107 protein-coding genes, 2 tRNA genes and 3 rRNA genes (2 of these 112 cut by a window edge) are annotated in these 113720 nt (G+C 67.1%); 68 read left to right on the forward strand and 44 right to left on the reverse strand.

Going from position 1 to position 113720, the window contains the following annotated elements:
* The 3 genes from A7U43_RS10555 to A7U43_RS10565 all read right to left on the reverse strand — a co-directional run.
* A protein-coding gene (locus A7U43_RS10555; RefSeq protein ID WP_067994508.1) for a response regulator transcription factor crosses the window boundary here: on the reverse strand, positions 1-635 show its 5' portion. Its footprint begins 10 nt before the window's first position; 635 of the gene's 645 nt are visible here — the first part of the coding sequence; it begins with the start codon at positions 633-635; the stop codon falls past the left edge of the window.
* The gene (locus A7U43_RS10560) at positions 623-1930 is read right to left on the reverse strand and encodes a sensor histidine kinase (RefSeq protein WP_067994511.1); all 1308 of its coding nucleotides are present in this window, start codon (positions 1928-1930) and stop codon (positions 623-625) included. The genes A7U43_RS10555 and A7U43_RS10560 overlap by 13 nt, the downstream gene beginning before the upstream one ends.
* Positions 1931-1993: 63 nt before the next feature.
* Positions 1994-2422, reverse strand: a complete 429-nt coding sequence (locus tag A7U43_RS10565) for a VOC family protein (RefSeq protein WP_067994514.1) — start codon at positions 2420-2422, stop codon at positions 1994-1996.
* Positions 2423-2477: 55 nt separating this feature from the next.
* Between A7U43_RS10565 and A7U43_RS10570 the strand changes: the two genes are divergently transcribed.
* On the forward strand, positions 2478-3359 hold the full coding sequence (locus A7U43_RS10570) for an LLM class flavin-dependent oxidoreductase (protein WP_068002397.1): 882 nt from the start codon (positions 2478-2480) through the stop codon (positions 3357-3359).
* Positions 3360-3420: 61 nt separating this feature from the next.
* Here A7U43_RS10570 and A7U43_RS10575 read toward each other — a convergent pair whose 3' ends face one another.
* On the reverse strand, positions 3421-3768 hold the full coding sequence (locus tag A7U43_RS10575; protein ID WP_067994517.1) for a hypothetical protein: 348 nt from the start codon (positions 3766-3768) through the stop codon (positions 3421-3423).
* A 329-nt stretch (positions 3769-4097) separates the two neighbouring features.
* Between A7U43_RS10575 and A7U43_RS10580 the strand changes: the two genes are divergently transcribed.
* Both A7U43_RS10580 and A7U43_RS10585 read left to right on the forward strand, forming a co-directional pair.
* Positions 4098-8240 carry an Ig-like domain-containing protein gene (locus tag A7U43_RS10580; protein WP_067994519.1) on the forward strand — a complete coding sequence of 1381 codons (4143 nt, stop codon included), beginning with the start codon at positions 4098-4100 and terminating at the stop codon, positions 8238-8240.
* Positions 8241-8258: 18 nt separating this feature from the next.
* The gene (locus A7U43_RS10585; RefSeq protein WP_067994521.1) at positions 8259-8891 is read left to right on the forward strand and encodes a GIY-YIG nuclease family protein; all 633 of its coding nucleotides are present in this window, start codon (positions 8259-8261) and stop codon (positions 8889-8891) included.
* Positions 8892-8907: 16 nt separating this feature from the next.
* On the opposite strand, the gene A7U43_RS30320 is transcribed toward A7U43_RS10585, so the two are convergent.
* Positions 8908-9375 carry a hypothetical protein gene (locus A7U43_RS30320; protein ID WP_231963781.1) on the reverse strand — a complete coding sequence of 156 codons (468 nt, stop codon included), beginning with the start codon at positions 9373-9375 and terminating at the stop codon, positions 8908-8910.
* Here A7U43_RS30320 and A7U43_RS10595 point away from each other — a divergent pair.
* On the forward strand, positions 9278-10045 hold the full coding sequence (locus tag A7U43_RS10595) for a glutaminyl-peptide cyclotransferase (RefSeq protein ID WP_067994523.1): 768 nt from the start codon (positions 9278-9280) through the stop codon (positions 10043-10045). The two genes, A7U43_RS30320 and A7U43_RS10595, sit on opposite strands and share 98 nt — an antisense overlap.
* On the opposite strand, the gene A7U43_RS10600 is transcribed toward A7U43_RS10595, so the two are convergent.
* The 4 genes from A7U43_RS10600 to A7U43_RS10610 all read right to left on the reverse strand — a co-directional run bounded on the left by A7U43_RS10600 (position 10024) and on the right by A7U43_RS10610 (position 11968).
* The gene (locus A7U43_RS10600) at positions 10024-10932 is read right to left on the reverse strand and encodes an SDR family NAD(P)-dependent oxidoreductase (protein WP_067994526.1); all 909 of its coding nucleotides are present in this window, start codon (positions 10930-10932) and stop codon (positions 10024-10026) included. The two genes, A7U43_RS10595 and A7U43_RS10600, sit on opposite strands and share 22 nt — an antisense overlap.
* The gene (locus A7U43_RS10605) at positions 10929-11534 is read right to left on the reverse strand and encodes a TetR/AcrR family transcriptional regulator (protein WP_156525886.1); all 606 of its coding nucleotides are present in this window, start codon (positions 11532-11534) and stop codon (positions 10929-10931) included. The genes A7U43_RS10600 and A7U43_RS10605 overlap by 4 nt, the downstream gene beginning before the upstream one ends.
* Positions 11535-11612: 78 nt before the next feature.
* Positions 11613-11840, reverse strand: coding sequence for a YkvA family protein (locus tag A7U43_RS29120; protein WP_197499995.1), 228 nt, complete (start codon positions 11838-11840; stop codon positions 11613-11615).
* A gap of 52 nt (positions 11841-11892) precedes the next feature.
* Positions 11893-11968, reverse strand: a tRNA-Arg gene (locus A7U43_RS10610).
* Between the two features lie 102 nt (positions 11969-12070).
* Between A7U43_RS10610 and argS the strand changes: the two genes are divergently transcribed.
* From argS to rho, 6 genes are all read left to right on the forward strand, one after another.
* Complete coding sequence (argS, locus tag A7U43_RS10615) at positions 12071-13723, forward strand: arginine--tRNA ligase (protein ID WP_067994532.1); 1653 nt, start codon at positions 12071-12073, stop codon at positions 13721-13723.
* Positions 13724-13776: 53 nt separating this feature from the next.
* Complete coding sequence (lysA, locus tag A7U43_RS10620) at positions 13777-15114, forward strand: diaminopimelate decarboxylase (protein WP_197500047.1); 1338 nt, start codon at positions 13777-13779, stop codon at positions 15112-15114.
* Positions 15107-16426, forward strand: coding sequence for a homoserine dehydrogenase (locus A7U43_RS10625; RefSeq protein ID WP_067994537.1), 1320 nt, complete (start codon positions 15107-15109; stop codon positions 16424-16426). The genes lysA and A7U43_RS10625 overlap by 8 nt, the downstream gene beginning before the upstream one ends.
* Positions 16423-17529 carry a threonine synthase gene (gene thrC / locus A7U43_RS10630; RefSeq protein WP_067994540.1) on the forward strand — a complete coding sequence of 369 codons (1107 nt, stop codon included), beginning with the start codon at positions 16423-16425 and terminating at the stop codon, positions 17527-17529. The genes A7U43_RS10625 and thrC overlap by 4 nt, the downstream gene beginning before the upstream one ends.
* Positions 17530-17544: 15 nt before the next feature.
* Positions 17545-18498 carry a homoserine kinase gene (gene thrB, locus A7U43_RS10635; RefSeq protein ID WP_067994543.1) on the forward strand — a complete coding sequence of 318 codons (954 nt, stop codon included), beginning with the start codon at positions 17545-17547 and terminating at the stop codon, positions 18496-18498.
* 287 nt (positions 18499-18785) lie between these two features.
* Positions 18786-20756 carry a transcription termination factor Rho gene (gene rho / locus A7U43_RS10640; protein ID WP_067994546.1) on the forward strand — a complete coding sequence of 657 codons (1971 nt, stop codon included), beginning with the start codon at positions 18786-18788 and terminating at the stop codon, positions 20754-20756.
* A gap of 71 nt (positions 20757-20827) precedes the next feature.
* On the opposite strand, the gene A7U43_RS10645 is transcribed toward rho, so the two are convergent.
* Positions 20828-21427 carry a TetR/AcrR family transcriptional regulator gene (locus A7U43_RS10645; RefSeq protein ID WP_067994549.1) on the reverse strand — a complete coding sequence of 200 codons (600 nt, stop codon included), beginning with the start codon at positions 21425-21427 and terminating at the stop codon, positions 20828-20830.
* A 142-nt stretch (positions 21428-21569) separates the two neighbouring features.
* Here A7U43_RS10645 and fadD1 point away from each other — a divergent pair, with 142 nt between their 5' ends.
* The 16 genes from fadD1 to A7U43_RS10725 all read left to right on the forward strand — a co-directional run bounded on the left by fadD1 (position 21570) and on the right by A7U43_RS10725 (position 36154).
* Positions 21570-23147: a fatty-acid--CoA ligase FadD1 gene (gene fadD1, locus A7U43_RS10650; protein ID WP_067994552.1), complete on the forward strand. Its 1578-nt coding sequence runs from the start codon at positions 21570-21572 to the stop codon at positions 23145-23147.
* Positions 23148-23285: 138 nt separating this feature from the next.
* Positions 23286-23516 carry a 50S ribosomal protein L31 gene (rpmE, locus tag A7U43_RS10655; protein WP_067994554.1) on the forward strand — a complete coding sequence of 77 codons (231 nt, stop codon included), beginning with the start codon at positions 23286-23288 and terminating at the stop codon, positions 23514-23516.
* Between the two features lie 91 nt (positions 23517-23607).
* Positions 23608-24663: a peptide chain release factor 1 gene (gene prfA / locus A7U43_RS10660; RefSeq protein WP_156526097.1), complete on the forward strand. Its 1056-nt coding sequence runs from the start codon at positions 23608-23610 to the stop codon at positions 24661-24663.
* Positions 24663-25496, forward strand: a complete 834-nt coding sequence (prmC, locus tag A7U43_RS10665; RefSeq protein ID WP_067994557.1) for a peptide chain release factor N(5)-glutamine methyltransferase — start codon at positions 24663-24665, stop codon at positions 25494-25496. The genes prfA and prmC overlap by 1 nt, the downstream gene beginning before the upstream one ends.
* Before the next feature lie 37 nt (positions 25497-25533).
* Positions 25534-26211, forward strand: coding sequence for an L-threonylcarbamoyladenylate synthase (locus A7U43_RS10670; RefSeq protein WP_067994561.1), 678 nt, complete (start codon positions 25534-25536; stop codon positions 26209-26211).
* A gap of 81 nt (positions 26212-26292) precedes the next feature.
* Positions 26293-27486, forward strand: a complete 1194-nt coding sequence (locus tag A7U43_RS10675; RefSeq protein WP_068002406.1) for a glycosyltransferase family 4 protein — start codon at positions 26293-26295, stop codon at positions 27484-27486.
* Between the two features lie 265 nt (positions 27487-27751).
* Complete coding sequence (locus A7U43_RS10680) at positions 27752-28207, forward strand: ATP synthase subunit I (RefSeq protein ID WP_068002409.1); 456 nt, start codon at positions 27752-27754, stop codon at positions 28205-28207.
* Between the two features lie 22 nt (positions 28208-28229).
* Positions 28230-29024, forward strand: coding sequence for a F0F1 ATP synthase subunit A (gene atpB / locus A7U43_RS10685; RefSeq protein WP_197499996.1), 795 nt, complete (start codon positions 28230-28232; stop codon positions 29022-29024).
* 85 nt (positions 29025-29109) lie between these two features.
* Complete coding sequence (locus A7U43_RS10690) at positions 29110-29370, forward strand: F0F1 ATP synthase subunit C (protein ID WP_067994567.1); 261 nt, start codon at positions 29110-29112, stop codon at positions 29368-29370.
* Positions 29371-29379: 9 nt separating this feature from the next.
* On the forward strand, positions 29380-29880 hold the full coding sequence (locus tag A7U43_RS10695; RefSeq protein WP_067994569.1) for a F0F1 ATP synthase subunit B: 501 nt from the start codon (positions 29380-29382) through the stop codon (positions 29878-29880).
* On the forward strand, positions 29881-31218 hold the full coding sequence (locus A7U43_RS10700) for a F0F1 ATP synthase subunit B/delta (protein WP_067994573.1): 1338 nt from the start codon (positions 29881-29883) through the stop codon (positions 31216-31218).
* 45 nt (positions 31219-31263) lie between these two features.
* On the forward strand, positions 31264-32910 hold the full coding sequence (gene atpA / locus A7U43_RS10705) for a F0F1 ATP synthase subunit alpha (protein WP_067994576.1): 1647 nt from the start codon (positions 31264-31266) through the stop codon (positions 32908-32910).
* Positions 32911-32917: 7 nt separating this feature from the next.
* A complete protein-coding gene (locus tag A7U43_RS10710) occupies positions 32918-33847 on the forward strand; it encodes a F0F1 ATP synthase subunit gamma (RefSeq protein ID WP_067994579.1) in 930 nt (309 codons plus the stop codon).
* Positions 33848-33871: 24 nt separating this feature from the next.
* The gene (gene atpD, locus A7U43_RS10715) at positions 33872-35302 is read left to right on the forward strand and encodes a F0F1 ATP synthase subunit beta (RefSeq protein ID WP_067994581.1); all 1431 of its coding nucleotides are present in this window, start codon (positions 33872-33874) and stop codon (positions 35300-35302) included.
* A 30-nt stretch (positions 35303-35332) separates the two neighbouring features.
* Positions 35333-35698 (forward strand): F0F1 ATP synthase subunit epsilon, encoded by a 366-nt coding sequence (locus tag A7U43_RS10720; protein WP_067994584.1) that lies wholly within the window; start codon positions 35333-35335, stop codon positions 35696-35698.
* Positions 35699-35710: 12 nt separating this feature from the next.
* Positions 35711-36154, forward strand: a complete 444-nt coding sequence (locus A7U43_RS10725) for a DUF2550 domain-containing protein (protein WP_067994586.1) — start codon at positions 35711-35713, stop codon at positions 36152-36154.
* On the opposite strand, the gene A7U43_RS10730 is transcribed toward A7U43_RS10725, so the two are convergent.
* A complete protein-coding gene (locus A7U43_RS10730) occupies positions 36151-36726 on the reverse strand; it encodes a cob(I)yrinic acid a,c-diamide adenosyltransferase (protein ID WP_067994589.1) in 576 nt (191 codons plus the stop codon). The two genes, A7U43_RS10725 and A7U43_RS10730, sit on opposite strands and share 4 nt — an antisense overlap.
* Before the next feature lie 82 nt (positions 36727-36808).
* On the opposite strand from A7U43_RS10730, the gene murA reads away from it, so the two are divergent.
* The 4 genes from murA to rrf all read left to right on the forward strand — a co-directional run bounded on the left by murA (position 36809) and on the right by rrf (position 43775).
* Positions 36809-38062, forward strand: coding sequence for a UDP-N-acetylglucosamine 1-carboxyvinyltransferase (gene murA, locus A7U43_RS10735; protein WP_067994591.1), 1254 nt, complete (start codon positions 36809-36811; stop codon positions 38060-38062).
* 370 nt (positions 38063-38432) lie between these two features.
* A 16S ribosomal RNA gene (locus A7U43_RS10740) occupies positions 38433-39950 on the forward strand.
* Positions 39951-40365: 415 nt separating this feature from the next.
* Positions 40366-43481, forward strand: a 23S ribosomal RNA gene (locus tag A7U43_RS10745).
* 181 nt (positions 43482-43662) lie between these two features.
* Positions 43663-43775 (forward strand): 5S ribosomal RNA (gene rrf / locus A7U43_RS10750).
* Together the 16S, 23S and 5S rRNA genes form the textbook arrangement of a ribosomal RNA operon.
* A gap of 94 nt (positions 43776-43869) precedes the next feature.
* Here the strand turns inward: rrf and A7U43_RS10755 are convergent.
* The 3 genes from A7U43_RS10755 to A7U43_RS10765 form a co-directional block, all read right to left on the reverse strand.
* Entirely contained in the window at positions 43870-44367 is a 498-nt protein-coding gene (locus A7U43_RS10755) for a methylated-DNA--[protein]-cysteine S-methyltransferase (protein ID WP_067994593.1), read from the reverse strand.
* A complete protein-coding gene (locus tag A7U43_RS10760) occupies positions 44364-45863 on the reverse strand; it encodes a DNA-3-methyladenine glycosylase 2 family protein (protein WP_082902403.1) in 1500 nt (499 codons plus the stop codon). Before A7U43_RS10760 ends, A7U43_RS10755 begins: the two co-directional genes overlap by 4 nt.
* Before the next feature lie 71 nt (positions 45864-45934).
* Complete coding sequence (locus A7U43_RS10765; protein WP_067994598.1) at positions 45935-46522, reverse strand: TetR/AcrR family transcriptional regulator; 588 nt, start codon at positions 46520-46522, stop codon at positions 45935-45937.
* 230 nt (positions 46523-46752) lie between these two features.
* Between A7U43_RS10765 and A7U43_RS10770 the strand changes: the two genes are divergently transcribed.
* The 4 genes from A7U43_RS10770 (at position 46753) to glsA (ending at position 52123) form a co-directional block, all read left to right on the forward strand.
* Positions 46753-48135 carry an MFS transporter gene (locus A7U43_RS10770; RefSeq protein WP_231963565.1) on the forward strand — a complete coding sequence of 461 codons (1383 nt, stop codon included), beginning with the start codon at positions 46753-46755 and terminating at the stop codon, positions 48133-48135.
* Positions 48136-48227: 92 nt separating this feature from the next.
* Positions 48228-48893, forward strand: coding sequence for a DedA family protein (locus A7U43_RS10775; protein WP_067994600.1), 666 nt, complete (start codon positions 48228-48230; stop codon positions 48891-48893).
* 35 nt (positions 48894-48928) lie between these two features.
* Entirely contained in the window at positions 48929-50815 is a 1887-nt protein-coding gene (locus A7U43_RS10780) for a hypothetical protein (protein ID WP_067994603.1), read from the forward strand.
* Positions 50816-50830: 15 nt separating this feature from the next.
* Positions 50831-52123, forward strand: a complete 1293-nt coding sequence (glsA, locus tag A7U43_RS10785; RefSeq protein WP_067994606.1) for a glutaminase A — start codon at positions 50831-50833, stop codon at positions 52121-52123.
* Here the strand turns inward: glsA and A7U43_RS10790 are convergent.
* Positions 52112-53716 carry an adenylate/guanylate cyclase domain-containing protein gene (locus A7U43_RS10790; protein ID WP_067994609.1) on the reverse strand — a complete coding sequence of 535 codons (1605 nt, stop codon included), beginning with the start codon at positions 53714-53716 and terminating at the stop codon, positions 52112-52114. The genes glsA and A7U43_RS10790 overlap by 12 nt on opposite strands.
* A gap of 47 nt (positions 53717-53763) precedes the next feature.
* Between A7U43_RS10790 and nucS the strand changes: the two genes are divergently transcribed.
* Entirely contained in the window at positions 53764-54438 is a 675-nt protein-coding gene (gene nucS / locus A7U43_RS10795; RefSeq protein WP_067994611.1) for an endonuclease NucS, read from the forward strand.
* On the forward strand, positions 54438-54731 hold the full coding sequence (locus A7U43_RS10800; protein ID WP_067994615.1) for a hypothetical protein: 294 nt from the start codon (positions 54438-54440) through the stop codon (positions 54729-54731). Before nucS ends, A7U43_RS10800 begins: the two co-directional genes overlap by 1 nt.
* On the opposite strand, the gene mce is transcribed toward A7U43_RS10800, so the two are convergent.
* Positions 54728-55204, reverse strand: a complete 477-nt coding sequence (mce, locus tag A7U43_RS10805) for a methylmalonyl-CoA epimerase (RefSeq protein WP_067994620.1) — start codon at positions 55202-55204, stop codon at positions 54728-54730. The genes A7U43_RS10800 and mce overlap by 4 nt on opposite strands.
* Before the next feature lie 94 nt (positions 55205-55298).
* Here mce and A7U43_RS10810 point away from each other — a divergent pair, with 94 nt between their 5' ends.
* The 3 genes from A7U43_RS10810 (at position 55299) to A7U43_RS10820 (ending at position 57837) form a co-directional block, all read left to right on the forward strand.
* The gene (locus tag A7U43_RS10810) at positions 55299-56504 is read left to right on the forward strand and encodes an acetyl-CoA C-acetyltransferase (RefSeq protein WP_068002414.1); all 1206 of its coding nucleotides are present in this window, start codon (positions 55299-55301) and stop codon (positions 56502-56504) included.
* A gap of 65 nt (positions 56505-56569) precedes the next feature.
* Positions 56570-56947, forward strand: a complete 378-nt coding sequence (locus A7U43_RS10815; protein WP_156525887.1) for a DUF3817 domain-containing protein — start codon at positions 56570-56572, stop codon at positions 56945-56947.
* Positions 56944-57837, forward strand: coding sequence for a tetratricopeptide repeat protein (locus tag A7U43_RS10820; protein ID WP_067994623.1), 894 nt, complete (start codon positions 56944-56946; stop codon positions 57835-57837). The genes A7U43_RS10815 and A7U43_RS10820 overlap by 4 nt, the downstream gene beginning before the upstream one ends.
* Positions 57838-57879: 42 nt before the next feature.
* On the opposite strand, the gene glgB is transcribed toward A7U43_RS10820, so the two are convergent.
* Entirely contained in the window at positions 57880-60078 is a 2199-nt protein-coding gene (gene glgB / locus A7U43_RS10825; protein ID WP_067994626.1) for a 1,4-alpha-glucan branching protein GlgB, read from the reverse strand.
* Positions 60079-60085: 7 nt separating this feature from the next.
* Entirely contained in the window at positions 60086-62155 is a 2070-nt protein-coding gene (locus tag A7U43_RS10830) for an alpha-1,4-glucan--maltose-1-phosphate maltosyltransferase (RefSeq protein WP_067994629.1), read from the reverse strand.
* A gap of 206 nt (positions 62156-62361) precedes the next feature.
* On the opposite strand from A7U43_RS10830, the gene glgP reads away from it, so the two are divergent.
* From glgP to A7U43_RS10845, 3 genes are all read left to right on the forward strand, one after another.
* Positions 62362-64953 (forward strand): alpha-glucan family phosphorylase, encoded by a 2592-nt coding sequence (glgP, locus tag A7U43_RS10835; RefSeq protein ID WP_067994631.1) that lies wholly within the window; start codon positions 62362-62364, stop codon positions 64951-64953.
* On the forward strand, positions 64950-65810 hold the full coding sequence (locus A7U43_RS10840) for a Vgb family protein (RefSeq protein ID WP_067994635.1): 861 nt from the start codon (positions 64950-64952) through the stop codon (positions 65808-65810). Before glgP ends, A7U43_RS10840 begins: the two co-directional genes overlap by 4 nt.
* A gap of 196 nt (positions 65811-66006) precedes the next feature.
* Complete coding sequence (locus tag A7U43_RS10845; protein ID WP_156526099.1) at positions 66007-66690, forward strand: MspA family porin; 684 nt, start codon at positions 66007-66009, stop codon at positions 66688-66690.
* A gap of 22 nt (positions 66691-66712) precedes the next feature.
* Here A7U43_RS10845 and A7U43_RS10850 read toward each other — a convergent pair whose 3' ends face one another.
* From A7U43_RS10850 to A7U43_RS10860, 3 genes are all read right to left on the reverse strand, one after another.
* Positions 66713-68140, reverse strand: coding sequence for a neutral zinc metallopeptidase (locus tag A7U43_RS10850; protein WP_067994641.1), 1428 nt, complete (start codon positions 68138-68140; stop codon positions 66713-66715).
* A gap of 77 nt (positions 68141-68217) precedes the next feature.
* Positions 68218-70200, reverse strand: coding sequence for an ATP-dependent DNA helicase (locus A7U43_RS10855; protein WP_067994644.1), 1983 nt, complete (start codon positions 70198-70200; stop codon positions 68218-68220).
* Positions 70197-71504, reverse strand: coding sequence for a nicotinate phosphoribosyltransferase (locus tag A7U43_RS10860; RefSeq protein ID WP_068002420.1), 1308 nt, complete (start codon positions 71502-71504; stop codon positions 70197-70199). The genes A7U43_RS10855 and A7U43_RS10860 overlap by 4 nt, the downstream gene beginning before the upstream one ends.
* A gap of 76 nt (positions 71505-71580) precedes the next feature.
* Between A7U43_RS10860 and clpS the strand changes: the two genes are divergently transcribed.
* The 11 genes from clpS (at position 71581) to A7U43_RS10915 (ending at position 79901) form a co-directional block, all read left to right on the forward strand.
* Entirely contained in the window at positions 71581-71895 is a 315-nt protein-coding gene (gene clpS / locus A7U43_RS10865; RefSeq protein ID WP_067994647.1) for an ATP-dependent Clp protease adapter ClpS, read from the forward strand.
* 4 nt (positions 71896-71899) lie between these two features.
* Positions 71900-72481, forward strand: a complete 582-nt coding sequence (aosR, locus tag A7U43_RS10870; RefSeq protein WP_067994650.1) for an oxidative stress transcriptional regulator AosR — start codon at positions 71900-71902, stop codon at positions 72479-72481.
* The gene (locus tag A7U43_RS10875; protein ID WP_067994653.1) at positions 72478-73518 is read left to right on the forward strand and encodes a P1 family peptidase; all 1041 of its coding nucleotides are present in this window, start codon (positions 72478-72480) and stop codon (positions 73516-73518) included. The genes aosR and A7U43_RS10875 overlap by 4 nt, the downstream gene beginning before the upstream one ends.
* Positions 73519-73641: 123 nt before the next feature.
* Positions 73642-74025 carry a M67 family metallopeptidase gene (locus tag A7U43_RS10880; protein ID WP_231963626.1) on the forward strand — a complete coding sequence of 128 codons (384 nt, stop codon included), beginning with the start codon at positions 73642-73644 and terminating at the stop codon, positions 74023-74025.
* 12 nt (positions 74026-74037) lie between these two features.
* Positions 74038-74319 carry a MoaD/ThiS family protein gene (locus tag A7U43_RS10885; protein WP_067994662.1) on the forward strand — a complete coding sequence of 94 codons (282 nt, stop codon included), beginning with the start codon at positions 74038-74040 and terminating at the stop codon, positions 74317-74319.
* A gap of 3 nt (positions 74320-74322) precedes the next feature.
* Complete coding sequence (locus tag A7U43_RS10890; protein ID WP_067994665.1) at positions 74323-75294, forward strand: cysteine synthase; 972 nt, start codon at positions 74323-74325, stop codon at positions 75292-75294.
* A gap of 10 nt (positions 75295-75304) precedes the next feature.
* Positions 75305-75964: a rhomboid family intramembrane serine protease gene (locus A7U43_RS10895; protein ID WP_156526100.1), complete on the forward strand. Its 660-nt coding sequence runs from the start codon at positions 75305-75307 to the stop codon at positions 75962-75964.
* Between the two features lie 166 nt (positions 75965-76130).
* A complete protein-coding gene (locus A7U43_RS10900) occupies positions 76131-76898 on the forward strand; it encodes a cyclic nucleotide-degrading phosphodiesterase (RefSeq protein ID WP_231963566.1) in 768 nt (255 codons plus the stop codon).
* Positions 76899-76917: 19 nt separating this feature from the next.
* A complete protein-coding gene (gene rph, locus A7U43_RS10905) occupies positions 76918-77700 on the forward strand; it encodes a ribonuclease PH (protein WP_067994672.1) in 783 nt (260 codons plus the stop codon).
* Positions 77697-78296, forward strand: a complete 600-nt coding sequence (gene rdgB, locus A7U43_RS10910) for an RdgB/HAM1 family non-canonical purine NTP pyrophosphatase (RefSeq protein WP_068002426.1) — start codon at positions 77697-77699, stop codon at positions 78294-78296. The genes rph and rdgB overlap by 4 nt, the downstream gene beginning before the upstream one ends.
* Before the next feature lie 129 nt (positions 78297-78425).
* Positions 78426-79901, forward strand: a complete 1476-nt coding sequence (locus A7U43_RS10915; protein WP_067994675.1) for an MFS transporter — start codon at positions 78426-78428, stop codon at positions 79899-79901.
* Here the strand turns inward: A7U43_RS10915 and A7U43_RS10920 are convergent.
* The 3 genes from A7U43_RS10920 to A7U43_RS10930 are packed head-to-tail and all read right to left on the reverse strand — an operon-like array spanning position 79849 to position 81341.
* Positions 79849-80211: a DUF3817 domain-containing protein gene (locus A7U43_RS10920; RefSeq protein ID WP_067994678.1), complete on the reverse strand. Its 363-nt coding sequence runs from the start codon at positions 80209-80211 to the stop codon at positions 79849-79851. The genes A7U43_RS10915 and A7U43_RS10920 overlap by 53 nt on opposite strands.
* Positions 80208-80591, reverse strand: coding sequence for a hypothetical protein (locus tag A7U43_RS10925; protein ID WP_067994681.1), 384 nt, complete (start codon positions 80589-80591; stop codon positions 80208-80210). Before A7U43_RS10925 ends, A7U43_RS10920 begins: the two co-directional genes overlap by 4 nt.
* A 24-nt stretch (positions 80592-80615) precedes the next feature.
* Entirely contained in the window at positions 80616-81341 is a 726-nt protein-coding gene (locus A7U43_RS10930) for a hypothetical protein (RefSeq protein ID WP_067994683.1), read from the reverse strand.
* A gap of 86 nt (positions 81342-81427) precedes the next feature.
* Between A7U43_RS10930 and A7U43_RS10935 the strand changes: the two genes are divergently transcribed.
* Positions 81428-81510, forward strand: a tRNA-Leu gene (locus A7U43_RS10935).
* A gap of 47 nt (positions 81511-81557) precedes the next feature.
* Here A7U43_RS10935 and A7U43_RS10940 read toward each other — a convergent pair.
* Positions 81558-81782, reverse strand: coding sequence for a hypothetical protein (locus tag A7U43_RS10940; RefSeq protein WP_067994686.1), 225 nt, complete (start codon positions 81780-81782; stop codon positions 81558-81560).
* A 171-nt stretch (positions 81783-81953) separates the two neighbouring features.
* Between A7U43_RS10940 and A7U43_RS10945 the strand changes: the two genes are divergently transcribed.
* Complete coding sequence (locus A7U43_RS10945; protein ID WP_068002429.1) at positions 81954-83162, forward strand: ammonium transporter; 1209 nt, start codon at positions 81954-81956, stop codon at positions 83160-83162.
* Positions 83163-83166: 4 nt separating this feature from the next.
* Here A7U43_RS10945 and A7U43_RS30325 read toward each other — a convergent pair whose 3' ends face one another.
* The 8 genes from A7U43_RS30325 to A7U43_RS10985 all read right to left on the reverse strand — a co-directional run bounded on the left by A7U43_RS30325 (position 83167) and on the right by A7U43_RS10985 (position 91564).
* A complete protein-coding gene (locus tag A7U43_RS30325; RefSeq protein WP_082902091.1) occupies positions 83167-83568 on the reverse strand; it encodes a DUF4333 domain-containing protein in 402 nt (133 codons plus the stop codon).
* Positions 83569-83826: 258 nt separating this feature from the next.
* Complete coding sequence (locus A7U43_RS10955; RefSeq protein ID WP_067994690.1) at positions 83827-85269, reverse strand: serine/threonine-protein kinase; 1443 nt, start codon at positions 85267-85269, stop codon at positions 83827-83829.
* The gene (locus tag A7U43_RS10960) at positions 85266-86714 is read right to left on the reverse strand and encodes a neutral zinc metallopeptidase (protein WP_067994692.1); all 1449 of its coding nucleotides are present in this window, start codon (positions 86712-86714) and stop codon (positions 85266-85268) included. Before A7U43_RS10960 ends, A7U43_RS10955 begins: the two co-directional genes overlap by 4 nt.
* Positions 86715-86766: 52 nt before the next feature.
* Entirely contained in the window at positions 86767-87267 is a 501-nt protein-coding gene (locus A7U43_RS10965) for a DUF4333 domain-containing protein (protein WP_067994695.1), read from the reverse strand.
* A 52-nt stretch (positions 87268-87319) separates the two neighbouring features.
* Positions 87320-88339 carry an acyl-CoA dehydrogenase family protein gene (locus A7U43_RS10970; RefSeq protein WP_067994698.1) on the reverse strand — a complete coding sequence of 340 codons (1020 nt, stop codon included), beginning with the start codon at positions 88337-88339 and terminating at the stop codon, positions 87320-87322.
* Positions 88339-89508: an acyl-CoA dehydrogenase family protein gene (locus tag A7U43_RS10975; protein WP_067994700.1), complete on the reverse strand. Its 1170-nt coding sequence runs from the start codon at positions 89506-89508 to the stop codon at positions 88339-88341. The genes A7U43_RS10970 and A7U43_RS10975 overlap by 1 nt, the downstream gene beginning before the upstream one ends.
* Positions 89505-90425: an acyl-CoA dehydrogenase family protein gene (locus A7U43_RS10980; RefSeq protein ID WP_067994702.1), complete on the reverse strand. Its 921-nt coding sequence runs from the start codon at positions 90423-90425 to the stop codon at positions 89505-89507. Before A7U43_RS10980 ends, A7U43_RS10975 begins: the two co-directional genes overlap by 4 nt.
* On the reverse strand, positions 90422-91564 hold the full coding sequence (locus tag A7U43_RS10985) for an acyl-CoA dehydrogenase family protein (protein WP_067994707.1): 1143 nt from the start codon (positions 91562-91564) through the stop codon (positions 90422-90424). Before A7U43_RS10985 ends, A7U43_RS10980 begins: the two co-directional genes overlap by 4 nt.
* Positions 91565-91612: 48 nt before the next feature.
* Between A7U43_RS10985 and A7U43_RS10990 the strand changes: the two genes are divergently transcribed.
* Both A7U43_RS10990 and A7U43_RS10995 read left to right on the forward strand, forming a co-directional pair.
* Entirely contained in the window at positions 91613-92380 is a 768-nt protein-coding gene (locus tag A7U43_RS10990) for a FadR/GntR family transcriptional regulator (protein ID WP_067994709.1), read from the forward strand.
* A 14-nt stretch (positions 92381-92394) separates the two neighbouring features.
* Positions 92395-93081: an SDR family NAD(P)-dependent oxidoreductase gene (locus A7U43_RS10995; protein ID WP_067994713.1), complete on the forward strand. Its 687-nt coding sequence runs from the start codon at positions 92395-92397 to the stop codon at positions 93079-93081.
* Positions 93082-93110: 29 nt separating this feature from the next.
* Here the strand turns inward: A7U43_RS10995 and A7U43_RS11000 are convergent, their stop codons facing one another.
* The gene (locus A7U43_RS11000) at positions 93111-93689 is read right to left on the reverse strand and encodes a TetR/AcrR family transcriptional regulator (RefSeq protein ID WP_067994716.1); all 579 of its coding nucleotides are present in this window, start codon (positions 93687-93689) and stop codon (positions 93111-93113) included.
* A gap of 169 nt (positions 93690-93858) precedes the next feature.
* On the opposite strand from A7U43_RS11000, the gene A7U43_RS11005 reads away from it, so the two are divergent.
* A complete protein-coding gene (locus A7U43_RS11005) occupies positions 93859-94122 on the forward strand; it encodes a hypothetical protein (RefSeq protein ID WP_067994719.1) in 264 nt (87 codons plus the stop codon).
* A 31-nt stretch (positions 94123-94153) separates the two neighbouring features.
* On the opposite strand, the gene A7U43_RS11010 is transcribed toward A7U43_RS11005, so the two are convergent.
* From A7U43_RS11010 to A7U43_RS11025, 4 genes are read right to left on the reverse strand one after another with little or no spacing between them, the layout of a single operon-like run.
* The gene (locus A7U43_RS11010) at positions 94154-95071 is read right to left on the reverse strand and encodes a DUF1295 domain-containing protein (protein ID WP_197499999.1); all 918 of its coding nucleotides are present in this window, start codon (positions 95069-95071) and stop codon (positions 94154-94156) included.
* 26 nt (positions 95072-95097) lie between these two features.
* Positions 95098-95400 carry a hypothetical protein gene (locus tag A7U43_RS11015; RefSeq protein WP_067994721.1) on the reverse strand — a complete coding sequence of 101 codons (303 nt, stop codon included), beginning with the start codon at positions 95398-95400 and terminating at the stop codon, positions 95098-95100.
* The gene (locus tag A7U43_RS11020; RefSeq protein WP_067994724.1) at positions 95397-96899 is read right to left on the reverse strand and encodes a class I adenylate-forming enzyme family protein; all 1503 of its coding nucleotides are present in this window, start codon (positions 96897-96899) and stop codon (positions 95397-95399) included. The genes A7U43_RS11015 and A7U43_RS11020 overlap by 4 nt, the downstream gene beginning before the upstream one ends.
* The gene (locus A7U43_RS11025; RefSeq protein ID WP_067994727.1) at positions 96896-97747 is read right to left on the reverse strand and encodes an SDR family oxidoreductase; all 852 of its coding nucleotides are present in this window, start codon (positions 97745-97747) and stop codon (positions 96896-96898) included. The genes A7U43_RS11020 and A7U43_RS11025 overlap by 4 nt, the downstream gene beginning before the upstream one ends.
* Positions 97748-97967: 220 nt before the next feature.
* Between A7U43_RS11025 and A7U43_RS11030 the strand changes: the two genes are divergently transcribed.
* The 4 genes from A7U43_RS11030 (at position 97968) to A7U43_RS11045 (ending at position 101985) form a co-directional block, all read left to right on the forward strand.
* On the forward strand, positions 97968-99557 hold the full coding sequence (locus A7U43_RS11030) for a methylmalonyl-CoA mutase family protein (RefSeq protein WP_068002440.1): 1590 nt from the start codon (positions 97968-97970) through the stop codon (positions 99555-99557).
* A gap of 1 nt (position 99558) precedes the next feature.
* Positions 99559-99966: a cobalamin B12-binding domain-containing protein gene (locus tag A7U43_RS11035; protein ID WP_067994731.1), complete on the forward strand. Its 408-nt coding sequence runs from the start codon at positions 99559-99561 to the stop codon at positions 99964-99966.
* On the forward strand, positions 99963-100919 hold the full coding sequence (locus A7U43_RS11040) for a TIGR03564 family F420-dependent LLM class oxidoreductase (RefSeq protein WP_067994733.1): 957 nt from the start codon (positions 99963-99965) through the stop codon (positions 100917-100919). The genes A7U43_RS11035 and A7U43_RS11040 overlap by 4 nt, the downstream gene beginning before the upstream one ends.
* A gap of 73 nt (positions 100920-100992) precedes the next feature.
* Positions 100993-101985 carry a CaiB/BaiF CoA transferase family protein gene (locus A7U43_RS11045; RefSeq protein ID WP_068002441.1) on the forward strand — a complete coding sequence of 331 codons (993 nt, stop codon included), beginning with the start codon at positions 100993-100995 and terminating at the stop codon, positions 101983-101985.
* Here A7U43_RS11045 and A7U43_RS11050 read toward each other — a convergent pair.
* Complete coding sequence (locus A7U43_RS11050; protein ID WP_067994735.1) at positions 101973-102269, reverse strand: 2Fe-2S iron-sulfur cluster-binding protein; 297 nt, start codon at positions 102267-102269, stop codon at positions 101973-101975. The two genes, A7U43_RS11045 and A7U43_RS11050, sit on opposite strands and share 13 nt — an antisense overlap.
* A 72-nt stretch (positions 102270-102341) precedes the next feature.
* Here A7U43_RS11050 and A7U43_RS11055 point away from each other — a divergent pair, with 72 nt between their 5' ends.
* Positions 102342-103703 carry a class I adenylate-forming enzyme family protein gene (locus A7U43_RS11055; protein ID WP_156525889.1) on the forward strand — a complete coding sequence of 454 codons (1362 nt, stop codon included), beginning with the start codon at positions 102342-102344 and terminating at the stop codon, positions 103701-103703.
* A 65-nt stretch (positions 103704-103768) separates the two neighbouring features.
* Here the strand turns inward: A7U43_RS11055 and A7U43_RS11060 are convergent, their stop codons facing one another.
* Both A7U43_RS11060 and A7U43_RS11065 read right to left on the reverse strand, forming a co-directional pair.
* On the reverse strand, positions 103769-104506 hold the full coding sequence (locus A7U43_RS11060; RefSeq protein WP_067994740.1) for an SDR family NAD(P)-dependent oxidoreductase: 738 nt from the start codon (positions 104504-104506) through the stop codon (positions 103769-103771).
* Positions 104503-105267 carry an SDR family NAD(P)-dependent oxidoreductase gene (locus tag A7U43_RS11065; protein ID WP_067994743.1) on the reverse strand — a complete coding sequence of 255 codons (765 nt, stop codon included), beginning with the start codon at positions 105265-105267 and terminating at the stop codon, positions 104503-104505. Before A7U43_RS11065 ends, A7U43_RS11060 begins: the two co-directional genes overlap by 4 nt.
* Before the next feature lie 76 nt (positions 105268-105343).
* On the opposite strand from A7U43_RS11065, the gene A7U43_RS11070 reads away from it, so the two are divergent.
* From A7U43_RS11070 to A7U43_RS11090, 5 genes are all read left to right on the forward strand, one after another.
* The gene (locus A7U43_RS11070) at positions 105344-106480 is read left to right on the forward strand and encodes a thiolase family protein (RefSeq protein ID WP_067994746.1); all 1137 of its coding nucleotides are present in this window, start codon (positions 105344-105346) and stop codon (positions 106478-106480) included.
* 11 nt (positions 106481-106491) lie between these two features.
* Positions 106492-107370 carry an ArgK/MeaB family GTPase gene (locus A7U43_RS11075; RefSeq protein ID WP_067994749.1) on the forward strand — a complete coding sequence of 293 codons (879 nt, stop codon included), beginning with the start codon at positions 106492-106494 and terminating at the stop codon, positions 107368-107370.
* 76 nt (positions 107371-107446) lie between these two features.
* The gene (locus A7U43_RS11080; protein WP_067994752.1) at positions 107447-107878 is read left to right on the forward strand and encodes a Zn-ribbon domain-containing OB-fold protein; all 432 of its coding nucleotides are present in this window, start codon (positions 107447-107449) and stop codon (positions 107876-107878) included.
* Positions 107875-109020, forward strand: a complete 1146-nt coding sequence (locus A7U43_RS11085) for a thiolase family protein (protein ID WP_067994755.1) — start codon at positions 107875-107877, stop codon at positions 109018-109020. The genes A7U43_RS11080 and A7U43_RS11085 overlap by 4 nt, the downstream gene beginning before the upstream one ends.
* Positions 109021-109067: 47 nt before the next feature.
* Positions 109068-109976, forward strand: a complete 909-nt coding sequence (locus tag A7U43_RS11090) for an enoyl-CoA hydratase (RefSeq protein ID WP_067994758.1) — start codon at positions 109068-109070, stop codon at positions 109974-109976.
* Positions 109977-110065: 89 nt separating this feature from the next.
* Here A7U43_RS11090 and A7U43_RS11095 read toward each other — a convergent pair whose 3' ends face one another.
* The 3 genes from A7U43_RS11095 to A7U43_RS11105 form a co-directional block, all read right to left on the reverse strand.
* On the reverse strand, positions 110066-111271 hold the full coding sequence (locus A7U43_RS11095; RefSeq protein WP_067993882.1) for an integrase core domain-containing protein: 1206 nt from the start codon (positions 111269-111271) through the stop codon (positions 110066-110068).
* Positions 111272-111381: 110 nt separating this feature from the next.
* On the reverse strand, positions 111382-113019 hold the full coding sequence (locus A7U43_RS11100; protein ID WP_067994760.1) for an FAD-dependent oxidoreductase: 1638 nt from the start codon (positions 113017-113019) through the stop codon (positions 111382-111384).
* 17 nt (positions 113020-113036) lie between these two features.
* Positions 113037-113720, reverse strand: the 3' portion of a protein-coding gene (locus A7U43_RS11105; RefSeq protein ID WP_082902094.1) for an IclR family transcriptional regulator. 51 nt of this gene lie beyond the right edge of the window; 684 of the gene's 735 nt are visible here — the last part of the coding sequence; its start codon lies off the right edge, out of view — the gene reads right to left on this strand; the stop codon is at positions 113037-113039.

Below are 113720 nucleotides of genomic sequence, written 5' to 3' on the forward strand. Positions count from 1 at the left end.
AGGTAGCGCAGAACGGCGAGGACCCGCCGGTTCTCGCTGTCGTCGGGCGCCAGCTGCAATTTGGTGAAGATCGAGGCGATGTGCTTCTCGGCGGATCCGACCGAAATATGAAGTGCGGCACCGATTGCCGAGTTCGTCTTGCCCTCGGCCATCAGCTGGAGCACCTCCTGCTCGCGTGGTGTCAGCGCGTCCAGTGTCGCGCGCCGGCGAGAGCGCACCAGGATCTGGGAGACGACCTCGGGGTCGAGCACGGTGCCGCCGGCGCCGACCACCCGTACGGCATCCAGGAATGCGGGAACATCGGCGATCCTGTCCTTGAGCAGATAGCCGAAACCCTTGGTGTCCGAGGCGATCAGATCAGCGGCGTAACGTTCCTCCACATAGTGGGAGAGCACCAGGACCGGCGAATCGGGGTTCTGCGAGCGCAGCAGTGCCGCGGCGCGAATGCCCTCGTCGGTGAAGGTCGGCGGCATCCGGACGTCCAGGATGGCCAGGTCCGGCTTCTGCTCGTTGACGATGCGCAGCAGTTCGGTGGCATCCGGTACGCCGGCCACGATCTCGTGCCCGGCATCGGCGAGGATGCGTTCGATACCGGCCCGCAGCAGTGCGGAGTCCTCGGCGATCACGATGCGCATGGCAGCACCGCCGTCACGATCGTCGGGCCGGTGGCGGGGCTGGCCACCGAGAACGTCCCGCGGGCCGCGCGCACCCGTTCGGCCAAGCCGCGCAACCCCGTCGAATCCTCGTCGGCGTCGATATGCGCGCCGCCGCGCCCGTCGTCGAAGACCGAGACGTGCAGGGTGTTCGCGACCTCGTCGGCCCGAACGGTCACGATTGCCTGAGTGGCGTTGGCGTGCCGGGCGACATTCGTCAATGCCTCGGCGACCACGAAGTAGGCGCACGCCTCGACCTCCTCGGGCAGCCGAGCCGGCAAATGAATGTCGAGTGTCGTTGGTACACCAGAGGTCTCGGTTCGTTGCACCACCGCCGACAAGGCCGCGTCCAGTCCGCGGTCGGCCAGGATGGTGGGTGCGATACCGCGGACCACGTTGCGCAACTCCGCCAGCGCGCTCATCGCGTCATCATGAGCTTCGGAGATCAGCTTGCGGGCGGTGGGCAGATCGTTGTCCAGTTTGGTCTGAGCCAGCCCGATCGTCATGGCCAGGGACACCAGGCGCGGTTGCACGCTGTCGTGCAGATCGCGTTCGATGCGGTGACGCTCGGTCTGCGCCGAGGTGACCGCGCCGGCACGAGCCCGGGACAGCGCGCTCACCTCGTGTTGCAGCGCCGCGGTCGGTGAGGCCGACAGCAGCCAGCGGTCGATCCGGGCGTCGATGGCCGGCGCGAACACCAGGATCGCCGCGGCGGCGGCCAGTGCGACGACCGCCAGAACCACGCTCAACGCGGGTGAGAGGAATCGCAGGCCGGCGTCCTCGTCGCTGCGCTGCGCGGCCAGCGCCGCCGCCGGGCCGAGGAACGCGAACGCCAACAGGCCCACCGTGAGCCCGGTGACCAACAGGTCGTAGGTCATCCGCAGGTAGTGCTGCCCGGCCGCCTTCCAGAACCGGGCACTGCTGATGTCGAGCCACAGCTGGTGGGCCCAGCGCTGGAACCCGGTGTAGTGCGAAAGCGCCCGCGGAGGTACCGGAATCTGCAGACCGAACACCGCTTCGCTGCGCACCCGTTCGATCCACTCCACACCGCGCATCAGGTAGATGAAGACCACCGCGGCGAGCAGGAACCCGATGATCGAGGGGATCGACGAGATGCCGATGACGAAGATACCCAGGGGAATCCAGAACCACACGAGTGCCAGGAAGGCGCCGGTGATCATCGACGCCGTCGGGACGATGCCGAGATGGCGGAAGCGTTGTCGGGGTTCAGTCTCCGCTACGGCGGTGGCGGGGGCACTGGACGTGATGGCGACCATGTGACCAACCTATGGACTGACGCCCTCGCGCGACACCGCGTTTCCCCGCGAGCTTGGTGGGGGTTAACCCCCGCCCGCTCGGGTCGGCGCGGTGAGCTCGAGGGCGATGTTGTCGGGGTCGCGGAACTCCAGCACGTAGGCGGGCCCGATGTCCTTGACGGGTTCGTGCGTGATACCCAGGGAATCCAGATGGGCGGCGGCGGCCTCGAGTTCGGTCCTGCTGGTCAGCCGGAAGCACAGGTGGTCCAGGCCGGTGCGGTCCTCGTCGAAGCGGTCGGTGCCGACCGGCCGCAGGCCGATCAGCGTGCCGCCGAGGTCGTAGATGACCCCGCCGTAGAGGAACGCCAGCGCCGCTCTGGTGGCGGCGTCGGCGCCGGCGGGCACCTCGACCAGCACCGGCCAGCCGAACACGCTGTCGTAGAAACGCCGGGACTGCTCGATATCGGTGACCGTCAGGCGCACGTGCGCAATCGATGTGGTGGGGATCGCCATGAACTCATCCTGGCACTGTGCGGCACGTGTGAGAATCGCCGACGTGAAAGTCGGAATGACGATGCCGGTGATGGAACCGGACCTGGACGCGGCCACCCTCAAGACGTGGGCGAGGGCCATCGACGAGGGACCGTTCTCGTCGCTGTGCTGGGGTGAGCGCATCGCGTTCGACAATCCCGACGCGATGACACTGCTGGGTGCGCTGGCGGCCTGGACCGATCGGGTGCGGTTGGTGACCACCGTGGTGGTGCCGCAACTGCACGACCCCGTGGCGTTGGCCAAATCGCTGGCCACCGGTGATGTGCTCAGTGGCGGCCGGCTGACGGTCGGGCTGGGCGTCGGTGGCCGCCACGAGGACTACCACGCCGTCGGCGCCGATACCGCCACCCAGACCATGCGCGCGATGGCCGAGCGGGTCGCGGTGATGAAGCGGGTGTGGGCGGGGGAGAAGGTCACCGAGTCGGTGCTGCCGGTAGGGCCGCCGCCGGTACAGCCCGGTGGCCCGGAGCTGCTGGTGGGCACCCTCGGACCCAAGACGGTGCGTAGCGCGGCGGGTTGGGCGGCCGGGCTGGCCGGCACCACGCTGGATCTCGACACCGACCAACAGAACGCCCTGTTCGACGTGGCCCGCCAGGCCTGGGATGCGGCGGGTAAGCCGAAACCGCATCTGGCGACGTCATTCTGGTTTGCGATCGGCGAGCCGGAGGCTGCCCGCGCGCAGGTCCGCCACCATCTGCTGCGGTATATGAACTGGATCCCCGAGGAGTTCGTCGACGCCATCGCCCCGACCACAGGATGGTCGGGCAGCCAGGACGAACTTCTCGCCGTGCTGCGCCGTTTCGAGGACATCGGCGCCGACGAGGTGCACCTGATCCCGACCTCGGACGACATCGAGCAGGTGCACCGCGTCGCCGAGGTGATCGCCGATCTGGGCTGAATCGGCCCGATCGCCGGTGCTGGAACGGTAGTGCGGTGCAGGCGGGCCTAGCGGGCGCCGATCACCACGCGCCGATCGGCGGATCGAACACGAACGATCCGTTTGATTCGAGGTTGAACGGCGCAGACTTCGAGCCGACGATGGCCTTCGTGGAGTCGCGAACCTCGCCCTGGGCGGACACCACGCCGATATCGGCGTTGCGGGTTTCGCCCAGACCGCGCGCATCCCCGTAGTCGGCCACCCGCAGCGAATTGTCATCGATCAGCAGCGCCTGACGGCTGGTGACCTGCGGCGTGGGAGCGACCTCCTCGACATCCGCGTTCGCGACTGCGCTGCCGAGGCTCAGGAACGCCGCGGTGACGGCGAACGACCCGATTCCGAGGGCGGTGATTTTCTTGGTGGCGGTCATCTTGCTGTCCTCTGATCTGGTAGCCCGGTCGGGACTGACAGCTCAAAACGCTAGTGTCGCGGCGGCTGAAACGCCCGGTCAGCACGACGATTCCCAACCACTTCACAGGCGGCGACCGACTAACTGACAGGAACGATCCGGTTTGCCGCGCGGTGGTGCGGTGATTCCTGGCCGGCTCCTGGTTGCCCCGCCGGGCCGACCGAATTGACGCACGTTTCGCAAACACGATTCCGGGCGCTGTGAGCGGCGTTACACTTCGCGGCAATTGCTTCCGTTTCGCAAGGACCGGGCCTTCTGAGCGCCAGCCGAACGGGCAACCGGGAGTGCGAATGCAAGTGCGGTACGCCAGCCATATCGGGCGGGTCGGTGCGCTGGCCGTCGCGCTCGGAATCGGAGCCGCTGTGGGCACGCCCACGACGGCATGGGCCGCGCCCGAGGATCCGACGACGACGTCATCGTCGGCGGCGGAGACCGAACCGGGTACCGGCACCGCCACACCGGCGAGCATCCCCGGGCCGGATGCGTCGACGGTCGGCCCGAGGACTCCGACGAGCGCGCCGCGGTCGGTCGCGGCACCTGCCGGGGACGAGGTGGGGGCGCCGCGAAAGAAGAAGCGGACCGCCGCCACCCGGGTGCGCACCGTCGATACGGCCATGACAGTCCGCCGAACCGCCGAACGCCCGTGGCCCGAGCCGACGGCGGAGGTCGCGGCACCGGACGGCGGCGCGGCGGTCGACACCCCCGCGACGGTCACCGCGACGCCGGCCCCGGTCACCACCGTGGCCGCCACGCTCGCCGCGCGACCGGTCGTGGCGAACCCGGTGCAGGCGGTCGGCGACCTGATCGGCAGGGTGGTGCGGCCGGTGCTGTCCACGGTCCTCGGCGTGCTGCCCGGCGGGTCCACCGACTCGCCGCTGGCCTGGGTGCTGCTGGGGGCGGCCCGGCGCCAGGTGGGCCAACTCGAGCAGGACGTGGCGGGCATCTCCGCCGCGCACACCGTCGCCGCGGCGGTGCCGAACGCCCCACCGACGGCCACGGTGATCTGGGGCAGGCCGGACGCGACGACGGGGACCGTGATCGGGCGGCTGGTCGCCGCTGACCCCGAGGGCAAGAAGGTCGCCGTGGCGGTGGTGCCGCCGGCCGTCCCGGTGCAGGGCACGGTGGCCTACAACGCCAAGACCGCGACCATCACCTACACGCCCACCACGGCGCAGCGCTTCGCCGCCTCGACGAGCCCCGGTGACGACAGCGTCGCCATCACCCTCAGGGTGACCGACGCGGTGAACACCGTCGAGGTACCGATCAGCATCCCGGTCAGTCCGTCGCCGTTCTACCAGAGCGCGGCGTACCCCGGTGCGGGCGGTCCGAGCGCGGTGGCGGCCACCAACACCCGTGCCTACATCACCAATCGCGACTCCGGCACCGTCACGGTGTACGACACGATCAAGAACACCCTCGTCGGTACCTATCAGGTCGGTGGCGCACCCGATGGCATCGCGGTCAAGCGCGATGGCACCCGGATCTATGTGGCGAGTTCGACGGGCAACACGGTCACAGTCATCGATACCGCCACCGGTGCCAAGAAGGCCACCATCACCGTCGCCAATCCCACTGCGATCAGCATCAACCCGGCGGGCAGCGTGGTCTACGTCGCGAACGGCACCAGTGCTAGCGTCACCAAGATCAGCACCGCCACCAACAGGGCCGCGGGCACGGTCAAGCTCGCCCCGGGGCTCACGCCCACCGAGCTCGCGGTGAGTGCCGACGGTAAGCGAATCTTCGTCGGCGGCGCGCAGGCCGCCGGTGGTGGCCAGATCTCCTGGTTCTCCTCCACCGCGAGCACGGCGACACTGTTGGCCGATATCGCTTTTGCGCCAACGGGTCTGGCGTACAACTCTGCTTCGCAGAACGTGTACGCCGTGGATGCGGGCGGCGGATTGACCGTCTACAGCATGCTGACGAAAACGGTCGCGACGCTGAATGTGGGACATCCGCTCTCCGGTATCGCGCTGACCAACGACGGTTCGGCCGCCATGGTCACCACGTCCACCGGGATGGTCGCGGCGCTGAGCACTCGCGATTCATCGGTGCTCGGGGTGACCACCATCGGCGTGGTGTCGGCCCAACCCGTCCTCAGGATCAGCCCCGACGGCACCCAGATGTTCGTCACCGATCTCGACAACGGCTCGGTGCACGCGCTGTCGCTGGTCCCGTCGAATGTTGCGCCCTTCTCCAGCGACCCGAACTACACCGTCACCAACCCCGCGACGGGTGCGATGACGGGCAAGGTCGGCGTCGTCGACTTCGACGGTGATCCGCTGACCTACCAGGTGACCGTCAAGCCGGGCAAGGGCAAGCTCGTACTCGACGCACATGGGACCTACACCTACACGCCGACCGCCGCTGCCCGGCACGCCGCGTCCGTGCCCGGAGCGCCCGACACCGTCACCACCGATTCGTTCACCGTGGTGGTCTCCGATGGCCGCCACGGCACCGTGACCCAAACCATCACCATCGCCATCGATCCCGCGAACAAGGTGCCGACCGTGACCACATCGATCGGCAGCCCGAGTGCGTCGACGGGTGCGGTGAAGGTGACCATCAAGACCGCCGACGGCGACAACGACAAGCGGACGTTCACCGCGAGGCAGCCGGCCAAGGGCGTGGTCCAGATGACTGGGTCGGGTGTGTTCACCTACACGCCCAGCGTCGCGGCACTGGCCGCCGCACGGGCACCGGGCGCGGCCTACGAGGACCGACGCGACACCTTCACCGTCACCGTCGACGACGGCCACGGCGGCGTCGTCCCGGTCACGGTGAACGTCAAGATCGGCGCGCCCAATGCCAAGCCCACCGCCGTCGCGACGAGTGTCACTGCCACTCAACCCCGTTCGGGGGTGATCACCGGGACGGTCGGCGCCGTCGACGCCGACGGCGATGTGCTCAGCTACAGTGCCGGCAAGACCAACAAGGGCACGGTCACCCTCAACGCCGACGGCTCGTTCACCTACACACCCACCGCGGCGGCCCGGCTGGCGGCCTCCAAGCCCCGGGCCGGCTCCGCCACCAAATCCGAGACCATCACCTTCACCGTCAGCGACGGCTTCGGCGGGGTCGTCACCAAGACGCTCAAGGTGACGATCGTCGCCAATCCGGCGGACAACGCGGCGCCCACCAATGGCGCTGGGACAGTGTCGGATACGTCCACGGCCATCGGGAGCGTGACCGGCGTCGTCACCGCCACCGACCCGGACGGCGACGCGTTGACCTATCGCCTGGCCAGCGGCCCGGCCTTCGGTGTGGTCACGGTGAGCGCGGCGGGAGGCTTCGTCTACACCCCCGACGTCGACGCGCGCTACCGCGCGCTGGTGACCGCCGGCGAGGACACCGACAGTTTCGTGGTCGACATCACCGACAGCTTCGGCGGGATCAGCACGGCCACAGTGCATGTCACCATCGCACCACCGTCGACAACGGCGATCGACCAGCGGGCCACGACGGTCGCGGTCAACACCCAGCAGATGTACTTCTATTCGCAGACCGACACCGATATGGCACTGGGGCTGCTGAAAGCCGCTGGGGTGGAAACCATTCGGATCCTGTTGCCCTGGGCCGGCGCCGAGCCCGTCGATGACACCTTCGACTGGGCCGCGGTGGACCGGATGGTCAACAGCGCCAACGCCCAGGGCATCAAGGTGCTCGCCACGCTGAACACCACACCGGACTGGGCCGCGGTCCCGGGCCAGCAGATCTATACCGCGGCACCGGCCGATATCGAGGCGTTCGGCGATTTCGTCTCCGCGGTGGCGACCCGCTACCAGGGCAAGATCGCCGACTACGAGATCTGGAACGAGCCCAACTACGACGGCTTCTGGGAGCCCGGTCCGGACGCGGCGGCCTACACCGCTCTGCTGAAGGTCGCCTACACCGCGATCAAGGCGGCCGACCCGGACGCCACCGTGATCGGCGGATCGGTGGCCGCGGTGGCCGAAGTGCCCGGCGGCCCGGCGATCAACCCGGTGACCTACCTGTCCCAGATGTATGCCGCCGGCGCGGCCGGGTATTTCGATGCGCTGGCGTTCCACCCGTACCTGTACTCGATGCCGTTCTCGGCGCAGCAGGGACACGCCGGGGTGCCGTTCGCCCAGGCCCAACAGCTGTACGAGGTGATGGTCGCCCACGGTGACGGACACAAGAAGATCTGGGCCACCGAGTACGGACAGCCGGCCTCCGAGGGCGGTGAGGCCGTCCAGGCCGCGTATGTCGGTGACTTCCTGCGGGCGTGGCGCAGCCTGGAGTTCGCCGGGCCGGCGTTCATCCACACCATCGCCGACTACGGGCACGACTTCCCCGATCAGGCCACCATGGGTCTCTTCCGCGAGGACTGGACCCCCAAACCGGTGGTCGCGGTGATCACCCAGGTGATCGCGGAAAGCCAGGCGATCAACGCGGTGGGTGGCGATTCGGTCTAGGCGGCTAGGCTGAGGGACATGGCCGAGTCGATATCCGCGAAGAAGAATGCTGCCGCGGTCGCGAATTTCCTTGCCGCTCAGCTACATACGCGAGACGAGGTATTCGCCGACCTGGACGTCGTGCCCGCCGCGGCCGGCGCCTACGGGTGGTGGTTCCGCGAGATCCCGGGCGGTATCGACGTGGCCGGCTGCGAACAGCGTGACGGGTGGACGTTGCTCTACGTCGGGATCAGCCCCGGCCCGCCGCGGGCCGATGGCAAGCCGCGCGCACCCCAGGATCTGCGCAAGCGCATCCGCTATCACTTCGGAGCGGGTAATGCCGGGGCGGACGGGTCCACGCTGCGCAAGTCGCTCGGGGTGCTGCTCGGCGAGCAGCTCGGGTTCGCGCTGCGCCGGATCGGCTCGGGCAAGCGGCAGACCTTCGCCGGCGGCGAGGCGGTCCTGACCCAGTGGATGGCCGAGAACGCCGCAGTGTCCTGGGTGCTGCATCCCGAGCCGTGGTTTCTGGAGCCCAAGTTGATCAGTGCGTTGGTGCTCCCGCTGAACTTCCAGGACAACGACCGCAACGCCTTCGCGCCGGAGCTCAAGAGGTTGCGCAAGGAGGCCGGGGTGAAGGCCGGCAAGCTGCGTGTGCTCGCGGAGTGGACCTAGCCCCGGTTCGGGGCGGTCAGGACGTCGCGCGCTCGCGCGCCGCATCGAGTTCGGCGAGCAGCGCGTCGACCTCCGCGCGCTTCTCGGCGGGAACCATCAACGAATAGAACGTGCCGACCGAGATCGTGAGTTGTAGAAGCTCCTCACGGTCGCCGCCGAACAGTTTCTTGCGGCGGCTGAACTCCTTGACGTCGGTGCCGGCGTACTTGTCGGCGGGATTGCGTCCGATCGAGTTGTTGGCCCGCAGTTTTTCCACCCACACACCATCGATGACGATGCTCTCGCCGTTGATCCCGTCGATGCGAAACATGAGCAGATCGTAGCGGCGGGGGGTGTTGTCGGCGATGCTTCGAGCGCGCGCGAATGCCGCAGGGTAGAACGGAGCCATGTGGCGAGTTGCTTCCCGGTCGGTGCTGACGTCTTTGGTTCTCACCGCGACGGTGATCTGCGCCCCGGTTGCGCGGGCCGAGCCCGTCCCCGTCATCGTGCCCACCGTGCTGGCGGCGGTGCCCCATGACCCCGGCGCCTACAGCGAAGGATTGGAGTTCGACGGGCCCGACCTGTATGAGGCCACCGGGGAGGTGGGCAAATCGGAACTGCGGCAGGTCGATCCGCAGACCGGTGCGGTGATCCGGTCGGTGCCCTTGCCCAACGACTACTTCGGTGAGGGCATCGCCGTTGTGGGCGAGAGCATCTGGCAGTTGACCTACCGCGACGGGGTGGCGATCGAATGGGACAAGGTGTCGTTCACGCCGCGCCGGGAAGTGCCGGTCGCCGGCCAGGGTTGGGGGCTGTGTCACGACGGCGGCAGATTCGTCGCCAGCGACGGCGGTGACCGCCTGCGGTTCTTCGACCCATCGTTCACCGAGACCGGCAGCATCCGGGTGACCCGCGACGGTCAGCCGCAGGCCGGGCTGAACGAACTCGCGTGTGTCGACGGGCAGGTCTGGGCCGCCGCGTGGCCGGACGACACCTTCGTGCGGATCGATCCCGGCACCGGCGTGGTGAACCTGGTGGCCGATGTCTCAGGCCTGTGGCCCGCGGCTCAACGCAATCCGCGGCAGGTGGTCAGCGGTATCGCGCACATCGCCGGGTCGGAGTACCTGATCAGCGGCAAGGAATGGCCGCGGAGCTACCGGGTGATGTTGCCGTAGGTCAGGCGCGCGCTGGTCTCCCACAAATCGCGGGCCAGGGCCGTGTCATAGGACTGCGCCGAGGACCGGATCGGCTTGGCGCCCTCGAAGTACTCGCCGGTGACCCCCTCGAACCGCGGGTCGATGGCCAGCGCGGCCAGCCGGGTGCCGGAGGTCGTCAGGGAGTTCACATTGGGCAGCGCGCGCAGTAGCGGAGAAACCGTGCGCCACACCACCTGTTGCAGTGGTGTGTAGTCGCGCGACAGGCTCGATGCGGGCATCAGTCCCGGATCGAATGCCGTCACGGTGATTCCCGCGCCGCCGTGGTCGAGGCGTCGGTCGAGTTCGTAGGTGTAGAGCACATTGCACAGTTTCGAGGTGGTGTAACGACGGCGACCGTCGACCGGTTCGTCGGGTTGTGGATGCGCGAGCGCCTCGGCGGTGGTGTAGCGCGGGTGTGGCATACCGGTGAACTTCTTCGGATCGTGAGTTCCGCTGGCCACCATCACGATCCGGGCGGGCGCGACCAGTTGCGCGCGCAGGCCCTCGATGAGCGCGAAATGTCCGAGGTGATTGACCCCGAAGGTGATCTCCACGCCGTCCGCGGTCATCTGGAGGCCCGAGACCACCTGCAAGCCGGCATTGCAGACCACGGCGTGCAAGGCAGGCAGGCCCGCCGCGGCAACGGCGGTGGTGAAGGCGTGCACCGAAGCCAACGAGGCCAGGTCGCAGGCCAGCACTGTGCAGCGGTCGGGGGCGCCGAGCTCGGCGACGGCTGCCGCGCCCCGCGACACGTCGCGGACGGCGAGCACGATGTGCCAGGACTCGTCGCGGGCCAGGATCGCCCGGGCGCATTCGAGGCCGAGGCCGGTATTGGCTCCGGTGATGATCACCGATCGGTTATTCATTTTTCCTCCAAGAGGATTGGGATCAGGGCCTGGATGGTTTGAATCAACCGCACGTACATCCGGTCGACGTCGGTGCTGTCCGGTTCGAGGTGGTCGGCGAAGAAGATGCCGTCCGACATCGCGGTGGCGACGGCGGCCAGTTCGGCGACGATGTGTTCGGCCCTGTCGGGGGCGAGGTCGTCGGGGAGCAGCGGCCGGATCACGTCGGCGAATCCGGCGATCGCGGTGTCGCGGACTCGGCGGACGGCGGCGGCCACCGCGGGGTCGTCGCTGCGCTCCAGCGACAGCATGTACACCAGCCGGAAGAAATCCGGATTGGCCACCATGAGTTTCGCGGCGGCGGCGCGTTGGGCCTCGATATCACCGCTGCTGCGGGGAAGCTGCGCGAAGTAGCGTTGCGCGCCGCGCTCCATGACGGCGGCCAGCACACCCTCCTTGGAGCCGAAGTGCCAGTAGATCGAACTCGCGGGCAGGCCGGTCTCCCGGCGGATGTGGCTGATCGAGGTCGCCGCGTAGCCCTGGGTGGCCATCAGTCGTTCGGTCGCGTCCAGGATCAGCTCGCGGGAGTCCTCGCCCTGGCGTTGACGTTGCGTCGGCGGCATCCGGATTCCTGTCTGTAAGGATCGTTACAGACAGAGTAGCGCGTGTAGGCCTTCGTGTCATGGTGGGCGGCACGCGGCCTATCCGGCCTCGGGGCAAGCTGCACAGGCGCCGCACCGCGGCCAGGCCGGCCGGGGTGCGGGCCAATGCCGCGACACAGCCTCGGGCCCGGCGCGGCGCGTCACCGAGCCCAGCACGAGAGCCGCGATGATGGCGTCATCGGCGTATCCCAGCACGGGGATGACGTCGGGTATAAGGTCGAAAGGCAAGGCCAGATAGGCCGGCAACAAGGCCAGGTGGACGCGCACACCGCGGCTGATACCCGGATCTGCGGCCAGCCGCTTGGCTACTGCACAAAGGTGGTGCCCCCGGCAGGATTCGAACCTGCGGCCTTCTGCTCCGGAGGCAGACGCTCTATCCCCTGAGCTACGGGGGCGCAAGCAGAGGATGCTGCGCCGTTGGGCGTGCATAGCCTAACCCATCTCCAAGCGGTAATGGATTCGGGACCTGGGTACCCCGCACCATAGGATGGTCCCTCGTGACACCTGCCGACCTGGCTGCCCTGCTCAAGACCACCGCCGCCGCGGTCCTGGCCGAGCACAGCCTCGACCCCAGCGCGCTGCCCGAGACGATCACCGTCGAGCGCCCGCGCAACCCTGAGCACGGCGATTACGCCACCAACGTGGCCCTGCAACTCGGGAAGAAGGTCGGGGTCAACCCGCGCGAGCTCGCCGGCTGGCTGGCGGCCGCACTGGCCGACGCCGACGGCATCGCGGCCGCCGAGATCGCCGGCCCCGGCTTCGTCAACCTGCGCATCGAGGCGTCCGCGCAGGGGGTGGTCGTCACCAACGTGCTTACCGCGGCGGGCGACTACGGCCACTGCGCCGATCTGGCCGATCAGAACATCAACCTGGAATTCGTCTCGGCGAACCCGACCGGCCCCATCCACATCGGCGGCACCCGCTGGGCGGCCGTCGGCGACGCGCTCGGCCGGCTGCTGAGCACCCAGGGCGCCCGGGTCACCCGGGAGTATTACTTCAACGACCACGGCGCCCAGATCGACCGGTTCGCCCGCTCGTTGGTCGCCGCCGCCAAGGGCGAGCCCGCACCCGAGGACGGCTACGCCGGGACGTACATCAACGACATCGCCGCCGCGATCATGGCCCAGGCACCCGGCGCACTGAGCCTGCCCGCCGACCAGCAGCAGGAGACGTTCCGCTCGATCGGCGTGGACCTGATGTTCACCCACATCAAATCCTCGCTGCACGAGTTCGGCACCGACTTCGACGTGTACACCCACGAGGACTCGATGCACACCTCCGGCCGGGTGGACCAGGCGATCGCCAGGCTGCGCGACAACGGCGCCATCTACGAGAAGGACGGCGCAACGTGGCTGCGCACCACCGAGTTCGGTGACGACAAGGACCGGGTGGTCATCAAGAGCGACGGCAACCCGGCCTATGTCGCCGGCGACCTCGCCTACTACCTGGACAAGCGCGAGCGCGGCTTCACGCTGTGCATCTACATGCTCGGCGCCGACCATCACGGCTACATCGCCCGGCTCAAGGCGGCGGCCGCCGCCCTGGGTGACGACCCGGCCACCGTCGAGGTACTGATCGGGCAGATGGTCAACCTGGTGCGCGACGGCCAGCCGGTGCGGATGAGCAAGCGGGCCGGCACCGTCATCACCCTCGATGACCTGGTGGACGCCATCGGCGTCGACGCCGCCCGGTACGTGCTGATCCGGTCCTCTGTGAACAGCCCGATCGATATCGACCTGGCACTGTGGTCATCGGCGTCCAACGAGAACCCGGTCTACTACGTGCAGTACGCGCACGCGCGGCTGTCCGCGTTGGCGCGCAACGCAGCCGAACTGGGGCTGAGCGCGGACACCGCGCACCTCGACCTGCTGACCCATGACCGGGAGGCCACCCTGATGCGGACCCTCGGTGAGTTCGGTCGGATTCTCAAAACCGCTGCGTCGCTTCGGGAACCGCACCGCGTATGCCGGTACCTGGAAGACCTGGCGGGGGACTACCACCGGTTCTACGACTCCTGCCGAGTGCTGCCCCAGGGCGACGAGACCCCCGGCGAGCTCAACGCCGCGCGGCTGGCGCTGTGTGAGGCCACCCGTCAGGTCATCGCCAACGGTCTGACGATCCTCGGCGTCAGCGCGCCGGAGCGGATGTGAGCGCACAGTCCGGCACCGCGGTGCCGCCCAAACCCGGCACCAGTGACGAGATCATGCTGCTCGCCCCGAATGTGTGGCCGCGCAGCCTGGTTCGCGGCGCCGACGGCGTGGTGACGGTGGCCGGTGTGTCGGTCACCGATCTGGCCGAGCGCTTCGGCACCCCGCTGTTCGTCATCGACGAAGACGATTTCCGCGGCCGCTGCCGCGAGATCGCCTCGGCGTTCGGCGGTGGGGAGCATGTGCACTACGCGTCCAAGGCGTTCCTGTGCAGCGAGATCGCGCGCTGGGTGCACCAGGAAGGTCTGTCATTGGACGTCGCGACCGGCGGCGAGCTCGCGGTCGCATTGCACGCCGACTTTCCTGCCGAGCGAATCACCGTGCACGGCAACAATAAATCTGTCGAGGAGCTCACCACCGCGGTGAACGCCGGCGTCGGGCATATCGTGGTGGACTCCGAGATCGAGATCGAGCGGCTGGAGGCCGTCGCGGGCGCCGCGGGCGTCGTCCAGGACGTGCTGGTGCGGGTGACCCCCGGTGTGGAGGCACACACCCACGAGTTCATCTCCACCGCACACGAGGACCAGAAGTTCGGGTTGTCGCTGGCCAGCGGCGCCGCGATGGAAGCGGTCCGCCGGGTCTTCGCCACCCAGAACCTGCGCCTGGTCGGCCTGCACTGCCATGTCGGCTCGCAGATCTTCGACGTGTCCGGCTTCGAGATCGCCGCGCGCCGCCTGCTCGGCCTGCTCCGCGATGTCGTCGCGGAGTTCGGTGTCGAGAAGACCGCGCAGATGGACATTCTCGATCTCGGAGGTGGGTTGGGTATCTCCTATCTGCCGCACGACGACCCACCGCCGATGCAGGAATTGGCCGACAAGCTCACCGCGATCGTCCGCAACGAATCAGCCGCGGTCGGGTTGCCCACCCCCACCCTGGTGGTCGAGCCGGGCCGGGCGATCGCCGGACCGGGCACGATCACGCTCTACGAGGTCGGGACGGTCAAGGACGTGGCCATCTCGGCCGACAAGCACCGGCGCTATGTCAGCGTCGACGGCGGGATGAGCGACAACATCCGGCCCGCCCTGTACGACGCCGAGTACGACGCCCGGCTGGTCTCGCGGGTCAGCGACTCCGCCGCGGTGCTCGCGCGCATCGTCGGAAAGCACTGTGAGAGCGGCGACATCATCGTGCGCGACACCTGGGTCTCCGACGACCTGGCGCCGGGGGACCTGCTGGCCGTCGCCGCCACCGGCGCGTACTGCTACTCGATGTCGAGCCGGTACAACCTGCTGCGGCGCCCGGCCGTGGTCGCGGTAAAGGACGGAAGTGCGCGGCTGATCCTGCGCCGGGAAACCGTCGAGGATCTTCTGAGCTTGGAGGTGGGTAATGAGTGAAAAGGCCATCGGCGTAGCGGTGCTCGGCCTCGGGAACGTCGGCACCGAGGTGGTGCGCATCATCGAGGAGAGCGCCGCCGACCTGGAGGCGCGGATCGGCGCCCCGCTGGAGTTGCGCGGTGTCGGAGTGCGCCGGGTCGCCAAGGATCGCGGTGTCCCGGTCGAGCTGCTCACCGACGACATCGAGGCACTCGTCTCCCGTGATGACGTCGACATCGTGGTGGAGCTGATGGGTCCGGTGGAGCCCGCCCGCAAGGCCATCATGGCCGCACTGGAGCAGGGCAAGTCGGTGGTCACCGCCAACAAGGCGTTGATGGCCCAGTCCACCGGAGAGCTCGCCCAGGCCGCCGAAAAGGCGCGTGTCGACCTGTATTTCGAGGCGGCGGTGGCCGGTGCGATCCCGGTGATCCGTCCGCTGACCCAGTCGCTGGCCGGTGACACGGTGCTGCGGGTCGCCGGCATCGTCAACGGCACCACCAACTACATCCTGTCGGCGATGAACGACACCGGCGCCTCGTACGAGAGTGCGCTGGCCGATGCCAGCGCATTGGGTTATGCCGAGGCCGACCCGACCGCCGACGTCGAGGGCTACGACGCCGCAGCCAAGGCGGCCATCCTCGCCTCCATTGCGTTCCACACGCGGGTGACCGCCGACGACGTCTACCGCGAGGGCATCACCAAGGTCAGTGCCGAGGACTTCGAGTCGGCCAAGGCGCTCGGCTGCAATATCAAGCTGCTGGCGATCTGCGAGCGGCTCACCAGCGGTAAAGGCAAACAACGGGTTTCGGCGCGGGTGTACCCGGCGCTGGTTCCGATGGATCATCCGCTGGCAACGGTGAACGGTGCCTTCAATGCGGTGGTGGTCGAAGCCGAGGCGGCCGGTCGGCTGATGTTCTACGGTCAGGGCGCCGGAGGCGCGCCGACCGCGTCGGCGGTGATGGGTGATCTGGTGATGGCCGCTCGAAACCGCGTGCAGGGTGGCCGGGGGCCACGCGAGTCCAAGTACGCCAAACTGCCGATCGCACCCATCGGAGCCATCCCGACGCGCTACTACGTCAACATGAACGTCAAGGACCGCCCGGGTGTGTTGTCCGCGGTGGCCGCCGAATTCAGCAAGCACGAGGTCAGCATCGCCGAGGTCCGCCAGGAGGGGATGACCGACGACGAGGGCGAACTCTGCGGCGCCCGCATCGTCGTGGTCACCCACCGGGCCACCGATGCCGCGTTGTCCAAAACCGTCGAGGCGCTGGCCGAACTCGATGTCGTACAGAACATCAACAGCGTGCTTCGTATGGAAGGGGCAACAGCATGACCGGCGGGGCGAGCGATGCGACGGGAAATGCCACCGGACCGGTGCACCAGGCATGGCCGGGACTGATCGCCGCTTACCGGGACCGACTGCCGGTCGAGGACCATTGGACGCCGATCACCCTGCTGGAGGGCGGTACCCCGCTCATCCACGCCAAGCGACTGTCCGAGCAGACCGGCTGCACGGTGCATCTGAAGGTGGAGGGGCTCAACCCCACCGGCTCGTTCAAGGACCGTGGCATGACCATGGCCGTGACCGATGCGATCGCCCGCGGCCAGCAGGCCGTGCTGTGTGCTTCCACCGGCAACACCTCGGCATCGGCGGCGGCCTACGCGGCCCGCGCCGGCATCACCTGTGCGGTGCTGATCCCGCAGGGCAAGATCGCGATGGGCAAACTCGCCCAGGCAGTCATGCACGGCGCCAAGATCATTCAGGTCGAAGGCAACTTCGACGATTGCCTGGAGCTGGCCCGTAAGCTGACCGCGGACTACCCGACCATCGCCCTGGTCAACTCGGTCAACCCGGTCCGCATCGAGGGCCAGAAGACCGCCGCGTTCGAGATCATCGACGTCCTGGGCACCGCACCGGACGTCCATTCGCTGCCGGTCGGCAACGCCGGAAACATCACCGCCTATTGGCGCGGCTATCGCGAGTATCACCGCGACGGCCTGTCCGACCGGCTGCCACGCATGCTCGGTACCCAGGCCGCGGGTGCCGCGCCACTGGTCAGCGGGCACCCGGTGACCAACCCGGAGACCATTGCCACCGCGATCCGTATCGGCTCACCGGCATCGTGGAACTCGGCGGTCGAAGCCCAGGAGCAGTCCGAAGGACGCTTCCTGGCCGCCACCGACGACGAGATCCTGGCGGCCTACCGATTGGTGGCCGCGGCCGAAGGCGTGTTCGTCGAGCCGGCGTCGGCGGCGAGCATCGCCGGCTTGCTCAAGTCGATCGAAGACGGTTGGGTCAAGCCCGGATCCACCGTGGTGTGCACCGTCACCGGTAACGGACTCAAGGACCCGGACACCGCACTCAAGGGTATGCCCGAGGTGACCCCGATCCCGGTCGACCCCGCCGCGGTGGTCGCGAAGCTCGGTCTGGGCTGACGGTCGGATTCTCTGGTGACCAAGACTCTGCCGGCCGGGTTGCGGGCCAGTGCCGTTGTTGCCGCTTCCAGTGCCAACCTGGGACCGGGGTTCGACAGCCTCGGTCTGGCGCTCAGCCTCTATGACGAAATCGTGGTGGAGACAATCGATTCCGGTCTGGTCATCGATGTCGAGGGGCAAGGGGCGGGTCAGGTTCCGCTGAGCTCGGAGCATTTGGTGGTGCGGGCAATCGAGCGCGGGCTGTCTGCCGCCGGATTGCGGGCGGGCGGGCTGAAGGTCCGTTGCCGCAACGCCATTCCGCATTCGCGAGGTCTCGGATCTTCTGCGGCGGCCGCAGCGGGCGGCCTGGCGGTGGTCAATGGACTTGCCGTGCAATGTGATTCGCCCGAGCTGACGCTCGATCAGTTGGTGCAGCTATCCTCGGAGTTCGAGGGCCACCCGGATAACGCGGCGGCTGCCGTGCTGGGCGGGGCGGTGGTGTCCTGGACCGTCGACGGCAGCGACCCGGCGCGTTATGACGCGGCCCATCTGCAGTTGCACCCCGATATCCGGCTGTTCCCGGCGATCCCCGAGACGCGCTCGTCGACAGCGGCCACGAGAGGATTGCTGCCCGAGCAGGTTAGTCATACCGACGCCCGCTTCAATCTGGCGCGGTCGGCGATGCTGGTGGTGGCGCTCACCCAACGGCCCGATCTGCTTCTGGAGGCGACCGGTGACCGGCTGCACCAGGCTCAGCGCGCCCCCGCGATGCCGGCGTCGGCGGAATATCTCACGATGCTGCGACGTTCTGGAATTGCAGCGGTGCTGTCCGGTGCTGGACCAGCAGTGATTGCGCTGACCGACGGATCGGCTCTGCCGACCGAGGTACTCGAGTACGGCGCCGCCAACGGGTTCACGGTGACCGAAATGTCGGTCGGGGACGGTGTGCGTTGGAACGCGGAGACTCCCGCCCACGCGCTTTCGGGGTAACACGCGAATAAGCGGTGCTCCTTGCTTCCAGCTCAGATGCGGGTTATTCTCGCACCGTCCAGCAATCGCAGCGGCTCTACCTGCGCCGACACTAGGACGACTACCCAATCTTTCGTTTCACTCGTGGACTGATGGTTCGCCGCACGCCGGTGGGCCCTGGCGATCACCAATGCTCCGGCGATGGTGACGCCGCGGAAGAACACGCGCTCAGCTCTTCGGCTGGGTGCAGATGACCTTCGGGGAACCCCTCGCTCACTTGAGATATGCGAGGGAAAGAAAGGAAATCCGTGACTGATACGGACCTGTTCACAGCAAGCGACGCCGGCGAGGCCGCCGCAGATTCCGCTGCCGTGGACTCAGGCAAGGCTGCGCGCAGCGCACGCGGCGGGCGTTCCGGCTCGCTGACCTCGATGCTGCTTCCTGACCTGCGCGCGCTTGCCAGCGAAGTGGGTGTCAAGGGCACCTCCGGGATGCGTAAGGGCGACCTCATCGCCGCCATCAAGGAACGTCGAGGTGAGAGCAACGGCGCACCCGCCGCGGCCCCCACCGCCGCTGCTCCGGCGGCCGCCGAGCCGGCCCCGGCCGCAACGCAGCAGGCCGACGCCACTGAAGCGCCGCAGCAGAGCAACCCGCAGCGCCGCGAGCGCCGTACCGCTGCGCGCCAATCGGGTGCGCCGGACAGCCAAAAGGCCCAGGACGGCGCCGGCGCCAAGGCCGACAACGAGGGCACGCAGGAAGCGGCGCGCCCCGAGAAGTCCGACACCAGCGCCGGCGCGGACAACAACGCCGAGACCCGGGACAATCGCGACAACCGGCAGTCCCGCAATGCCGAGGGCAACGAGGCTCAGGGCGGCGGCCAGCAGAACCGCAACAGCGGCGGCGGTAACGCCGGTGGCGGCAACAGTGGTGGCGGTGGCAACGCCGGCAACAACGCGAACAACTCCAACAACAACGATGACGAGGACGGCCGCCAGGGCCGGCGCGGCCGGCGTTTCCGCGACCGCAGGCGGCGCGGCGAGCGTGCCGACGGCGGCGGCGGCGGCAACAGCGGCGGCGGGGGTGACCGCGGCGACCGCGACACCGAGCTGCGCGAGGACGATGTCGTCCAGCCGGTGGCCGGCATCCTCGACGTGCTCGACAACTACGCCTTCGTGCGGACTTCGGGCTACCTGGCCGGCCCCAACGACGTGTACGTGTCGATGAACATGGTGCGCAAGAACGGCCTGCGCCGCGGTGACGCGGTGACCGGTGCCGTGCGGGTGGCCCGCGAGGGCGAAGGCGGCGGCGGGAACAACCCGCGCCAGAAGTTCAACCCGCTGGTGCGCCTGGACACCGTCAACGGTGGCCCGGTGGAGAACGCCAAGAACCGGCCCGACTTCCAGAAGCTGACCCCGCTGTATCCCAATCAGCGGTTGCGCCTGGAGACCACCCCGGAACGCCTCACCACCCGCGTCATCGACCTGATCATGCCGATCGGCAAGGGGCAGCGCGCGCTGATCGTGTCACCGCCCAAGGCCGGTAAGACCACGATCATGCAGGACATCGCCAACGCGATCACCAAGAACAACCCGGAATGCCATCTGATGGTCGTGCTCGTCGACGAGCGCCCCGAAGAGGTCACCGATATGCAGCGTTCGGTGGTCGGCGAGGTGATCGCCTCGACGTTCGACCGTCCGCCCTCAGACCACACCCAGGCCGCTGAGCTGGCCATCGAGCGGGCCAAGCGCCTGGTCGAGCAGGGCAAGGACGTCGTGGTCTTGCTGGACTCGATCACCCGTCTGGGCCGCGCCTACAACAATGCGTCCCCGGCATCGGGCCGTATCCTCTCCGGTGGTGTCGACTCGACCGCGCTCTACCCGCCCAAGCGTTTCCTGGGCGCGGCGCGCAATATCGAGCACGGCGGTTCGCTGACCATCATCGCCACGGCCATGGTCGAGACCGGCTCCACCGGTGACACCGTGATCTTCGAGGAGTTCAAGGGCACCGGTAACGCCGAACTGAAGCTCGACCGCAAGATCGCCGAGCGCCGCGTGTTCCCGGCCGTCGACGTCAACCCGTCGGGTACCCGTAAGGATGAGCTGCTGCTGGGCGCCGACGAGTTCGCCGTCGTGCACAAGCTGCGTCGGGTGCTGTCCGGGCTGGATCCGCATCAGGCCATCGATCTGCTGATGAGCCAGCTGCGCAAGACCAAGACCAACTACGAGTTCCTGGTCCAGGTGTCCAAGAACACCCCGGGCGGAAACAGCGACAACGACTGACCGGCTCTGCACCATCTGCGATTTCGGCGCGGTTGCGTACGCTCAGCGTACGTTTCCGCGCCGAAATGCGTTCAGGCCGTGGGATCGCTGCGCAGAGCCGGCAGCAGGTAGCGCCGGATATGGGTGAGAAGTTGGGCTGAATCGCTGGGATCCAGCGTGTCGCCCGGCACGGTCGCCAGCGAAATCACCACGCGGGCAACCCATTCCGAGGCCTCGTCGATGACGGTGTCGGGGTGGATCTCGCCGCCGTCACGGGCCGCGATCAGGTAGCGGGACCAGAACCCGGCGAGGTCGGGCACCAAGCCTTGCACACCGGCGCCGGCACAGGCGGCGAACTCCTCGGGTTCGTCGACGCGCAGCTTCATCAGCAGCGCGCCCGGATCGTCATACGCGGTACGGCCGTGCCGGATGCCCGCGACGATCTGCTCGTCGAGCCCGTGCACCTGTTCGAGGACGGCGTGGGCCTGCGACCAGTACGCCTCGTTGAGTCGCACGATCGCGGCACCGAGCAGTGTGACCTTGTCCGGGAAGTGCCGGTACAGCCAGCCCCGGGACACGCCCGCGGTTTCGGCCACCTCCGAGACGGTGGTCGCGCGGATGCCCTTGGCGCGCAGACACACCTCGGCCGCGTCGATCAGGCGGTCGCGGACGGTGGCCGTGCTGGTCGGCACTCGGCGTCTCCTCGGCGGTGGGGATCTGCGGATTAGCAGACGTGTCGCTGCATTCTGCCAACAACCCCACCACTGCGGTGGGGCAGGCCGCCAATGGTAGACAGTCTGCAGGATCTGTTCACCGACTCGGAGGTGCCTCGCCATGGCGGACACACTGCAACAACTGCTGCGCACCCGGGCCGAGGATGAAGCGGTCGCCGTCAAGTACGGCGAGGACACCTGGACCTGGCGCCAACACATCGCCGACGCGGGCCGCCAGGCCGCCGTCCTGATCGCGCTCGCCGACCCGCAGCGGCCCCTGCACGTCGCGGCGTTGCTGGGAAACACGCCGAGAATGTTGACGGCGTTGGCCGCCGCCGGGCTGGGCGGGTACGTGCTGTGCGGGATCAACACCACCCGGCGCGGGGACGCCCTGGCCCGTGACATCGCCAAGGTGGACACCCAGATCCTGCTCACCGACGCCGATCACCGGTACCTGATCGACGGGCTGGACCTGCCCGGGGTCACGGTGATCGACACCACGTCCGCGCAATGGGCCGAGTTGCTCGACACCGCACCCGCGCTCGCCCCGCATCGCGAATGCACCCCGGACGACACCTTCATGATGATCTTCACCTCCGGCACGAGCGGCGAACCCAAGGCCGTCGAGGTGCCGCACTCGACGGTGCTGTTCGCCGGTGGCGCCCTGGTGCAGCGCTACCAGCTGAGCGAGCAGGACACCTGCTACCTGGCCATGCCGCTGTTTCACTCCAACGCGGTGTACGCGGGCTGGAGTGTGGCGCTCGGGGCCGGCGCCGCGATGGCGCCCGCCACGTTCTCCGCGTCATCGTTCCTGCCGGACATCCGCCGCTACGGCGCCACCTACATGAACTACGTCGGCAAGCCGTTGGCCTTCATCCTGGCCACCGCCGAACGCCCCGACGATGCCGACAACCCGCTGCGCGTCGCCTTCGGCAACGAGGCTGCCGATCGCGATATCGAGGCCTTCGGCAAGCGGTTCGGGTGCACGGTGTGGGACGGGTTCGGCTCCACCGAGACCGCCGTCATCATCACCCGGCCCGAGGACACCCCGGCGGGATCGATCGGCCAGGGATTCCCGGGGGTGGCGATCTACAACCCGGACACCGGCCAGGAATGCGAGATCGCGCAGTTCGACGCCGCCGGCGTGCTCATCAACGCCGAGGCCGCGACGGGGGAGCTGGTCAACACCGCAGGCAGCGGATTGTTCCGCGGCTACTACAACGACCCGGGTGCCACCGATGAGCGGCTGCGCGGCGGGATCTACTGGTCGGGGGATCTGGCCTACCGCGACGCCGAGGGCTGGATCTACCTGGCCGGCCGCACGGCCGACTGGATGCGGGTCGACGGGGAGAATCTGACGACCGCACCGATCGAGCGGATTCTGCTGCGGCTGCCCGCCATCAACCGGGTCGCGGTCTATCCGGTCCCCGACGAGCACGTCGGGGACCAGGTGATGGCCGCGATTGTGCTCCAGGACGACGCGGAACTGACCCCTGAGGCCTTCGCCGAGTTCCTCGCCGCACAAGCGGACCTGTCACCGAAGGCCCGGCCGCGCCATGTCTGGATCGCCGATGACCTGCCCAGCACCGCCACCAACAAGATCCTCAAACGCGAGCTCATCGCCCTCGGCGCCGCACCGCGCGGACGGTGCCTCTGGGAACGCAGCGGTCAGACCTACGCCCCGCGCAGCCGGGAATAGCCGCCGCTGGTGACGCGTTTTCGCATTCGACGGTTGACCTGGCATAATTCACCGTCGACCCTCGGTTCCGGTTCACGCTCGAAGACTCCCAGGTCTGGGCTCGGGCGACCCGGCGGCCAACGATTGCAGAGGAAAGCCATGAAATCGGGTATCCACCCCAACTACGCCGAGACCAACGTGGTCTGCGGCTGCGGTAACACCTTCACCACGCGCAGCACCAAGGAGAGCGGCCACATCGTGGTCGAGGTCTGCTCGCAGTGCCACCCGTTCTACACCGGCAAGCAGAAGATCCTCGACAGCGGCGGCCGCGTCGCCCGCTTCGAGAAGCGCTACGGCAAGCGAAACACGAAGGCTGCGGCCGACAACTAGTTGTCCCATCGGCGCCCGTTCCTGTCCCTGTGACAGGCCGGGCGCCGATCTGCGTGTGGAGGGAGGTTCGCCGGTGTCCGACACCGCGCCCATGATCGAGGCGTTGCTCGCCGAGCACACCGACCTCGAACGCCAGCTCTCCGACCCGGGCCTGCACGCCGACGCGGGTGCGGCGCGCAAGGTCGGCCGGCGCTTCGCCCAGATATCGCCGATCGTGTCGACCCACCGCAAGCTGGAGGCGGCCCGTGGTGACCTGGAGGCCGCACGCGAGCTGGCCGCCGAGGACGCGGCCTTCGCGGCCGAGGTCCCCGAGCTCGAGGCCACGGTCGCCGAACTGGACGCCAAGCTGACCGACCTGTTGGCCCCCCGCGATCCGCACGACGCCGACGACGTGGTGCTGGAGGTGAAATCCGGCGAGGGTGGCGAGGAATCCGCACTGTTCGCCGCGGACCTGGCCCGGATGTACATCCGCTACGCCGAGCGGCACGGCTGGACCGTCACCATCCTCGACGAGACGTGGTCGGATCTCGGCGGCTACAAGGACGCCACCATCACCATCGCCGGCAAGGGCGACACGGCCGACGGCGTCTGGTCGCGGATGAAGTTCGAGGGCGGCGTACACCGCGTGCAACGCGTACCTGTCACCGAATCCCAAGGCCGCGTGCATACATCGGCCGCAGGTGTACTCGTCTACCCCGAGCCCGAGGACGTCGAGGCCGTCCAGATCGACGAATCCGATCTGCGCATCGATGTCTACCGGTCCTCGGGTAAGGGCGGCCAGGGCGTCAACACCACCGACTCCGCGGTCCGCATCACCCACCTGCCCACCGGCATCGTCGTCACCTGCCAGAACGAACGCAGCCAGTTGCAGAACAAGGCCCGCGCCATGGTGGTGCTCGCCGCCCGGCTGCAGGCGCTGGCCGAGGAGCAGGCGTCGGCGGATGCCTCGGCGGACCGCGCCAGCCAGATCCGCACCGTCGATCGCAGCGAACGGATCCGCACCTACAACTTCCCGGAGAACCGGATCGCCGATCACCGCATCAACTTCAAGTCGCACAACCTCGACCAGGTGCTCGACGGCGATATGGACGCGCTGCTCGACGCGCTGGCGGCCGCGGACAAGCAGGCGCGCCTCCAGCAGGCCTGATGACCGCGCTGCAGCAGGCGATCTCGGACGCGGCCGCCACGCTGGCGGCCGCGGGTGTGCACTCCGCGCGTGCCGACGCCGAGCAGTTGGCCGCCCATGTCCTCGACGTCGAGCGGGGCCGGCTCATGTTCGCCGAGCCCGGGCCCGGTTTCCTCGCCGAGTACCGCGCCCTCGTCGGGCAACGCACCCGTCGGATTCCGTTGCAGCACCTTTTGGGCAGCGCCGCGTTCGGCCCGCTGACGCTGACCGTCGGCCCCGGGGTGTTCATCCCGCGGCCCGAGACCGAGGCGCTGCTGGAGTGGGCCCAAGGCGTGGCCGTCCCGCCCGGCGGCGTGATTGTCGACCTGTGCACGGGTTCGGGCGCGCTGGCGCTCGCACTGGCCGCCCACCGGCCCGACACCCGCGTGATCGCCGTCGAACAATCCGAGGACGCGCTGCGCTACGCGCGCGCCAATGCCGCGACGACCAGGGTGGAAATGGTCCACGGCGATGTCACCGACCGCGACGTGTTGGCCGACCTGACCGGCGAAGTTGACCTGGTGGTGGCCAATCCGCCCTACATTCCCGACGGTGCCGAATTGGAACCCGAAGTGGCAGAACATGATCCGCACGCCGCGCTGTTCGGTGGCCCGGATGGGATGGCCGTCATCGGGCCGATTGTCGCGCTGGCCGCGCGGCTGCTGCGGTCCGGTGGGCAGGTGGGAGTCGAGCACGACGACACCACCTCGGCGGCCACCGTCGAGTCCTTCGGCGCCGAAGGCGTCTTCACCGAGATCGCGGCACGCCGCGACCTGGCCGGTCGGCACCGGTTCGTCACCGCGGTGAGAAGCTGAGTGGCATGAGACGCGACGAGCGCCTGCGCGAGGCGTCATGAGTCAACTGTTCGACTGCGCGGATCCCGACCAGCGGGGCGCGGGTCTGACGTCGGCGATCAGCGCCGTCAAGGGTGGGGGACTGGTTGTGCTGCCCACCGACACGGTCTACGGCATCGGCGCGGACGCCTTCAACGGTGCGGCGGTCGCGGCATTGCTCGCGGCGAAGAACAGGGGCCGCGACATGCCGGTCGGCGTGCTGGTCGGTTCCTGGCACACCATCGACGGACTGGTCTATTCGGTGCCGCCGGCCGCGCGCGAACTCATCCAGGCGTTCTGGCCCGGCGCCCTGAGCCTGGTGGTTCGGCATGCACCTTCCTTGCACTGGGACCTCGGTGACGCCGACGGCACCGTCATGCTGCGCATGCCGCTGCACCCGGTGGCCATCGAACTGCTGCGGGAGGTCGGGCCGATGGCCGTCTCCAGCGCGAACGTCTCCGGATCCCCGGCCGCGGTCACCGCCGCGGACGCGCAAGCGCAGCTCGGTGCGCGCGTCGAGGTCTACCTCGACGCCGGACCGTCGCCGAAGGGCGCGGCCTCCACGATCATCGACGTATCCGGCCCGCAGCCGCGGGTGCTGCGGGAAGGGCCGGTCTCGATCGCCGACATCGCGCGCGTGCTGGGTGTGCAGGCCGACACCCTCACACCCGAGGACACCCGTGGGACTGCTCCGTAGGTCCGCGCTGCGGAGGTCGGTGCTCTCGGGGGCACAGCCTTTTCGCGTACGGTTCACCACGTGGTGAGCGAATCGGTCTGGATGGCTGACGGTCTGCTCGCCCTTTCGGACCGCGGCGCGGGCGTCCCGCTGCGCGAACTCGCGTTGGTCGGCCTCACCGCCGCGATCATCACCTACTTCGCCACCGGGTGGGTGCGGGTGCTGGCCATCCGGATCGGCGCGGTCGCCTACCCACGCGAACGCGATGTGCATGTCGCGCCCACCCCGCGGATGGGCGGGCTGGCCATCTACATCGGTGTGGTCGTCGCGGTGCTGCTGGCCTCCCAGCTGCCCGCGCTCAACCGCGGATTCGTGTACTCGACGGGCATGCCCGCGGTGGTGGTGGCCGGCGGGCTGATCATGCTCGTCGGGCTCATCGACGACCGGTGGGGGCTGGACGCACTGACCAAGTTCGCCGGCCAGATCACCGCCGCCAGCGTGCTGGTGACCATGGGCGTCGCGTGGAGCGTGCTCTACATCCCGATCGGCGGGGTCGGCACGATCGTGCTGGACCAGGTCACGTCGATCCTGCTGACCCTCGCGCTGACCGTGTCGATCGTCAACGCGATGAACTTCGTCGACGGTCTGGACGGGCTGGCCGCCGGGCTCGGGCTGATCACCGCACTGGCCATCTGCATCTTCTCGGTCGGGCTGCTGCGCGACCACGGCGGCGATGTGTTGTTCTACCCGCCGGCCATGATCTCGGTGGTGCTCGCCGGGGCGTGTCTGGGCTTCCTGCCGCACAACTTCCACCGGGCCAAGATCTTCATGGGCGACTCGGGCTCGATGCTGATCGGTCTGATGCTCGCGGCGGCCTCCACGACGGCGGCCGGGCCGATCTCGCAGAACGCCTACGGCGCCCGCGACGTGTTCGCGTTGCTGTCCCCGTTCCTGTTGGTCGTCGCGGTGATGTTCGTGCCCGCCCTGGACATGCTGCTGGCGATCGTGCGCCGCACCCGGGCGGGCAAGAGTCCGTTCAGCCCCGACAAGATGCATCTGCATCACCGGTTGCTGCAGATCGGGCACTCGCACCGCCGCGTCGTGCTGCTCATCTATCTGTGGGTCGGCATCGTCGCGCTCGGGGCGGCCAGCACGATCTTCTTCGATCCGCGCCACAGCGGGGCGGTGATGCTCGCCGCCCTTCTGGTGGCCGGCGTGGTGACCCTGATACCCCTGTTGCGGGGCCGCAGCAGTCCGCTGGAGGAGCCTCGCAAGCCCATGTACGACGAAAAGTAGTAGGCCTGTTTTTGTGCCTCCTACCTTGTGGTACGGTTCTGCGCATAACCCGAAAAACCTCGCGGGTTGCCGGCCCGGCCCATCGGTCCACCCGACCGATCGGCGCCGATACACGACCGACATAAGGGAGCTACCCCTTGGGTGATTCCAGCGCGCCCGTCGCCCTCCGATACTCTCGTCGGGCACGCACAGGAATTTTGCAGTTTTCTGAGTTGCAGTTTTCGATCAGTACCCCCCTCGACGCCGCGGGATTGAGGTGAACGACGTGACGACGCCAGCGCACGATGCGCCCCTGGTGTTCCCTTCCGTCGCCTTCCGTCCGGTACGGCTCCTGATCGTCTGCGCGGTGCTCACGGCAGTGGCCGTCGCGGCCGCCGCATTCGTCGGCAACATCTTCTTCGGTGTGTTCTTCGGTCTCGGGCTCGCGCTCGGTTTGCTCAACGCGTTGCTGGTGCGTCGGGCCGTCGAGTCGATCACGATGGAGGACCACCCACTCAAGAAGAAAATGGCCATAAACTCCGCCACGCGACTGTTGGTGATCACCGCGGTCGCACTGGCGATAGCCATCTTCTTCAAGGCACACGGCGGAATTGCGGTGCTGTTCGGGTTGGCAATCTTCCAGGCACTGCTGGTGATGAGCACCAGCATTCCGGTGCTGCGGAAGATCCGCTCCAACGGCTTGGACGTCGAAGGCGTCCCCGCAACGGATTCGAAGGATTGAGCTGACCTCTATGACTCAGACGATGAACGAGACCGTTCTCGCCGCCGAAGAGGGTGGCGCCGCCATCCACGTCGGACACCACACCATGGTGTTCGAGATGTTCGGCATGACCTTCAACGGTGACACCATCATGGCCACCGGGATCACCGCGCTGATCATCATCGGCCTGGCGTTCTACCTGAAGTCCAAGGTCACCTCCACCGGCGTCCCCGGTGGTGTGCAGCTGTTCTGGGAGGCGCTGACCATCCAGATGCGCCAGCAGATCGAGGGCTCGATCGGCATGAAGATCGCGCCGTTCGTGCTGCCGCTGGCCGTCGCCCTGTTCGCCTTCATCCTGATCTCCAACTGGCTGGCGGTCTTCCCGTGGCAGTACGGGGGATCCGACGGTGCGGCCGCCGAGCTGTACAAGCCGCCCGCCTCGGATATCAACTTCGTGCTGGCGCTCGCCCTGTTCGTGTTCATCTGCTACCACGCGGCGGGCATCTGGCGGCGCGGCCCCGTCGGCCACCCGATCGCCGTCGTCAAGGGCCACGTCGCCTTCCTGGCGCCGATCAACATCGTCGAGGAGCTCGCCAAGCCGATCTCGCTGGCTCTGCGACTCTTCGGCAACATCTTCGCCGGCGGCATCCTGGTGGCCCTGATCGCGATGTTCCCCTGGTACATCCAGTGGCTGCCCAACGCCATCTGGAAGACCTTCGACCTGTTCGTCGGTTTGATCCAGGCCTTCATCTTCAGCCTGTTGACGATCCTGTACTTCAGCCAGTCGATGGAAGTTCACGACGACCACGAACATGACACCAAAGAACACGCGCACTGACGTTCGACCCGCTTGACCAAGCTGTACTGAGACGTACGACAGAAGTCCTGGTGGCACCGCCACCAGTTACAAGGAGGAAAAAGGAATGGAACTCGATCCCAACGCTCTCATCACCATGGGCGCGCTGATCGGTGGCGGTCTGATCATGGGTGGCGGTGCCATCGGCGCCGGTATCGGTGACGGTATCGCGGGTAACGCACTGATCTCCGGCATCGCCCGGCAGCCCGAGGCCCAGGGCCGGCTGTTCACCCCGTTCTTCATCACCGTCGGTCTGGTGGAGGCCGCCTACTTCATCAACCTGGCGTTCATGGCGCTGTTCGTCTTCGCCACGCCGGGCCTGCAGTAGTCCGACAGCATGGACCAGCTGACCGTATCCATCGTGGCCGCGGAAGAGGGCGGGGGGACCAGTAACTTCCTGATCCCCAATGGCACCTTTTTCGCCGTGCTGCTCATCTTCCTGATCACGCTCGGCGTGATCTGGAAGTGGGTGGTGCCGCCGATCAGCAAGGTGCTCGCCGAGCGCGAGGCCATGCTGGCCAAAACCGCTGCCGACAGCCGCAAGTCGGCCGAGCAGGTGGCAGCCGCCCAGGCCGACTACGACAAGGCGATGGCCGGCGCACGCGCCGAGGCCTCGGCACTTCGTGACGAGGCACGTGCCGAAGGCCGCCAAGTTGTCGATTCCAAGCGGGCCGAGGCCAGCGGTGAAGTCGCCGAGACGGTACGCCAGGCCAACGAGACGCTGTCCCAACAGGGTTCAGCTGCTCAAGCCGAGTTGGCATCGTCGGTGGATGGCCTGTCGGCCACCCTGGCGAGCCGCATCCTCGGCGTCGACGTGAATTCGGGACGGAACAACTAGATGTCGACATTCATCGGACAGCTGATCGGCTTCGCCGTCATCGTGTTCATCATCGCCAAATGGGTGGCGCCCCTGGTGAAGGGGTTGATGGTCAAGCAGCAGGAAGCCATCCGCGTCGCCCTGGCCGAGAGCGCCGAGGCGGCGAAGCGGCTCGCCGACGCCGATGCCATGCACGCCAAGGCACTGGCCGACGCCGAGGCCGAGGCCGGCAGCGTCACCGGTGAGGCGAAGCAGGACTCCGAGCGCATCAAGGCCCAGCTGGCCGAACAGGCCGGTATCGACGCCGAGCGCATCAAGGCCCAAGGTGGCCAGCAGGTCCACCTGTTGCGTCAGCAGCTCGTGCGCGAGCTCCGGATGGGGCTCGGTGACGAGGCCGTCGCCAAGGCGGGCGAGCTGGTCCGTGCTCACGTGGCCGACCCGGCCGCCCAGGCGCAGACCGTCGACCGCTTCCTCGACGATCTCGACCAGATGGCCCCGTCGGCTGCGGTCCTGCAGACCGCTGCCACCGCCGGATTGCGGGCGGCCAGCCGTGAGGCACTGGCCAACCTGGTCTCCGAGTTCGACGGCACGGCAGCTGGTTTGGCCGCCGACGCGCTGACGTCGCTGGCCGACGACCTGGCTGCGGTGACCAAGCTGCTGATCAACGAGAGCGCTCTCACCAAGCTCCTCGCCGAGCCTGCCGATACCGCTGCGGCGAAGGTGGGGCTGGTCGACAAGCTGCTGACCGGCAAGATCGGCGATCCGGCGCTGAAGCTGGTCCGCACCGCCGTATCCCAGCGCTGGTCCACCGAGGCCAACCTGGTCGACGGTATCGAGCACATCGCGCGGCTGGCCCTCCTGCAGCGCGCGAGTGCCGCCGGTGAGGTCGACGAGGTGGAAGACCAGCTGTTCCAGTTCGGCCGGGTTCTCGACGCCGAGCCGAAGCTGTCCGCTCTGCTGAGCGACTACACCACTGACGCCGCAGGTCGAATCGCCTTGCTGGACAAGGTCGTCGGCTCCGGAAGCAGTGCCAACGGCACCGCCGCCGCGTTGCTGGCGCAGACCATCGGCCTGCTGCGCGGGGAACGTGCCGACGAAGCGGTCATCGATCTCGCCGAGCTCGCCGTGGCCCGTCGCGGAGAGGTCGTCGCGCACGTCAGCGCCGCGGCGGATCTGACCGATGCGCAGCGCGAGCGCCTGGCCGCCGTGCTGACGCGCATCTACGGGCATCCGGTGTCCGTCCAGCTGCACGTCGATCCGGAATTGCTCGGTGGTCTGTCGATCACCGTCGGTGACGAAGTGATCGACGGCTCCATCGCGTCCCGCTTGGCTGCCGCGCAGACCCAGCTGCCGGACTGACCCAGAAGACTTATCCCAGATCAAAAGGTAGGAAGACGAAAAACCATGGCAGAGTTGACAATCTCGGCTGCTGATATCGAAGGTGCCATCGAGGGCTACGTGTCCTCGTTTTCCGCCGCCACCGAGCGGGAAGAGGTCGGCACCGTTGTCGATGCCGGTGACGGCATCGCCCACGTCGAGGGCCTGCCCTCGGTCATGACCCAGGAACTGCTGGAGTTCGAGGGCGGCGTGCTGGGCGTGGCGCTGAACCTCGACGAGCACAGCGTCGGCGCCGTGATCCTGGGTGATTTCAACAAGATCCAAGAGGGCCAGCAGGTCAAGCGGACCGGCGAGGTGCTCTCGGTCCCGGTCGGCGACGCCTTCCTCGGCCGCGTGGTCAACCCGCTGGGCCAGCCGATCGACGGCCAGGGCGACATCGCGTCTTCCGACCGCCGCGCGCTGGAACTGCAGGCCCCGTCGGTGGTGCAGCGCCAGGGCGTCGGCGAACCGCTGCAGACCGGTATCAAGGCCATCGACGCCATGACCCCGATCGGCCGCGGCCAGCGTCAGCTGATCATCGGCGACCGCAAGACCGGCAAGACCGCCGTGTGCGTCGACACGATCCTGAACCAGCGGCAGGCCTGGGAGACCGGTGACCCCAAGCAGCAGGTGCGCTGCGTGTACGTCGCGATCGGCCAGAAGGGCACCACGATCGCCTCGGTGAAGCGCGCGCTCGAAGAGGGTGGCGCGATGGAGTACACCACCATCGTCGCGGCCCCGGCCTCCGACCCCGCCGGCTTCAAGTGGCTGGCCCCCTACACCGGTTCGGCCATCGGCCAGCACTGGATGTACGACGGCAAGCACGTCCTGATCGTCTTCGACGACCTGACCAAGCAGGCCGACGCCTACCGCGCCATCTCGCTGCTGCTGCGTCGCCCGCCGGGCCGCGAGGCGTTCCCCGGTGACGTCTTCTACCTGCACTCCCGGCTGCTGGAGCGTTGCGCGAAGCTGTCCGACGAACTCGGTGGCGGTTCGATGACGGGTCTGCCGATCATCGAGACCAAGGCCAACGACATCTCGGCGTTCATCCCGACCAACGTCATCTCCATCACCGACGGTCAGTGCTTCCTGGAGTCCGACCTGTTCAACCAGGGCGTGCGCCCGGCCGTCAACGTCGGTGTGTCGGTGTCCCGCGTCGGTGGCGCCGCGCAGATCAAGGCGATGAAAGAGGTTGCGGGTTCGCTGCGTCTGGACCTGTCGCAGTACCGCGAGCTGGAGGCCTTCGCGGCCTTCGCCTCCGATCTGGACGCGGCCTCCAAGGCGCAGCTGGACCGCGGTGTGCGTCTGGTCGAGCTGCTCAAGCAGCCCCAGTACAGCCCGCTGGCCGTCGAGGACCAGGTCGTCGCGATCTTCCTGGGTACCCAGGGTCACCTGGATTCTGTTCCCGCCGAAGATGTTTCGCGCTTCGTCGACGAGCTGCTGGAGCACGTCAAGGCCAGCCACTCCGACATTCTCGACGGTATCCGGGAGACCAAGAAGCTCTCCGAGGAGGCCGACGCGAAGCTGGTCAGCGTCATCAACGACTTCAAGAAGGGCTTCTCGGCGAGTGACGGTAGCTCCGTCGTCAACGAGGCCGACTCCGAAGCTCTGGATCCCGAGGACCTGGAGAAGGAATCGGTCAAGGTCCGTAAGCCTGCTCCCAAGAAGGCCTAGGTAACCAATGGCAGCCACACTGCGCGAGCTACGCGGTCGTATCAAATCCGCTTCGTCGATCAAGAAGATCACGAAGGCCCAGGAGTTGATCGCCACGTCGCGAATCGCCAAGGCGCAGGCCCGGGTCGATGCGGCCCGGCCGTACAGCACCGAGATCACCAACATGCTCACCGAGCTGGCCAGTGCCAGCGCGCTGGATCACCCGTTGCTCGTCCCTCGGGAGAACCCCAAGCGGGCCGCCGTGCTGGTGGTGTCCTCGGATCGCGGGCTGTGCGGTGGCTACAACGCCAACGTACTGCGCCGCGCGGAGGAACTCTTCTCGTTGCTGCGTGAAGAGGGCAAGTCGCCAGTGCTCTACGTCATCGGCCGGAAGGCATTGGGCTACTACAGCTTCCGCCAGCGCGATGTCGTGGAGTCGTGGACCGGCTTTTCCGAGCGTCCCACCTACGAGAACGCCAAGGAGATCGCCGACACGTTGGTGACAGCCTTCATGTCCGGCGCCGACGACGACGGTGACGATGGCGGTGCCGACGGCATCCTGGGCGTCGACGAGATCCACATCGTGTCGACGGAGTTCCGGTCGATGCTGTCGCAGACCGCGGCGGCGTTGCGGATTGCCCCGATGGTCGTCGAGTACGTGGGCGACGAGCAGCCCGAGGACGGACCGCGCACGCTGTTCTCCTTCGAGCCGAACGCCGAGACACTGTTCGACGCGCTGCTGCCGCGCTACATCGCCACCCGCGTGTACGCCGCATTGCTGGAGGCGGCCGCCTCGGAGTCGGCTTCGCGCCGGCGTGCGATGAAGTCGGCCACCGACAACGCCGACGATCTGATCAAGGCACTCACGTTGGCGGCCAACCGCGAGCGCCAGGCGCAGATCACCCAGGAAATCAGCGAGATCGTCGGTGGCGCCAACGCGCTGGCCGACGCCAAGTAAGCCCCGTAGGAAGCGAAGAGAGATATGACTGCTGTCGCAGAAAAGACCACGACGGGTCGCGTTGTTCGTATCACGGGCCCCGTGGTCGACGTCGAGTTCCCGCGTGGCGCCGTGCCCCAACTGCTCAATGCCCTGCACGCCGAGATCACCTACGGCGCGCTGGCCAAGACGCTGACCCTGGAGGTCGCCCAGCACCTCGGCGACAATCTGGTCCGCTGCATCTCCATGCAGCCCACCGACGGCTTGGTCCGTGGCCAGGACGTCACCGACACCGGTGCCTCGATCTCGGTGCCCGTCGGCGACGGCGTCAAGGGCCACGTCTTCAACGCCCTCGGTGACTGCCTCGACGAGCCCGGCTACGGCAAGGAATTCGAGCACTGGTCCATCCACCGCAAGCCGCCGGCCTTCGCCGATCTGGAACCCCGCACCGAGATGCTGGAGACCGGTCTGAAGGTCGTCGACCTGCTCACGCCGTACGTGCGTGGCGGCAAGATCGCCCTGTTCGGCGGCGCCGGCGTCGGTAAGACCGTGCTGATCCAGGAGATGATCAACCGCATCGCCCGCAACTTCGGTGGCACCTCGGTGTTCGCCGGTGTGGGGGAGCGCACCCGTGAGGGTAACGACCTGTGGGTCGAGCTCGCCGATGCCAACGTGCTCAAGGACACCGCCTTGGTGTTCGGCCAGATGGACGAGCCGCCGGGCACGCGTATGCGCGTCGCCCTGTCCGCGCTGACCATGGCGGAGTTCTTCCGCGATGAGCAGGGCCAGGACGTGCTGTTGTTCATCGACAACATCTTCCGGTTCACCCAGGCCGGTTCCGAGGTCTCGACCCTGCTGGGTCGTATGCCTTCGGCCGTGGGTTACCAGCCGACGCTGGCCGACGAGATGGGTGAGCTGCAGGAGCGCATCACCTCGACCCGTGGTCGCTCGATCACCTCGATGCAGGCCGTCTACGTGCCCGCCGACGACTACACCGACCCGGCCCCGGCGACGACCTTCGCCCACCTGGATGCCACCACCGAGCTCTCGCGTGCGGTGTTCTCCAAGGGCATCTTCCCCGCGGTGGATCCGCTGGCATCGTCCTCGACGATCCTGCACCCCAGCGTGGTCGGCGACGAGCACTACCGCGTCGCCCAGGAGGTCATCCGAATCCTGCAGCGCTACAAGGACCTCCAGGACATCATCGCCATCCTCGGCATCGACGAGCTGTCCGAAGAGGACAAGGTGCTGGTGTACCGGGCGCGCAAGATCGAGCGCTTCCTGAGCCAGAACATGATGGCGGCCGAGCAGTTCACCGGTCAGCCCGGCTCGACCGTGCCGCTCAAGGAGACCATCGAGGCCTTCGACAAGCTGGCCAAGGGTGAGTTCGACCACCTGCCCGAGCAGGCGTTCTTCCTCATCGGTGGTCTCGATGACCTGGCGAAGAAGGCAGAAACCCTCGGCGCCAAGCTGTGACCGGTCTAGTGGTCCGAAAGGTGGTGTGGCATGGCTGAACTGGACGTCGAGATCGTCGCCGTCGAGCGTGAGTTGTGGTCCGGCAAGGCCACGTTCGTCTTCACCCGCACCACCGCGGGTGAGATCGGCATCCTGCCACGGCACATCCCGCTGGTGGCCCAGCTGGTCGACGACGCCATGGTGCGGGTCGAGCGTGAGGGTGAGGACGATCTGCGGATCGCCGTCGACGGTGGATTTCTTTCGGTGACCGAGAACGGCGTGAGTCTCCTCGTGGAGAACGCGCAGTTCGAGTCCGAGATCGATGTCGACGCGGCCAAGCGCGACGCCGAGTCCGAGGATCCGGCCACGGCAGCCTGGGGCCGTGCGCGGCTGCGCGCGGTCGGGCAGATCGACTAGTAGGCACCGCCGATGAGCGCGTCCATGTTGTTCATGGTCGCGCTCGTCGGCGTTTTGCTGTTGGCGGTGGTCGCACTCGGCTACCGGCTGTGGAAATTGCGCCAGGTGGGCGGCACCGCCGCCATCCTGCGTGACTATCCCGCCGCGGGAGGCCAGGGTTGGCGCCACGGCGTGCTGCGCTACCGCGGTGGCGAGGCCGAGTTCTATCGGCTCTCCAGCGCCCGTTGGTGGCCGGACCGCCGGCTGAGCCGGCTTGGTCTCGAGGTCGTCGCGCGGCGTTCTCCGCGTGGCGACGAGTTCGACATCATGACCGAAGAGATCGTCATTCTGGAGCTGCGCGATGTCAGCCCCGAACGGGGGCGCGGCTATGAGGTGGCGCTGGACCGCGGTGCGTTGACAGCCTTCACCTCGTGGTTGGAATCCCGGCCCTCACCGCGGGCGCGGCGGCGGAATTAGGCCCGTTGCCCGCCGGGCTGCCACTTGACGTCGCCGTCCGGGTTGGCCACCCGCGACAGGATGAACAGCAGGTCGGACAGCCGGTTGAGGTACTTCGCCGGCAGGACGTTGATGGATTCGCCGTATTGGTCGACCGCCCGCCAGGCCGATCGCTCGGCGCGGCGAGTGACCGTGCGCGCAACATGCAGTAGCGCCGACAGCGCGGTGCCGCCGGGCAGGATGAACGAGTCCAGCTTCGGCAGATTCTCGTTGAACTCATCGCACCAGCCTTCGAGGCGGTCGATGTAGTCCTGCCGGACGCGAAGCGGCGGGTACTCGGGGTTCTCGACCACCGGGGTGGACAGGTCGGCGCCGGCGTCGAACAGGTCGTTCTGGATCTGCAGCAAGACGTCGCGGGTCCGGGCATCGGGCCGGCCCAGCGACACCGCGACACCGATGGCCGCGTTGGCCTCATCGCAGTCGGCGTAGGCCTCCAGTCGTGCGTCGTTCTTGGAGACCCTGCTGAAGTCACTCAGCCCGGTGGTGCCATCGTCGCCGGTCCGGGTATAGATGCGGGTCAGGTGCACGGCCATGGTTAAACCGTACCGGTCAGGACGTTGCCGATGTGCGCGCAGTGTTCTGTAACCGGCGCATCCTCTGCTTACACTGGCCCGCGTGAGCGATCGATTCGTGGTGACGGGCGGAAGCCGGTTATCGGGTGAAGTCGCCGTCGGAGGAGCAAAGAACAGCGTGCTCAAGCTGATGGCGGCAACGCTGCTGGCCGAGGGCACCAGCACGATCACCAATTGTCCCGACATCCTCGACGTTCCCCTGATGGCGGAGGTGCTGCGCGGCCTGGGCGCGACGGTCGAGCTCGACGGATCGACGGTCCGGATCACCTCGCCGGATGAGGTCAAGTACGACGCGGACTTCGCCGCGGTCCGGCAGTTCCGCGCTTCGGTGTGTGTGCTGGGCCCGCTGGTGGGTCGAGGCAAGCGCGCCAAGGTGGCTCTTCCGGGCGGCGATGCGATCGGTTCGCGTCCGTTGGACATGCACCAGTCCGGTCTGCGTCAGCTCGGTGCCCGCTGCAACATCGAACACGGTTGTGTGGTCGCCGAGGCCGACCATCTGCGTGGCGCGGAGATCCAGTTGGAGTTCCCGTCGGTGGGCGCGACCGAGAACATCCTGATGGCGGCGGTGCTCGCCGAAGGTGTGACGACGATCCACAATGCGGCGCGCGAACCCGATATCGCCGACATCTGCACGATGCTCAACGAGATGGGCGCGCAGGTGTCCGGCGCCGGTTCGTCGACGTTGACCATCACCGGGGTGGATCGGCTCTATCCCACCGAGCACCGGGTGATCGGGGATCGCATCGTGGCGGCGACCTGGGGGATCGCCGCAGCGATGACCCGTGGGGATATCTCGGTGACGGGCGTGGACCCCGCACACTTGCAGTTGGTGCTGCACAAGTTGCACGACGCCGGCGCCACCGTGACTCAGCACGACAACGGATTCCGCGTGGTCCAGTACGAGCGGCCGAAGGCGGTCAACGTCGCCACCCTGCCGTTCCCAGGGTTTCCGACGGACCTGCAGCCGATGGCGATCGGGCTGGCCTGCATCGCCGAAGGCACGTCCATGATCACCGAGAACGTGTTCGAAGCGCGGTTCCGGTTCGTCGAGGAAATGATCCGGTTGGGTGCCGATGCACGCACCGACGGGCACCACGCCGTCGTGCGCGGTCTGCCGCAGCTGTCGAGTGCACCGGTGTGGGCGTCCGATATCCGGGCCGGCGCGGGCTTGGTGCTCGCCGGCCTGGTCGCCGATGGCGATACCGAGGTGCACGACGTCTACCACATCGATCGGGGCTACCCCTTGTTCGTGGAGAATCTGGTCAGTCTGGGTGCCGAGGTCGAGCGGGTAACCTGATCTGAGACGGCCGTACCGGATCTTCAGGCCGTTGACCTGCGGACTTGACTTCGCAACGTCCTTGGCTCTAATCTTCTGAAGTCGCCGCGGAGACGCGAGACAGAGAAGCTTGACTCGCCAGACAAGATAGTTTAGGCTGGTGAGGTTGCCCCGAATCGGGCAGCTTCGACAAAATCAAGCCTGTTGTTTGAGAACTCAATAGTGTGTTTGGTGGTTTTTGTTTGTTGTTTTTGGCCACTCATTTGGGGGGATTCCCGTCTCCTTGAGTTGGTGGGTGGCTGTATTTTTGATGCCAGTTTTGGTGTCTTTTGTTTGGATATCGGATTTTTCCGAATGTGAATTCACCTGACTTTTTGGGTTGGGTTGTTTTTGTTTGGAGAGTTTGATTCTGGCTCAGGACGAACGCTGGCGGCGTGCTTAACACATGCAAGTCGAACGGAAAGGCCCTTCGGGGTACTCGAGTGGCGAACGGGTGAGTAACACGTGGGTGATCTGCCCTGCACTTTGGGATAAGCCTGGGAAACTGGGTCTAATACCGAATATGACCATGCACTTCCTGGTGTGTGGTGGAAAGCTTTTGCGGTGTGGGATGGGCCCGCGGCCTATCAGCTTGTTGGTGGGGTAATGGCCTACCAAGGCGACGACGGGTAGCCGGCCTGAGAGGGTGACCGGCCACACTGGGACTGAGATACGGCCCAGACTCCTACGGGAGGCAGCAGTGGGGAATATTGCACAATGGGCGCAAGCCTGATGCAGCGACGCCGCGTGAGGGATGACGGCCTTCGGGTTGTAAACCTCTTTCAGCACAGACGAAGCGCAAGTGACGGTATGTGCAGAAGAAGGACCGGCCAACTACGTGCCAGCAGCCGCGGTAATACGTAGGGTCCGAGCGTTGTCCGGAATTACTGGGCGTAAAGAGCTCGTAGGTGGTTTGTCGCGTTGTTCGTGAAAACTCACAGCTTAACTGTGGGCGTGCGGGCGATACGGGCAGACTTGAGTACTGCAGGGGAGACTGGAATTCCTGGTGTAGCGGTGGAATGCGCAGATATCAGGAGGAACACCGGTGGCGAAGGCGGGTCTCTGGGCAGTAACTGACGCTGAGGAGCGAAAGCGTGGGGAGCGAACAGGATTAGATACCCTGGTAGTCCACGCCGTAAACGGTGGGTACTAGGTGTGGGTTTCCTTCCTTGGGATCCGTGCCGTAGCTAACGCATTAAGTACCCCGCCTGGGGAGTACGGCCGCAAGGCTAAAACTCAAAGAAATTGACGGGGGCCCGCACAAGCGGCGGAGCATGTGGATTAATTCGATGCAACGCGAAGAACCTTACCTGGGTTTGACATGCACAGGACGCCAGTAGAGATATTGGTTCCCTTGTGGCCTGTGTGCAGGTGGTGCATGGCTGTCGTCAGCTCGTGTCGTGAGATGTTGGGTTAAGTCCCGCAACGAGCGCAACCCTTGTCCTATGTTGCCAGCGGGTTATGCCGGGGACTCGTAGGAGACTGCCGGGGTCAACTCGGAGGAAGGTGGGGATGACGTCAAGTCATCATGCCCCTTATGTCCAGGGCTTCACACATGCTACAATGGCCGGTACAAAGGGCTGCGATGCCGTGAGGTGGAGCGAATCCTTTCAAAGCCGGTCTCAGTTCGGATCGGGGTCTGCAACTCGACCCCGTGAAGTCGGAGTCGCTAGTAATCGCAGATCAGCAACGCTGCGGTGAATACGTTCCCGGGCCTTGTACACACCGCCCGTCACGTCATGAAAGTCGGTAACACCCGAAGCCGGTGGCCTAACCCTTGTGGAGGGAGCCGTCGAAGGTGGGATCGGCGATTGGGACGAAGTCGTAACAAGGTAGCCGTACCGGAAGGTGCGGCTGGATCACCTCCTTTCTAAGGAGCACCACGAGACTTGGGCCCGCCCACAAATTGTGGGGGTTCGGTGACTCAAGCGATTCGTTGGATGGCCTCACACCTGTAGTGGGTGGGGGTCTGGTGCAACTCAACAAACTTATTTGGTGCTTTCCCGTTGGGGGCGCTGGCTGCCGGACACACTATTGGGCTTTGAGACAACAGGCCCAGCGGGAGAGAGTTCTTCGGGGTTCTCTTGCCGGCCGTGCGTGCCCCGTTGGGGGCCAGGCGGTTGTTTGTTGTTGCTCCATCTTTGGTGGTGGGGTGTGGTGTTTGATTTGTGGATAGTGGTTGCGAGCATCTAGCACGCAAGGAAATTTTTTCCGGGTTTCGGTTCGGGAAGGTTTTGTTGTGTGTGTTTGATGTGCAATTTTTTTCTTTATTTGGTTTATCTGTGTTGTAAGTGTTTAAGGGCGCATGGTGGATGCCTTGGCATTGGGAGCCGATGAAGGACGTGGGAGGCTGCGATATGCCTCGGGGAGCTGCCAACCGAGCGTGGATCCGAGGATGTCCGAATGGGGAAACCCAGCACGAGTGATGTCGTGTTACCCAACGGTGAATATATAGCCGTTGGGGGGGAACGCGGGGAAGTGAAACATCTCAGTACCCGTAGGAAGAGAAAACAAAAGTGATTCCGTGAGTAGTGGCGAGCGAAAGCGGAGGATGGCTAAACCGTATGCATGTGATACCCGGCGGGGGTTGTGTGTGCGGGGTTGTGGGGCGTTTCTTCTCATCACCGCCGTGATGGGCAACAGTGATAAAAGTGTGTGTTAGCTGAACTGGTTTGGGATGACCGGCCGTAGCGGGTGAGAGCCCCGTAGGTGAAAACATATGCTCTGTTGTGGGACTGTCCCCGAGTAGCAGCGGGCCCGTGAAATCTGCTGTGAATCTGCCGGGACCACCCGGTAAGCCTGAATACTTCCCAATGACCGATAGCGGATTAGTACCGTGAGGGAATGGTGAAAAGTACCCCGGGAGGGGAGTGAAATAGTACCTGAAACCGTGTGCCTACAATCCGTCAGAGCCCTCGCTTGCGTGGGGTGATGGCGTGCCTTTTGAAGAATGAGCCTGCGAGTCAGGGACATGTCGCGAGGTTAACCCGTGTGGGGTAGCCGCAGCGAAAGCGAGTCTGAATAGGGCGTATCCGCACAAGAGTGTGTGGTGTAGTGGTGTGTTCTGGACCCGAAGCGGAGTGATCTACCCATGGCCAGGTTGAAGCAGCAGTAAGATGTTGTGGAGGACCGAACCCACTTAGGTTGAAGACTGAGGGGATGAGTTGTGGGTAGGGGTGAAAGGCCAATCAAACTCCGTGATAGCTGGTTCTCCCCGAAATGCATTTAGGTGCAGCGTTGCGTGTTTCTTACCGGAGGTAGAGCTACTGGATGGCCGATGGGCCTCACAAGGTTACTGACGTCAGCCAAACTCCGAATGCCGGTAAGTGAAAGCGTGGCAGTGAGACGGCGGGGGATAAGCTCCGTGCGTCGAGAGGGAAACAGCCCAGATCGCCGGCTAAGGCCCCTAAGCGTGTGCTAAGTGGAAAAGGATGTGCAGTCGCGAAGACAACCAGGAGGTTGGCTTAGAAGCAGCCACCCTTGAAAGAGTGCGTAATAGCTCACTGGTCAAGTGATTGTGCGCCGATAATGTAGCGGGGCTCAAGCACACCGCCGAAGCCGCGGCATCGACCTTGTGTCGATGGGTAGGGGAGCGTCCTGCATCCAGTGAAGCAGCGGAGTGATCCAGTTGTGGAGGGTGTGGGAGTGAGAATGCAGGCATGAGTAGCGATAAGGCAAGTGAGAACCTTGCCCGCCGAAAGACCAAGGGTTCCTGGGGCAGGCCAGTCCGCCCAGGGTGAGTCGGGACCTAAGGCGAGGCCGACAGGCGTAGTCGATGGACAACGGGTTGATATTCCCGTACCCGTGTGTGCGCGCCCATGATGAATCAGAGGTACTAACCACCCAAATGGTGGCCTATCCAATCCTTCGGGAGCGGAAAGTCGCCGGCTGCGTGGGACCTTCTCTGGTAGTAGTCAAGCGATGGGGTGACGCAGGAAGGTAGCCGTACCAGTCAGTGGTAATACTGGGGCAAGCCTGTAGGGAGAGATCTAGGTAAATCCGGGTCTCATATATCCTGAGAGGTGATGCATAGCCGATTGAGGCGAATTCGGTGATCCTATGCTGCCGAGAAAAGCCTCTAGCGAGCTCACACACGGCCCGTACCCCAAACCAACACAGGTGGTCAGGTAGAGAATACTAAGGCGTACGAGTGAACTATGGTTAAGGAACTCGGCAAAATGCCCCCGTAACTTCGGGAGAAGGGGGACCTCCTACTGTCATGGCCCAAGCGGTCGGCAGCGGTGGGGGGTGGCACAAACCAGTGAGAAGCGACTGTTTACTAAAAACACAGGTCCGTGCGAAGTCGCAAGACGATGTATACGGACTGACGCCTGCCCGGTGCTGGAAGGTTAAGAGGACCCGTTAATCGTAAGGTGAAGCGGAGAATTTAAGCCCCAGTAAACGGCGGTGGTAACTATAACCATCCTAAGGTAGCGAAATTCCTTGTCGGGTAAGTTCCGACCTGCACGAATGGCGTAACGACTTCTCAACTGTCTCAACCATAGACTCGGCGAAATTGCACTACGAGTAAAGATGCTCGTTACGCGCGGCAGGACGAAAAGACCCCGGGACCTTCACTACAACTTGGTATTGGTGCTCGATACGGTTTGTGTAGGATAGGTGGGAGACTGTGAAGCATGCACGCCAGTGTGTGTGGAGTCATTGTTGAAATACCACTCTGATCGTATTGGGCCTCTAACTTCGAACCGTATATCCGGTTCAGGGACAGTGCCTGGTGGGTAGTTTAACTGGGGCGGTTGCCTCCTAAAATGTAACGGAGGCGCCCAAAGGTTCCCTCAACCTGGACGGCAATCAGGTGTTGAGTGTAAGTGCACAAGGGAGCTTGACTGCGAGACGTACATGTCGAGCAGGGACGAAAGTCGGGACTAGTGATCCGGCACCTCTGAGTGGAAGGGGTGTCGCTCAACGGATAAAAGGTACCCCGGGGATAACAGGCTGATCTTCCCCAAGAGTCCATATCGACGGGATGGTTTGGCACCTCGATGTCGGCTCGTCGCATCCTGGGGCTGGAGCAGGTCCCAAGGGTTGGGCTGTTCGCCCATTAAAGCGGCACGCGAGCTGGGTTTAGAACGTCGTGAGACAGTTCGGTCTCTATCCGCCGCGCGCGTCAGAAGCTTGAGGAAACCTGTCCCTAGTACGAGAGGACCGGGACGGACGAACCTCTGGTCCACCAGTTGTCCCACCAGGGGCACGGCTGGATAGCCACGTTCGGACAGGATAACCGCTGAAAGCATCTAAGCGGGAAACCTTCTCCAAGACCAGGCTTCTCACCCATTCAGTGGGATAAGGCCCCCCGCAGACCACGGGATCGATAGACCAGACCTGTACACCTAGCAATAGGTTTAGGGAACTGGCACTAACCGGCCGAAAACTTACACACACCCCACCCTGTGGGGTAGCAGACAAAACCGTGTAAGAAAAAAATTGACGCACAAACGCGCTTGCAACCACACATCCACACCATCGGACACGTATCAACCAGAAATGGTCGACACACTCCACCACCAAAACACACTCCCCCCACACGCGTGTGGGGGCACCCAGAAAAGGGTGAATAAAGTTACGGCGGCCATAGCGGCAGGGAAACGCCCGGTCCCATCCCGAACCCGGAAGCTAAGCCTACCAGCGCCAATGATACTACCCAACAGGGTGGAAAAGTAGGACACCGCCGAACACACATTAAGACCCGAGCCCCCCAAACACACATTTGGGGGGCTCGGGCATTTGTGCTTTGTCTGGAAGACGACAATTCGTAATTCACGCCTGGATCAGTCGAATAACGCTAATTCTGAGCGACTCTTTTCCATATCCAATAGCAGTCTTTTGCGATTCAGGCCGCCGCCATAACCGGTAAGGCTGCCGTTGGCCCCGATAACGCGATGGCACGGGACGATGATGCCGATCGGATTATGTCCATTCGCCAAACCCACCGCGCGGAATGCGGTCGGGGAGCCGACCTGCACTGCGATCTCGCCGTAGGTTCTGGTCTCGCCGTAGGGAATCGTCAGCAGGGCGTCCCACACGCGGCGCTGAAACGGTGTTCCGCCGAATTGCAGGTCCAGGTCGAACTCGGTGAGCGTGCCTGCAAAGTACGCCGTCAGCTGCTCGACCGCCTCGGGGAAGGCCGATTCGTCGGACTGCCAGCCGTGCCGGCTCGGCTCATAGGTCTGGTCTTCCATCCGCAGATGCTCCAATCGACCGCCCGCGCCGGCCAGCGTCAACAGCCCCACCGGGCTGTCCATGGTTCGGTACTGCATGCCTGTCATCGTGTCTCCTGCTTGGTCGGTCGTGGCGGCCACTCGTTGACGGCATGGTCGAGCGCGGTCCACAGATGTTGTGTCACATAAGCCCGCCACGGGCGCCACCGGGCGCTGTGCTCGAGCAGGGCGTCCGAGGCGGTGGGCAGACCGACGGCCTTGGCGGCCGCTCGTACGCCGAGATCGGTGACCGGGAACGCGTCGGGGTCGCCGAATCCGCGCATGGCGATCACCTCGGTGGTCCACGGGCCGATTCCGGGGAGCTTGCCCAGTTGTGCCCTGGCGGTGTTCCAGTCGGCGCCGGCGTCCACCTCGACGTCGCCGGCAGCCAGCGCGGCGATCAGGGTGGTCAGGGTGCGGCGGCGTGAAGCCGGCATGGCCAGCCGGTTCGGGTCCAGGGCGGTCAACTGCTCGGTCGAGGGAAAGACATGGGTCAGGCCGCCGTCGGGGGTGGCCAGCGGCGTGCCGTGGGCCTGCACCAGCCGTCCCGCATGGGTACGGGCTGCCTTGACGGAGACCTGCTGGCCGAGCACCACGCGCACCGCCAACTCCGCCTCGTCGACGGTGCGCGGTATGCGCTGGCCGGGCGCCTTGGCCACCACCGCACTCAGATGCGGGTCCTGGCTCAGCGCGTCCACCACGGCCGTGGGATCGGCGTCCAGATCCAGCAGCCGCCGGCAGCGCGCGATCGCGGCGGACAGGTCCCGGAAGTCCTCGATGATCAACCGACACTGCACATGGTCGGGGTGCGGCGTCAGCGCCACCACCCCCGAACCGGACGGCAGGCGCAGAGTGCGCCGGTAAGCACCGTCGCGGACCTCCTCCACACCGGGCACCGCGCTGGCCGCGAGATGTCCGAACAGCCCCTCATAGGAGAACGGTGCCCGCACCGGTAGGCGCAGCGACAACACGTCTGTGCCGACCCGCTCCGCGGCGTCCCGGCTGTGGGCACGCTGCCGCAGCGCAGTGGGGGTGAGCGCACTGACCGTCCGCACGGTCTCGTTGAACTGCCGGATACTGCTGAAACCCGCGGCGAATGCCACATCGCTGAACGGCAGGTCGGTGGTCTCGATCAGTACCCGCGCGGTTTGACTGCGTTGGGCCCGGGCCAGCGCGAGTGGATTGGCACCCACCTCGGCCTGCAGCAGGCGCTCCAGTTGGCGGGTGGTGTATCCCAGGCGGTCTGCGAGCCCGGTCACCCCGCAACGGTCCACCGTGCCGTCGGCGATCAATCGCATTGCCCGGGCCACCACGTCGCCGCGGACGTTCCACTCCGGGGAGCCGGGTGAAGCGTCCGGACGGCAGCGCTTACAGGCCCGGAAGCCGGCCTTCTGCGCCGCCGCGGCGGTCGGATAGAACTCCATGTTCCGGGCCAGCGGTGGCCGCACCGGGCAGCTGGGCCGGCAATAGATGCCGGTGCTGAGTACGGCGGTGACGAACCAGCCGTCGAACCGCGCGTCCTTGGACTGGACCGCCCGGTAGCAGCTGTCGAAATCGTCGTGCATGTCTTCACCCTTACACCCGGGCGCCGACATCACTGGCGGAAAACCGACATCGATGTGACGGTGTCTGGCGCCTAGTCTCTGGCGGTGGCGCGGATGCCGGCCAACACGACGCTGACGATCCGCTCGACATCTGCGCGGGTCACCGGCCGGCTGCCCCGGTCGACGATGAGATGTACCGGACCGGAGATCATCTCGCCGAGAAACGCGCTGTCCACCGAAGGCAGTTCACCACGTTCGACGGCAGTGTCGACCCGCTGCTGCATGGCCGCTACCCGCAGCTCCAGCACCTTGGCGAGCGTTGCGATGGTGGAGTGGCGCGCCGGCTGGAGGGCGTGCGCGAGCGTCCGTCCGAACGGTGTCTGCAGCGCATTGGCAAGCGACAACAGGTAGTCGGCCAAATCGTGGTCGATGTCCCCGGTGTCGGCGATGGACGCCAGATCCTCCACGTAGTGGATCAGGGATTCGACCACCAACGCCTCACGGTCGGGCCAGTTCCGGTAAACGCTGGTCTTGTGTACGCCCGCCAGTTCGGCGACATCCTCATAGCGGAAGTGGTCGATGCCGTCGCGCGCAACGAGTTCGGCTGTCGCCGTGAGGATCTGGTTCCTGACTCGCGCACTGCGTCCGCCCGGGCGGCGCGCGGCCGGCTCGTCGGCCAAAGCTCACCCTCCTGTCGCCCGGTCATCGATTGTGGCGACCCCCGCCGTTGCGGTGCAACCCATCCGCGGGTAGCTTCATTCTAAAGCAACAAACTGTTGCGTTAAGGCCTCGGGGGTGTCGGTGCGGAACACGGCGGGCGCGGATCAGGTCCACAAGGCGCCACCGACCCGCGAGAACCCGCGGTGAGTCTTCAACGTCACTGGACCGGGCGGCTGCCCTGTGGGCGGCGGTGCTGACGCTGGCCAACGTGCTCGCCGATGTTGCGATCGGCTCACCGCTGATGGTTCTGCCCCAACTCTTGGAGCATTTCGACACCGACCAGGCCGCGTGGCTCAACGTCAGCGCCATGCTCGCGGGGGCCATCGCATCACCGCTGCTCGCAAAGGCGTCCGATCTGTTCGGCAAGCGTCGTGTTCTCGTCGGCACCCTGCTGGGCTCCTGTGCGGGAGCTCTGGTCTGCCTGACCGCCCCCAACATCTGGATATTTCTGGCCGGCCGCCTGCTGCAGGGCGTCGCCTTCGCCGCGGTCTTTCTCACCGTGGCCCTCGTGCTCCAGATATGCGCCCCGCCGGTCGCGATGGCCGTAATCGGGCTCGTGACCTCGGGGTCGGCGATCGTGGGAATCGTCGAACCCTTCCTGATGGCGCCCGCGATCGACGCATTCGGTTACCGCAGTGTGTTCGTCATATCGGCATTGCTCGCCGGGACCGCTGCACTGGGGGTGCGATGGCTCATTCCCGAGTCGCCGATCCGCGGCAGCGGGCGTATCGACGTGCGAGGCGGCGTGCTCCTCGGAGGCGGGCTCGGCGCAGCCCTCGCCTACCTCAGCCTCGGCAGGGACGTCGGATGGACGTCGGCGGGCATGATCGCGTTGCTAGCCGCGGGCGTCGGGGCCCTGGCCGGTTGGGCAATGCTCGCCGTGCGGTGCGAGGAACCGGTCATCGACCTGAAAGCACTCCGGCGTCCGATCCTGATGACGTTGGCAGCGCTCGTGCTGGCCGCGGGTGCGTTCCGGAGCATGCTGCAGCTGATCAGCCTCATCGCACAGGTGCCTGCCGAAGGTGGGCTCGGCTACGGGTTGGGCGACGGGGAATCGATCGCGGCCCTGTTTGCCGCACCGAACATCGGCATCGCCGTCGGTGGTATCTGCGCGGGTTGGGTGGCGGGGCGTCGCGGGCCGGCGGTGCCGCTGCTCGGCGGGATCGCCGTGGGGGCGGCGGCGACATTCGCCATGCTGACCGGTATCGCCGTACTCCCGCTGGCGATCGCCTGCGGCATGCTGCTCGGACTGGCGGCCGGAGCAATCGGCGCCTCCGGCTTCAGCCTGGCGACCAGTCTCGAAGCGCCTGACCGGCAGGGGACGGTCGCGGGTCTGGTGTCGGTCGTCCTTGCTCTCGGCTCGGTGGTGGTCAACGTCGCCGGAGCCGAGATCCTCAAAGCACACCGAGACGCGAACAGCCTGGCCGGTGGATCTGCGGTGAGCACCGTCACCGGTGTGTACCTCTATGTGGTGATGGCCGGACTGCTCTTCGTCCTGGCAGCCGTTCCCGCAACCCTGCTGGTGCGTGGTGCGGGCCGAAACCGTTTGGCATCGAGCCGGCAGCCATCCTGAGGGCGTCCTCAGCGACCTTTGGCCACACTGGAGGCATTTGTCCGGGCGTCCGTCGCCCACCGATCCGGTACGACCCGAGGAGCAGCTGCACCATGACCACGCCGGCTGAGGCGGTCCAACTCGACGGCGCGGCGGGGTGGGCCGTCGACCTGATGGAACATCTGGGTGGACCGGGCGCGGGGCTGGCCATCTTCGTCGAGAACCTCTTCCCGCCGATTCCCAGCGAGGTGATCCTGCCGATGGCGGGGTTCGCGGCCCGGCTCGGCGAAATGTCGCTACTCGGTGCGATCGTGTGGACCACGGTGGGTTCGGTGCTGGGGGCATGGATGCTGTACGCGCTGGGTGCCTACCTGGGGCCGGACCGCATCCGCCGCATCGTGTCCCGGATGCCGTTGATGGACGGCGAAGATGTCGACAAGAGCAGGGCGTGGTTCGCCAAGCACGGGTCCAAGGCGGTCTTCTTCGGGCGCATGCTGCCGTTGTTTCGCAGCTTCATCTCGATCCCGGCCGGGATCGATCGGATGAACTTTGCCGTGTTCACCGTGCTGACGCTGCTGGGCAGCCTCATCTGGAACTCGGTCTTCGTGCTGGCCGGCTACCTGTTGGGCGCGAACTGGCACCGAGTCGAACCGTACGCGTCCGCGCTGCAGTACATCGTCCTGGCGGCGGTCATCCTGGGCGTCGGCTGGTCGGTCCGGTCACGGTTGAAACGTCCGTCCGGTTCGGATCGTGCTGGGGATTTCTCCCCCGCGAAGTAGCCGGCCGCTGCTATAACCGTGGTGGAGGTGCAGCGATGCCCGGTGGTGCGGTCTTCATAGGACGGGTCGGCGCGCTGGCGGTGGCGCTCGGCGTCGGTGCCACCGTCGCTTCCGGCGTCGCGTCGGCGGACACCGGCGATCAGGGCTCGTCCCCGCGTACCTCGAGCAGCTCGGATGCGGACGCGTCCGCGCCCGGGCGCGAGGCCAAAACGCCGGCACCCACCCGGAAGACCGGCGTGCGGACAACCCGCACGGTGCGCACCCAGGCGACGCCGCAACGTTCCGAGCTGGAAGAGGCGCCGAAGCCGGCCGTCCGGGCGAGCAGCGAACTCGAAGCGGAGCCGAAAGCGGCGCCCGCACCGGGGGCCTCCGACACCCGGTCCTCGGATCGCCCCGTCGAGCCCGCCGCGCACCCGGCTGCGCTGGCCGTGCTCGCCGCGGCCCGCCGGGAAGTCGGGCACGAGGCGCAGAACGCGTTGACCTCGGTGGCGGACACCCAGACAACCAGTGCCGCCGCCGTGGCGCCGGTCAGCCCGCTGGGCACCCCGGACCAGCTGCGGGCCGAGAAGCTGGCGAATCGCATCGCGAATTCGTTGCCGGTGAAATTGATGAAGCTGGTGCTGCGGTCCGGGTTCACCTGGGCCGCCGAACGGCAATTCGACCGGGTGGACGGACCCGATCAGGAGAACATCGACCGCCTCAGCGCCGCGGTCGATGCCTACGCGATGGCTTCGGCGTTCCAACAACAGCTGCTGAATTCCAACAAGCCCACCGTCGTCATGCAGGTCGCGCCGCCGCATGCCTGGTACGGCCAGAGCGCCGGGGCCTCCCGGATCCTCTACGACAACCCCGACACCATCTACCGCTTCATGGGCGTGAATGGGGCGTCGTCGTACGTGATCACCGGTAGGTTCGCCGATCTGGCCAACCTGCCCGCCGACACCAGCTTCAGCGTCCTGACGGGCCTGACCGGTAACACCGCCGCGGTGCTCACCAAGGATCAGCTGGTCATCGGCGACGACGGCACCTTCACCATCACACTCGACAGGACACCGGCCAACGGTCGGCCCAACCATCTCCAGCTGACCGCGGACACCACCATCGTCGCGACGCGGAACACCTTGTCCGACTGGGCCAATCAGCAACCGATGAGCCTGGAGATCACCCGGACCGGTGGCCCACCCAACAGCCTGTTCAGCCAGCTCGGTGGTTTCGCCATCCCGGGTATCGGGCCTGCGGTGGTGCGCAGCAAGCTGCTGACCACGTTGGTCTCGCTGGTGCCCCCGCTGCCGTTCGTGCCGCCGGTGCTCCGCGGCGCGGTGACCGCGGTCATCATGGCCCTCGGCGTGCAGCGTGAGGCAACCTACATGGCCGTGGCGACCACCGATCCGACCACCGGCGAACGCATCGAACCCAATGTGCTGAAGAACCCGGCCCGCAACGCGGAATTCCTGGCCACACAGTTGCAGAGCGCCGGGTACTTCCAGCTCGCCGATGATCAGGCGCTGGTCATCACCATCGACCGCGCCGGTGCCGGGTACTTCGTCGTCCCCGTCACCGACGACTGGACCATCACCAAGGACTACTGGAACGAGCAGACCAGCCTCAACAACGCCCAGGCGGTGGCCGACGACGCCGGCAACACCACCTATACCCTCGTCGTCTCGCCGACTGACCCCGGCGTCGCGAACTGGGTTTCGACCGGCGGCCTCAATCAGGGCACCCTCTCGATCCGCTTCCAGGACATCGACCCCGACGTCACGCAACTGCCGACGGTGAGCGCTCGTGTGGTGTCGCTGAGCGAACTTGCGTCGGTACTTCCCCCCACCACCCAGTACGTCACGCAGGAACAGCGGGCGGCCCAGATCGCGTCCCGCAAGGCGGGATTCGACAACCGGTTCGCCCCGTACCCGCAGCAGTAACGCTACTCTGCAGGCGTGTCCCGTCAGGTCCAGCGCTACCTCGACCAGATTCGCGCCGAGTTCAGCGGGGTCGATGCGGGTGAGCTGGCCGACTATATCCCCGAGTTGGCCCGGGTGGATCCCGACCGATTCGGTGTCACGTTGTCCTCGTCCGACGGGTACATCTACGAATCAGGTGACTCGGCAGTCGAATTCACCATCCAGTCAATATCGAAACCGTTCACCTACGCGCTGGCGCTCGACAGGTCCGGCCCCGAGGCGGTGGACGCGAAGATAGGCGTGGAGCCTTCGGGGGAGGCGTTCAACGAGATAAGCGTGGACCGCGCCACCAAACGGCCGAAGAACCCGATGATCAACGCGGGGGCCATCGCGGCGGTTTCGCTGGTCCCGGCATCCTCACCCGACGAGCGTTTCGCGCTCATCCAGGACTACTACTCGGCGTTCGCCGGGCGCCGACTCGACATCGACGCCGATGTGTATGCATCCGAGAAGGCCACCGGCGACCGCAACCGTGCCATTGCCTACATGCTGGCCAGTTTCGGTGTGCTCGACGATGATCCCGACGATGTGCTCGACGTGTACTTCCGGCAGTGCTCGCTGAAGGTGACGACCACCGACCTGGCCCGGATGGCGGCCACGCTGGCGCGCAACGGGGTGAACCCGCTGACGGGCCGCCGTGTCACCGATGCGGCGGTGGTGCGCCGCACCTTGTCGGTGATGGTGACGTGCGGCATGTATGACGCCGCGGGGGACTGGGTCAGCGCAGTCGGCATGCCCGCCAAGAGCGGGGTGGGCGGCGGCATCCTGGCGGTGCTGCCCGGACAGCTCGGAATCGGTACCTACTCGCCGTTGCTCGACGCCAAGGGCAACAGCGTCAGGTCAGTCCTGTTGTGTCGCAGGCTTTCCGAGGAGCTCGGCCTGCACTTTCTGACGGTGGCCCGGGATGCGCGGGCCACCCTGCGGGCAATCTATCAACCGTGCGACGGCGTTCGCGTCTACGAAGCCCATGGCGACCTGCTGTTCTGCGGTGCCGAACAGGTGGTGCGCACCGTCGACCGGGGTTGCGAGGACTTCGTGGTGGGGATCCTGGACGTGTCGCGGGCCGACGACGTCGACGAGGCGGCCAAGGTGTTGTTGTCGGGGATGAGCACCGCCCTGCATGACCAGGGAAAGGCCGGTTTCATCGTCGACCCAGACCGGCGGGTGATCGGGGATGGATCGGAGTTCGAGCAGGTCCGCTACCGCACCGTGGAGGACGCGGTGGACGCCGCCACCGCGTTCATCCGCGGGCAACGGTCAGGCCGGTAGCGCCAGCCGGGTCGGCTGATCGAGGCCGCGCAGACGTACCTGCTCGCCCAAGCACCAATGCGCGCTTTCGGTTTCGCCTGCGTTGGCCAGGGTGTCCGATGATGCGACCAGATGGCCGGGAACCGACTTCGCGTGCTCGCACAACCTTGCGGCCTCGTTGACCGGTTCGCCGATCACGGTGTATTCGAAACGTTCCTTGGCCCCGACGTTGCCCGCCACCACCTGACCGGCGGCGACCCCGATGCCGGCGTCGAGCTCGGGCACCTCGGCGCGCAGCCGTGCCGCCATCGCCCGGGCCGCCGACAGGGCTTCTTCATCGGGGTTGTCCAGCGATACCGGCGCCCCGAACACCGCGAGTACCGCGTCGCCCTCGAATTTGTTGACGAAGCCGTGGTGCTTGTCCACCTCGTCGACGATGACGGCGAAGAACCGGTTCAGCAGTTCGACGACCTCCACGGCGGGTCTGCTGGTGACCAGCGCGGTGGACCCGATGACGTCGATGAAGATGACCGCGGCATGCCGCTCTTCGCCACCCAGCTCGGGCTGTTCTTTCTCGGCGAGCAGCGCGACCTCACGCCCGACATGGCGGCCGAACAGGTCGCGTACCCGTTCGCGTTCCCGCAGTCCCGCGACCATCGAGTTGAAACCCCGTTGCAGCTGGCCCAATTCGGTGCCGTCGAACACCACCAGGTTGGTCTCCAGGTCGCCCTGCTCGACGCGGTTGAGCGCCGAGCGCACCACCCGCACCGGTGTGGCGGTCAACCAGGCCAGGATCCACATCAGGATGAAACCGAAGGCGAGCGCGAAGAGCGCGAGGATCATCACCGCCACCGCGAACTGGGTGGGTGACACGATCTGCACCGAGAGCGTGATGATGGCGGCCAGCAGGATGCCCAGCACCGGTACTCCGGACCCCAGTGCCCACACCGTCAGCGTGCGGCCCATGATGCCGGGTGCGAAACGTTGCAGGGGAGGGCCGACCTCCAAGGCTTGCGCGGCGACCGGGCGCAGCGCGAACTCGGTGAACAGGTAGCAGCTCGCCGAGACGACGATGCCGGGAAAGCTGATGCCGAGCAGGACCTTTGGGATGTAGTTGGTGTCCTGCAGCCCGTAGAGCAGGGTCAACACCAGGGTGCCCCCACCCCAGAGCGACAGCAGCACGCGGCTCAGGCGCCACGGGGCGAAGAAGGTGTTGCGCTGGTCCTCGGGCGTCGGCTCACGCTCCTCGATCGCCCAGCGGACATTGTTGATGACCCGGTTGGTCGCCCAGATGACGCCCACCACGAACGCCAGCAGGATGTAGGCCGGAGCCACCGCGAAGGTGATCCACAGGACCTCCGAGTCGAACACACTCGGCACCGGAAAGGTCACCGTCACCACCAGACAAGCGACGACAACCCCGATCAGGTTCGCGCCCAGCACCACGGTGGTGAGGATCAACTGGATGCGGATGCGCCGGCGTTGCTGGCTTTCCGACACGCGCCCGAGGATCCACGAGCCGTACTCGGGTGTGCCGGTGACCCGACCGGTCTGCCTCGTCATCCGCTCGAGGACCCGGCCGAGACGTTGGGCCGCGTTCTTCTTGTCCGTCATCGTGGCGTCAGCCTAGTGAACCCCCCGGCGCAATCTATGGTTGTTGCGTGCGTCTCGTCATCGCCCAGTGCACCGTCGACTACGTCGGCCGGCTCACGGCACACCTCCCGTCCGCGCGCCGTCTGCTGTTGTTCAAGGCCGACGGCTCGGTGAGCGTTCATGCCGATGACCGCGCCTACAAGCCGCTGAACTGGATGACCCCACCGTGTTGGACCACCGAGGAGCTGGTCGAGGGGACAGCGCCGGTCTGGGTGGTGGAGAACAAGGCCGGCGAACAGCTGCGCATCACCGTGGAGGATGTCGAGCACGATTCCAGTCACGAGCTCGGGGTGGATCCGGGCCTGGTGAAGGACGGTGTGGAAGCCCATCTTCAGGAGCTGCTCGCCGAGCACGTCGAGTTGCTCGGCACCGGATTCACGCTGGTGCGCCGGGAGTACATGACGGCGATCGGGCCGGTCGACCTGATGTGCCGGGACGAGACCGGCCGGTCGGTCGCGGTCGAGATCAAGCGTCGCGGCGAGATCGACGGCGTCGAGCAGCTGACCCGCTACCTGGAACTGCTCAACCGCGACACCGTACTCGCGCCGGTCACCGGTGTCTTCGCCGCTCAACAGATCAAGCCGCAGGCCCGCACGCTCGCAACGGACCGCGGAATCCGTTGCGTCATACTCGATTACGACAAGATGCGGGGCATGGACAGCAACGAGTTCCGGCTGTTCTGATGGGGAGGCGCCGCAGGCCGGAGCGAAGCCCGGTCACACCGCTGCCACAGTGGCTGTCTGCGCGGCGCGTCGAGGCAGGCCCGGACGGCTACGACTACGAGGTCAAGGCCGTTCCGGCGGCGCGCGCCGCCAAGGCGTACCGGTGCCCCGGCTGCGATCACGAGATCCAGCCGCGGATTGCGCACGTGGTGGTGTTGCCGGTCGAGCACGGCGACATCGAGGACCGCAGGCACTGGCACACGGCGTGCTGGAACAACCGGGCCAATCGCGGCCCGACCAGGCGGTGGTCCTAGTGAGCGGCGTCCGCGTTGGGCTCGACGAGTTCGATGAGGACCCCGCCGGCATCCTTGGGGTGGATGAAGTTGATCCGTGAGTCCGCGGTGCCCCGGCGCGGCGCATCGTAGAGCAGGCGCACACCGTCGGCGCGCAGCCGTTCGGACAGGGCATCGATATCGCTGGTGCGATAGGCCAGCTGCTGCAGACCCGGTCCGCGGGTGCTGATGAACTTGGCGATCGTCGAGGTTTCGTCCAGCGGGGCCAACAGCTGGATCTGCGCGCTGTCCTTAGCCGATCCGCGCACCGACAACATGGCCTCGCGGACGCCCTGGTCCTCGTTGACCTCCTCGTGCAGCACGATCATGCCCAGGTGGTCGTGGTACCACTTGATGGCCGCGTCCAGGTCGGGCACCGCGATCCCCACGTGATCGATCGCGGTCACCAGCGCGCTGGCGAGGGCCGGTCGGGCGTCGACGTGTTCAGTGGTCATAGACTAAAAGTAACCTGACATGCTGGTTTTTATGCCTGTGTGATAGGCCACACTACGGCTTCTCAAGGCCTTACAGAACTCTTGGAGGATGGAAATGACGACCTCGGTGATCGTGGCTGGTGCCCGTACCCCCGTCGGCAAGCTGATGGGCTCGCTCAAGGATTTCTCGGGCAGCGATCTGGGAGCCATCGCGATCAGGGGCGCGCTGGAGAAGGCCTTCCCGAATGGTGAGGCCGACGCTTCCATCGTCGACTACGTGATCATGGGCCAGGTGCTGACCGCGGGTGCCGGCCAGATGCCTGCGCGGCAGTCCGCGGTGGCCGCCGGCATCGGCTGGGACGTGCCGGCGCTGACCATCAACAAGATGTGTCTGTCCGGTATCGACGCCATCGCGCTGGCCGATCAGTTGATCCGGGCCGGGGAGTTCGAGGTGGTGGTGGCCGGTGGTCAGGAGTCGATGAGCCAGGCTCCGCACCTGCTGCCCAAGAGTCGTGAGGGTTTCAAGTACGGCGACACCACCCTGGTCGACCACATGGCCTACGACGGTCTGCACGACGTGTTCACCGATCAGCCGATGGGTGCGCTCACCGAGCAGCGCAACGATGTCGACCAGTTCACCCGCGCCCAGCAGGACGAGGTGGCTGCGCAGTCGCACCAGAAGGCCGCCGCGGCGTGGAAGGACGGCGTGTTCGCCGACGAGGTTGTGCCGGTGGCGATCCCGCAGCGCAAGGGTGATCCGATCGAGTTCACCGAGGACGAGGGGGTGCGCGCGAACACCACCGTCGAATCCCTGGGCAGCCTGCGGCCAGCGTTCCGCAAGGATGGCACCATCACGGCCGGTTCGGCCTCGCAGATCTCCGACGGGGCGGCCGCGGTCGTCGTGATGAGCAAGGCCAAGGCCGAGGAACTGGGGCTGAGCTGGCTGGCCGAAATCGGCGCGCACGGTGTGGTGGCCGGTCCGGATTCGACGCTGCAGTCCCAGCCGGCCAACGCGATCAAGAAGGCCATGGCGCGCGAGGGCATCACCGTCGATCAACTCGACGTCATCGAGATCAACGAGGCATTCGCCGCGGTGGCGCTGGCGTCCGCCCGCGAGTTGGGTCTGGACGACGCAGCCGTCGCTGAAAAGGTGAACGTCAACGGCGGCGCCATCGCGATCGGTCACCCCATCGGCGCCTCCGGTGCCCGCATCACGCTGCATGCCGCGCTGGAACTGGCCCGCAAGGGCTCCGGCTATGCGGTGGCTGCGCTGTGCGGCGCGGGCGGCCAGGGGGACGCGCTGATCCTGCGCCGCCCCTGACCGCTGAGAATGCGCTCAGGTTAGACAACGACGCAATGTAGTAGCTGGCCGCCCGCTGCGGCACAATGGCGCTCATGGGAAGCAACTATGACCTCCGCAGCGTGGCGGGCTGGTTCCGGATCATCGCGATCGCGGAAGCTCTCAGCTGGGCTGGCCTACTGGTCGGGATGTACTTCAAGTACCTCGGGTCGCCGCAGACCGAGATCGGCGTGAAGATCTTCGGGCCGATTCACGGTGGCATCTTCATGGCCTTCCTGGCCGGTGCGCTGCTGGTCGGGATCGCCCGGAAGTGGAACCTCCTGACATGGGCGTTGGCGTTGCTGGGCAGCATCGTGCCGTTGGGCAGTGTGATCTTCGTCATCTGGGCCGATCGGACCGGCAGGATCGGGGAGCGCACCGTCGCTGCCAACAGCGGTGAGGACGTGCCAGACTTGGTGGCGTGACACGTCCACGCCCTTCCATCGGACCGGCTCTGGCCGGCGCATTCGATCTCTCCGCACTCAAGCAGCCACCGCCGCCCCCGCCCGGCGCCGCGACACCCTCCGAGGTGACCGGTGCGGTGCAGGTCACCGAGGCGAATCTGGAAGCCGAGGTACTGGTCCGTTCCGGTGAGGTTCCGGTCGTCGTCCTGCTGTGGACACCGCGCAGCGAGGCCAGTGTGCGGTTGGGGGAGGACCTCGGCGCGCTGGTACAGGCCGACGGCGGCACATGGTCGTTGGCGATGGTGAACGTCGACACCACGCCACGGGTGGCGCAGATGTTCGGTGTACAGGCGGTGCCCACCGTGGTGGCACTCGCCGGTGGGCAACCGATCTCCAGCTTCCAGGGACCGCAGCCCGCCGACCAGCTGCGTCAGTGGATCGATTCGCTGATCAGCGCGACGGCCGGCAAGCTCAGCGGAGTCCCCGAGCAACCGGAGCAGGCCGACCCGGAGTTGGAGCAGGCCCGCAGTTATCTGGACGAGGGCGATTTCGATGCGGCGCTCAGCGCCTACGAAGCCATCCTCGCGGCCAAGCCCAACCACACCGAGGCCACCGGCGCCGTCCGCCAGATCAGGTTCCTGCAGCGCGCCACCACTCACGCGGTCGACGCCCCGGCGGTGGCCGACGCGGCACCCGCCGATGTCGAGGCCGCGTTCGCCGCCGCGGATGTCGAGATCTTGCAGCAGAATGTGGAAGCGGCCTTCGACCGGCTGATCGCACTGATCAAGCGCACCGCCGGTGACGAACGCACCGCCGCCCGCACCCGGTTGATCGAGTTGTTCGACCTCTTCGACGCGGCCGACCCGGAGGTGCTCGCGGCCCGACGCAAGCTGGCCAACACGCTCTACTGACGGCACGAGCAGTCCCCCGCAAGCGGGGGACTGCTCGGCGGGTTACTGGTCGAGTTCAAACCACAGCGCGGCCAGCGGCGGCAGCGCCATGACCGCGGATGCCGGACGACCGTGCCAGGGCTCGGCCGTCGCCTGGACCGAGCCCAGGTTGCCGATGCCCGACCCGTTGTACATGGTGGCGTCGGTGTTGAGCACCTCACGCCAGGTGCCCGCCTGGGGCAAGCCCAGCCGGTACTGCGCGTGCTCGTTGCCGGAGAAGTTGAACACGCAGGCCAGCGCCGTCCCGTCGTCGCCGAAGCGCAGGAAGCTCAGCACATTGTTGGCCGAATCGTTGGCGTCGATCCAGGAGTAACCCTCGGGAACGGTGTCGCGGGACCACAGCGCCCGCCGAGTGCGGTAGAGCGCGTTGATATCGGTGACCAGTTTCGAGATCCCGGTGGAGAAGCTCTGTTCGGAGAGCTGATACCAGTCCACACCGCGCTCCTCGGACCACTCGGCGCGCTGACCGAACTCCTGGCCCATGAACAACAGTTGTTTACCGGGGTGGGCCCATTGGTAGGCCAGCAGTCCGCGCAGACCCGCGGCCTTGTTGTGGTCGTTGCCCGGCATCCGGCCCCACAGCGTGCCCTTACCGTGCACCACCTCGTCATGACTGATCGGCAACACGAAGTTCTCGCTGAATGCGTAGAGCACCGAGAACGTGATCTCGTGGTGGTGGTAGCTGCGGTGAATCGGGTCGCGCTTGATGAACTCCAGAGTGTCGTTCATCCAGCCCATGTTCCATTTCATCGAGAAGCCAAGGCCACCAAGGTTGGTCGGGCGGGTCACGCCGGGCCAGGACGTCGATTCCTCGGCGATCGTCACGATGCCCGGGGTGACCTTGTGCACCGTGGCGTTCATCTCCTGCAGGAACTGAACCGCCTCCAGGTTCTCCCGCCCGCCGTGGATGTTCGGCGTCCAGCCGTCGGCCGGACGCGAATAGTCCAGGTAGAGCATCGATGCCACCGCGTCGACCCGGAGCCCGTCGACGTGGTATTCCTGCAGCCAGTACAGCGCATTGGCCACCAGGAAGTTGCGCACTTCCGGCCGACCGAAGTCGAAAACGTAAGTGCCCCAGTCGAGTTGTTCGCCGCGGCGGGGATCTGAGTGCTCATAGAGCGCGGTCCCGTCGAATCGGCCCAGTGCCCAGGCGTCCTTCGGGAAATGCGCCGGCACCCAGTCGATGATCACGCCGATGCCTGCCTGGTGCAGCGTGTCGATCAGGTAGCGGAGATCGTCGGGACTGCCCAGACGCGGGGTGGGCGCGTAGTACGAGGTGACCTGATAGCCCCACGAACCGCTGAACGGATGCGCGGCGACCGGCAGCATCTCGACATGGGTGAAGCCGTGCTCGACGACGTACTCGGTGAGCTGAACCGCCAGTTCGCGGTAGGTCAGGCCCGGCCGCCACGACATCAGGTGCACCTCGTAGGTGCTCATCGGTTCGAAGACGGGATTGCGCAGCGCGCGGGCGGCCATCCATTCGTCGTCATTCCAGGTGTAGTCGCTGGTGGTGACCCGGGACGCGGTACGCGGGGGGACTTCGGCGGCGAACGCGAACGGATCGGCCCGGTCGCTCACCGATCCGTCGATCCCGTGCACGCGGAACTTGTACAGTCCGTCGTCGGGGAAATCGGGCCAGAACAGTTCCCAGACGCCGGTGGAGCCCAGCACCCGAAGCGGCGCCTGGCCACCGTCCCAGTGGTTGAACTCGCCGATCAGGCTGACGCCCTTGGCGTTCGGCGCCCATACCGCGAACGAATAGCCCTCCACCACGCCGTCGGGGGTGGTGAAGCTGCGGCGATGTGCGCCCAGGATCTCCCACAGCCGCTCGTGGCGCCCCTCGGCGAACAGGTGCAGATCGATCTCCCCGAGGGTGGGCAGGAACCGGTAGGCATCCGCGACCGTGATGGCCGGGGCACCCGGATACTGCACCTCGAGGCGGTAGTCGACCAGGTCGGTGAACGGCACCGCACCCGCGAACAGGCCCGCCTCAAGGTGGTTGAGCGGGTAGCGCTGACCTCCGATGAGCGCGGTGACCGATTCGGCGTGCGGACGCAATGCACGGATGACGGTGTGGTCCTCGTACTGGTGCGCGCCGAGTATCGAGTGCGGGTCGTGGTGCTCGCCCGCGCTCAACCGATGCAGGTCATCGGCACCGGGGCGTAGATGGACACTGGTGGTCGGGTTGGTCTGGGTCACGATGTGTTCACTCCCTCCGCAAGAGGCTCAGTCGAGATTCGTAGGGGATCAACGGCATGTTCAGAATGTGCGCTACCGCCCGTCCCGGGTCCAAGCGCACGTAGTTGGCCTGGCCCCAGTGGTATTCGTCGCTGGTGATCTCGTCGCGCACCCAGAACCGGTCGTAGGGCTCCATCCCGAGCGCACCCATGTCCAGCCAGATGGTGCCTTCCTCGGGTCCGAACGGGTTGAGTGTCACCACCACCAGCACACAGTCGCCCGACACCGGGTCGAACTTGCTGTAGGCCAAGATCGCGTCATTGTCCACGGGGTGGAATGTGATGGTGCGCAACTGTTCCAGTGCTGGGTGCAGCCGCCGGATCTCGTTGAGCCGGCCCAGGAATGGTTCCAGGGATTGGCCGGTCGCCACCGCGGCCTCGAAATCGCGCGGGCGCAGCTCGTACTTCTCCGAATCCAGGTATTCCTCGCTGCCCTCGCGGACGGCGCGATGCTCGAACAGTTCGTAGCCGGAGTACACCCCCCACACCGAACTGAGGGTGCTCGCCAACACTGCCCGGATGGCGAACATGCCAGGACCGCCGTGCTGCAGGCTTTCGTGCAGGATGTCCGGCGTGTTCACGAACAGGTTGGGACGCGCGCAGTCGGCGTACTCGGCGATCTGCTGCCCGTACTCGATGAGCTCCCACTTGGCTGTCCGCCACGTGAAGTACGAATATGACTGGGTGAAGCCGAGTTTCGCCAGCCCGTACAGTCGGGCCGGCCGGGTGAAGGCCTCGGCGAGGAACAGCACATCGGGATCTTCCTGCTTCACCTTGCCGATCAGCCAGGCCCAGAAGTTCGGTGGCTTGGTGTGCGGGTTGTCGACACGGAAGATTTTGACGCCGTGCGACATCCAGTACCGCACCACCCGGAGCACCTCGGCATAGAGTCCCGCCGGGTCGTTGTCGAAATTCAGCGGGTAGATGTCCTGGTACTTCTTGGGCGGGTTCTCCGCGTAGGCGATGGTGCCGTCCGGCAGCACGGTGAACCACTCTGGATGAGACTGTGCCCAGGGGTGATCCGGCGCGCACTGCAGAGCGAGATCCAGCGCCACAGACAACCCCTGATCCGCTGCGGCGGAAACGAAATCGTCGAAGTCGTCGATGGTCCCCAGTGCGGGGTGGACGGCGTCGTGACCGCCCTCGTCGCTGCCGATGGCCCATGGCGAGCCGACGTCGCCCTCGGCGGCGGTCACAGAATTGTTGCGCCCCTTGCGGTGCACCTTGCCGATGGGGTGGATGGGCGGCAGATAGACGACGTCGAAGCCCATCCGGGCTATCCGCGGGAGATCCTTGGCGGCGGTGGCGAAGGTGCCGTGTACGGGCTTGCCGTGGCTGTCCCAGCCGCCGGTGGAACGGGGGAACAGTTCATACCAGGCCGAGAACCGGGCCTGCGGACGGTCGACCCACACACCGAACTGCTCACCCCGGGTGAGCAGTTCACGAAGGGGATAACGGTGCAGCAGATCGGCGAGGGCGGGGGACAGCGCGGCGCCGGCACGGCTGAGCGGATCACCCGGTGCGCGCAGCGCCGCCGCGGCGTCCACCAGCGGCTGGCGCTGTTCGCGCGGCACGCCGGTGGCGGCGCGTTCCAGCAGGCGGGCGCCCACCAGCAGGTCGTTGTTGAGTTCGGTTTCGCCCTGGCCGGCGTCGAGCTTGGCGGTCACCGCCCGGCGCCAGGTGGCGATGGGGTCGCCCCATCCGTCGACCCGGAACGTCCACATGCCGACCTGGTCGGGGGTGAACTGCCCGTGCAGCACATCGGGTGTGCGGCCGGCCGTCATCGGCAGAATCAGCGGTTTGATGCGGGGCGGGGTCACCGGCGGTGCGGGCTCGGGCATCGATCCCGGCGGGTCCGGGGCCAGTTGCGGGTAGGACGTGCCGTGATAGCGCACCACCAGGGTGGCGGCGACCGCATCATGACCCTCCCGCCAGACGGTGGCCCGCACCGGCACCACTTCGCCGACCACCGCTTTGGCGGGGAACCGCCCACCGGACAGCGCGGGCGCGACGTCATCGATTCCGATACGACCGGTCACGCACGAATCTCCTCACTCGGCGCGGCCCCGACTTCGGTGACCGCGGTCCGTCTGGTCTCTGACTTCTGCCTCGACGCGCTCGTTACCGACTCTGAGTACCCACCGTAGTGTCAGGGACACATCGTTGGGCGAGATGACGTGAGTCGGTGACCGAGCCGACACCACCTCGGGGCCCGTCGGCGGGCCGGTCAGTAAGGTTGAGCCGCGTGAAGGCCCTCCGCAGATTCACGGTCCGTGCGCACCTCCCCGAGCGGCTCTCCGTCCTGGAGCGACTGTCGGTCAACCTGCGCTGGTCATGGGATAAACCCACGCAGGACCTGTTCGCCGCCATCGACGGCCGATTGTGGGACCAGGTCGGCGCGGACCCGGTGGCCCTGTTGGGTGCGGTGAGTCCGCAGCGGCTCGACGAGCTCGCGGCCGACGACGAGTTCCTCCGGCGCGTGGACGCGCGCGCGGCGGACCTGGACGACTATCTGAGCCGCCCGCGCTGGTATCAGCAGCAGGCCGGAGATGGGGTGCGGCTGCCCAACGGCATCGCCTACTTCTCCATGGAGTTCGGTGTCGCCGAGGTGCTGCCCAACTATTCCGGTGGCCTGGGCATCCTGGCCGGTGACCATCTGAAATCTGCGTCGGATCTGGGGTTGCCGCTGATCGCGGTGGGACTGTACTACCGATCGGGCTACTTCCGGCAGTCGTTGACCGCCGACGGGTGGCAGCACGAAACGTACCCGTCGCTGGATCCGCAGGGATTGCCGCTGCGGCTGCTGACCGATCGCAGCGGGCAGCCCGTGCTCATCGAGTTGGCGATGCCCGACGGTGCCCAGCTGTTCGCGCACGTGTGGATTGCCCAGGTGGGGCGAATCCCGTTGCTGCTGCTCGACTCTGATATCGGCGAGAACACCCACGAACTCCGGGGGGTGACCGACCGGCTGTACGGCGGCGATCAGGAGCACCGGATCAAGCAGGAGATCCTGGCCGGGATCGGCGGTGTCCGCGCCATCCGGGCGTACACCGAGGTCGAGGGGCTGCCGGCGCCCGAGGTGTTCCACATGAACGAGGGGCATGCCGGCTTCCTGGGCGTCGAGCGGATCCGCGAGCTGATCGACGCCGGACTCGACTTCGACACCGCGCTCACGGTGGTGCGCTCCTCCACGGTGTTCACCACCCATACCCCGGTGCCCGCCGGTATCGACCGCTTCCCGGTCGAGATGGTCACCCGGTACTTCGGGGGCAACACGCCGCTGTTGCCCGGTGTACCGCTGGATCGGGTGATCGCGTTCGGTGCCGAGGACGATCCGGCGAAGTTCAACATGGCGCACATGGGCCTGCGCCTGGCGCAGCGGGCCAACGGGGTGTCGCTGCTGCACGGGCGGGTGAGCCGGGAGATGTTCAACGAGCTGTGGCCGGGCTTCGACCCGGGCGAGGTACCTATCGGATCGATCACCAATGGTGTGCACGCGCCGACCTGGGCGGCGCCGCAGTGGGTGGAGTTGGCGCGCGACCTGATCGGCAGCGATGACCTCGGCGCGCTCAGTGAGGCGGACACCTGGCACAAACTTCAGCAGGTCGACGCCGGGCACCTGTGGCGGATCCGCTCCGAGCTACGGGCGCTGCTCATCGAGGATGTGCGGGTCCGGCTACGCCGGTCCTGGCTGGAGCGGGGTGCCTCGGAGGCCGAACTGGGTTGGATTGCAACGGCATTCGACCCGAATGTGCTTACCGTCGGGTTCGCCCGCCGGGTACCCACCTACAAGCGGCTGACCTTGATGCTGCGCGACCCGGACCGTCTGGAGAAGTTGCTGCTCGACGCCGACCGGCCGGTGCAGTTGATCGTGGCGGGCAAGTCGCATCCGGCTGACGACGGCGGTAAGGCCCTGATCCAGCAGATCGTGCGGTTCGCCGACCGCGCCGAGGTGCGGCACCGGATCGCCTTCCTGCCGGACTACGACATGTCGATGGCCAGAATGCTGTACTGGGGCTGCGATGTTTGGCTGAACAACCCGTTGCGCCCGCTGGAGGCCTGCGGCACGTCGGGGATGAAGAGTGCGCTCAACGGCGGGCTGAACCTGTCCATCCGGGACGGTTGGTGGGATGAGTGGTACGACGGCGAGAACGGGTGGGAGATCCCGACCGCCGGCGGACTCGCCGATGAGAGCCGCCGCGACGATATCGAGGCCAGCGCGCTGTATGAACTGCTCGAATCCTCGGTGACCACCAAATTCTACGATCGCGACCAGCATGGCGTGCCGTCCCGGTGGGTGGAGATGGTGCGCCACACGCTGCAGGCCCTCGGACCCAAGGTGCTCGCCTCGCGGATGGTCCGCGATTACACCGAGAAGTACTACGCGCCGGCCGCGCAGTCGCTGCGTGCCACCATCGAACCCGCCGGTGACGCCACCGGGGTGCCATTCGGCGCGGCCCGCCAGCTCGCGGCCTATCGCCAACGCGCACAACAGGAATGGCCCAAGATCCAGATCACCGATGTGGACAGCTACGGCCTGCCCGATACGCCGCTGATCGGCAGTGAACTCACCCTCACCGCGTCGGTGTACCTGGCCGGGCTGGCCCCCGACGAGGTGGTCGTGCAGGCCGTCCTCGGGCGGGTCGACGACGGCGACGTCCTGCAGAATCCGGTGTCGGTGACGATGACGCACACCGGAATGGCAGGCGGCAATCAGGTTTTCTCGACGACCACGCCGTTGCCGATCGCCGGTCCGGTGGGCTACACCGTGCGGGTGCTGCCGCACCACCGGCTGCTGGCCGGGCACAACGAACTGGCGCTGGTCACACTGGCATGAGCATCCTGTCGGTCGAGATCGCCGGCGGGCCGTACGCGCTGGCCGCCGGGCCCGACTCGACCATGTGGGTCACCCTGGTGCACAGTGGAGCGCTAGCCCGGGTGAGCGCGGACGGCACCGTCGAGACGTTCGGTGTCGCGCCGGGCAGTAAGCCCTCGATCATCACCGCCGGTCCCGACGGCGCCCTGTGGTTCACCCGCAACGGGGATGACCGGATCAGCCGGATCACCGCCGATGGCGTGCTCGATGACGTCGAACTGCCCTCCGGCAGCGGTCCTTTCGGAATCGTGGCCGGGCCGGGGCGGGCGTTGTGGTTCACCGCGACGAACTCCGGCGTGATCGGCCGGGTCGACCTCGACGGCACCGTCACCGAGGTGGCACACCCCGGTGGGATGCCGTCGATGATCACCACGGGGCCCGACGGCGCCCTCTGGTTCACCCTCAACGAGGCCAACGCCATCGGCCGGCTCGAGCCCTCCGGAGCGCTGACCGTGCGCGAGGTGCCGACGCGCAGGGGCGGGCCGGTCGGGATCGCCGCCACCCACGACGACGCCATCTGGTTCACCGAGATCCTCGCCGACAAGATCGGGCGGATCCCGACCGATGAGGCCATTCAGGAACTCGATCTGCCCGGCAAGCCGCACGCGGTGGTCGCCGACCCGTCCGGTGGCGTGTGGGTCAGCCTGTGGGGCGCAAGCCAGGTCGCCCGGATCACCGCCGACGGTGAGGTGAGCACCGTCGACCTGATTCCCGGCGGCGAACCGCACGGCTTGGCCGTCCAACGCGACGGCAACGGTGCAACGGCACTGTGGGTGGCGATGGAGGCCGGATATCTGTGGCGGCTGCCGGTCGGCTGAGCCCCGTACCGGCCGTGTCCTTGTCGTGGCCGCAGAGTTACATAGGCGATGTAAGTTCCTCGAGGTGCCTAATGAGGGGTTTGCCGTGCCACGACCCTTTGCGTTGTTCACCGCGGCGCTGACGGTGGCCCTGATCTGCGCCCCGGTGGCCGGGGGCGATTCCGGCACCGACCCGAACGAACCCGATGTCGACCCGGTGTTCGCCCCCGCCATCAATCCCGCCCTGGAACCTCCGATCACCGCGGTCGCCGCGCCCGCGGTCGCGACGCTCCCACCTGCGGCCCCGCCGCAGGCGCACGGCCTGGTGTCCTCGCCGCCGCCGGTCACCACCCAGACGCCGGACGGCTGGCGGCTGACACTGGGCGCGGCCGACGAGACCCAATTGGTCTCGGCGCCGTTGACCACCGCGTTGTCATCGCGCAGCTATGTCGTCGGCGGCACCTTCAAGGGCAACATCAGCGGACCGGAGGGCGGCGATCCCCCGGAGGGAGTGTTGGAGGTCGGCTATCAGATCGGGTGCGGCATCGATATGAGTACCTCCAACGGTGTCACCGTCACCGGCACCGTGGGAGCGTCCCCCTCGGTCGGCCTGGCCGGCGTCGATGTCGGGTCACCCGCGTTGGACGGGTTGATCCCGGTGCTGACCACGCCGGTGACCGGTGGCGTGGCCGTCGGCCTGAAACCGGGCATCATCAACATTGTCCCGGTCACCGAGAAGGAGTTCGCCGGGTCCAACCCGTGGGTACTGGTCAGCAACTTCCAGGTCAAGATCGACGGCTGTGTGGGTCAATCCTTCATCCGCTCGTATGCTTTCCTGACCCGCTCGACCGACGAATCCGATTCGGTGCTGGCCTATTACGGCGAGACGAAGGTGGTCTGATCCAGCTGCCCCGAGTCCGCCGTCAGGGGAATCGCTTGAAGCACCGCTCCTGCTCGCCGAGCACCCCCACCCGGAACGCGTCGATCCGGGAGAACCCTGAGGGCACCGACTCACCGTTGACGTCGCTGGCGACCAGACCGTTGAGCAGAATGCCCGACACCGCCTCGTCGACATCGCCGGCGGTGAGTGCGATCGTGTTGCCGTCCGGCGTGTTCACCTCGTCGACCATCTTCGTCGTGGCGACCCCGGTCAGGCAGGCGGTGCGCAGGGCGGCACGCGCGGTGTTCAGCTCCACGCCGCCATGCTGGTGCTGAATGGACTGCATGTAGCGCGATACCAGCACCGAGTACCCGGTGTTGTCGCCGGTCACCAGCCCGGTGTCCTCGTCATCGGATTGCGCGCCGAGTAGCTCCAACGCCGGTAGGTCCACCGCGATGGTGTTGGTTGCCGGGCAAAACGTCACCGGCGCATCGGAATCGGCGTCCGGGCAGTCCAGCGGTTCGAAGGTGAGCTCCGGCGGCTCGGCGGGCTCGAAGAGGATGTTCAGGGCGTCCATGATGGTGCGCACCGAGTCCTCGGTGATCTGCAGCTCACCGGATTGATCTTCGGGCAGCAACACCGGAAGGTCGCCGCGGCGCTGCTTGATCTCCGCCGGGTCCATCGACGCACACGATCCGGCACCGTCGGTGAAACCGAATTGGAAGGCGGACACCCGTTCGAACGCCGAACCGTGTTCGTCGTCGCCGACATCGGGGGCGCCCTCGTTGAGCAGCGGGTCGCGGAACGCGATCATCGCCGCCAACAGGTTGTTCAGCCCGTCACCGGTGGACAGCGTGAACCGCGGCGAGTTGCCCTCGGCCACCCAGCGCATGTAAACACCGGCCAGGCAGTCGGCCTGCTGCTCGGCCACCAGCGTCGGCGTCGACCTGGTGATCATTCCCGCCTGCAGTTGCACCGCGTGCCCGTACTCGTGGGCCAGCACCATCGTCACGGCCATGTCGCCGTTGGCGCGGCGCAGCGAGGGCAGGAGCACGCCGCGGTCCCAGCCGATCGTCTCGTCATCGTGGCAGAACGCGGCGTTGACCAGGTTGTAGGTATCGGTGTCGCAGAACATGCCGTCGAAACCGTCTGCGTCCCAGGAGATCACATCGGAGACCGGGGTGAACTCGTCATCGAAGGTCTCGGGGTAGGCGGTCTCCCAGAACTCCTCGATATCGCTGATCGAGCTGACCGCGAGGTGGTCGATCTCACCACCGTCGGTACCGGTCACCTCACGGGTGGGTTCGGCCGCGTCATCCCGCAGCCCGGTGGGCCCGTCGGTCGCCGGCATACCGGCCACCCGGAACGGATCGGCGAACACCGACACCGGGGTACCCCGGAGTTCCTGCCCGCACCCGCTGACCAGCAGCGCGACGCAGGCAAGCAGCGCAGCGAACCTGTGGCGCCTCATCTGCCCCCGCCTTTCGGTGCGCCCGGACGGGCTGCAAGAAGGATAGTGAATCCGCGGCGGTCACACCGCATGAACGCTCAGCCGGCGGTCAGCCGGCCCAGCGCGGCGATCACCCGCTCGTGATCGGTCGTCGCCCAGAACGGCGGCAGCGAGGCGCGCAGATAACCGCCGTAGCGGGCGGTGGCCATCCGGGAATCCAGCACCGCGACGACACCGCGATCCTCGACGCGACGCAGCAGCCGTCCGGCGCCCTGTGACAGCAGCAAGGCGGCATGGTTGGCCGCCACCGCCATGAACCCGTTGCCGCCGCGCGCCGCGATGGCGCGCTGGCGCGCGGTCAGCAGCGGATCGTCGGGGCGCGGGAACGGAATCCGGTCGATCAGCACCAACGACAGCGTGCGCCCGGGTACGTCCACGCCTTGCCAGAGCGACAGAGTGCCGAAAAGCGAGGTTGCCTCATCGTCGGCGAATCGCTGGACCAGGGCGGCGGTGGTGTCCTCACCCTGGCACAACACCGGCGTCGAAAGTCGCTCGGCCATCACCTCGGCGGTCGCCTTCGCGGCCCGCATCGAGGAGAACAATCCGAGGGTGCGCCCGCCCGCGGCGTTGATCAGCGCCTCGATCTCATCGAGCTGGGCCGGCGAGCCGGTGCCGTCGCGCCCGGGCGGGGGGAGATGTTTGGCGACGTACAGGATCCCGGACTTGGCGTGGTCGAACGGTGAGCCGACGTCCAGGCCGTGCCACTTCGGCGGTGGGTCCCCGCCATTGAGCCCCCAGGCCCCGGCCATCGCCTCGAAGTTGCCGCCGATGGTCAGCGTCGCCGACGTGAGCACCGTCGTGCAGTGCTGAAAGAGCCTGGTGCGCAACAACCCTGCCACCGACAGCGGCGCGACCCGCAGGATGGCCCGCTTCGGCCCGCCGCGGTTGTTCTCGATCTGGTCGAGCCACACCACGTCGTGGCGGTCGGGGATGGCCGGCCCGAACGAGTCCAGCATGCGTGCCGCGATGTCGCCGACCTCGGTCACCGCGGTGACGGCCTCGGTGCGGGCGGCCGCCGCCTGCGGATCCGATGGGGTGGTGTCGATCGCGGAGCGAATGGTGAACGCGGCGTCGCGCAGCGCGGTCAGGTAGGTCGTGAGCTCGTCGTCGAGGTGGTCGATGCGTCCGGGCTCGGCGTCGAAGATGGCGGCGGACAGATTTGCCCCGGCGGCCTCCAGCCGCTCGGCGAGTTCGTCGGCGACCAACCGTCCCAGCCTGCGCTGCGCCGCCCCCAGCACCGCCGCGGACAGTTCGCCGGTGGCCACACCGGTCACCCGGTCGACCAGTTCGTGGGCCTCGTCGACCACCAGCAGGCTGTGTTCGGGCAGTACCGAGGCATCGGCGATGGCATCGATGGCCAGCAGTGCGTGGTTGGTGACCACCACGTCGGCGGTGCCCGCCTTGGCGCGGGCCTTCTCCGAGAAACAGTCGGTACTGAACGGGCACCGGGACACCCCGATGCACTCGCGGGCCGAGACGCTGACCTGGCTCCAGGAGCGGTCCGGCACCCCGGGTACCAGCTCGTCCCGGTCACCGGTCTCGGTGTCCGACGACCAGTCGGTCAGCCGTTTGACATCGCGCCCCAGCGCGGTGGCGGCCACCGCATCGAAGAGTGCCTCCTGTGGCAGTTCGTCCGGTTCTGCTGCGCCGTTGTGGATCTTGTTCAGGCACAGGTAGTTTCCGCGGCCCTTCAGCAGCGCGAAGGTGGGCCGGCGGGGGAGCGTGCCGGCCAGGGCGTCGGCCAGCCGGGGCAGATCGCGGTCCACCAACTGGCGTTGCAGGGCAATGGTGGCGGTGGACACCACCACGGGCTCGTTGGCTGCGACCGCGCGCGCGATGGACGGGACGAGGTAGGCCAGCGACTTGCCGGTGCCGGTCCCGGCCTGCACGGCGAGATGGCGGCCGGTTTCGAACGCCTCGGTGACGGCCTCGGCCATCTGTACCTGGCCGGGCCGCTGGGCCCCGCCGAGTGCCGAGACCGCCGAGGCAAGCAACTCGGTGACCTGGTCGGTGGTGTTCACGATGCCGGCGAACCCGGTGTCACGACACGGGTCGGGATGGCCGGATCGCCCTTGGACAGCTTCAGGCCGTCCCATGGCAAGCTGCCGAGCCCGGCGGCGACCCGCGCCCGGGCCTGCGCGAGGGTGGCCTCGTGTACCGGGCGCCCGGCCCGCACGAGTTCGACGGTCAGCGGCCGCGAGGTGAAACCGTCCTCGGTCGGCGGGGGCTGTCCGGCCGGGTGCACGACCTCCTCGACGAAGGTCCCCGACGGTTTGGCGATCCGCATCGCCTGCTTACGGCCACCCGCCGACGCCTTGTGCGCGCTGCGTTTCTGCACGGTGACGCCGTCGACCTCGACGAGCTTGTAGACCAGGCCGGCCGTCGGCGCACCGGAGCCGGTGACCAGTGAGGTGCCGACCCCGTAGCTGTCGACCGGTTCGGCCCGCAGCGCGGCGATGGCGAATTCGTCGAGATCACTGGAGACGACGATCTTGGTGCCGGTGGCGCCCAGGCTGTCCAACTGATCGCGGACCTGACGGACCAGGATGGCCAGCTCCCCGGAGTCGATGCGCACCGCGCCCAGTTCGGGGCCGGCGACCGCGATGGCATTGGCGACGCCCGCGGTGATGTCGTAGGTGTCCACCAGCAGCGTGGTGCCGGTGCCGAGCGCCTGCACCTGTGCGGCAAAGGCCGCCCGCTCGTCCGGACCGTCGGCGGTGGTGTGCAGCAAGGTGAAGGCGTGCGCACTGGTACCCAGCGCGGGCACCCCGTAGCGCTGCTGGGCGGCGAGGTTGGAGCTGCCACTGAACCCGGCGATCCAGGCGGCCCTGGCCGCGGCCACGGCCGCCTGCTCATGGGTGCGCCGCGAGCCCATCTCGATGAGTTGGCGGCCACCGGCCGCGGACACCATGCGGGCCGCGGCCGAAGCGATCGCACTGTCGTGGTTGAGGATGGACAACGCCAGGGTCTCCAGGACGACGCATTCGGCGAAGCTGCCGCGCACCGACAGCACCGGCGAGTTCGGAAAGAACAGTTCCCCTTCCGGGTAGCCGTCCACATCGCCACCGAACCGGAACTCCGACAGGTAGGCCAGGGTCTCGGCGTCCAGGAAATCGGACACCGCGGCCAGGGTCTGCTCATCGAAGGTGAACTGCGCCAGCGCTTCCACGAAGCGTCCGGTTCCCGCCACCACGCCGTAGCGCCTGCCGTCGGGCAGCCGCCGCGCGAAGACCTCGAAGGTGCACCGTCGGTGGGCCGAACCGTCGCGCAACGCGGCGGCCAGCATGGTCAGCTCGTACTTGTCCGTCAGCAGTGCTGTACTCACGCCGTCGCTCACGATCTCACCGTATCGGTACCGTTCCGGTTCGGGCGCGCAGTCGGTCCCCGGTATCCTGTGCGTCATGGTTACCCCTGCGCGGACCAAGCCGGGTACCCGGGAGGACCAGGCGGCGGACGTCGACCGCGGTGAAGACGCCGCCACCGACAGTCCCTGGGTGACTGTCGTCTGGGACGACCCGGTCAATTTGATGTCGTATGTGACCTACGTGTTCCAGAAGTTGTTCGGCTACTCCGAGCCGCATGCCACCAAGCTGATGATGCAGGTGCACACCGAGGGCAAGGCCGTCGTGTCGGCGGGCAGTCGTGAGTCGATGGAAGTCGACGTCACCAAGCTGCACTCTGCCGGGCTGTGGGCCACCATGCAGCAGGACCGCTGATCGCGTGCGGAAGTGGAAGCGGATCGACAGCGCCGACGGCCCCCGATTCCGGTCCTCGCTGGCCGCGCACGAGGCCGCCCTGTTGCGCAATCTGGTGGTGTCGCTGACCGGGATGCTCGACGATCGCGAATCTGCTGCTCCCACTGACGAACTCAGTGAGATCACCGGGATCCGGACCGGCCACACCACCCCTCCGGACGACGAGACGATGAAACGGCTGCTCCCGGATTTCTTCCGGCCGCGCAACGGTCACCCCGCCGGCTCGGCGGCCGCGGAGAGTTTGAACAGCGCCCTGCGCAGTTTGCATGAGCCGGCCATCATCGATGCGAAACGGCAAGCGGCGCATCGGCTCCTGGACACCATGCCCGACGGTGGCGGCAAGTTCGAGCTCTCCGAGGACGACGCTCAGGCCTGGGCGTCGGCGGTCAACGATGTGCGCCTCGCATTGGGGGCGATGCTGGAGATCGGACCCGAAGGTCTCGACCAGCTACCCGTCGGCCATCCGATGGCGGGCCATCTCGATGTCTATCAGTGGCTGACCGTGCTGCAGGAGTACTTGGTGATCAGCCTGATGGGATCTCGATGAGCCGGGGTTCGATCACCGATGTCGCCGGCATCCGGGTCGGACACCATCACCGGATCGATGACGATGCCACGCTCGGGTCCGGGTGGGCCTGCGGCAGCACCGTGGTGTTGGCGCCGGAGGGCACGGTGGGCGCGGTGGACTGCCGGGGCGGGGCCCCGGGCAGTCGGGAGACCGACCTGCTGGATCCGTCCAACAGCGTGCGTCACGTCGACGCGGTGCTGCTCACCGGCGGCAGTGCCTATGGGCTGGCCGCGGCCGACGGTGTGATGCGCTGGCTCGAGGAACAGCACCGCGGTGTGGCGATGGACGGTGGTGTGGTGCCGATCGTGCCGGGCGCGGTGATCTTCGACCTGCCGGTCGGTGGGTGGGGCTGCCGACCGGACGCGGATTTCGGCTACCAGGCCGTGCGGTCCGCGAGTGAGACGTTCGCCGTCGGCAGCGTCGGTGCCGGGGCGGGGGCCCGCGCGGGCGTGCTCAAGGGCGGGTTGGGCACCGCCTCGATGACGCTGCCCGATATCGGTGTGACGGTGGGGGCGATCGTCGCGGTGAACTCCGGGGGCAATGTCGTCGACCCCGCCACCGGGCTGCCGTGGATGGCCGACCTGATCGCGGAGTTCGGGTTGACGGCGCCACCGCCTGCGGAGGTGGCCGAGTTCGCGAGCCTGGACAAGAAGAGCGGCCCGTTGAACACCACCATCGCCGTGGTCGCGACCGACGCCGCGGTCAGCCCGGCCGGGTGTCGACGCATCGCCATCGCGGCCCAGGACGGACTTGCCCATACCATCCGTCCGGCGCACACCCCGGTGGACGGCGACACGGTATTCGCGCTGGCCACCGGGGCGGTGCAGGCGCCGGCCGGGTGGGGTCCGTCGGAGAAGGTGCCGACCGCGATGTCCCCGGAGACGGCGCTGCTCACCGTGATCGGCGCCGCGGCGGCCGAGTGTCTGGCGCGTGCTGTGCTGGTGGGTGTGTTGGCGGCAACGTCGGTCGCAGGAATACCCACCTACCGCGGCCTGTTGCCCGGAGCATTCGCATGATGTCGCCGAAACAGCATTCCAGATGGAGTGTTCTCGACCTTTCCCGTCGGGAATGCGATTTCGGCGCTGACCAGAGAACGGAGTCGTGACGTGCTGGTGATCCGCGCCGACCTGGTGGACGCCATGGTCGCCCACGCGCGCGCCGACCATCCCGACGAAGCCTGTGGGGTGATCGCCGGGCCGGAGGGTTCGGATCGACCGCAGCGATTCATCCAGATGGTCAACGCCGAGCGGTCCCCGACGTTCTACCGATTCGACTCCATGGAGCACCTGCGGGTGTGGCGGTCGATGGACGAGGCCGACGAGGTGCCCGTGGTGATCTACCACTCGCACACCGGCACCGAGGCCTACCCGAGCCGCACGGACGTCTCGATCGCCGCGGAGCCGGACGCGCATTACGTGCTCATCTCCACCCGCGACCCCGAGGAGCATGAACTTCGCAGCTTTCGCATCCTCGACGGCGTCGTCACCGAAGAACCTGTCAGCATCGTCGAGCAGTACGGATAACAAGGAGCCACCGTGTCAGTAGTCGTGTCGATTCCCACCATCTTGCGCACCCACACCGGCGGGGAGAAGCGGGTGAACGCCGCCGGCGGCACCCTGGGGGCCGTGATCGCCGACCTGGAGGCCAACTACTCCGGCATCTCGGAGCGCCTCGTCGACCCCGCCAATCCCGGCAAGCTGCACCGCTTCGTCAACATCTACGTCAACGACGAGGACGTCCGGTTTTCCGGCGGCCTGGAAACCGCCATCGCCGACGGTGATTCGGTGACGATCCTGCCCGCCGTCGCAGGTGGCTAGGCCTTGACCCGATACGACTCGCTGCTGCAGGCACTGGGGAACACCCCGCTGGTCGGCCTGCAGCGGCTCTCGCCGCGCTGGGAGGCCGACGAGAACGGCCCGCATGTGCGGTTGTGGGCCAAGCTCGAGGACCGCAACCCCACCGGCTCCATCAAGGACCGGCCGGCATTGCGCATGATCGAACAGGCCGAGCGCGACGGGCTCATCAAGCCCGGCGACACGCTGCTCGAGCCGACGAGCGGCAACACCGGTATCTCGCTGGCGATGGCGGCACTGCTCAAGGGCTACCGGCTGGTCTGCGTGATGCCGGAGAACACCTCGATCGAGCGGCGTCAGCTCCTCGAGCTGTACGGGGCCAAGATCATCTTCAGTCCCGCCGAGGGCGGTTCGAACACGGCCGTGGCACACGCCAAAGAGCTTGCCGCGCAGAACCCTTCGTGGGTGATGCTGTACCAGTACGGCAACCCGGCCAACGCCGCCGCGCACTATGAGGGCACCGGGCCCGAACTGCTGGCCGACCTGCCGGAGATCACCCATTTCGTCGGCGGTCTCGGCACCACCGGCACACTGATGGGCACCGGCCGGTTCCTGCGCGAGCATGTGCCGGGAATCCAGATCGTGGCGGCCGAGCCGCGCTACGGCGAGGGTGTGTACGCCCTGCGCAACATCGACGAGGGTTTCGTGCCCGAGCTCTACGACCCGGACATCCTGACCACCCGCTTCTCGGTGGGGGCCTTCGACGCCATCAGGCGGACCCGCCAGATCGTGGAGGTCGAGGGCATCTTCGCCGGCATCTCCACCGGTGCGATCCTGCACGCGGCGCTGGGGATGGCGGCCAAGGCGATGAAGGCCGGCGAGCGTGCCGACATCGCGTTCACCGTGTGTGATGCGGGGTGGAAGTATCTGTCCACCGGCGCGTACGCCGGTAGCCTCGATGACGCAGAGGATGCGTTGGAAGGGCAACTGTGGGCATGACGCGATGGGCATGAATCTCCCGGTCACCCCCGAGCCGAAGAAGAAGCCGGCCTGGGTGGTCGGCGGCGCGACGATCATCGGGTTCGTCGCGCTGCTGTACGTGGTGGAGATCGTGGACACCGTCACCGGGCACCGCCTCGACAACGACGGCATCCGCCCGCTGCAGACCGACGGGCTGTGGGGCATTCTGTGGGCGCCGCTGTTGCATGGCGGCTGGCCGCACCTGGTCGCCAACACCGTGCCCGCGCTGGTGCTCGGATTCCTGATGACCCTGGCCGGGATGGGGCGCTTCATCGGTGCCACCGCGATTATCTGGGTGCTCGGGGGTTTCGGGACCTGGCTGATCGGCAATATCGGCGCGCACTGCCCCTATGTGGGCGTGCAGTGCACCACCAACCACATCGGGGCGTCTGGACTGATCTTTGGGTGGCTGACGTTTCTGATCGTCTTCGGCTTCTTCACCCGCACCGCCTGGGAGATCATCGTCGGCATCATCGTGGCGCTGGTGTACGGCGGCATCCTGCTCGGGGTCGTCCCCGGGACGCCGGGAGTGTCCTGGCAGGGCCATCTGTGCGGCGCGATCGCCGGGTTTGTCGCGGCGTACCTCCTGTCAGGACCGGAGCGCAAGGCTCGGGAGCGGCGGAGGACCGGCACGGCGCTGGGTGCCTGAGCGCTGCTTGTTGTCGTGTGGCACATCACGTCGCCGCCGACGGTGACGCGCAACCGACGCAGCGTCGGCATCGCGTCGCGTGTCACGGTGCGCACACATCATGAAACTTGTCGCTGATGCGGTGATGCTTTGGCCCCGACGGTGGGGGGCATGGCAAGCTAGAGAGGTGCGAGTCACCGTACTGGGATGTTCCGGCAGTGTTGTCGGCCCCGACTCGCCCGCGTCCGGATATCTGCTGACCGAACCCGACACCACGCCGATGGTCCTGGATTTCGGCGGTGGGGTGCTCGGCGCACTGCAGCGCCATGCCGACCCCGGGGCGGTGAACGTGCTGCTGTCGCACCTGCACGCCGATCACTGCCTGGACATGCCCGGCCTGTTCGTCTGGCGGCGTTATCACCCGAACCCGCCCGAGGGGCGCGCGATGCTGTTCGGTCCGTCGCACACCTGGGAACGTCTCGGCGCGGCGTCCTCGCCCGAGGGCGGCGAGATCGACGACATCTCCGACATTTTCGAGGTGCAGTCCTGGGTGGACGGCCGCCCGGTGGCGCTGGGGGCGCTGACCGTCGAGCCGCGCCTGGTCTGCCATCCCACCGAGTCCTACGGCATGCGCTTCACCGACCGCGACGGCGTCACGTTCGCCTACAGCGGTGACACCGGCATCTGCGACGCCGTCGTCGAACTGGCCCGCGGAGTCGACATGTTCCTGTGCGAGGCCTCCTGGACGCACTCGCCCGACCGTCCGCCGAACCTGCATCTGTCCGGTACCGAGGCCGGCCAGATCGCCGCCCGTGCCGGGGTGGGCGAGCTGCTGCTCACCCACATTCCGCCATGGACATCACGCGAGGACGTCATCAGCGAGGCCAAGGCCGAGTTCGACGGTCCGGTGCACGCGGTGGTGTGCGGCGAGACCTTCGATGTGACGCGACACTGACGCCGGTTAGGGTTGGCCCGTGTCCAGACGAGAAGACGGCCGCCTCGACGACGAGCTGAGGCCAGTGGTCATCACCCGCGGTTTCACCAGCCATCCCGCCGGTTCGGTGTTGGTGCAGTTCGGCCAGACCCGGGTCATGTGCACCGCATCGGTGACCGAGGGCGTGCCGCGCTGGCGGAAGGGGACGGGTCAGGGCTGGCTGACCGCCGAGTACGCCATGCTGCCCGCGGCCACCCATGAGCGCTCCGGCCGGGAGTCGGTCAAGGGCAAGGTCGGCGGCCGTACCCAGGAGATCAGCCGACTCGTCGGGCGATCGCTGCGCGCGTGCATCGACCTCGGCGCGCTGGGGGAGAACACCATCGCCATCGACTGCGATGTCCTGCAGGCCGACGGTGGCACCCGCACCGCCGCGATCACCGGCGCCTACGTGGCGCTCTCCGATGCCGTGACGTATCTGGCCGCGGCGGGCCGGCTGTCCGATCCGCGCCCGCTGTCCTGCGCCATCGCCGCGGTGTCGGTGGGCGTCGTCGACGGACGGGTCCGGGTGGATCTGCCCTACACCGAGGACTCTCGTGCCGAGGTCGACATGAACGTCGTCGCCACCGACACCGGCACCCTGGTGGAGATCCAGGGCACCGGCGAGGGCGCGACGTTCCCGCGTTCGACGCTGGACAAGATGCTCGACCTGGCGATGGCGTCCTGCGAGGAACTGTTCACCATCCAGCGCACGGCGCTGGAGCTGCCCTACCCCGGTGTGCTGCCGGAGCCCAGCGGCCCGGCGAAGAAGGCGTTCGGAAGCTGACCCGGCTACTGGTTGCCTCGCGCAACGCGAAGAAGCTGACCGAGCTGCGCCGGGTGCTGGATGCGGCCGGGCTGACCGAGCTGACGCTGCTGTCACTGGCCGATGTGCCCCCGTTCGAGGAGGCACCCGAGACCGGCGCCACCTTCGAGGAGAACGCGTTGGCTAAGGCGCGCGACGCGTACGTCGCGACCGGGATCCCGACGGTGGCCGACGACTCGGGTCTGGCCGTCGACGCGCTCAACGGGATGCCGGGCGTGCTGTCGGCGCGGTGGTCCGGTGCGCACGGCAACGATGTGGCGAACCTGGAGCTGCTGCTGGGGCAGCTGCGCGATGTGCCCGACGAGCGGCGCGGCGCGGCGTTCGTCTCGGCGTGCGCGCTGGTTTCGGATGCCCAGGAGACGGTGGTCCGCGGCGAATGGGCCGGGGCGATCGCGCGTGCGCCACGCGGTGCCGGCGGGTTCGGCTATGACCCGATCTTCGTGCCGGCCGGTTCGGAACTCTCCGCGGCCGAGCTGACACCGGCGCAGAAGGACGCCGCGTCGCACCGCGGTCGGGCGCTGGCCCTGCTGGTGCCCGCGCTGCGCGCGCTGGGGTAGCGCTCTCCACCACTTTTTCGGGCGAAACTCGCGTACCCGTTGCACATCCCCGCGCGGGGACGACCGGTACGCGAGTTTCGCCGCACTGTGGGCCCGGGCCGAAATTTTGTATAGCGCAACTAACGTGTCATGCTCGCGGCCGTGGTCTCCACCGAGCAGCGACGGCCGTCATCGGCCCATCCCGGCGTTCTGATCGCCGTGTTGTGCGCGGCCGGTATCAGCGTCTCGCTGATGCAGACCCTGATCATCCCGCTCATTCCTGAGCTACCGAAGCTGTTGCACGCCAGCGGTTCCAACGCGTCCTGGGCCATCACCGCCACGCTGCTGACCGCGGCGGTCACCACCCCGGTGTTCGGGCGCCTCGGCGATCTCTACGGCCCGAAACCCATGCTGATCCTCTGCGCCTCGATATTGGTCGCCGGTTCGGTGGTGTCGGCGCTGAGCACCTCGCTCATCCCGTTCGTGATCGGGCGCGGGCTGCAGGGGCTGGGCATCCCGATCATCCCGCTGGGCATCAGTGTGCTGCGGGCCTCGGTGCCCGCGAGCCGGGTCGGCAGCGCGATGGGCTTGATGAGTTCCTCGCTGGGGGTCGGTGGCGCGCTCGGATTGCCGCTCTCGGCCGCGATCGCCCAGCAGTTCAGTTGGCACGTGTTGTTCTGGTGCGCCGCCGGTCTCGGCGTCGTGCTGCTGGTGCTCTTCGTCGTCCTGGTGCCCGAGGTGCCCGCGTCGTCGAACGACCGGATCGATCCGCTGGGTGCACTGCTGCTCGCCATCGGCCTGGTGACCCTGCTGCTCGGTATCACCAAGGGGCGGGACTGGGGCTGGATGTCGGGTGTCACCGTCGGGATGTTCGGCGCATCGGTGGTGGTGTTCGCCGTCTTCGTGATGTGGCAGCTGCACTTCGACTCACCGATCGTCGACTTGCGCACCTCGATCCGGCCGCCGGTATTGCTCACCAATATCGCCTCGGTCGGCGTGGGTTTCGCGATGTTCGCGCTGACGCTGATCGCGCCGCAGGTGCTGGAACTGCCCACCGACACGGGGTACGGCCTCGGGATGTCGATGCTGGAGGCGGGTCTGTGGATGGCGCCGGGTGGGCTGGCGATGATGGTGATGGCACCGATCGCCGCTCGGGTGGCCGGGGCTCGCGGCCCGCGTTTCACCCTGTTCGCCGGCTGCGTGATCATCGCCGCGTCCTACCTGTCCGGCCTCTGGCTGCTCGGCAGTGGTCCGCAGGTGCTCGCGCTCAACGTGCTCATCAGCGTCGGCGTGGGCTTCGCCTACGCGTCGATGCCCGCGCTGATCAACGCCGCCGTCCCGATGTCGGAGACCGCGGCCGCCAACGGTCTCAACGCGTTGGCGCGCTCGCTGGGCACGTCGATCTCCAGTGCGGTGCTCGGCGCCATCCTGGCGGCGATGACGATGACCGCGGGTGGGCACGAGGTGCCGAGCCTGGACGGGTTCCGGGTCGCGCTGATCGTCGCGGCGTCGGTGTCCGCATTGTCCGCGGTGCTGACGCTGTTGATCCCGGCGGTGCGTCAGGAAACCGAGGTCACAGACCGAAGCGCTTCTTCACGTCTTGTGTCTGGAAATGCTCGACGATGAGGCCCAGGACGGGAACGGTCCCGGAGATCAGGGTGCCGAGTGCGCGGCCCAGCGGCCAGCGGACCTTCACCGCCAGGTTCGCGGTGGCGATCAGGTAGGCGAAGTACACCCAGCCGTGCACCACGGCGATCCAGCTCAGCGAGTCGTCGCCGAACCCGTATTTGCGCACCATCTCGTAGCAGAGCGCGATGAGCCAGAGTCCGGTCGCCCAGGCCAGCACCCGGTAGCTGGCCAGCGCCTTCTGGATGGATGACAGTGGAACCAGCGGCTCCTGGCTGTCAGCGGGGGCGGGGGTCTCGGGCGTGCTCATGTGGTGGTCCTGTCGTCAGGGGTTTCGGATTTCGCGAGTTCGGCGAGGTAGGCGTTGTACTCGCGCAGCGTGGGATCGTCCTCGGCGGGCGCCGCGGCCTTGGGGCGCTCGGGAAGCAGGCCGGCCGGGATCTCGGTGGGGCGCTCGGTGTCGTTCGTGTCGTACGTCGGCGGGGCGTCCTCCAGGCGGACGAACTTGAAGTAGGCGTAGACACAGAACGCGGCGAACATCGGCCACTGCAGGGCGTACCCGAGGTTGAGGAACGTGCCCGAGTTGGACTCGTAGCGGGTCCACTGCCACCACGCCAGCAGCAGGCAGCCGCCGGCGCCGAGGGCGGCCAGCGCGATGAGCGCCGGTCTCCTACGTCGTGTAGTGGACATGGGTCGACTTTACCGCCCGCCGATTCAGGCCTTTGGGCCGACGAACTCATCGAGACGTGCGGTGGCGGCTTTGCGGTAGACCGCGATCATGTAGCGGCTGTTCTGGGTCCACGGGATGCCCAGTGCGTCGAGAGCCGCGCAGAACAGCTTGCGGATGTCAGCGGAGTGGTTGGTGAAGTGGTAGCGGACGCTGGCGACCCCGCGGTCGTTGGCCACCACCCGACAACCGTCGCTGTGGATGAGGCCGCGGACGAACTCCTCGGTGGCGGCGTCGACGTGTGCTTGTTGCCAGGGCTGCAGGACGATCGGGCGGAGGTGCTTGGGGCCGGCTCCGTGTTGCGGAAACAGGCAGGGCCAGTGTTTGGAGAAGAGCGACACGTCGACGCAACCGGTCTTTCGGGGCAGTACCGCCGCGTGTTGGCCGAGCATGATCTTGTCGATCGCGGTACAGCAGCTTTCGATGATTCCGGGGTATTTCTTGTCGAGCGTCACCCGGAGTCGCCACACGGAGCGACACCGGCTGATGTATCCGTCGCCGAGGTACATCCCCAAGAGATAGCTGTACGCATCCGACGGCAGCAGGCTGTAGTCGTGGCCGCTACAGCTGTCGCGAGGTGTGATCGAACTGGGGTTGTTCCGCCAACCGCAGACGGTGCGCCGGGGTATCCCCGTCTGTCGCGCGATCGCACAATCGTTCAATCCGGCGGCAATCAGCGCGCGCACAGTATTGAAATCTTCGATCGAGCGCATAGGGCCTCCTGCCGCCTGAAGCCGACGTTAGTTCGGCCCACCGACAACCAGATACGCGCAGCGAGGCGGTAGTCTGAACCCCGCTTGCGGGCGTGATGGAACGGCAGACATGCCGGCTTTAGGTGCCGGTGCTCGGAAGAGCGTGAGGGTTCGAATCCCTCCGCCCGCACAACGAAAGACTTCCGAGTCTGCTGCTTGCCCTAAGTAGGGCGGTTCTCACCCCGCGGCCGGCGGCGTCCCCCAGCACTCGACCACCGCACCGGTATGCCGCAGCATCACATAGCGGTAGCCCTTTTCCCGAGCCTCGCCCGACCGCTCGGCGTACTCGGCGCGGGCGCCCTCTTCGTCACCCTGATAGACCTCGGTCGGCACCGGGGGCACTCCCGTGTTTCCCGGGTCGTCGATCTCGCCGATCTGCACGGTCCATGAATTGTCAGCCATCGCCTTCAGGTACCCGATATAGGCCCGGCGAACGCCAGGTCGCCGCTGCGCGTGAAATGCGGCAGCGGGTCGGCACCGCTGTGTCATAGTCGTCCGGGCGTTTTGCGATACGAAGGAGTACCCGTGCAGATCGATCCGGCCGCCACGGCCTGGCTGCTTGTCAGCACCGCAATGGTCTTGTTGATGACCCCGGGACTGGCCATCTTCTACGGCGGCATGGTGCGCTCGTCCGGCGTACTCAACATGATCATGATGAGCTTCATCGCCATCCCGGTCGTCACCGTGACCTGGGTGATCGCCGGCTACAGCCTGGCCTTCGGCCCGGACGCCGGGGGCGGACTGATCGGCGGACTGCAACACATCGGGTTGTCCGGTATCGACCTGGATGCGGTCCGCTCGAACGTGCCCGAACTCCTGTTCGTCACCTTCCAGCTGGCCTTCGCGATCCTGACCGCCGCCCTGGTCAGCGGCGCCATCGCCGACCGTGCCAAATTCTCGTCCTGGGTGTTGTTCGTGGCCGCCTGGACCCTGCTGGTGTACTCGCCGGTGGCGCACTGGGTCTGGGGCCCCGGCGGCTGGCTCTCAAGCTTCGGCGCGCTGGATTACGCGGGCGGGCTGGTCGTCGAAATCGTCTCCGGAGCATCGGCTTTGGCGCTTGCCCTGGTGCTCGGGCCGCGCATCGGGTTCAAGTCCGACGCGATGCGTCCGCACAATCTGCCGTTCGTGCTGCTCGGTGTCGGCCTGCTGTGGTTCGGCTGGTTCGGATTCAACGCCGGGTCGGCGTTCGCCGTCGACGGCAAGGCCGCGGTCATCTTCCTGAACACCCTGTTGGCCGGATGTCTCGGCATGCTCGGCTGGCTGGCCGTGGAGCGGTTCCGGGACGGTCACCCGACCACCTTCGGCGCGGCGTCCGGCGTGGTGGCCGGGCTGGTCGCCATCACCCCCTCGTGCGGGTTCGTCTCTCCGCTCGGCGCCATCGTCGTCGGAATCGCCGCCGGGGTGGTCTGCTCATTTGCCATCGGCTGGAAGTTCAAGGCCGGCTACGACGATTCGCTCGACGTGGTCGGCGTGCACTTCGTCGGTGGTGTGGTGGGCACCTTCCTCATCGGATTGCTCGCCGCGGAGATGGTGTCGGGCGGGCCGCAGGGCCTGTTCTACGGCGGCGGGATCACCCAGGTGGGTAAGCAGACGCTCGCGATCGCGGTGGTCGCCGTGTTTGCGTTCGCGGTGTCGTTCGCGCTCGCCAAGATCATCGACATGGCGGTCGGGTTCCGGGTCACCCGTGAGGACGAACTGTCCGGCATCGACTTCACCCAGCACGCCGAGACCGCCTACGCCGAGGGAGTGCACGGGACACCGCACAAGCGTCCCGGCGCCTGATCTCTCAGCGTGGGCCGTCGACCGCGAATGTGCCCTTGTCGTCCTGGAATTCGACGTACACGTGGCGCACCGTGCCGTCGATCTCCACGGCACAGGTGAAGCTTGCGCCCTTGGTCGCCGACGGGTCCTTGCCGTCATTGCAGCGCAGCGCGCTGATGCTGTTGGTGCCGTAACCGTTGATCGGGTCGGTCAGGATCTCACGAACCCCGGCCTCGGCCTGCGCGAGCGGGATGACGGTCGTGTCACGGAACAGCAACTGCCACACGCCAAGGGCGACGACCACCAGCGCGACGGCGACCCCGGCGCCGATGAACACGGTGCGCCGATCGGGCCCGGATCGTGTGGGTGCCGCGCGGTGTGGCGTCGGTGCGCCCGGGGGCAGGGTGTAGCGATTGGGGTCGATCACGACCGGCGGGCGTTGCGGTTGAGCCGGGTGCCGGGGCGGCGGGGGTACGCGTTGCGCCGGCGGTGGATATCCCGGCGCGACCGGATACGGCGGGCGGGGCGGCGGGTATTGCTGTGGAGCAGGCGGATACGCCTGACGGGGTGGCGGCGGGGCGCCATGTCGGGGCCCGCCACGCTGTGGCTCGCCCGGTGTCGGCGCGCCACCCGGGCGGGCCCACCACGGCTGCGGCGAGGGATCAGGGGGGCGGGTCATGATCGCTCACAGTGTGGACGCATACTGCTCCATCCGCTCGGTGTAGACCTCGCCGTCGGCAGTCACGATGGTCAGGGTGGTGGCCCGGATCTGGTAGCGCGTGCCGTCATTGGGGTTGACGACATCGAAGCCGTCGCCGGTGGGCTGTGCGCCGGCCAATTCGATACCGGCGTTGTCACTCAGGCGGACACCGCGATACAGCAGGGCGCCCGAGCTGGTCTGGCAGATCACCAGCGCGGACTGACTGGTGAGACCGAGGGCGACCGGGGTCTGGCCGGAGTCGCATCGAGCGCCCGGGTGATCGCGGAAACCCTGGGCATCGGAACCGGGTAGACCGGCGCGCGGGATCTGCGCTGTGGTGCTCACCCGCCGTGTCGTCGGGGTGCGCACACTCGATGTCGCGTCGAGCTGTGCGGCGGCGGTCGACGGCGTGCCGGCGCTGGTGGGGTCCGGGGCGTCCAGGGCGAGCCAGGCCAGCGTGCCGAGAGCGATGAGGGCGAGCGCGCCGGTCAGGCCGAGGACCACGGAGGTGCGGGGTCGACTCCGCGGCTGCGATTTTGCCGAAAGATGCTGTGGTGGTATCGGTTTGATGGCCGTCGGGGCCGCGGCTGCTGCGGCCGGGGTGGCGGTGGCCGCGGCGGTGGTGGCGTGTGCCAACGCGCCCGCCGACGGGCACCGGTGCGCCGGGTCCTTGGCCAAGCCCCAGGTCACCACATCATCGAATGCCGGGTGGATATCGGGTCGCAGCGCACTCGGGCGCGGCGGCGGTGCCGTCAGGTGAGCGCTCATCAGTCGGGTCAGGTCACCGGTGGGAAACGGTGGCGCTCCGGTGAGCAGTTCGTAGAGCAGACAGGCCAGCGAGTAGACATCCGCCGGTGGCCCCACGGTGCCGTCGGTGAAGCGTTCGGGGGCCATGTAGGCGCATGACCCGATCGCCGAGCCCGCACTGGTCAGACCGCTGTCACCGCCGGCCCTGGCGATACCGAAATCGACCAGGTACGCGAAGTCGTCTCCGGTGAGGAGCACGTTCTCGGGCTTCACGTCGCGGTGCGTCAGGCCATTGTGGTGTGCGGCATCGAGTGCCGCGCCCACCTGCGAGATGATCGCGGCCACGCGGCCGGGGCCCAATGGTCCCTGCTGGGCCAGTACATCTTTCAGTGTCAGGCCATCCACCAGTCGCATGTCGATATAGAGCACACCGTCGATCTCGCCGAAGTCGTGCACCGGGATGATGTGCGGTTCGTGCAGCTGGGCGGCCACCCGGGACTCGCGCCGGAACCGCTCCCGGAAACCCGGGTCGACGGCCAGCTCGGGTCGCAGCAGCTTCAGCGCCACCACCCTGCCCTTGGTGGTGTCGCGGGCGCGGTACACCTCACCCATACCGCCGACACCCATCAGCGCCTGCAGCTGGTAGGGGCCGAACATCTGGCCGACCCGGGGCACGGTCATGCCGAGAACCTTTGGTAGCACTGCTCGGGGTCACCGGACAGCCCGGCCCGGTAGGCCAGGATCCTGGTGAAGCCGGCCGTGGCCGTGACGCCGTTGACATCGCTGGCGGCCAGGCCGTTGGTGAGCAGCCCGGAGATCGCCTCGTCGGTATCACCGGCGGACAGTGTCAACGGGCTTCCCGGTTCGGCCATCCGACCCTGCGCCACCCCCGTGAGGCAGGCGGTGCGCAGCGCCGTCACCGGAGATTCCAGCGCAATGCCCCGTTCCCGTTGCACGGCAAGCGCATAGCGGGAGGTGACAATCGACAGAGCGGTGTTGTCGCCCTGCAGCAGCACACCCTGCTCCTCGGATTTCGGGGTGCCCAGTTCCTGCAGTGCAGGCAGATTGACGTTGATCGTGTTGGTCGCGGGACAGTACGCCGCCGGCGATATGGATTCCGCGTCCGGGCAACTGGCCATCTCCAGGTTGAGCGCCGGAGGGCTGCCAGGGGAATAGACGCCGCCGAGTGTGGTCATCAGGTTGTCCAGCAGGTCGGCATCGATGACGCTGTCTCCGGCGGCCGGATCACCATAGGAGTCGTAGGACAGGAACTTCGGCAGGTCGCCCTGGCGCTCGATGATCTCGTCCATATCGATGGCCGCACATTGATCGGCGTTCCCGCTGAATCCGATCTGGAAAGCACTGATCCGGTCGAGTGCGGATCCGTGCGCATCCCCGGTGAGGATCGCCTCCTCCTGCGTCATCAACGGGTCACGGATGTAGATCGCACCGGCCAGAACGTGATTGAGGCCATCGCCGGTGCTCAACGTGAATCGCGGCGACTTCCCGGCGGCCACCCAGTGCAGATAGACGCCGGCGAAGCAATCCGCCTGCTGTTCCTTGACCAGCACCGGGGTGGACTTCTCCACCAGGTGCGCCTTGGCCTGCACGGCGTGGCCGTATTCGTGGGCCATCACGCCGACGACGCCCATCTCACCGAAGTACTGCGCCGCCCCGGGGATGAATTCGCCGCGATCCCAGGCCATCACATCGGCGCCATAGCAGTAGAAGGCGTTCGACAATTCGAAGAGATCGTTGCCGCAGACCTGCGGGGTGTTCGGATCGGCGGCGTCGTAGGACACCAACGAGGCCACCGGCGAGAAGGTGCCCGTCAGCGCGCCGTTCCAGTTCTCCGACCAGAACTGCTCCAGATCGTCGATCGCACTCAGGGCGAGCCGATCCACCGGGCCGCCATCGCTGTTCTGCGCGGTGCGGGTCGGTGCGGGCGCGTCCGGGCGGGGTCCGCTGGGGCCGTCGCTGGCGGGCAGCCCACCCGCGCGGGAGGGGTCCCAGAGCATCGACACGGCACGGCCGTCGAGCACGGTGGTGCCACAGCCGGTGAGCAGCAGCGCGACCGTGAGTGCCACGCTGAGCCACCCGGCGCGGCGTCCGGCCCGTCGGTGCATGCCGACAGGCTAACAAGACGTGGGTATCCAGTCGTGTCGCAGTGAATTGCCGCTATTGCGGCTGCTGGTCGACCCGGATATCGAAGGTCACCCCTCCGCGGTGGACGGTCGTCACGGTCACGCCGTAGGTCTGACCTGAATCCCTCAGTTCGCAGCGCAGCGTGGCGCCGCTGTCGGCGCTGAGGTCGCCCGGACAGCTCACCCATTCCGGGGCCCGTCCGATCTGCCGGTTGACCTGGTCGGCAATCTGTTCGGTGACGGTCTTCTCGGCGATGCGCTGCTGGATGTGCAGCTCGATCCGGTCGCCCTCGGCCCCGCCCACGGTCACACTGACCCGGCGCTGCTGCCCGCCATCGGCCAGCGTGCAGTCCAGGCTGGCACCGACGGTTGCCGTCAGGTCACCGGGGCAGCTGACCGAATCCGGGGGTGCGCCCGACTGTTGGGTGACCTTTTCGACGATCTGGTCCTGCAGTTGCTCCCTGGTGAGGTTCCTATCGGTCGGCACCGAACACGAGATCAGCGCCGCCGCGGTGAGCAGGAGCGGCGCGAGCATCGACCCCCGAGGCATAGCAGCACGATGGCACATGTTGCAGCGGTCGGCAGCGTTATCGCAGGCGGGCCGCCAGTGCGCGTCGGTGCGCGGTCGGCGACCCGAACAGCGACCGGTTCAGCGTCGCCCGTTTGAGATAGACGTGAACCCCGCTCTCCCAGGTGTAGCCGATACCGCCGTGCAGCTGCATCGCCTTGCCCGCGACCGCGACCGCGGTGTCGGAAGCGTAGGCCTTGGCCATGGACGCCGCGGCGGTCGCGTCGGAATCCGCGGCCACCGCGTCGACGGCGGTCTCGACGAGACTGCGGGTCACCCGGATCTGCACCAGCATGTCCGCGCAGGCGTGTTTGACCGCCTGGAACGACCCGATGGGACGGCCGAACTGGTGGCGTATCCGGACATAGTCGACGGTGGCGGCCAGCATGGCCTCGGCAAGCCCCAGGCAGTCTGCGGCGACGGTCACGGTGGCGCGGTTCAGCAGCTGCTGCGTTGCCGGGAACGGCCAGACCTGGCTGGGTTGGGCCGCATCCGCGGTGACCGACGCAAGCCGACGGCTGCCGTCGAGTGTCGGGCGAGGCGTGACGGTCAGCCCCGACGTGTCCGACTCGATATCGACGAGTACCGGCCGCCCCGAGGAATCGAGGGTCGGGATCAGCAGGCGGGTGGCCTCAGTGGCGTCCGGCACGAAATCGGCTGTGCCATTGAGCCCGTTCGCCGCGAGCGTGAACCCGATATCGGCGCGTTCCCCGGTGCTGAGCACGGCGACGGGTAACTCCGTGCCCTCGGCGGCGCCGACCAGTGCATGATCGCGCGCGGTGTCCGGGGGTAATGCGAGCAGCGCGCCGATGCCGAGGCTGCCCCCGAGGTGGCTGGTGCGGGCAGCGGCCCGCCCGAGTTCCTCGCCCACGACCGCGGTTTCGGCGAATGACACCCCGGCCCCGCCGAGTGACTCGGTGATCTCCAGACCCGGCCAGCCCGCCTGGGCGATCACCGTCCATTCCGGCTGTCCGGCAGCCAGCAGGCTCCTGGCCACTGAACGCAGTTCGGCGTGCAGGTCGGCGAACTCGCGTGTCATCATGCTCCCGCCGGTTCACGGGGCAGTCCCAGTCCGCGCTCACCGATGATGGTGCGCTGGATTTCGCTGGCACCGCCCGGGATGGTCCATTCCCAGGATCCGATGAAGTCGAGCACCCAGGCGCCGGACTCCCAACCGCTGGATATCGGCTTGGCCAGCACGGTGTGCCCGGCCAGCCCGCTGATCTCGGCACCGAAGTCGGTGAGCCGTTGCAGCAGTTCGCTGTAGAACAACTTGACCACCGAGGCGTCGGCCGGGCCGTCGCTTCGCCCCTCGACAAGCTCGCGGCACAGCCCGCGCAACCCGGTGATCTCGATCTCGAACTGCGCAAGCCGGTCTGCCACCAGCGAATCGGTGAGCACACCGGCGCGTTCGCATTCGGCGACCAGCCAGCGGAAGCCGGCATTGCCGAGTCGCTCGGCAAGCTCGAGCATGGTCATTCCCCGCTCGGCGCCGAGTGTCTCCTGGGCGACCTGCCAACCCTTGTTCTCGGGGCCCACCAGATTCGCAGCGGGTATCCGCACATCGTTGAGGAACACCTCGCAGAAATGCGATTCGCCGGTGGCCTGTCTGATCGGACGCACCTCGATCCCCGGTGATGTCATGTCCATCAGGAAATACGAGATGCCGTGCCGTTTCTTGGCGTCCGGATCGGTGCGGGCCAGCAGCAGGCACCAGTCGGCGTGGAGGCCGCCGCTGGCCCAGACCTTCTGGCCGTTGACCACGAATTCGTCACCCGCGCGCCGCGCGGTGGTGCGCAACGCGGCGAGATCGGAGCCGGCTTCGGGCTCGGAGAAGCCCTGCACCCAGATTTCGCCGTCGAGAATTGCCGGGAGGTGCCGGCGGCGCTGGTCCTCGGTGCCCGCGGCCAGCAACGTCGAGGCGGCATGGTGGATGCCGACGAAGGCGAGCACCAGCCGCGGCGCGTCGTGTGCGGCCAGTTCGGAGTACAGCACGATCTGTTCGGCCACCGACATGCCGCCGCCCCACTCGGGCGGCCAGTGCGGCACCGCGAACCCCGCGCTGTGCAACTCGGCGAACCAGGACTTCTGGAAGCGCACGTACTCGTCATCGCTCACGCCGGTCTGGGCGGCGCGCCAATCGGTGGGCACGTGCTCGGCGCACCAACGCCGGACGTGTTCGCGGAAAGCATCGATGTCCTCAGTCATGTTGCGTCGCTGTACAGTCCGGCCAGGCCGCGGCTGCCCAACAGATCCGTCAGGTGCGCGCGCGTCGCCGAGAGCCCCAGCGGCAGGCGCCGCAACGGCTGGCTGTAGCGCGACAGCCAGGACAGCACGGTCTCGTCACAGAATCCGACGGCGCCATGCAACTGATGCGCCACCCGGAACACCACCTCGGCGGCCTCCAATGCGGCCAGCCGCAGGGCGAGCGCGTCGGCGAGGGCATCGGGCCCGGTGACGGTGGACAGCGCGTAGCGGGCCAGCATCTCCAGGCCGCTGCGCTCCACCTCGGCATCGGTGAGCTGAAACTGCACACTCTGGAACCCCGCCAGCGGCTGGCCGAACTGCTGTCGCAGCGTGACGTGCGCGATGGTGAGTTCCATGGCTCGGTCCAGCATGCCGAGCAGCGTCCAGCAGGGCAGCACGAGCGCCAGGGCGACGTCTGCGGCACCTGCATCGTCGAGAGCATCGAGCCGCAGCGAGGTGACGAAGGCGGTCCGGGTGCCCGAGGTGCCCGCTACGTGTGCCCGCCGCCCGTCCAATGTGACTGTTGTCCAACGCCCGTCGACACCGGCGATGGTCGCGGCCGGGGCGGGGCCTGCGACGACGATGAGCCCGTCGGAGTCGATGTCGCCTGCTCGGGACAACCGCTCGGCCACCGGGTAGGGCAGGCCCCAGTAGCCCGTACTGCGGCACAGCGCGGCGGCGGCCTCGGCCGAATCGGTGTCACCGCGCGGTTCCAGGTCCCAGGCGCCCAGCTCGTCGAGTACCGGGGCGACGAGCGACTCCCTGGTGGCGGGATCGGCCTCGGCGCGCTGAAGCAGGGCATCACCGCCGGCGGATTCGAAGGCGCGCAGCGCCTGTGCGCCGTACTCCCGGGCCTCCGGGCTCAGGTCGATGTTCACGATGCCGCCAACAGGGTGCGGGCCAGCAGGATGCGTTGCATCTCGATACTGCCGGAGGACACCGTCGAGGGCTGTGAGTAGCGCCAGTGGTCCTCCACCTCGGCGGTGAAGATCCGCGAAACCCCTTCGGGCAGTGCGGCGATGATCTCCATCAGCACCTCGGCGCTGTCCTGGTCGAGCCGGGTGACCGCAATGCGGTATGCCGCCGAATCGGTCGGGCGCACCTGCCCCTCGGCCTGCAGCGCGACCAGGCGGTAGGCCATCAGCCGGGCGCGCCGGCAGTGGGTGAGCATCCGGGCCCACCGGCCGCGCAACTCCTCGGGCAGGTCGGACCAGTACTCGCCGAGGGCTTCCGGGGCGAGTTGTAGCAGCCGCTCGCAGCGCGCGTAGCGGGCGATGCCGACCCGCTCGAACGCGAGCACGCTCTGCACCACCGTCCAGCCGTCGTCGACGGTGCCGAGCACATCGGCGTCGGTGACCCGCAGGTCGTCGAAGAACACCTCGTTGAGGTGGTGCGGGCCCATCATGGTCTGGATGGGGCGCACGGTGATCGCCGGATCCGACATGGGCACCAGGAAGATCGTCAGGCCTCTTTGCTTCTTGTCGTGCCTGGAGGTCCGGGCCAGCAGGAAGCACCACTGCGCCATCGTCGCGTAGGACGTCCAGATCTTCTGTCCGTTGATCACCCAGCCGTTTCCGTCGCGCACCGCCGAGGTCCGCAGCGATGCCAGGTCCGAACCCGCCTCCGGCTCGGAGAACCCCTGGCACCAGATCACGTCGCCGGCCGCGATCGGTGGCAGGTGTCGGGCCTGCTGCTCCGCGGTGCCGTGGCGCATGATGATCGGGCCGACCCAGTTGACGCCCATGTACTGCGCGCCGCGGGGTTCGTGGTGCGCCCACATCTCCTCGCGTACCACGGTCTGTTCCCACGGGGATGCGGCCTGTCCGCCGAATTCGGTGGGCCAGGACATGCACAGCAGCCCGCGCTCGGCGAGCAGCCGGCAGAAGGCCTGGGCCACCTCGAGATCATCCGGATTGTCGGTGAAGGCGCCCAGATAGTCCTCGGCGATATGCGCTTTCACCAGACTGCGCAACTCCCTGCGCAGTGCGGCGGCGTCCGGCCCCATGTCGAAGTCCACGTTCGCGATCGTAGGCAATCCTTATAAGGATTGCTAGTATTGTTTTCCATGCGCACCCCGCAACACCGCATCGCCGAGACCGTCGCGAGTGAGCTGCGGGACCGGATCCTGGCCGGCGCCGACCGGTTGCCGACCCAGGACCAGCTGGTCACCGAGTTCGGTGTCAGCTATCCGTCGGTGCGTGAGGCGCTGCGCATCCTGGAGACCGAGGGGTTGGTGACGGTGCGCCGCGGCAGCGTCGGCGGCGCCGAAGTGCACCGGCCCGACGAATCGTCGGCGGCCTACCATCTCGGTCTGGCGCTGCAGGGGTCTGCCGTGTCGCTCGGTGATCTGGCGGCCGGGCTGCAGCTGCTCGAACCGCTGTGTGTGGCCGAGGTGGCACGTCGTGCGGATCGGCTCAAGACGGTGGTGCCGGTCCTCACCCGCAATGTCGACGCATCCGCGCAGGCCGTCGCCGATGGCGCCGCCTTCACCCGCATCGCACGTGAATTCCATGATCTGGTCGTCGAATACACCCCGAATGCCACCGTGCGGTACGTGGTGGGCAGCCTGGTCGCGCTGTGGTCGGCGCAGGAGGAGAAGTGGGCCGACTATGTCGTCACGCGCGGCGAGTACCCGTCACCGGCGCAGGCGCGCGGCGCCGTGCGCACCCACCGCAGGCTGGTCGACGTGATCGCGGCGGGTAACGCATCCGAGGCTGAACGCGTCGCGCGCAAGCACCTGGCCGCCACCCAGGCCGTGCTGCTCGAACGCTTCACCGATGACGTCGTCCGGGCGGCGCGTGGCGCAAAACCACACGGACGCCGCACCTGCTGACCTAGGTTCTGCCCATGGCAGCAGTGGTGGTCACCGGGGCGGCATCGGGTATCGGTCGGGCCAGCGCGCAGGCGCTGGTCGCCGACGGGCGGCAAGTCGTCTTATGGGATCTCGCGCCCGAGGTCACCGCGGTGGCCGCCGATCTGGGGATGCCCGGTGCCGTCGTCGACGTCACGGACACCGCGGCGACGGCGGCGGCGATCCAGAGGCTCGACGGGGTCGACGGCCTGGTGCATGCCGCGGGTCGGGTGATCCCGGAACCGGTGGGCGCCTACACCGTGGAATCCTGGGATGCGGTGCTCGATGTGAACCTGCGTGCGCAGGCGATGCTGGTGCAGCAGCTGTTGCCGCAACTGGAGGCCAGCGCCCGTGCCGGTGGTACGCCCGCGGTCGTCGGCATCTCGAGTATCGAAGGGCTGACGGCCAATCCGTTCATCCCGGCCTACTGCGCGTCCAAGGCCGGGCTGCTCGGACTGACCCGGTCGATGGCCGCTCAGCTCGGCCCGTCCGGCATCCGCATCAACGCCGTGTGCCGAGGCTTCATCCGCACCCCGATGCTGCAGATCGCGCTGGACGTCGACGAGGTCCGCGAGAGTTTCGTGGCTGCCGCACCGCTGGGCCGTATCGGCGACCCCGAGGAGGTGGCCGCGGCGGTGGCGTTCCTGATGTCACCGAAGGCGTCGTTCATCACCGGCACCTAACTGGTGGTCGACGGGGGAGTGACCAGCCGTCACGCCTGAGGCAGGTCGAGAATCCGGCGGGTGACCTTGAGGATCTGAGTGCGCAGGGTGTCATCGTCGACATCGGTGACCAGCGGGTGCATCACCGCCGCGCTGAGCGCGCCGGACATGACCGCCGCATTGACCCGGGCTTCGACACCGACGCCGCCGCCGAGCAGCACCTGGTATAGCCGTTCGATGAATCGCGCGAAGGGTTGGTGCTCGGCCAGCAGGCGCACCACCACCGGGTCGAACTGCAGGACCCCGGTGAGCTGGCGGCGGCTGACCGCCATGTCGACGACACGGTTGAGCAGCACGTCGCGGGCGGTCACCTGGTCGGGCTCTTCCTCGGCGGCGTCCAGGGCGTCCTGCAGCGCGGCGAGCTCGGTCTCGGCGACCGCGATCACGACGTCGTCCTTGCTCTTGAATTGGTGGTAGACAGCGGCTTTCGTGACTCCGATGGCATCGGCGATCATCTGCAGGGAGGTGCCGCTGACACCGTGCGCGCCGAACAGGTCCAGGGCGGCGGTGATGACGCGGGTCTGTGCGGCGCTGTAGGCGGTCGGCGTCAGTCTGCCCTCGGTGCTCACGCGGCCAGCGTAGCCGGTCGGCTAGGTCGGTCGGCGTGGCTTGGGACCGATCGGATGGCGCGGATCACACGGTCGCGTGCGTTTGGTTGGCCCGTGGAAGCGGTACTTATTTCGAGTTCAGGTTGCAACGAGGCAACCGCTCGTAGGTGCTCAGAAAGAGGATCGCGTCATGAATGTCAAGAAGTTGATCGCCGGAGCCGCCATCGCCGGTGGCCTTTTGGCCGGCCCGATCGCCTTGGCGGGCTCCGCATTCGCCGAACCCGCCCCGATGCCGCCCGTCCCGCCGGCCGGTCCCAGCGTGGGCACCGCACCGGCGTGGGCGCCGCCGAAGCCCATGGACCCGGCCTGGGCGCAGGGCAACCCGCAGGTCTGGGATGCCGGCTGGAACCATTGGGGCGTCTGGATCAACAACGTGTTCGTTCCCACCTACTGACCGCCGCTGCGAGCGCGCGTCCCGCTCAGTGTCACACCGAGCGGGACGCGCGCTCGCGGCTTGGGGGCTTCTCGCGTTTCGGGGGCCAGGGCACGAACCGCGAGACCCGGTCCACCACATCCTGGTAGGCGGGACGGCGTGCCAAACTGCGTTCTTCCATCATCGGGATACTCGCCCCGAGGAACATCGCCAAGATGGCGAGCGCGCCGAGGATCAGCCACCACCAATCAGCCGGCGCCGCCGCAATACCGAAGAGGGCCAGCGCCGACCAAAAGCTGAACTCCCCGAAGTAGTTCGGGTGCCGCGACCAACTCCACAACCCACGATCCATGGCCGCACCGCTGCGGCGCTCCGCGACGAATCGATGCATCTGCACATCGGCGACGAGCTCCAGCGCCACCGCGGCCAGCCCCACCACGAAGGCGATCCAGGTCAACCACACCAGTCCTGGACCCGGCCGAGTCACCGCGACGTACACCGGCACCATGGCCAGGAAGACCTGCAGTGTCGGGATCAGATGGATGGCCACCAGGTCGGCCAGGATCTCGAAGCGGCCGGCGCGCTGCTTGAACATCGGGTAGCGCCAGTCCTCGTGGTGCAGACCCGGGAACGCGTAGACCCAGTTCGCGGTCAACCGGATCGCCCACAACATCACCACGACGGTGATGAGCCAGACGCGCAGCAGGTCGACATCGGTACTGCGATACCACCAGTAGAACAACAGCAGCGGTGGGATGACGCTCCAATAGGCGTCGTAGAAGCTGGAATTCCGGTACGCCCGGCTGAAGACGAAGATCGTCACCGTTGCCAGCAGATCGGCGATCAGGGTGTCGAGCCAGAGTCGGTCGGTGCTGGGGCCCAGCCACAGCCACGCCACCGCCACCGCGACGGCGACCACGTAGGCCGCGGTCACCACCCCGAGAGAGCGCGACTTGCTGATGGTCGTCATCTCCGGAGCTTAGCCAGGCTTGAGAACTAGTCGCTGGCGGGCAGCGGCTTGGCCTCCTTGATCGCCAACGGGGTGCTGCCGATGCTGAGCGTGCCCGCACCGGCCTTGGTCACCAGGATTTCCGCACCGCTGTCGTCGACATAGCGCTTGCCCATCAGGTTGCCGTCGGACAATGCGGGATCCAGCGTGAGCCCCGCATCGGGGGTGTCGCCGACCGGGATCAGCGGCGCGCCGCCGGCGCGCAGGTCGTCGAGGCCCTCGGAGGCGCGCACCACAATGATCTGGGTGTCGCACACCTGGCTCTGCAGGCGGGTGCCGTTCTTGATCATGCGGGCTCCTTTGCGTTCAGTTCGCTGACGAGTTCACGGCGCAGCACCTTGCCGGTCGCGTTGGTGGGCAACTCGTCGCGGAAAACCACCCGGTCCGGGGTGCGGGATCCGCGCAGCTGCGCGCGGACGAAATCCCTGAGTTCCTCCGGTTGCGGTTCGGCACCGGCCGCGGGGACCACGACCGCGACGATGATCTGGCCCCACTCCGGGTCCTCGGGGCCCACCACCGCGCAGTCACGCACATCCGGGTGTTCGACGAGCACATCTTCGATCTCGGCGGGCGCGATGTTCTCGCCGCCGCGGATGATGGTGTCATCGGATCGTCCACCGATGTAGAGGTAGCCGTCCTCGTCGAGGGTGGCCACATCCTTGGTGGGAAACCAGCCGTGGGCGTCGAGCACCGAACCGATACCGGTGTAGCGGCCGGACACCTGCTCGCCGCGCACGAACAGTTCCCCGGTTTCGCCTGGGCCCAGGACGGTTCCGTCCTCGGCGCGGATCTGCACCTCGATGCTGGGCACCGGCTGGCCGACCGAGCCGAGCCGCTTGGCGACGGCCTCGTCGTCCGAGCCCAGGGCGACCCGATGATCGTCGGGGGTGAGCACCGCGATCGTCGAACTCGTCTCGGTGAGGCCGTAGGCGTTGACGAAGCCGACCGCGGGCAGCAGTTCAAGTGCCTTGCGCACCAAGGGAAGTGCCACCTTGGATCCGCCATAGGCAAGGGTGCGCAGGGTGGGCAGGGCAGCGTTCTGAGCTTCCAACACGGTGACGATGCGATCCAGCATGGTCGGTACCACGGTGGCCGAGGTGACGCCCTCGGCCGCGACCAGGCGCACCCACTCACGGGCATCGAACTGGGTCAGGTACACCATCTTTCGCCCGGCATACAGGTTGGACAGGGCAGCCGAGACCCCGGCGATGTGATAGGGCGGCACGCAGATCAACGCGGCATCATCGGGCTCGGCCGACCCGAACTCCACCGTGCCGGTGATGTAGCTGGTCAGGTTGTTGTGGGTGAGCTCAACGGCTTTCGGCGCCGATGTGGTGCCCGAGGTGAACAGCACCACGCCGACCGAGTCGGGATCGGGGAACGCCATGTCCTCCGGTGCTGGGTGCTCGTGGCGGGCCGCAGCGAGGAACTCCGCGGACCCGATCACCCGGAATCCGTCGCCGACGGCGTCGCGGTACTCGTCGTCGACCACGACCAGCGGATCGGGCAACCGGGAGATGAGGGCGCGCAGTCCGTCGCTGCTCAGCCGGTAGTTCAACGGGGTCACCGGCACACCGGCCCGCGCCGAGGCGAACAACAGCAGGGGGAGCAGGGCGCCGCCCGCGCCGACATAGGCGACATGCTGGGCGCCCGCGGCGGTGACCACGGCAGCGCCCCCGTCGGCGAGGGCGCTCAAGTCGCCGGTGGTCAACCTCAGGTCGCCCGATACCACCGCGGTGCGGTCCGGGTCGGTCGAGGATGCCATCTCCAGCAGCAGCGAGATACTCATGATTTGTCGTTCATTTTCTTGTCTACGAAGATATCCCAGATGGGGTCGTCGCCACCGCCGTACCGGGACAGGTCGGTGATTCCCGCGGCGGCCAGGACATCGGCGTCGATGTAGGTCTGGCCGTTGGCGTCCTTGGCCGGTCCGATGAGGATCTGCGTCGCGGCGTCGGCCATGATCTCCGGGCTGCGCGACGACGATGCCAGGTGATCGCCGTCGGCGAGGTTCGTCACCGCCGAGGTCGCGATATAGGTCTGCGGCCACAGGCAGCTGAACCCGATACCGGAGTCCTGATACTCCTCGGCCCAGCCCAACGAGAGCAGCGTCATGCCGTACTTGGACACCGTGTAGACGGGGTGCGCGCCCAGCCAGTGCGGGTTGAGGTTCAGCGGCGGCGCCAACGTGATCACGTGGGCGTTCGCAGATTTCCGCAGGTGCGGCAGCGCGGCCTTGGTCAGCAGGAACGTGCCGCGCACATTGATGTCCATCATCAGATCGAACTTCTTGGCCGCCAGCGCCTCGGTGGGCTCGGTGGCGATGGCGCTGGCGTTGTTGATGACGATGTCGACGCCGCCAAAGGTCTGCACTGCGGTGTCGATGGCCCGCTGGACGTCGTCCTCCTTGCGGACATCGCCGACAACGGCCACCGCCTTGGCGCCGACGGCCTCCACATCGGCCACCGCGGTGTGCACGGTTCCCGGCAGCTTCGGGTGGGGTTCGGCAGTCTTGGCCAACAGCACCACATTGGCGCCCTGCTTGGCGGCGCCTAGGGCGATGGCCAGCCCGATACCGCGGCTGCCGCCGGACACCACCAGGGTGCGATCGGCAAGCGGACGTTGCTCGCTGGACATACTGACTCCTCGGACGGAAGGGGTCTTGCTACCCCTGATGGTATTGGCATTCTCATTTTCAGCAAGTGTCATAATCGCTCATGTGCTGGGATGACGTGCCGCCGGGGTGCTGTCGGGGCGTGGCCGATACGGGCTTGCGGGCGGCTGGCAGGCCGTCACGGTGCATGTTTTCAGCCAGCGGTATTGGCATTCTCATTTTGAGCAAGTACGTTATCCAATGATGAACGACCAATCCGACTCCCCGGTAGTCACGCCCTCTGGGATCCCGCTGGCCCCGGTATACGGCCCCGCCGATCGCGCGGCAGATCCGCCCGCGCCCGGCGAGTATCCGTTCACCCGCGGCAACTTCGCCTCCGGCTACCGCGGCAAGACCTGGACATTCCGGCAGTACTCGGGCTTCGGCACCGCCGAAGAGTCCAATGCGCGCTACCGGTACCTGCTCGACCAGGGCGGCACCGGTCTCTCGGTGGCATTGGATCTGCCGACGCAGTGCGGATACGACTCCGACGATCCCGAGTACGGCGAGGAAGTCGGCCGGGTGGGCGTCGCGGTGGACACCCTCGCCGATGCCGAGATCCTGTTCGACGGCATCCCGCTGGACAAGATCAGTACCAGCTTCACCATCAACGGCACCGCCGCGATCCTGCTGGCCTTCTATGTTGCCGCCGCGGAGAAGAAGGGTGTGCCGCGACGGATGCTGACCGGCACCATTCAGAACGACATCCTCAAGGAGTACGCGTCGCGGGGAACCTGGATCTGGCCGCCCGAGCCGTCGCTGCGGCTGATCGCGGACACCATCGAGTTCTGCGCCGCCGAAGTTCCGCGGTTCAACGCGATCTCGGTGGCCGGCGCGCACTTCCGCGACGCCGGCGCCAACGCCGTACAGGAGATGGCTTTCACACTGGCCGACGGCGTCACCTATTGCGACACCGTCGTCGAGCGCGGCCGCATGACCATCGACAAGTTCGCCCCGCAGATCTCGTTCTTCTTCTACACCCACGGCGACTTCTTCGAGGAGATCGCCAAATACCGCGCCGGCCGACGGCGCTGGGCCACCATCGTGCGTGAGCGATACGGCGCCACCACCGACAAGGCCGCGATGTTCCGGTTCGGCTGCGTATCCGGGGGAGCGTCCCTGTACGCACCACAGGCCCAGAACAACCTGGTGCGCGTCGCCTATGAGGCGCTGGCCTCGGTGCTCGGTGGTGTGCAGTCGATGTTCACCGCCGCCTGGGATGAGCCGTTCGCACTGCCGTCCGAGGAATCGGCGACGCTGGCACTGCGCACCCAACAGATCCTGGCCTACGAGACCGGTGTCACGAAAGTGGCCGACCCGCTGGGTGGTTCGTACTTCGTCGAGGCGCTCACCGACGCCACCGAGGCGAAGATCGTCGAGATCATGCACGACCTTGAGCAGCACGGCGGCATGGTGCGCTGCATCGAGGACGGGTACCTGCAGGGTCTGATCGCCGACGAGGCGTTCAAGATCCACAACGAGGTGGAGTCGGGTCAACGGCCGGTGGTCGGAGTGAACAAGTTCGTCGTCGACGAACCGGCACCGGATCTGGCCACCTACGAACTCGACGCCGAGGGGCGCGACAAGCAACTCGCGCGACTGGCGAAGGTCAAGGCCGACCGTGATGACGTCGCGGTCAAAGAGGCGCTTGCTGCGCTGTCACGCGCGGCCGAGGGAGATGACAACCTGATGCACAAGCTGATCGATTGCGCAGGCGCCTACTGCACGGTCGGGGAGATGGTCTCGGCGCTCAAGGCAGTGTGGGGCGAGTTCGTGCAACCGGTGGTGTTCTGACATGGCGACACGAGTGCTGGTCGCCAAGCCCGGTCTGGACGGTCACGATCGCGGTGCCAAGATCGTCGCCCGCACCTTGCGCGATGCCGGTTTCGAGGTCATCTACACCGGCATCCGGCAGCGCATCGAGGACATCGTGTCCATCGCCCTGCAGGAAGACGTTGCCCTGGTCGGCCTTTCGATTCTGTCCGGGGCGCACGTGGCGATGACCAAGCGCACCGTCGACGCGTTGCGCGCCGCCGATGCCGGTGACATCGCCGTCGTGGTGGGCGGGACCATCCCGGAATCGGACGTGCAGAAACTGCTCGACGCCGGTGCGGCCGCGGTGTTCCCGACCGGTACCGCGCTGGAGACCCTGGTGACCGAGGTGCGGGCGCTGACGGAGAAGGCAGGGGAACACGCATCATGAGACTGGGCGTGATGATCGGGGCCGAGCGCGGCGACATGTCCCGCAAGGTCAAAAAGCTGGTCTCCGATATCGAGTGGGCCGACTCGGCCGGTCTGGCCACCGCATGGATGCCGCAGGTGCCCGACGATTTCGACCTGCTGACCATGGTGTCGCTGATGGCCTCGCACAGCACCCGCATCGAACTGGGCACCGCGGTGGTGCCGCTGCAGGCTCAGCATCCCATTGCACTGGCGCGCCAGGCACTCTCGGTGCACGCCATCTCGAATGGTCGACTGGCCCTGGGGGTGGGACCGTCGCACCATTGGATCATCCGGGACATGCTCGGGTTGCCCTATGACAAGCCCGCCGCCTACACCCGCGACTATCTGCAGGTGTTCAACGCGGCCATCGCGGGACCCGGTCCGGTCGACGTGGAGAACGATCACTTCACCGTGCACAACCCCACCGCGCTGGCCGCCGAGTCGCCGATGCCGGTGCTGGTGGCCGCGCTCGGCCCGGTGATGCTGCAGATCGCCGGTGAGCACGCCGACGGGACATCGCTGTGGATGGCCGACGAGAAGGCCATCGGCGAGCACATCGCTCCCAAGATCAACAAGGCGGCGGCCGGGGCAGGCAAGCCCGCGCCCCGCATCGTGGCCGGCATCCCGGTGACGCTGTGCGCGAACTCCGAGATCGACTCGGCGAAGGATCGCGCCAACCGGATCCTGGCCGAGGCCGAGACCTCGCCGAACTATCAGCGACTGCTCGACCGTGGCGATGCCCGCACCGTCGGTGATCTGTGTGCCGCGGGAGACGAGGAGTCGATCCTCAAGCGGTTCAAAGCCTTCGCCGATGCCGGCGTCACGGATCTGTCGGTACGGCTACTGCCGATCGGGGACACCCGTGACGAGTTGATCGCGTCCAAGTACCGGACCCGTGAGGTGATCGCCGAGCTCGCCAAGCAGGTCCGATGAGCGCTTGCTCGAAGAGAAGAGTGCGACAGTGACGGGTCCGCTATCCGGCATCCGGATCATCGAGGTCGGTGTCATGCTGGCCGGTCCGTACGCCACCATGCTGCTCGCCGATCTCGGCGCCGAGGTCATCAAGGTGGAACCGCCCGGCGGTGAGATCTCCCGGCAGGTCAGCGACAGCTATTTCGCCAGCCTCAACCGCAACAAGCGCAGCGTGTGCCTGGATCTGCGCTCGGCCGAGGGGCAGACCAAACTCGGCGAGCTGGTGTCGGATTCGCATGCGCTGCTGGTCAACATGAAACCGTCGGCGATCAAGAAGCTCGGGCTGACCTATCAGCATCTGCGCCGGCACAACGAGCAGATCGTGTGTGTCGCGCTCACCGGATACGGCCTGCACGGCGGCGACGACCCGGCCTTCGACTATGTCATCCAGGCCGCGACCGGGGTGGCGGCAATGACCGGTGATCCCGACGGTCCGCCGACACTGCCCGGATACTCGGCGGCGGACAACTCGACCGGGCTGACGGCCGCACTGGGGCTGCTGGCGCAGATCGTCTCCGGGCGGGGCGGGCAGGTGGACGTGTGCCTGCGCGACGTGATGCTCTCGCAGCTGAACTACCGGGCCGCGGCGTACCTCAACGACGGTACCGCCCCGAAACGGTATCCCTTCGGGGCGCACTCCTATTACGTTCCCGCGCAGCTCTTCCCGACTGCCGACGGCTATCTGGCCTTGTTCATCACCCACGACGGGTTTTGGAGGTCGTTCGCGGCTGAGGCGGGGGTGACCGGCTTCGCGACGATGGCGCAGCGGGCTGCCGCACGTGAGGACGTGCTCACCGCGGTGACCGCGGCGCTGGCCGGTGACACCGCGGTCAACTGGGAGCGGCGGCTCACACTGCTGGGTATTCCGGCCGCCGCGGTGCGGTCATTGCCCGAGGCGCTGGAAGCCACTCCGGATCTGGTGGTGCAGGCCGGCGATTTCCGGCTGGTGGCCAGCCCGATCAAGATCGACGGCTTCGCCCCGGAGTATCGGCCCGCGCCGGTCTTCCAGGCGGCTCAGTCGTCGTAATTCACCGTCAGCGGGCCCGGATCCGGGATCGCCTGGCACGTCAGCACATAACCCTCTTCGACCTCGTCGTCGTCGAGCGCGTCATTGACCTTCATGGTCGCGCTGCCCTCGCTGAGTTTGGCGATGCAGGTGCCGCAGTTGCCGGCCTCGCAGGCGAACGGGGGTGTCAAGCCGGCGCGGCGGGCGGTCTCCAGTAGCGTGTCCCCGGCGACCGGCAGGATGGTGGTGCGGGCACCGTCGAGCAGGATCGTCACTTCGTCGGCGGGCACTGGTTCGGCCGTCATCAAACTCTCCTGGGCGTCGGATTCTGACAAATGGAGAATAACATTCTCCATTACGGATAAGATAACCGATTGATGGCTGCAGTGAACGAACCGGTCCTTGCGTTCGGGGTCCGCCAGTACAGCATGGCAGAGCTGGACGCGCTGTCCGATGGGATGGCCGCGGTGCTGGCCGCGCGGGGCGTGACAGCCGGTGATCGGGTGGCGTTGATGTCGTCGAATCGGCCCGAGTTCGTCGTTGCCCTGCGGGCGATCTGGCGGCTCGGCGCTGCCGTGGTGCTGATGAGCCCGAGTTGGAAACCAGCCGAGGTGGCCCACGCGCTGGACCTGACGGCGCCGGTGCTGGGGGTCGGCGACGCCGCGGTGCTGGCCGATCTTCTGCCGATGCTGCACCTGGACGAGTCGATCGCCCCGGCCCACCGTGAATGGCCGCCGGTCCCACCCGGTGCCGATGCCCTGTTCGTGTTCAGCTCCGGAACCACCGGACTGCCCAAGGCCGTGCGGCACTCGCATGCAGGTTTCGCCACCGCGGTGCGGCACTGGCGGAGCGCGCTGGGCCTCACGGCCGATGACCGCATGCAGATCATGACGCCGCCCTCGCACATTCTCGGGCTGCTCAACATCGCCACCGTCCTGGACACCGGGGCCTGGATGCGGCTACATCCGCGCTTCGATGTCGACCGCATGCTGTCGCATATCCAAGACGACCGGATCACCATCGAAATGGCCGTTGCGCCCATCGCTTTGGCCATCGCCGCGCACCCGCGCCTGGAGAGCTTCGACCTGTCTTCCCTGCACTACATCATGTGGTGCGCCACACCGGTGACCAAGAGTGTCGCCGACACCGTGACCGAGAGGATCGGTGTGCCGTGGGTGTCGGCCTACGGTGCCAGCGAGCTGCCGGTGATCGCCTGTTGCCCCACCGGTGACGCGCGGTTGGACACCGTGGGTAAACCGGTACCCGGGGTGAGCGTACGCATTGCCGAGAGCGGCGAGATTCAGGTGCGCTCGGACTCGGTGATGGTCGGCTACCTGCCCGACGACGCCACGGCCGACGCATTCGACGATGGCTGGTACCGCACCGGAGACATCGGTGAACTGGACAGCGGCGGCTGGCTGCGAATCACCGACCGGCTCAAGGAGATGATCAAGGTCCGCGGATTCCAGGTCGCGCCGGCCGAGGTGGAGGCGATTCTGCACGGGCACCCGGCGGTGCAGGACTGTGCGGTTTTCGGCGTCCCCGACGGCGTCAACGGCGAGGCGGTCGTCGCGGCGGTGACGACCGGAAAGCCGGTGAGCGAAACGGAATTGATCGCTCTGGTGGGCGAGCGACTGTCCTCCTACAAACGCCCGAGCCGGGTGGTGTTCGTCGATGCCATTCCGCGGTTGCCGTCGGGCAAGGTCTTGCGGCGGGTGCTGCGCGACGGGTATCGCTGACCCGCCGAACGGCCACTTATCGCACGCTTCTCCGTGAAATGTCTGTGATAAGTGGACACTCGGCGTCAGATGGCGAGCTCCTCGGAGCGCTGCACGGTGCCGGTGATCCCGCCGGCGTCCTGCCCGGCCAGCAGCACCGCGGCCCGCCCCATTGCCTCGGGAGGTTCGACCATCTCGGGTGGAATCTCGATCCCCCCGCCGCCGGCCCGCCACCCCTCGGTGAGTACCACCCGGGATGGGCTCAGGCAGTTCACCGCGATGTTGTCACCGCGTAGGTCATCGGCCAGGCCGAGGTAGAGCCGCTCGGCGGCGGCCTTGGACACCCAGTACGCGTTGGCGCCCGCCATCCCGACCCCGGTGGTGGTGACGGCCATCAGTGAGCCGCCGCCGCGAGCGCGGACATGCGGGATGACGGCCTTGGTCACCAGGAACACCCCGGTGAGGTTCACGTCCAGGCACAGTTGCCAGCGCTTCAACGGCGTCGTCTCCACCGGGCCGAGCCACAGCACGCCGGCGTTGGCGACCAGGATGTCGATCGCGCCGAACTCCGAAACCGTCTCAGCGACGGCGTCATTGACCGATGCTTCGCTGGTGACATCGCACGCTACGGCGAGTGCGGTACCGCCCCGCGCGCGGATCGAATCGGCCACCGAACCAATGGTGCCCTCCAGAGTGCTCGGGCGTTCGGTGCGGGCTGCCACTGCGACGGAGGCGCCCGCGGACGCGAGCGACCGGGCGATGGTCGCCCCGATACCCCGGCTGGCCCCCGCGACGAATGCGGTCTTGCCGGCGAGTGAACTCACTTGGGCGGAAACCGCAGCGCCCCGTCGAGACGGATGATCTCGCCGTTGAGGTAGTCGTTCTCGATGATGCTCTGGGCCAGCTGGGCGTACTCGGTTGAGCGACCCATCCGCTTCGGGAACGGAACCTGCGGTGCCCAATACTGCTCCAACTGATCGGCGGCCTTCCCGTAGGCGGGGGTGTTGATGGTGCCGGGGGCAATGGTGTTCACGCGAATCCCCAACGGGGACAGATCGCGTGCGGCCACCAGCGTCATGCCGAGGACGCCACCCTTGGCCGCGGCGTAGGCCAGCTGGCCGATCTGCCCCTCGTAGCCGGCAATCGAGGCGGTGTTGACGATGACACCGCGGCCGCCCTCCTCCAGGGGTTCGGTGCGCCCGATGGCCGCCGCGGCCAGTCGCATCACGTTGAACACCGCCGTCAGATAGAACTTGACCGTGGTCTCGAAGCCCTCCAGGCCGTGCGGTGAACCATCCTTGCCGACCAGCCGGCCGCCCGCCGCCGGTCCACCGTGGGTGTCTACCGAGATGCGTAGTGGGGCAAGAGCTTCGGCTTCGGCGATGGCGGCGTTGACGGATTCTTCTGATGTCGCGTCGGTGCGGACGTACTTGACGCCCAGTTCGTCGGCGAGTTTTGGGCCCTTCTCGTCGGCAAGGTCGGCCACGACCACCTTCGCCCCTGCGGCATGGAGGCGGCGGACGGTCGCCTCCCCGAGGCCTCCAGCGCCACCGACGACCAGTGCGGAGCTTCCGGCGATGTCCATCTACTTCTCCTTGTTGCAACTCTTACTCTCGGGTAGAGAGAATAACATTCTCGTTTCCGTCTGAAAGGGGCAGTTAATGCCTGATGCCGTGATCGTCTCCGCGCTGCGCACACCGATCGGCACCGCCAAGAAGGGCACACTGCGCGATACCGACGCCTATCTGCTCGCCGACCATGTCGTGGCAGCGGTCGCCGCCGGACTCGGCGGCGCCCCGGTGGACGATGTCATCCTCGGCGAAGGCCTCTACGGCGGCGGTGTGATCGCCCGGCACGCAGCCGTCACCGCCGGCCTGACCTCGGTGCCCGGACTGGCCGTGAACAGGCACTGTGCGGCCGGACAGTCCGCCGTGCAGTCCGCCGCGGCGAGTATCCGGGCCGGGATGGATCAGCTGGTGATCGCCGGCGGGGTGAACTCCGCATCCACCTCACCGCGGTTCCTCCGCCAGGTGGGTTCGGAGTTTGCGCCGTGGTTCCCGCCGACCCATCCGGATCGGCCCGAGGCGCCCAACATGGACATGTCCATCACCGTCGGCTGGAACGCCGCGGTCAAGGCCGGGGTGAGCCGGGAGGAGATGGACGCCTGGGCGCTCGGCTCACACCAGAAGGCCATCGCGGCCATCGATGGGGGCCGCTTCGTAGACGAGATCGTGCCGATCGACACCCCGCACGGAGTGTTCGACACCGACGAACACCCGCGCCGGGACACCACATTGGAGAAGTTGGCCGGTCTGAAGGTGCTTCACCCCGAGATCGACGGTTTCTCGATCACCGCAGGCAATGCCTGCGGTGCCAACGACGCGTCGGCGGCACTGGCGATCGCCAGCGACCGCCTCGGGTTGCCCGCGTTGGGCCTCATCCGCGCCTGGGCGTCGGTGGGGGTGGACCCGGCGTTCACCGGACTCGCGCCGGTGGAGGCCATCACCAAGGCGTTGTCCCGGGCCAGGATGTCGCTTTCCGACGTCGACCTCTTCGAGATCAACGAGGCGTTCGCGGCGATGTGCGTCGCCACCATAAAGCTGCTCGACATCGACCCCGCCAAGGTCAACGTCAGCGGCAGCGGCTGTTCGCTCGGCCATCCGGTCGCCGCCACCGGAGCCCGGATGATCGTCACTATGGTGCACGAATTGCGCAGGCGCGGAGGCGGTGTCGGAGTGGCTGCGATGTGTGCGGGCGGCGGCATGGGTTCGGCCACGGTCATCGAGGTCGCGCCATAGAGTTTCAGGCGATGGATATCAGCGAATTGTTGGCCGCCGCCCGGGGCGGATCGATGCGGGCGGCGGGCCGGCTGCTGAGCCTGGTCGAAAGCGAGCGTCGCGACGAGCTGTTGGCGGTGCTGCCCGCGTCCCCGGTGCGCACCGTCGGGATCACCGGGCCGCCGGGCGCCGGCAAGTCGACCACCGTGGCGGTTCTCGTCTCGGCGTACCGGGCCGCCGGGCTGCGCGTCGCGGTGCTGGCCGTCGATCCGTCGTCCCCGTACAGCGGGGGTGCGCTGCTCGGCGACCGGATCCGGATGGCTGCCCACATCAACGACCCGGACGTGATGATCCGTTCGGTGGCCACCCGCGGGCATCTGGGCGGGCTGGCCGCCGCGGTGCCGGCGGCGATCCGGCTGCTGGCGGCGCTGAACTACGACATCGTGGTGCTGGAGACCGTCGGGGTCGGGCAGTCCGAGATCGAGATCGCCGCCGTCGCCGACCCGACGGTCGCCATCCTCAACCCGGGGGCCGGCGACGCGATCCAGGCCGCCAAGGCGGGACTGCTGGAGATCGCCGACATCATCGTGGTCAACAAGGCCGATCGCGACGGTGCTGAGCAGACCGCTCGCGACCTGCACATCGAGACCGGGCTGCCGATCCTCAAGATCATCGCCGCGCAGAACATCGGCATCGAGGCGCTGATCGCCGCCATCGATGACCACCACCGAGCCGACAACGACGAACGCCGTTCCATCCGGGCGCGGCTGCAGATCCTGTCACTGGCCCAGAGCGCGTTGCAGTCGCATCCCGGACTCGCTGAACTGGCCGGGCGGGTGGCCGACGGGGACCTCGACGTCTACGCGGCGACCACTCGGCTGCTCGGTGGGGCGCAGGTCAGCCCCCGATGAGAATGTGGTTTCCGCTTTAGAGAAATGCTATTGTGCGAATTCGTCAATACATTCTTCCTGGTAGCCGAGGAGCCTGATGCAAAAGGCGCTTGCCCCCGAGATCTCCACCTGGCCCGATGAGTTCCCACAACTCATCGGGAGCCAGTGCGGTGCGTGTTCCGCGACGACGTTCCCACGCCAGCAGCGCTGCCCGAAGTGCAGCAAGGCCGACATGTCGGATCTGTTGTTGCCTCGCCGCGGCACGGTCGTGGCCTGGACGACCCAGGGGTTCCCGCCGGGAGCGCCATACGCCGGTCCGACCGGCAAGGATTTCGTGCCGTTCGGTGTCGGCCTGGTCCAACTCGGTGACGTGATCCGCGTCGAGGGCCGGCTCACCGAGAATGACCCGGCCAAACTGGAATTCGGCATGGAGGTCGAGCTGACGATGCAGCCGTTCGCCACCGATGACGACGGCGACGAGCTCGTCACCTTCTGGTTCCAGCCGGTTCGGAAAGGGTCCGACTCATGAGCAATGACGTAGCCATCATCGGCGTGGGCATCCACCCCTTCGGCAGGTTCGACAAGACCGCGATGGAGATGGGCGCCGAGGCGATCACCAGTGCGCTGGCCGACGCCAAGCTGGAATGGAAGGACATCCAGTTCGGGTTCGGCGGCAGTTACGAGGTGTCCAATCCGGACGCCGTGACGCGCCTGGTCGGGCTGACCGGCATCACGTTCACCAATGTCTTCAATGCCTGTGCCACCTCGGCCAGTGCCATCCAGCAGACCGCGGACACCATCCGGCTGGGCAAGTACGACATCGGTATCGCGATCGGCCTGGACAAGCATCCGCGTGGCGCCTTCACCGATGATCCGGCCAAACTCGCGCTGCCGCAGTGGTACGCCAACAACGGCCAGTTCGTGACCACGAAGTTCTTCGGCATGAAGGCCAATCACTACATCCACAAGCACGGCATCTCCGAGGAGACGCTGGCCCGGGTGGCCAACAAGAACTTCCGCAACGGCGTGCTGAACCCGAATGCTTTCCGGCGCAAGGAAATCAGTGTGGACGAGATCATGGCCTCGCCGGTCCTGAACTATCCACTGCGCCAGTACATGTTCTGCGCGCCCGACGAGGGTGCGGCCGCGGTCATCATGTGCCGCGCCGATATCGCGCACCGCTACACCGACAAGCCGGTCTACGTGCGCGCCAGCGAGATCCGCACCCGCACCTTCGGCGCCTACGAGGTGCACGCCACGTCGGCACCGCTGGACGAGGATCCGTCGCCGACGGTGTTCGCGGCCAAAGCCGCCTACGAGGCCGCCGGGATCGGGCCCGAGGATGTCGACGTCGCGCAGCTGCAGGACACCGACGCCGGCGCCGAGGTCATCCACATGGCCGAAACCGGTCTGTGCGCCGACGGTGAGCAAGAAAAGATGCTCATCGACGGAGCCACCGAGATCAACGGAACGATCCCGGTGAACACCGACGGCGGTTTGATCGCGAACGGTGAGCCGATCGGTGCGTCGGGCCTGCGACAGATGCACGAACTGGTGCGCCAGTTGCGCGGCGAAGCGGGGGAGCGTCAGGTGCCCGGCCACCCGCGCGTCGGACTGGCCCAGGTCTACGGGGCCCCCGGCACCGCGTCGGCGACCATTCTCTCGCTGTAGCGTGCCCGGCGCGGTAACGGCGTTCTCATAGGAATAGAGTGCGATTCATGGCTGACCAGACCCCTGAATACCGCTTCGTCACATACGAAACCCTCGACGAGGGCACCATCGCCCGGATCATGCTGAACCGGCCGGAGGCGCGCAACGCGCAGAACCGCGGGATGCTCGTCGAGTTGCACGAAGCGTTCCTGCGGGCCGAGGCCGATGACACCGTACGGGTGGTGATCCTGGGCGGGCATGGACCGATGTTCTCTGCCGGACACGATGTCGGGTCCAAGGTGCAGATCGGTGAGTACTCGCCCGGCCCGGATCAGCACCCGAGCTTCACCGTGAACGGCGGTACCCGAGAGGGCGCCGAGAAGCTGATGCTGCAGGAGTGGCATCACTATTTCGAGAACACCCGCCGCTGGCGCAATCTGCGCAAGATCACCATCGCCTCGGTGCACGGCGACGTCTACGCCGCGGCGCTGATGCTGATGTGGTCCTGCGATCTCATCGTCGCCGCCGACAACACCCGGTTCACCGACGTGGTCGGCACGCGGTTGGGCATGTGCGGCGTCGAATACTTTGCTCACCCATGGGAGTTCGGCGCCCGTAAGACCAAGGAGCTGATGCTCACCGGAGATACCCTCTCGGTCGAGGAGGGGCATGCGCTGGGGATGGTCTCCAAGATCTTCCCCGCCGACGAACTCGCGGACAAGACCGTCGAGTTCGCGCGGCGCATCGCCAAGGTGCCCACGATGGCTGCGCTGCTGGTCAAGGAGTCGGTGAATCAGACCCAGGACAATCAGGGTTTCTACAACTCGCTCAATGCCTGCTTCACCATGCACCAGCTGAACCACAGCCACTGGGCGCAGGTGCATGGCAACAAGTTCCCTGTCGGCTTGGCCGAGGACGGGCTACTGGACTGGCGGACCGCGGGTCCGCCCGGACCGTCGCGCAAAGATCAGCCCTAGCCTGCGATTTGTGGAGTTTTACCCGGAACCAGTCCGGTGTCGTGTCTCGGGACATCGCTGACACATATGTCTCGGGACATCGCTGACACTTATGGTGCCGGTTGGGGCTCGCGAGTGCGATAGCTGCGGGTGGTCTTGTCGCCGGGTTGATATCTGCGTTTGGGGTTGGCGACCAGTGTGCGCACGAGTCGGTTTCCGCTGAAGATCGTGATGTGGTCGCCGTCGCGGATGGCGTGGCATTGGTGCCCGGCCCACCGCAGCCCGACATTGACGTCGTAGGGGCCCACGTTGAGTCGTCCGGTTTTCTTATCGACGACGTTGCAGGTGACAAAGACCGGTCCCGGCAGCGGCCGGGGTGCTGGGCGAGCGGATACGGTGGCGCTGAATACGGCCGCCGGCGTCACCCCGCGGTGGGCACGGTGGCGACGGTGATGGTTGTAGAAATCGCGGAACGCGTCCAAAAGCGTATTGAGTTCAGCGATGGTCATCGGCGCCCTCTGGGCCCGCAGCCATTTCTTCAGGGTCTGCCAGAACCGTTCGATCTTGCCGCAGGTCTGCGGGTGATACGGGGTGGAGTTGATGGTCTGGGTCCCCAGCGTGCGCAGGTTGATCTCGAAGGCTGACTCGTGGCCGCGCAGGCGACCGGTGTAAACGGAGCCGTTGTCTGTCAACGACATTGCCGGAATCCCGCACTCCCAGATACCGGCCATGATGACTGCCCAGACCAGCTCCCCGTCGGCATCACCGGTGGCCGCGTGCAGCCCGACCAGGTACCGGGAGTGATCATCGAGGGTGCCTGCGATCGCGACGTGGGTGCCATCGGCGAGTTGCCATTGCGTCCAGTCCGACTGCCAACACTCGTTGGGTCGGGTGAAGCAGAAGCGTTTGGTCGCTGATTTCGGCCGTTTCTGCGGCTGCGGGGTGATCATGCTATGGCGAGTCAGGATCCGCCACACCGTCGATCGTGAAGGCACCAGCGCGGCATCGACAGTACTGTCGTCGCGCAGTGACCACACGATGGATTCCGGCCCATGATCAACGCCTTGGTCAAGCAACCGCTGCCGGCGATCCAGGACCAGCTTCTCTACCACCGCGCTGCTCTGCCCTGGGCACCGACGCGGGCGCCGCGACAGGTCCTGCAGCCCGGCCAGGCCGTGCTGCAGGAACCGTCGTCGCCACTTGTAGAACGTCTCTCGGGAGATGTTCTCGCGGCGGCAGAACTCCGCCACATTGTCGATCTGCCCGGCCAACGCCGCAGCCATGCGAATGTCCATCGCCGTCACCTTCTGGGCCATGAACCATCCTGGTCGCGGCCCTACTCAGGTGTCAGCGATGTCCCGAGACATATGTGTCAGCGATGTCCCGAAACCGGACACCGGAACCAGTCCGGCTAAAACTCCACAAATCACGCGGGGGATTCACCGGTGGCGGCCGCATACCCGCTGCGGTAGCCGAACGTCATCGCCGGGCCGAGGGTGCCGCCCGCGCCGCCGTAGGCCTTTCCGGTGACCCCGGCCATCGCGTTGCCGGCGGCGAACAGGCCGGGAATCACCCTTCCGCTGACGTGCAGCACCCGGCCGTCGCGGTCGGTGCGCGGTCCGCCCTTGGTGCCCATCGCGCCTACCGCCACCGGGACGGCGTAGAAGGGTGCGGTGTCCAACGGCCCCAGGGTCTGCAAGGCCGGCGACGCGGCCGTCGGATCACCCCAGTATCCATCGTAAGCGCTTGCGCCACGGCCGAAGTCGGGATCGTGCTCCTGCTCGACGTTTCTGTTCCATGCCTCGACGGTCCCGACCAGGCCCGCGGGGTCGACCCCGATCTTGTCGGCGAGCTGCTCCAGTGTCGGTGACTCGTTGAACCACTCCGGCGCCGGTCCGTTCGGGTCGATGCCGAGGAAGCCGTACCGTTTCAGGTGTTGGGCATCGAAGACGATCCAGGCCGGATCGTTGAGGTAGCCGGCCCGTGGGTCGAGGTGATGGAACGGTCCGGCCATCGAGTTGTACTCACCGGCCTCGTTGAGGAAGCGCTTCCCGGCGCGGTTGACGATGATGCTGCGCGGCCGGGTCCGTTCCAGCCGGACACTGCGGCTGCGGGGCTTGCCGCCGAGGGTGTCCCCGGGAATCTGCACGATGGGCACCCACCACGCTTCGCCCATGTTGGCCAGGTCGGCGCCGTGCGCCATCGCCATGCGCAGACCGTCGCCGGTGTTGTTCGGCGGGGACACCGCGCCGCGCATCGGACCGCGCAGGTACGCGTCGACAAGGCCGGGATCCCATTCGAATCCACCGGTCGCCAGGATCACGGCTCGCCGGGCGCGGACCCGGATGTCTTTGCCGTCATGGTTGATCCGGACGCCGACGATGCCGTCGGCCGATCCGAGAAGTTCGACGGCGCGCGCCTCGGTGACCGGTTCGACACCGCGGTCGAGAAGGCCTTTGAGCAGTCCGGCGATCAGTGCGGTACCGGCGACACACGGTTCGGTCAGCGACTCGTCCACCGTCGCGTGGATGCGGGCCTTGGTCTCGGCGTCGATACCGACATTGCTGAAGTCGACCGGGAAAGCGGTGATACGCGCGCCCCATTCGCCGAGCTTGGCCAGATCGAACGGGGCGGCGGCCAGCGAGCGTCCGCCGCCCGGACGCCCGCCGGGCAGTTCGGGCTTGTAATCGGGGAATCCCTCCGCGATGTCGAATCGCAGATCGCTGTGCTGCTCCAGGTAATTCAGCATCGCCGGGCCGGTGCGCACGAAGGTCTCGACCAGTTCGCGGTCCATCGCACCCAGGGATTGCGCCTCAAGGTAGTTGAGGGCGTCTTCCACCGACAGGTCGGCACCGGCCAGCCGGTCGTGGGCGGGGATCCAGGTGATGCCGCCGGACACCGCGGTGGTGCCGCCCACGGTGGCGGCCTTCTCGTAGATGGCGACCGCGGCTCCGCTGGCGGCCGCGGTGAGCGCCGCGGCCAACCCGGCGCCGCCACTGCCGAGCACGACGACGTCTGTCTCCGAATCCCATTGCGGGCGCCGCGGCCCCACTGAATCGGTCACTGCCACAGTCCTTCCGGTCAGCTGAGGATGTTGGAGAGTTCACCGGCGGCGCGGATCACCGCGTCGCGGCCGCCCAGTACGACATCCTCACGGTGCGAGATGAGATTGATACAGGTCGGCGGGGCCGGGCGACGGCGCTTTACCGGTACGGCCAGACCGTAGGTGTCCGGTTCGACTTCACCGTGAGTGATGACCCAACCCTGTTCGCGGGCTTGTCGCACGATGTCACGCTCGCCGGGGCGCGGTGGCATACCCGCCAGCAAGGCTGCCCCGGCGGCGCCCCGGTCCAACGGATGGCGGCTGCCTTCATGGAAGGACAGCTGGTAGAAGACCAACGTCGGCACGATGACGGCGATCGCCACCTGTTGGTCGCCTTCGGCGACCAACAGCGACACCGTGGTCCCCAGGTCATCGGCGAGCATGCGCAGCGTCGGGACGCTGAGCTGGCGGACGTTGTTGTCGAAGGACGCACCGAGCACGGCGAGCGCGGCCGCCGGCCGGTATTTGCCGTCGGATCCCTTGGCGATGAATCGGGCCTGAGCCAGGGTGCTGAGCAATCGGTAGGCGATGGTGCGGTGCACGCCCACATAGTCGGCGACCTCCGTGGCGGTGACGCCGGTGGGCGCGCTGGCCACGGCCTGCAGGGCGGAAAGTCCTCTGGCCAGCGTCTGTGACCCGGTCGCGGGGCGCGCGGTGCTCTC

It is taken from the genome of Mycobacterium adipatum (assembly GCF_001644575.1).
Classification (GTDB): domain Bacteria; phylum Actinomycetota; class Actinomycetes; order Mycobacteriales; family Mycobacteriaceae; genus Mycobacterium; species Mycobacterium adipatum.

Coding starts and splice junctions, on each gene's coding strand:
- A7U43_RS10560 (WP_067994511.1), bottom strand. CDS start 1,930: ATGGTCGCCATCACGTCCAGTGCCCCCGCCACCGCCGTAGCGGAGACT.
- A7U43_RS10565 (WP_067994514.1), bottom strand. CDS start 2,422: ATGGCGATCCCCACCACATCGATTGCGCACGTGCGCCTGACGGTCACC.
- A7U43_RS10570 (WP_068002397.1), top strand. CDS start 2,478: ATGACGATGCCGGTGATGGAACCGGACCTGGACGCGGCCACCCTCAAG.
- A7U43_RS10575 (WP_067994517.1), bottom strand. CDS start 3,768: ATGACCGCCACCAAGAAAATCACCGCCCTCGGAATCGGGTCGTTCGCC.
- A7U43_RS10580 (WP_067994519.1), top strand. CDS start 4,098: ATGCAAGTGCGGTACGCCAGCCATATCGGGCGGGTCGGTGCGCTGGCC.
- A7U43_RS10585 (WP_067994521.1), top strand. CDS start 8,259: ATGGCCGAGTCGATATCCGCGAAGAAGAATGCTGCCGCGGTCGCGAAT.
- A7U43_RS10595 (WP_067994523.1), top strand. CDS start 9,278: ATGTGGCGAGTTGCTTCCCGGTCGGTGCTGACGTCTTTGGTTCTCACC.
- A7U43_RS30320 (WP_231963781.1), bottom strand. CDS start 9,375: ATGACGGGGACGGGCTCGGCCCGCGCAACCGGGGCGCAGATCACCGTC.
- A7U43_RS10600 (WP_067994526.1), bottom strand. CDS start 10,932: ATGAATAACCGATCGGTGATCATCACCGGAGCCAATACCGGCCTCGGC.
- A7U43_RS10605 (WP_156525886.1), bottom strand. CDS start 11,534: ATGCCGCCGACGCAACGTCAACGCCAGGGCGAGGACTCCCGCGAGCTG.
- lysA (WP_197500047.1), top strand. CDS start 13,777: ATGCTGCTCGCCCCGAATGTGTGGCCGCGCAGCCTGGTTCGCGGCGCC.
- A7U43_RS10625 (WP_067994537.1), top strand. CDS start 15,107: ATGAGTGAAAAGGCCATCGGCGTAGCGGTGCTCGGCCTCGGGAACGTC.
- thrC (WP_067994540.1), top strand. CDS start 16,423: ATGACCGGCGGGGCGAGCGATGCGACGGGAAATGCCACCGGACCGGTG.
- fadD1 (WP_067994552.1), top strand. CDS start 21,570: ATGGCGGACACACTGCAACAACTGCTGCGCACCCGGGCCGAGGATGAA.
- rpmE (WP_067994554.1), top strand. CDS start 23,286: ATGAAATCGGGTATCCACCCCAACTACGCCGAGACCAACGTGGTCTGC.
- prfA (WP_156526097.1), top strand. CDS start 23,608: ATGATCGAGGCGTTGCTCGCCGAGCACACCGACCTCGAACGCCAGCTC.
- prmC (WP_067994557.1), top strand. CDS start 24,663: ATGACCGCGCTGCAGCAGGCGATCTCGGACGCGGCCGCCACGCTGGCG.
- A7U43_RS10670 (WP_067994561.1), top strand. CDS start 25,534: ATGAGTCAACTGTTCGACTGCGCGGATCCCGACCAGCGGGGCGCGGGT.
- A7U43_RS10675 (WP_068002406.1), top strand. CDS start 26,293: ATGGCTGACGGTCTGCTCGCCCTTTCGGACCGCGGCGCGGGCGTCCCG.
- atpB (WP_197499996.1), top strand. CDS start 28,230: ATGAACGAGACCGTTCTCGCCGCCGAAGAGGGTGGCGCCGCCATCCAC.
- A7U43_RS10690 (WP_067994567.1), top strand. CDS start 29,110: ATGGAACTCGATCCCAACGCTCTCATCACCATGGGCGCGCTGATCGGT.
- A7U43_RS10695 (WP_067994569.1), top strand. CDS start 29,380: ATGGACCAGCTGACCGTATCCATCGTGGCCGCGGAAGAGGGCGGGGGG.
- A7U43_RS10700 (WP_067994573.1), top strand. CDS start 29,881: ATGTCGACATTCATCGGACAGCTGATCGGCTTCGCCGTCATCGTGTTC.
- atpA (WP_067994576.1), top strand. CDS start 31,264: ATGGCAGAGTTGACAATCTCGGCTGCTGATATCGAAGGTGCCATCGAG.
- A7U43_RS10710 (WP_067994579.1), top strand. CDS start 32,918: ATGGCAGCCACACTGCGCGAGCTACGCGGTCGTATCAAATCCGCTTCG.
- atpD (WP_067994581.1), top strand. CDS start 33,872: ATGACTGCTGTCGCAGAAAAGACCACGACGGGTCGCGTTGTTCGTATC.
- A7U43_RS10720 (WP_067994584.1), top strand. CDS start 35,333: ATGGCTGAACTGGACGTCGAGATCGTCGCCGTCGAGCGTGAGTTGTGG.
- A7U43_RS10725 (WP_067994586.1), top strand. CDS start 35,711: ATGAGCGCGTCCATGTTGTTCATGGTCGCGCTCGTCGGCGTTTTGCTG.
- A7U43_RS10730 (WP_067994589.1), bottom strand. CDS start 36,726: ATGGCCGTGCACCTGACCCGCATCTATACCCGGACCGGCGACGATGGC.
- A7U43_RS10755 (WP_067994593.1), bottom strand. CDS start 44,367: ATGACAGGCATGCAGTACCGAACCATGGACAGCCCGGTGGGGCTGTTG.
- A7U43_RS10760 (WP_082902403.1), bottom strand. CDS start 45,863: ATGCACGACGATTTCGACAGCTGCTACCGGGCGGTCCAGTCCAAGGAC.
- A7U43_RS10775 (WP_067994600.1), top strand. CDS start 48,228: ATGACCACGCCGGCTGAGGCGGTCCAACTCGACGGCGCGGCGGGGTGG.
- A7U43_RS10780 (WP_067994603.1), top strand. CDS start 48,929: ATGCCCGGTGGTGCGGTCTTCATAGGACGGGTCGGCGCGCTGGCGGTG.
- A7U43_RS10790 (WP_067994609.1), bottom strand. CDS start 53,716: ATGACGGACAAGAAGAACGCGGCCCAACGTCTCGGCCGGGTCCTCGAG.
- A7U43_RS10800 (WP_067994615.1), top strand. CDS start 54,438: ATGGGGAGGCGCCGCAGGCCGGAGCGAAGCCCGGTCACACCGCTGCCA.
- mce (WP_067994620.1), bottom strand. CDS start 55,204: ATGACCACTGAACACGTCGACGCCCGACCGGCCCTCGCCAGCGCGCTG.
- A7U43_RS10810 (WP_068002414.1), top strand. CDS start 55,299: ATGACGACCTCGGTGATCGTGGCTGGTGCCCGTACCCCCGTCGGCAAG.
- A7U43_RS10815 (WP_156525887.1), top strand. CDS start 56,570: ATGGCGCTCATGGGAAGCAACTATGACCTCCGCAGCGTGGCGGGCTGG.
- A7U43_RS10840 (WP_067994635.1), top strand. CDS start 64,950: ATGAGCATCCTGTCGGTCGAGATCGCCGGCGGGCCGTACGCGCTGGCC.
- A7U43_RS10850 (WP_067994641.1), bottom strand. CDS start 68,140: ATGAGGCGCCACAGGTTCGCTGCGCTGCTTGCCTGCGTCGCGCTGCTG.
- clpS (WP_067994647.1), top strand. CDS start 71,581: ATGGTTACCCCTGCGCGGACCAAGCCGGGTACCCGGGAGGACCAGGCG.
- A7U43_RS10875 (WP_067994653.1), top strand. CDS start 72,478: ATGAGCCGGGGTTCGATCACCGATGTCGCCGGCATCCGGGTCGGACAC.
- A7U43_RS10880 (WP_231963626.1), top strand. CDS start 73,642: ATGGTCGCCCACGCGCGCGCCGACCATCCCGACGAAGCCTGTGGGGTG.
- A7U43_RS10895 (WP_156526100.1), top strand. CDS start 75,305: ATGAATCTCCCGGTCACCCCCGAGCCGAAGAAGAAGCCGGCCTGGGTG.
- A7U43_RS10915 (WP_067994675.1), top strand. CDS start 78,426: ATGCTCGCGGCCGTGGTCTCCACCGAGCAGCGACGGCCGTCATCGGCC.
- A7U43_RS10920 (WP_067994678.1), bottom strand. CDS start 80,211: ATGAGCACGCCCGAGACCCCCGCCCCCGCTGACAGCCAGGAGCCGCTG.
- A7U43_RS10925 (WP_067994681.1), bottom strand. CDS start 80,591: ATGTCCACTACACGACGTAGGAGACCGGCGCTCATCGCGCTGGCCGCC.
- A7U43_RS10930 (WP_067994683.1), bottom strand. CDS start 81,341: ATGCGCTCGATCGAAGATTTCAATACTGTGCGCGCGCTGATTGCCGCC.
- A7U43_RS10940 (WP_067994686.1), bottom strand. CDS start 81,782: ATGGCTGACAATTCATGGACCGTGCAGATCGGCGAGATCGACGACCCG.
- A7U43_RS10945 (WP_068002429.1), top strand. CDS start 81,954: ATGGTCTTGTTGATGACCCCGGGACTGGCCATCTTCTACGGCGGCATG.
- A7U43_RS10955 (WP_067994690.1), bottom strand. CDS start 85,269: ATGACCGTGCCCCGGGTCGGCCAGATGTTCGGCCCCTACCAGCTGCAG.
- A7U43_RS10960 (WP_067994692.1), bottom strand. CDS start 86,714: ATGCACCGACGGGCCGGACGCCGCGCCGGGTGGCTCAGCGTGGCACTC.
- A7U43_RS10965 (WP_067994695.1), bottom strand. CDS start 87,267: ATGCTCGCGCCGCTCCTGCTCACCGCGGCGGCGCTGATCTCGTGTTCG.
- A7U43_RS10970 (WP_067994698.1), bottom strand. CDS start 88,339: ATGACACGCGAGTTCGCCGACCTGCACGCCGAACTGCGTTCAGTGGCC.
- A7U43_RS10975 (WP_067994700.1), bottom strand. CDS start 89,508: ATGACTGAGGACATCGATGCTTTCCGCGAACACGTCCGGCGTTGGTGC.
- A7U43_RS10990 (WP_067994709.1), top strand. CDS start 91,613: ATGCGCACCCCGCAACACCGCATCGCCGAGACCGTCGCGAGTGAGCTG.
- A7U43_RS10995 (WP_067994713.1), top strand. CDS start 92,395: ATGGCAGCAGTGGTGGTCACCGGGGCGGCATCGGGTATCGGTCGGGCC.
- A7U43_RS11005 (WP_067994719.1), top strand. CDS start 93,859: ATGAATGTCAAGAAGTTGATCGCCGGAGCCGCCATCGCCGGTGGCCTT.
- A7U43_RS11010 (WP_197499999.1), bottom strand. CDS start 95,071: ATGACGACCATCAGCAAGTCGCGCTCTCTCGGGGTGGTGACCGCGGCC.
- A7U43_RS11015 (WP_067994721.1), bottom strand. CDS start 95,400: ATGATCAAGAACGGCACCCGCCTGCAGAGCCAGGTGTGCGACACCCAG.
- A7U43_RS11020 (WP_067994724.1), bottom strand. CDS start 96,899: ATGAGTATCTCGCTGCTGCTGGAGATGGCATCCTCGACCGACCCGGAC.
- A7U43_RS11025 (WP_067994727.1), bottom strand. CDS start 97,747: ATGTCCAGCGAGCAACGTCCGCTTGCCGATCGCACCCTGGTGGTGTCC.
- A7U43_RS11030 (WP_068002440.1), top strand. CDS start 97,968: ATGAACGACCAATCCGACTCCCCGGTAGTCACGCCCTCTGGGATCCCG.
- A7U43_RS11035 (WP_067994731.1), top strand. CDS start 99,559: ATGGCGACACGAGTGCTGGTCGCCAAGCCCGGTCTGGACGGTCACGAT.
- A7U43_RS11040 (WP_067994733.1), top strand. CDS start 99,963: ATGAGACTGGGCGTGATGATCGGGGCCGAGCGCGGCGACATGTCCCGC.
- A7U43_RS11045 (WP_068002441.1), top strand. CDS start 100,993: ATGCTGGCCGGTCCGTACGCCACCATGCTGCTCGCCGATCTCGGCGCC.
- A7U43_RS11050 (WP_067994735.1), bottom strand. CDS start 102,269: ATGACGGCCGAACCAGTGCCCGCCGACGAAGTGACGATCCTGCTCGAC.
- A7U43_RS11055 (WP_156525889.1), top strand. CDS start 102,342: ATGGCTGCAGTGAACGAACCGGTCCTTGCGTTCGGGGTCCGCCAGTAC.
- A7U43_RS11065 (WP_067994743.1), bottom strand. CDS start 105,267: ATGGACATCGCCGGAAGCTCCGCACTGGTCGTCGGTGGCGCTGGAGGC.
- A7U43_RS11070 (WP_067994746.1), top strand. CDS start 105,344: ATGCCTGATGCCGTGATCGTCTCCGCGCTGCGCACACCGATCGGCACC.
- A7U43_RS11075 (WP_067994749.1), top strand. CDS start 106,492: ATGGATATCAGCGAATTGTTGGCCGCCGCCCGGGGCGGATCGATGCGG.
- A7U43_RS11080 (WP_067994752.1), top strand. CDS start 107,447: ATGCAAAAGGCGCTTGCCCCCGAGATCTCCACCTGGCCCGATGAGTTC.
- A7U43_RS11085 (WP_067994755.1), top strand. CDS start 107,875: ATGAGCAATGACGTAGCCATCATCGGCGTGGGCATCCACCCCTTCGGC.
- A7U43_RS11090 (WP_067994758.1), top strand. CDS start 109,068: ATGGCTGACCAGACCCCTGAATACCGCTTCGTCACATACGAAACCCTC.
- A7U43_RS11095 (WP_067993882.1), bottom strand. CDS start 111,271: ATGGCCCAGAAGGTGACGGCGATGGACATTCGCATGGCTGCGGCGTTG.